The organism is Streptomyces sp. NPDC002868 (genome assembly GCF_055563295.1).
Map to the genome: position 1 here is coordinate 57,191 of NZ_JBVHDR010000015.1, position 99,596 is coordinate 156,786.

Genomic DNA, 99,596 nt, shown 5'->3' on the forward strand with positions numbered 1-99,596 from the left:
TACTACGAGGACTACCAGTTCTCGAAACTGTCCGACGCCCTCTACCACTTCGCCTGGGACGAGGTCTTCGACTGGTACGTCGAGCTGTCCAAGACGACGTACTTCGCGGGCGGCGAGCAGGCGCGTGTCTCCGGCCGCGTCCTGGGCGAGGTCCTCGACGTCACGCTGCGGCTGCTGCACCCGGTCGTCCCCTTCGTCACCGAGACGCTGTGGACGACGCTCACCGGCAAGGAGTCCGTCGTCATCGCCGACTGGCCGGCCGACAGCGGCTTCCGGGACAAGGCCGCCGAGCAGGAGATCGAGCTGGTCCAGCGGGTCGTCACCGAGGTCCGCAGGTTCCGCTCGGACCAGGGACTGCAGCCCGGCCAGAAGGTCCCGGCCCGGCTCACCCTGGACGGCACCGCGCTGGCGCCGCACGAGGCGGCCATCCGCCAGCTGCTGCGTCTGCAGCCGGAGGGCGAGGGCTTCAGCGCCACGGCGACGCTCCCCGTCGCGGGGGCCACGGTCGCGCTCGACCTGTCGGGCACCATCGACGTCGCCGCGGAGCGCAAGCGGCTGGCGAAGGACCTGGCCGCGGCGGAGAAGGAGAAGGCGCAGGCGACGGGCAAGCTCGGCAACGAAGCGTTCCTCGCGAAGGCGCCGGACAACGTGGTCGAGAAGATCCGCACCCGCCTCGCCAAGGCGGAGGAGGACATCGCGCGGATCACCGCGCAGCTGGACCGGCTGCCGGAGGCGTAGCCCGTACACCAGTCGTCCACGAGAGGCCCCGGGGTTCCGGGGCCTCTCGCGGCGTAAAGCCCCCTTCATGCCCCGTTCCGAACGTCCCGAAAGGGCGGGGTGAACGTCCTGTCACTGCTCCTCCGTAGACTGGCCCTGTGAGTGAGCAGCCCGACCCTTTCGACGAGATCGTCGACGCAGAGACCGACCGTGACCCCGACCTGGCGGTGATCGAGGCCGGTAGCCGTACCCTGCGCGCGCAGGCCGGGTCGCCCCAGGGTGACCCCGTGCCCGCCCGGCCCGCAGACCCGGAGGTGGACAAGGCGCTGCGCGCGGTGGAGCAGGAGCTCGCAGGGCGCTGGGGTGAGACCAAGCTGGAGCCCTCCGTCGCCCGTATCGCGGCGCTGATGGATGTGCTGGGCGAGCCCCAGCGCGCGTACCCCTCGATCCACATCACGGGGACGAACGGCAAGACGTCCACGGCCCGCATGATCGAGGCCCTGCTTGGCGCCTTCGATCTGCGCACCGGCCGGTACACCTCGCCGCACGTCCAGTCGGTCACCGAACGGATCAGCCTGGACGGCGCCCCGATCGAAGCCGAGCGTTTCATCGAGACGTACGAAGACATCAAGCCGTACATCGAAATGGTCGACGCGGCTCAGGAGTTCCGGCTCTCCTTCTTCGAGGTGCTCACCGGGATGGCGTTCGCCGCCTTCGCCGACGCGCCCGTGGATGTGGCGGTCGTCGAGGTCGGCATGGGCGGCAGCTGGGACGCGACGAACGTCATTGACGCCTCCGTCGCCGTCGTCACGCCCATCGACCTGGACCACACCGACCGGCTCGGCTCCACCCCCGCCGAGATCGCCGTCGAGAAGGCCGGCGTCATCAAGCAGGGCGCGACGGTCATCATGGCGCAGCAGCCGGTTGACGCCGCGCAGGTGATGCTGAAGAAGGCCGTCGAGGTCGACGCCACGGTCGCCCGCGAGGGCATGGAGTTCGGCGTCGTCTCCCGCGAAGTCGCGGTGGGCGGCCAGCTGGTGACGCTGCGCGGACTCGGCGGGGAGTACGAAGAGATCTTCCTCCCGCTGTACGGGGCGCACCAGGCGCACAACGCCGCGGTGGCGCTTGCCACGGTCGAGGCGTTCTTCGGCATCGGTGCCGAGCAGGCCCGCACGCTGGACATGGACACGATCCGCAAGGCGTTCGCCTCGGTGGCCTCGCCCGGCCGCCTGGAGGTCGTGCGCCGCAGCCCGACGGTCGTCCTGGACGCCGCGCACAACCCGGCCGGCGCCCGCGCGAGCGCGGCGGGGATCACCGAGTCCTTCGGCTTCTCCCGCCTCATCGGCGTGGTCGGCGCGTCCGGCGACAAGGACGTCCGGGGCTTCCTGGAGGCGTTCGAGCCGATCTTCGCTGAGGTCGTCGTCACTCAGAATTCGAGCCATCGCGCGATGGACGTGGACGAGCTGGCGGCGGTCGCGGTCGAGGTCTTCGGCGACGAGCGGGTGGTCGTGGAGCCGCGTCTCGACGACGCGCTGGAGGCGGCGATCACGCTTGCCGAGGAGGAGTCCGAGTTCGCGGGCGCGGGCGTCCTGGTGACCGGCTCGGTGATCACGGTCGGCGAGGCCCGGCTGCTCCTGGGGAGGGGCTGACATCTGATGCGTACGCTCTGTGCATCCACCCTGATCGGCGAATTCTTTGTGATCGGTTTCGCCGGTCTCGTCGCCATGAAGTCCGACGACCTTGCGGCGGCGACGGTCTGGACGGTCTGCGGCGCCGGCATGCTGCTCTCGGTCCTGCTCTGCGGGATGCTCAGCCGCCCCGGCGGGGTGCAGCTCGGCTGGGCGCTGCAGATCGCGCTGGTCGTGAGCGGTTTCGTGGTGCCGACGATGTTCTTCCTCGGGGCGGTCTTCGCGGGCCTGTGGTGGGCCTCGGTGCACTTCGGCCGCAAGATCGACGAGGCGAAGGCCCGCTGGGCGGCCCAGGCCTCGTCAGAGCCTGACGCTGCGTAATCGGTGCCCCTTCCGGCCCTGTAGCCTCGAAACTCCTGAATCCGCACTGAAGGAGCCCGTACCGTGAGCCAGCGCACGCTCGTCCTGCTCAAGCCCGACGCCGTACGCCGCGGCCTGATCGGCGAGATCATCGGCCGGATCGAGGCCAAGGCCGGCTGGACCATCAGCGCGCTGGAGCTGCGCACCCTCGACCAGGAGACCCTGGAGCAGCACTACGGCGAGCACAAGGGCAAGCCCTTCTACGAGCCGCTGGTCGAGTTCATGGCGTCGGGTCCCGTCGTCGTGCTGGTCGTCGACGGCGAGCGGGTCATCGAGGGCGTTCGCGCGCTGGCCGGCCCGACCGACCCGATCGCCGCAGCGCCCGGCTCCATCCGCGGCGACTTCGGCACCATCGTCCGGGAGAACCTCATCCACGCCTCGGACTCCGAAGAGTCCGCCATTCGGGAACTCAAGATTTTCTTCCCCGGACTTTCCTGATTGGCCGTCAGCCATACAGCGCTCATGACCTGGGGCGACCGAAGGAATTTCGGTCGCCCTTCGGCATATGACCGCGCTTTGCGGGAACGCATCGCTGCAACACCTCGTCACCTATACAGAGGCGGGCCACCGCGCCGTGTCCGTGCAGGCGGCACTACGATGAAGCCTCCACGCCACAGCACCCACCTCGCCATCCTAAAAAGCCATCAATGCTCGATTTGGGAAGGCCAGACGCATCCTCATGGGGAACAACATGTCGTTCATCGGCCGTGACATGGCTGTCGACCTCGGGACCGCCAACACGCTGGTGTACGTCAGGGGCCGGGGGATCGTCCTCAACGAGCCGTCCGTCGTCGCCATCAACACCAACACGGGCGGCATTCTCGCGGTCGGCGCCGAGGCGAAGAAGATGATCGGCCGGACACCTGGCAACATCGTTGCCGTCCGGCCGCTGAAGGACGGCGTCATCGCCGACTTCGAGATCACCGAACGGATGCTCCGCTACTTCATCCTGAAGATTCACAAGCGCCGGTACCTCGCCCGTCCGCGCGTCGTCGTCTGTGTGCCCTCCGGCATCACAGGAGTCGAGCGCCGCGCGGTCATCGAGGCGTCGACGCAGGCGGGCGCCCGACAGGTGCACATCATCGAGGAGCCGATGGCCGCGGCCATCGGTTCCGGACTCCCGGTCCATGAAGCCACCGGCAATATGGTCGTCGACATCGGTGGTGGCACCACCGAAGTCGCCGTCATCTCACTCGGCGGAATCGTCACAGCACAGTCCATTCGCGTCGCCGGCGACGAGCTGGACAACGCGATCATCCAGCACATCAAGAAGGAGTACTCCCTCCTGCTCGGTGAGCGGACTGCCGAAAACATCAAGATCACCATCGGCTCCGCGTACGACATGGACAAGGACGAGCACACCGAGATCCGCGGCCGTGACCTCGTCTCCGGTCTGCCGAAGACCGTGGTCATCTCCGCCGCCGAAGTCCGCAAGGCGATCGAGGAACCGGTCAACGCGATCGTCGACGCCGTCAAGACCACCCTCGACAAGTGCCCGCCGGAGCTGTCCGGCGACGTGATGGACCGAGGCATCGTCCTCACCGGCGGCGGCGCCCTGCTGCGCGGCCTCGACGAGCGATTGCGCCGTGAGACCGGCATGCCGATCCATATCGCCGAGGATCCGCTGGACTCGGTGGCCCTCGGATCGGGCAAGTGCGTCGAGGAGTTCGAGGCGCTCCAGCAGGTCCTGGACGCCCAGCCCCGCCGATAGCGGACGGGCATGCGGATTCCTCCCCCTGCGCCCCTGGCGGGCGCGGGGGGACCCCCATACGGGTGCCTGCCAACCCGTATGCGGATCGTTGATATACAGACATCAACATTCCTACGAGGAAGGCACGGCCGTCGCACGTGAGGGACACACGAGAGAGCCGGCTGCTCCTGGTGCTGCTGATCGCCATCGCGTTCGCTTTGATCACGGTGGACATCCGCGGAGGCGAGGAGTCACCGGTTGACGGCGCCCGGCAGGCCGCCGCCACGGTCTTCGGACCCGTCGAGAACGGCGTCGCGGCAGCGGTCGACCCGATAGGCAATGCCATCGGAGCCGTCCGCGACTCGGGCCGGCGTCACGACCGAATCGGCGAACTGGAGCGCGAGAACGCCCTGCTGAAGGCGAAGCTCGGCAGCAACGACCGCAACCGCAGCCGGGTGCGCGAGCTGGACAACATGCTCAAGAAGGCGGGCGCGGGACAGTACGGCATCAAGGGCGCCGAGGTCATCGCCATCGGAGCGGCCCAGGGCTTCTCCTGGACGGTGACCATCGATGTCGGCTCCAACGACGGCATCGAGCGCGACATGACCGTCCTCAACGGCGACGGACTCGTCGGCCGGATCACCACGGTCGGCCCGAACACCGCGACCGTACTGCTCGCCAGCGACCCGGACTTCACGGTCGGCACCCGGATGGAGAAGACCGACGAACTGGGCTTCGCCACCGGCCAGGGCGACCGTCCGCTCTCCGTACAGCTGCTCAACGGCAAGGCCAAGGTCAAGAAGGGCGACCGGCTCGTCACCTTCGGCTCGCAGGCCGACAAGCCGTTCGTGCCCGGCGTCCCGGTCGGTGAGGTCATCCGCGTCGATCCCTCCGGCGGCGACCTCACCCGGACCATCTACGTCCGTCCGTTCGTCGGCTTCAGCAAGCTCGACATCGTCGGCGTCGTCGTCGTGGCGCCCAGGTCCGATCCGCGCGACACGGTCCTGCCGCCCAAGCCCGCGGCTCCCAAGCCCACGCCCACGGTCACGGTGACGGTCACCCCGTCCGCGGACGGCGAGGGCGGCGAGCAGGTCCAGGGCGACGGCCTTGATCCGGCCGACGCGAACGCCGACGACCAGAACGACGAGTAGGAGCTGATCCGTCATGCGCTTCAACCGGATGCTGCTCTCCACGACACTCGTCGTGGTCGCCCTCGTCATCCAGGTCTCCGTCCTCGCCCGCCTCCAGCTCCCCGGCGCCGTCCCCGACCTGCTGCTGCTCGTCGTCCTCGGACTCGCCCTCGTATACGGGCACATGGCCGGCGCCTTCATCGGCTTCGGCGCGGGCCTGCTCGCCGACCTCGCCCCGCCCGCCGATCACGCCGCCGGGCGCTACGCACTCGTGCTCTGCGTGATCGGCTACCTCGCGGGCCTGGTGCGCCCCGACAACGGCCAGCTCAAGTCGGCCACCGGACCGATGGTCGTGGTCGTCGCTGCCGCCATCAGCTCGACGCTGCTGTACGCGGGCGTGGGCGCACTCGTCGGCGACACCGCCGCCCGCCATGTGGGCCTGGGCAGCCTGCTGTTCACGGCCGCCGTGTACGACCTGCTCCTCGCGCCCTTCACGGTGCCGCTGATCATGGCGCTCGCCAGACGCGCCGAGAGCAATCCGCTCTCCGAAAGCCAGAGCAGCGGCGGCCCGGGCGGAAGCGACGCCGCCTCCCGCTGGCTCTCCTCCGGCACCGGCCTGCGCATCGGCAAGCAGCGCAGCGGAATGCGGGTCAAGGCAGCCAGGTCGCGAGCGGCGCGGGCCGTCCGCATAAAGGGAGTCAAGCGACTGTGATCGAGGGGGCAGCACCGTGAGCAACATTCCGGAGACCGGGCGGACCCCCCGGGTCCAGATCCGGCTCGTCGTCATCCAGGTACTTGTCTTCTCCCTCCTGCTCACCCTCGGCGGACGCCTCTGGTACCTCCAGATCCGCAACGGCCAGGAGTACACCGACGAGGCGAAGAACAACCACGTCCAGCAGGTCGTCCAGCCCGCCGTCCGCGGCTCGATCCTCGACGCCCGTGGCATCGCGCTCGCCGACAACGAGACCCGCCTCGTCGTCTCCGCGTCCCGCACCGAGCTGATGAAGATGAAGGACGACGGCAAAGGCGTCCTCACCCGCCTCGCGGGCGTCCTCGGCATGAAGCCGAAGGACGTCATGGACAAGGTCAGGCTCTGCGACGCCAAGACGCCGCAGCCCTGCTGGAACGGCTCGCCCTACCAGCCGATCCCGGTCACCGACGAGGCCACCACCCAGCAGGCCCTGCAGATCCGCGAGCGCGCCGAGGACTTCCCCGGCATCACCGCCGAGCCCACCGCCGTACGCCGCTACACCGCGCCCGGCAAGGCCAACACCGCGCAGGTCCTCGGCTATCTCTCGCCCGTCACCGACGAGGAGATCACCAAGGCCAAGGACACCGACTCGCCGTTCCTCCGCTCCGACCAGGTGGGCCGCTCGGGCATCGAGCGCACCTATGACAAGGAGCTGCGCGGCAAGGCCGGAGTCACCCGCTACGAGGTCGACAACCTCGGCCGCGTCATCGGCCAGGCGGCCAAGGACGAGGCCCAGCCCGGCGCCAACCTCGTCACCTCCATCGACGCACGCGTCCAGGCGGTCGCGGAGTACGAGCTCAACGGGGCGATGAAGACCGCCCGCCAGGAGACCGACAGGAACACCGGCGAGAAGTACAAGGCGGATGCCGGCGCCGTCGTGGTGATGGAGAACAAGACCGGCCGGATCGTCTCGATGGCCTCGCAGCCGACGTACGACCCCAACTCCTGGGTCGGCGGCATCTCCGGCAAGGACTACGCCAAGCTCACCGGCAAGGACTCCAACTACCCGCTGCTGAACCGCGCGATCCAGGGCCAGGCCGCGCCCGGCTCGATCTTCAAGGTCATCTCCTCGACCGCGGCGGTCAACGCCGGCTACCCGTTCGACGGCGACTACCCCTGCCCGAGCTCGTACTCCGTCGGTGGCCAGGTCTTCAAGAACTTCGAGTCAAGGGGCTACGGCAGCATCAGCCTCGGCAGGGCCCTGGAGGTCTCCTGCGACACCGTCTTCTACGGCCTCGCCCACCGGGAGTGGCAGAAGGACGGCGGCATCAAGCCCAAGAAGCGCACCAACGACTGGTTCTACAAGACCGCCCACCAGTTCGGCCTCGGCAAGGAGACCGGCATCGACCTCCCCAACGAGGTCAAGGGCCGTGTCCCCGACCGTCAGTGGAAGCAGAGCTTCTGGGAGGCCAACAAGGACGGCTGGTGCAAGCAGGGCAAGAAGGACGGCGACTACGTCGAGAAGATCGCGTACGAGAACTGCCTCGAAGGCAACCGGATGCGTGCCGGTGACTCCGTCAACTACTCCATCGGCCAGGGCGACACGCTCGTCACCCCGATCCAGATGGCCACGATCTACGCGGCCATCGCCAACGGCGGCACCCTGTACAACCCCACCATCGGCAAGGCCGTGATCAGCGCGGACGGCAAGACCGTCCAGTCGATCAAGCCGAAGTCCCACGGCAAGCTGCCCATGGACGCCGACACCCGGTCGCAGATAGACAAAGCCCTCGCGGGAGTCACGACCCGCGGATCGGCCGCCTGGCGCTTCGGCGGCTGGCCGCAGGACAAGATCCCGATGCACGCCAAGACGGGTACCGCCGAGGTCTACGGCAAGCAGACGACCTCCTGGTTCGTCTCGTACACCGAGGACTACACGATCATCATGACGATCGCCCAGGGTGGCACCGGATCCGGTGCCTCGGGACCGGCCGTGCGCAAGATCTACGAGGCGATGTACGGACTCGACGAGGAGGGCGGTCAGGACCTGAAGAAGGCCCTGCTGCCCAAGCCGCAGACGGCACTGCCGAAGATCGAGCCCGACGGCTCCATCGAAGCCCCCAAGATCGAGCCGTACGCGCCTGAGGAAGAGGAGCCTCCGGCCGAGGAACAGCAGCTCGCGGGCGCACCCGCGCGGAGGGACTGAGCCATGGCCGGCACGAATGGCTTCTCCGTCTCCGGATACGGGCCCAAGCGAGGTGGCCTGTGGTCGCAGCTGTCCGCCCGCGACTCCGTGGTGCGCAAGCTCGACTGGCCGCTGCTGCTGTCCGCGATCGCGCTGTCCTTGGTGGGCACGCTGCTGGTGTGGTCGGCGACCCGGAACCGCACCGAGCTCAACCAGGGCGACCCGTACTACTTCTTCTTCCGTCACGCCCTCAACACCGGGATCGGCCTCGCGCTGATGATCGGCACGATCTGGCTCGGGCACCGCACCCTGCGCGGCGCGGTCCCGGTGCTGTACGGACTCTCCGTAGTGCTCGTACTGCTGGTGCTCACGCCGCTCGGCGCGACCATCAACGGCGCGCACGCGTGGATCGTGATCGGCGGCGGCTTCTCCCTCCAGCCCTCGGAGTTCGTGAAGATCACGATCATTCTGGCGATGGCGATGTTGCTGGCCGCGCGCGTGGACGCGGGCGACCAACTGCACCCCGACCACCGGACGGTCGCCAAGTCCCTGGGCTTCGCGGTCCTGCCGATGGTGATCGTCATGCTGATGCCGGACCTCGGTTCGGTGATGGTGATGGCGGTGATCGTGCTCGGGGTGCTGCTCGCCTCCGGCGCCTCCAACCGCTGGATCATCGGGCTGATCGGCGCCGGCGTCATCGGTGGCGTGATGGTCACCGCGCTCGGGCTGCTGGACGAGTACCAGATCAACCGCTTCGCGGCGTTCGCCAACCCGGAGCTCGACCCGGCCGGCGTCGGCTACAACACCAACCAGGCGCGGATCGCGATCGGATCGGGCGGACTGACCGGCACCGGCCTGTTCAAGGGCTCCCAGACCACCGGCCAGTTCGTCCCCGAACAGCAGACGGACTTCGTCTTCACGGTCGCGGGCGAGGAACTGGGCTTCCTGGGGGCGGGCCTGATCCTGCTGCTGCTCGGCGTCGTCCTGTGGCGCGCCTGCCGCATCGCACGTGAGACAACCGAGCTGTACGGCACGATCGTGGCCGCCGGGATCATCGCCTGGTTCGCCTTCCAGTCCTTCGAGAACATCGGAATGACGCTCGGGATCATGCCGGTGGCGGGCCTGCCGCTGCCGTTCGTGTCGTACGGAGGCACCTCCATGTTCGCGGTCTGGATCGCGATCGGGCTGCTCCAGTCGATCCGGGTGCAGCGGCCGATAACTGCCTAGGTGAACACATGGGGATGCCACAGAGGCGCCCAGGCAACTAGATTCAGTTCATGGCGGATACGAAGCGTGAGATCGAGCGGAAGTACGAAGCCACTCCCGAGACCCGACTGCCGGACCTGACCGGGGTCGCAGGGGTGTCGGCCGTCCATGACAGAGGCGTCGCCGAACTCGACGCCGTCTACTACGACACCGCCGACCTGCGCCTCGCCGCCGCCTCCATCACCCTGCGCCGCAGGACGGGCGGCACGGACGCGGGCTGGCACCTCAAGCTCCCGGTCGCCCCGGGCGTACGGGACGAGATCAGCGCACCCCTGTCCGATACGGTCCCGCACAGCCTTGAGGGCCTGGTCCGCGCCCGTACCCGGGACGCCGCACTCGCGCCCGTGGTGCGCCTGCGGTCCTCCAGGGACGTCCGCCACCTGGTCGACGCGGACGGCGCGCTGCTGGCCGAGCTGAGCAGGGACGCGGTCCGCGCGGAACGCCTCATCGACGGCGGCCGCACGGCGCAGTGGGACGAGATCGAGGTCGAGCTCGCCGACGACGCGGATCCGTCCATCCTCGACGCGGTCGAGAAGAAGCTTCGCAAGGCGGGCGTGCGCCCGGCGAAGGCGCCGTCGAAGCTGGCCAGGGCGCTGGCGGAGACCGCCCCCAAGGGGGACAAGCGGGCGGCACCACCCTCCCCGGAACCTCCGCAGACCGCCGGCGAGCACATCCTCGCCTACCTGCGGGAACAGGCCGACGCACTGCTCGCGTACGACCCCGGCGTGCGCCGTGACCTGCCCGACTCGGTACATCAGATGCGGGTCGCCACACGACGGATGCGCAGCGCGTTCAAGACGTACCGGAAGGTCATCGACCGGACCGTCACCGATCCGATCGGCGACGAGCTTCAGTGGCTCGCGGGCGAGCTGGGCGTCGCCCGTGACCAGGAGGTGCTCACCGAGCGGCTGCGGTCGCGGATCGACACCGTGCCCAGGACCCTGCTGCTCGGCCCGGTACGCGGACGGCTGCGTATCTGGACCGCCGCCCATGGCGCAGGCGCCCGGCGCAAGGCCGTCGCCGTGCTCGACACCAAGCGCTACCTCTCGCTCCTGGAGTCGCTGGACGCGCTGCTCAGCGACCCGCCGCTGCTGAAGGCGGCGGGCGGTGCGGCCGCCAGAGTGATCCCCAAGGCGGTCCTGAAGGACTACGACCGGCTGGCCGCCCGGATCGACCATGCCCTGGAGCTGCCCCCCGGTGAAGAGCGGGACCTGGCCATGCACGACGCCCGCAAGGCCGCCAAGCGCGCCCGGTACGCGGGCGAGGCGGCGACGCCCGCGCTCGGCAAGGCGGCCAAGAAGTTCGCCAAGAGGGTGAAGGCCGTGCAGACGGTGCTCGGCGACCACCAGGACAGCGTCGTGGCCCGCGAAGCCCTGCGGAATCTCGCGATCCAGGCGCATGCGGCGGGGGAGACCGCATTCACCTGGGGACTGCTGTACGGCAGGGAGGAGGCACAGGCCGCACAGCGGGAGGCGGAGCTGCCGGGGGTGTGGAACGAGGCGTCCGCCCCGAAACTGCGGGCGGATCTGACCGGCTGAGCGTCACGGTACGCTTGATGGTCACCCTTGCCCGCTCACGAGAGACACCAAGATGCCTGTCGAGTCGGTCTTCCCACGCCTGGAAGCGCTTCTCCCGCACGTCCAGAAGCCGATCCAGTACGTCGGCGGAGAGCTCAACTCCACCGTCAAGGACTGGGACGCCTGCGACGTTCGCTGGGCGCTCATGTACCCCGACGCGTACGAGGTCGGACTGCCCAACCAGGGCGTCATGATCCTCTACGAGGTACTGAACGAGCGCGAGGGGGTGCTCGCCGAGCGTACGTACAGCGTCTGGCCGGACCTCGAAGAGCTGATGCGGGAGCACAAGGTCCCGCAGTTCACCGTGGACTCACACCGTCCGGTGAAGGCCTTCGACGTGTTCGGTCTCAGCTTCTCCACGGAGCTCGGCTACACGAACATGCTCACCGCCCTGGACCTCGCGGGCATCCCGCTGGAGGCGAAGGACCGCGGCCTGGACGACCCGATCGTGCTGGCCGGCGGCCACGCGGCCTTCAACCCCGAGCCGATCGCGGACTTCATCGACTGCGCGGTCATCGGCGACGGCGAGCAGGCCGTCCTCGACATGACCGAGATCATCCGCGCCTGGAAGGCCGAAGGCCGCCCGGGCGGTCGCGAAGAGGTGCTCTTCCGCCTCGCGAAGACCGGCAATGTCTACGTCCCGGGCTTCTACGACGTCGAGTACCTGCCCGACGGCCGCATCGGCCGCGTCGTCCCGAACAAGTCCGGCGTGCCGTGGCGCGTGTCCAAGCACACCGTCATGGACCTCGACGAGTGGCCGTACCCGAAGCAGCCGCTGGTCCCCCTCGCCGAGACCGTCCATGAGCGGATGTCCGTCGAGATCTTCCGCGGCTGCACCCGCGGCTGCCGCTTCTGCCAGGCCGGCATGATCACGCGCCCCGTGCGGGAGCGAAGCATCACCGGCATCGGCGACATCGTCGAAAAGGGCCTGAAGGCGACCGGCTTCGAGGAGGTCGGCCTGCTGTCGCTGTCCTCCGCGGACCACAGCGAGATCGGCGACATCGCGAAGGGCCTGGCCGACCGGTACGAGGAAGACAAGATCGGTCTGTCCCTGCCGTCGACCCGCGTGGACGCGTTCAACGTCGACCTGGCCAATGAGCTGACCCGCAACGGCCGCCGCTCGGGTCTGACGTTCGCCCCCGAGGGCGGCTCCGAGCGCATGCGCAAGGTCATCAACAAGATGGTCTCGGAAGAGGACCTGATCCGTACCGTCTCGACGGCGTACGGCAACGGCTGGCGTCAGGTGAAGCTGTACTTCATGTGCGGTCTGCCCACCGAGACCGACGAGGACGTTCTCCAGATCGGCGACATGGCGGTCAACGTCATCGCCGAGGGCCGCAAGGTTTCGGGGCAGAACGACATCCGCTGCACGGTGTCGATCGGCGGCTTCGTGCCCAAGCCGCACACCCCGTTCCAGTGGGCCCCGCAGCTGAGCGCCGAGGAGACGGACGCGCGGCTGGAGAAGCTGCGTGACAAGATCCGCGGAGACAAGAAGTACGGCCGCTCGATCGGCTTCCGCTACCACGACGGCAAGCCCGGCATCGTCGAGGGCCTGCTCTCCCGCGGCGACCGCCGCATCGGCTCGGTCATCCGCGCGGTCTACGAGGACGGCGGCCGCTTCGACGGCTGGCGCGAGCACTTCTTGTACGACAGGTGGATGGCCTGCGCCGAGAAGACGCTGCCCGCCTTCGGTGTGGACGTCGACTGGTACACGACGCGTGAGCGCACGTACGAGGAGGTCCTGCCCTGGGACCACCTGGACTCGGGTCTCGACAAGGACTGGCTCTGGGAGGACTGGCAGGACGCGCTCGACGAGACGGAGGTCGAGGACTGCCGCTGGACGCCGTGCTTCGACTGCGGTGTCTGCCCGCAGATGGACACACAGATCCAGATCGGCCCGACCGGCAAGAAGCTCCTGCCTCTCAGTGTGGTCAACGCTGCGGACTAGAGGGACCTGAACGGCGTCCGGTCCCCATGCCGGAGGCTCGGGCTGCCAAGGGCCGGAGCACCGTCCCTCAGTGTTCGTGCCCAAGGGGCGTACCGAGGCCGCGCCGTTACCTCGCTGGGAGGACGCCGCCAACCGGCTGATCTCCGTAGCGGGTCGAGGATCCGTCCGCCGGGGACGCTGGGACGATGCGCCCCATGACATCCAAGGCGGGCACGGAGGGTTCGAGCAAGGGGGGACTCGTCCTGCTGACACTCGCAGCCGGGCAGTTCCTGATGGCGCTCGACAGCTCCGTCATGAACGTTTCGATCGCGACGGTGGCCAACGATGTCGGCACAACGGTGACAGGCATCCAGGGGGCGATCACGGCCTACACGCTCGTGATGGCGATGTTCATGATCCCTGGCGGCAAGGTCGGCGCGATCATCGGCCGCAAGCGTGCGTTCATGATCGGCTGCGGCATCTACGGATGCGGATCCCTGACGACGGCGCTCGCCCCGAACCTGCCCGTGCTCCTGCTCGGCTGGTCGTTCCTCGAAGGCGTCGGGGCGGCGCTCATCCTGCCCGCGATCGTGGCGCTCGTCGCCGGCAACTTCGCCGTGGAGCGCCGCCCCGCCGCCTACGGACTCGTCGCGGCCGCAGGAGCCGTGGCGATCGCGGTCGGGCCGATCATCGGGGGTGTCGCGACAACGTACTTCTCGTGGCGCTGGGTCTTCGCCGGTGAGGTCGTGATCGTGCTCGGCATCCTGGTGCTCGCCCGCCGCGTCGCCGACGCGCAACCCGACCAACGCCACCGCCTCGATCTCGTCGGCGCCGCGCTCTCCGCCCTCGGGCTCGGGATCTTCGTCTACGGCGTACTCCGCTCGGACGAATGGGGCTGGTTCCAGCCGAAGCCCGACGCGCCCTCCTGGCTCGGGATCTCGCTGGTCGTGTGGCTGATGCTGGCGGGTCTGCTCCTGATCTGGCTCTTCCTGCGCTGGGAGGCCCGCCAGGTGGAGCAGCGCAAGGAGCCCCTCGTGGACCCGGCGCTTCTGCGGAACAAGCAGCTCACCGGCGGCCTGACGATGTTTTTCTTCCAGTACCTCGTACAGATGGGCGTGTTTTTCGTCGTACCGCTCTACCTGTCGGTCGCCCTCGGCCTGTCCGCGCTCAAGACAGGCGCACGCATCCTGCCGCTCTCGCTGACACTGCTGGCCGCCGCGATCCTGATCCCGCGCCTCTTCCCGCACGTCTCGCCGCGGCGCGTGGTGCGGCTCGGGATCCTTGCGTTGCTCGCGGGTGCGGTGGTCCTGATGGCCGCGCTCGACGCAGACGCCGGTGCGGAGATCGTCACGATCCCTCTCCTGTTGATCGGGCTCGGCATGGGCGCGCTGGCGTCTCAGCTCGGATCGGTCACTGTGTCCGCGGTGCCGGACAAGCAGAGCGCGGAGGTCGGCGGCATCCAGAACGCCGTCACCAACCTCGGCGCCTCGATCGGTACGGCACTCGCCGGGTCGATCCTGATCGCCGCGCTGACGGCTTCGTTCCTGACCAGCGTCGAGCAGAATGAGGCGATCCCGGCCGACGTCAAGAGCCAGGCGACCGTCGAACTCCAAAGCGGCGTGCCCTTCCTGTCGGATGCCCAGCTCAAGGACGCCCTCGACGAGGCGGGCACGAGCACGGAGGTGACTCAGGCCGCGCTCGACGCGAACGAGGCAGCGAGGCTCGACGGCCTGCGCGCCGCACTCGCCATCCTCGCTCTCAGCGCCCTCCTCGCGATGTTCTTCACCCAACGGATCCCGACCACCCAGCCCGGCTCGACGGAACCGTAGCGCCGGGCAAGTCGTCCTGTTCGGTTCGGTCTCTGCCTACGGACGTGCCCTCAAGTGAGCCACGGTGCCGGGCGTTCGCGCGCCCCGGCACAATGGGCCGATGCCGCAGCTCATAGTGCCCGACGCCCGTTTTCGTCTCTCCTTCCTCGAGTCGGTGGAAGAGTCCGTCGCCGAGGCCGAGTACTTCGGTGACACGCTGGCCCGCGAACTCGCCGAGTACGGCGGCAGCTGGCACGAGCCGGAGGGCTTCGCGCGGTACGTCGCCGCGATCCGCCAGGAGGAGCTGGAGGAGGGCCGCCGTCCCGCGGGCTTCGTGCCCGGCACCTGGTACTGGTATGCCGACGGCGACACCTACCTCGGCCGCATCCAGATCCGGCACCGGCTCACTCCTCATCTGCGCGACTTCGGCGGCCACATCGGCTACGGAGTGCGGCCGGGCGCCCGCCGCCGCGGCCATGCCACCGCGATGCTGCGCGATGTCCTCCCGTATGCATCCGTACTCGGCCTCGACCGGGTCCTGGTCACCTGCGACGCCTCCAACACCGGTTCGCGCAAGGTGATTGAGAACAACGGGGGCGTCTTCGAGGACGAGCGCGGCGGACAGTGCAGGTACTGGATCCGGACGGGCCTGTGACGCGTCATGTCTGACATGGAGTTCGAGAAGTCACCTCAGACGTACGGGAATCATCAGGCACCCGCGCGCTACGAGCCCGGCGAGGGCTGTCTCACCACGGTCATCCGGATACCGGTGCGGATCGTGGTGTTGCTCGTGGTCGTTCCCGTACGGATGGTGTGGGACCTCCTCGTCGTCTGCGGCCGGGCCGTGGAGCGGATGCTGCTGCGGCCGCTGGGCCGGGCGATGGCCTGGGTGTACGAGATGGTGCTGACGCCGCTCGGGCACGGTCTTGTGTGGCTCGGGGTCTTCATCGGCAAGGCGCTGTTCGTCTGGCCGTGGGTTGCGCTGTGGCGGTATCTGGTGGTGCCGGTGGTGACGTACGGGCTCGTGGTGCCGGTGGTGTGGATCTACCGGCAGCTGCTGACTCCGCTGGGGCACGGGCTCGCCTGGCTCGTGGAGCATCTGCTGGTCGCGCCCGTGCGCTGGATCTACCGCCGGCTGCTCACGCCCGTCGGGCACGGTCTGGGGTGGCTTGCGGTCTTCATCGGCAAGGCGCTGTTCGTCTGGCCGTGGGTTGCGCTGTGGCGGTATCTGGTGGTGCCGGTGGTGACGTACGGGCTCGTGGTGCCGGTGGTGTGGATCTACCGGCAGCTGCTGACCCCGCTCGGCCACGGGCTCGCCTGGCTGCTCACCGCGATCGGGCACGGCATCGCCGCCGTCTGCCGCGGGGTGTGGACGGCGGTCGTCTGGCTGGTCGTGGTCCTGCTCGTCACGCCCGTCGGCTGGGTCTACCGCCACATCCTCGCGCCCATCGGCCGCGAGATCGCCGCCGCCGTCGGTGTCGCCTGGCGCATCGCCGGATACATCTCGCGAGCCGTCGGCCGGGGGATCAAGTGGCTCGCCTGGAACCTCGTCGGACGGCCGGTGCGCTGGTGCTACCAGAACGTCTGCACCCCCGTCGGGCACGTGCTGCGCGACGGCATCTGGCGTCCGGCCAAGAAGGCCGCCGTCGAGGCGGGCCGGGCCACGCGGGCAGCGCTCCAGTCGGCCCGGGAGACGGTACGGCAGGCCAGGCGGGAAACCTGGCGCGCGCTCGTCGGCGGGCCCCGGGTGCCCAAGGCCGGGGAACCGGTGGTGCCTCAGGCGCGTACTCTGGGTAGTACAACGACTGTTCCCGGCGCGGTGGCCGCACCCGAGATCTCCTTGCGAAAGCAGGGGTGAGCAGGGCGGGCCCCCAGGGAACACCCCGCACGTCCGAGGGCGGCGCGCCCCCGCGCCCGCCCCGCACCGAGGAGAAGAACCACTGGGCAAGCGACAGCCCGAAGGCCCGCCGCCCGCACCGGCAGTGCAGCGCATCCGACTGCGCTACACCAAGCGCGGCCGCCTCCGGTTCACCAGCCACCGTGACTTCCAGCGTGCCTTCGAGCGGGCGCTGCGGCGTGCCGAGGTGCCCATGGCGTACTCGGCGGGCTTCACCCCGCACCCGAAGGTGTCGTACGCCAATGCCGCACCCACCGGCACGGGCAGCGAGGCCGAGTATCTGGAGATCGCCCTCACCGAGCACCGCGACCCCGACAAGCTGCGTGAGCTGCTCGACGAGTCGCTGCCGGGCGGGCTCGACATCACCGACGCCGTCGAGGCCCGTACGTCAGGCCTCGCCGACCGGCTCACCGCATCCGTGTGGGAGCTGCGGCTCGACGGGGTCGACGTCGAGGACGCCGCGAAGGCCGTGTCCGCCTTTCTCGCCGCCGAGACCGTCGAGGTCCAGCGGAAGACGAAGAACGGCATGCGGACCTTCGACGCCCGTGCTGCCGTAGCGGACCTGCAGGCGCTCTATCCACAGTCCGACGCAAGCGGCGGCTCCACCGGAGCGGCTACCGCCGCGCTCATCAATAGGCCCGGAGACGGGCCCTGTGCGATACTGCGGCTGGTTGTTCGGCACGTGACACCTGCCGTGCGACCCGACGACGTCCTGTCCGGTCTCCGAGCTGTGGCCGACCTGGCGCCGCCGGTCCCCGCAGCGGTGACCAGGCTGGCGCAGGGGCTCTTCGACGAGGAGTCCGGCACGGTGACCGACCCGCTCGCGCCCGACCGCGAGGCAGTTCCGGCCGCTCTACCCACGGCCGCCGGAGCCGCCGTCGCGACGGCGCCGGAAGGTCCCGCCGCGTAAGGACAGTCGTTGTAGCGCAGCCCTGGTACTCGGGAGCCACCTGGGTCGGGCCGCGCACCGAACAGAAGACTTTCGCCAGGCCGTGCGTACATCGCGTACGGAACCGGCGAGCCATACATCAGCTCCCGTGCGGCGCCCGCGCCCCGGACGGCGGCACCGCGCACATCACGCGGGCCGCGGCCGGACCGGAATCAGGCGTGGCGCCCGGGAGCGTGACGGGAGAACCGCCCGCATGCTCGAGCCGAACGAATCCGGCACTGCCGGAGAGACCGAGAACAATTCACCCAGCGATACGCTGCCGCCGCGCCGCAGGCGCCGCGCCGCATCGCGCCCCGCGGGACCGCCGACGGCGGCCGCGGGAGCAACGGACGCCGTGGAAGCCACGGACGTCTCCGAGACCGTCGCCGCTGCGCCCGAGCCGGAGGCCCCCGCGGAGGAGGCCGCAGCGCCGCGTACCCGCCGCCGTGCGACTCGTAAGGCGACCGCGCCTGACGCTGCGCCGCAGGCCGCCGAGGCTGCCGAGCCGGAGGCCCCCGCGGAGGAGGCCGCAGCGCCGCGTACGCGCCGCCGTGCGACCCGTAAGGCCACCGTGCCCGCCGAGACGGTTGAGACCGCGGAAGCCGCAGAGGCCGCTGAGCCTGCTGAGCCCGAGGCCGAGGTGGCCGCGCCGCGTACGCGGCGTCGTGCCACCCGCCAGGTGACCGCCCCCGAGCCGGTCGCCGAGCCTGCTGCCGCCGAGGCCGTCGCCGAAGAGCCTGCCGCCGAAGACGAGGCCCCCGCGCCGCGTGGCCGTGCCCGTCGCAGGGCGTCCGCGCCCGCCGGTGCGCCGCAGGCCGTGGAGACGGCCGAGGCCACCGAGCCGGAGGCCGCCGCAGAGGAGGCCGCTCCGGCCGGCCGCACCCGCCGTCGCGCCGGCCGCAAGGCCACCGCGCCCGCCGGCGCCCCGCAGGCCGTCGAGGCCAACGGCGACGAGGCCGTCACCGATGAGGGCGAGAGCCTGCCCGCCGACGCGGTTGCTCAGATCGCCTCCGACGAGGCCGAGGTCGCGGCCGCCGAGAAGGCGGCGACCCGGGGCCGTACGCGCCGCCGTGCCGTATCCCCCGAGTTCACCGCCCGCCCGGAGAAGGCCGAGAAGGCCGAGAAGGCCGAGAAGAGTGAAGCGGCCGAGGCGCCCGCGCGCGGCCGCCGTGCCGCCCGGCCCGCTGTGGCCGTGTTCCAGGCCCCGGTATTCACCGAGCCGATGTTCCAGACCCCGGAGACGGCCGCAGCGGCCGCCGCCGCTGCCGTGGACACCGAGCCGGAGGAGGACGAGGACATCGTCGAACCGGTCGCCGAGACCGCCGCCCCGGAGCCCGCCGGCCGTCGCCGCCGTCGCCGCCGCGGTGAGCCCGCCGAGCCCGTCGAGACCCCCGCGCACGCCGCCCAGCAGGCCGAGCCCGAGGCGGAGACCGAGCCCGAGCCGGAGCAGGCCGCCGAGGGCGAGGAGCCGGACGAGTTCGAGGACCGCCCCTCGCGCCGTCGCCGCCGTGGTGGCCGCCGCCGTCGCCGTGGCGAGCCCGCCGACGCCGACGAGACCTCGGAGGAGCAGGCCGACGAGGCCGCCGCCGAGGACATCCAGGAAGAGGAGGACGAGGAGGAGCACGGCGAGACCGAGACCCCCTCCGCCGCCGGTACCTCCAGCAGCCGTCGCCGTCGTCGCCGCCGCCGTCGCAGCGGTGACTCCGCCGCCGAGGACGAGACGGGTACGACCGACCCGGAGCGCACGGTGGTCAAGGTCCGCGAGCCCCGCCCCGCGCGCCAGAAGAGCGACGAGCCGTCCGACGAGGTGCAGTCCATCAAGGGCTCGACCCGTCTGGAGGCGAAGAAGCAGCGCCGCCGCGAGGGCCGCGAGCAGGGCCGCCGCCGCGTGCCGATCATCACCGAGGCCGAGTTCCTGGCCCGCCGTGAGGCCGTCGAGCGCGTGATGGTCGTCCGGCAGAACGGCGAGCGCACCCAGATCGGCGTCCTCGAGGACAACGTGCTCGTCGAGCACTACGTCAACAAGGAGCAGGCAACCTCGTACGTCGGCAACGTCTACCTGGGCAAGGTGCAGAACGTACTGCCGTCCATGGAGGCCGCGTTCGTCGACATCGGCAAGGGACGCAACGCCGTCCTGTACGCCGGTGAGGTCAACTTCGAGGCGCTGGGCATGGCCAACGGCCCGCGCCGTATCGAGGTCGCGCTCAAGTCCGGCCAGTCGGTCCTCGTCCAGGTGACCAAGGACCCGATCGGCCACAAGGGCGCCCGCCTGACCAGCCAGGTCTCGCTGCCCGGCCGCTACCTGGTCTACGTGCCCGAGGGCTCGATGACCGGCATCAGCCGCAAGCTGCCCGACACCGAGCGCGCGCGTCTGAAGACCATCCTCAAGAAGATCGTCCCCGAGGACGCGGGCGTCATCGTCCGTACCGCCGCGGAGGGCGCGAGCGAGGACGAGCTGCGCCGCGATGTCGAGCGGCTGCAGGCGCAGTGGGAGGAGATCCAGAAGAAGTCCAAGAGCGGCAACGCCCCGACGCTGCTCTACGGCGAGCCGGACATGACGGTCCGTGTCGTCCGCGACATCTTCAACGAGGACTTCTCCAAGGTCATCGTCAGCGGCGACGAGGCCTGGGACACCATCCACGGCTACGTCTCGCACGTCGCGCCGGACCTGGTCGACCGTCTGCAGCGGTGGACGAGCGAGACCGACGTCTTCGCAACGAACCGGATCGACGAGCAGCTGATGAAGGCGCTGGACCGCAAGGTCTGGCTGCCGAGCGGCGGTTCGCTGGTGATCGACAAGACCGAGGCCATGGTCGTGGTCGACGTCAACACCGGCAAGTTCACCGGTCAGGGCGGCAACCTCGAGGAGACCGTCACCAGGAACAACCTGGAGGCGGCCGAGGAGATCGTGCGCCAGCTGCGGCTGCGCGACCTGGGCGGCATCGTCGTCGTCGACTTCATCGACATGGTGCTCGAGTCCAACCGCGACCTGGTCATGCGGCGACTGCTCGAGTGCCTGGGCCGCGACCGTACGAAGCACCAGGTGGCCGAGGTCACCTCGCTGGGCCTGGTCCAGATGACCCGTAAGCGTGTGGGCCAGGGCCTGCTGGAGTCCTTCTCCGAGACCTGCGTCCACTGCAACGGCCGTGGCGTGATCGTGCACATGGAGCAGCCGACCGTCGCCGGTGGCGGTGGCGGCGGCAAGCGTTCCAAGAAGCGCGGCCGCGGCGGTGCGGAGCATGTCCACGAGCACGAGATCGCTGCCGAGGCCGAGGCCGAGGCCGAGACCGAGGCGGAGGTCGCCGCCGAGGTGGCTGCCCCGGTGGCGCTGGCGGACACTTTCGTGCCGGACGAGGAGCTGTACAGCAGCGCCGCGGAGGCCGAGGCTGCCGCGTCGCGCGGCCGTGGCCGCCGCCGGGCGACCCGTAAGGCGACCGCTCCGGCGGGTGCGCCGAAGGCCGCTGAGGCCGAGGTGGTCATCGAGGCCAGGACCGAGGCTCCGGTCGCCGAGCCGGAGGCTCCTGAGGTTCCCGTGGCTCCCGTGGAGGAGGCGGCCCCGACGGGCCGCGGCCGCCGCCGGGCCACCCGCAAGGCGACCGCTCCGGCCGGTGCGCCGAAGGCCGTTGAGGCGCAGGCCGCCGAGGCGGAGGTCGTCATCGAGGCGAAGGCTGAGACGCCCGTCGAGGCTCCCGAGGCCCCCGTCGCCGAGGAGGCTCCCGTCGCGGCCCCGCCGCGTGCCCGCCGTCGGGTGACCCGCAAGGTCACCGCCCCCGCCGGCTCGCCCTCGGGCGCGGAGGAGGCCGCGGTCGTCGTGGTGAGCAGCACCACGGCAGCCGACACCGAGGCGGCGACGGCCGAAGAGGCCGCCCCGGCCAAGAAGGCGGCTCGCAAGACCGCCAAGAAGGCCACCGCGAAGAAGGCCGCCACCAAGAAGACGGCGGCCAAGAAGACCGCGGCGAAGAAGACGACCGCCAAGAAGGCCGGTGCGAAGAAGACCGCCGCGGCCGAGCAGCAGGCGCTGCCGTCTGTGACGGCGGCCACTGATAGCTGAACAGTTGATGAGCCCTCAGTGAACGGAACGTGTCCCACCTCGCAGGTCGCGGGGTGGGACGCGCTCTTTGTCTCCGAATTGATGCAGTGCTCTGTTAACAGCCCCGAAATTGACTAGGAAATCCCTGATAATGTGACGGCGGTCGCTGCCGGGTGAGGCCCCGTTCCGGAGACTACGGTGGGTGACCGGCCCGGTTCGGGACAAGACCGGTCCCAGATCCTCGGTAGGGCGTTGGCTTGCGCCGGAGGGGTGTGCGCGGCCTCGTGAGACGTCCGCTCCGCCCCTGACCTCTGCCACAAAGAGCTCTTGCGGTGTTCAAGGAGGACGTCCATGACGAGCAGCAATCAGCAGCCCATCCCCGCTGCCCGCCCGGTGATCGGTGAGGAAGAAATCGAGGCCGCGGTACGCGTATTGCGCAGCGGCAGGGTCGTACAGGGCCCTGAGGTCGCGGCGTTCGAGGAGGGCTTCTCGGAGCTCGTCGAGGGGCGCCACTGTGTGGCCGTCAACTCGGGTACCTCCGCGCTGCACCTCCTTCTGCTGGCTTTGGGTATCGGCCCGGGTGACGAAGTAATCGTTCCTTCATTCTCGTTCGCCGCGTCGGCGAACGCGGTCCGGCTGGTCGGCGCCGATGTCGTCTTCGCCGACATCGAGCCCGGTTCCTTCGGCCTGGACCCGGCGGCTGTCGAGGCCGCCATCACGCCGCGCACCGCCGCGATCATGCCGGTGCACCTGTACGGCCACCCGGCCGCGATGGACAAGATCATGCCCATCGCCGCCAAGCACAAGCTGGCCGTCGTCGAGGACGCCTGCCAGGCGCATGCGGCGGCGCTGAACGGCACCCCCGTCGGCGCGTTCGGCTCCGGCGGCACCTTCAGCTTCTACCCGACCAAGAACATGCACTCCCTCGAGGGCGGCATGATCTCCACGGGTGACGCCGAGATCGCCCGCACCCTGCGCCTGCTGCGCAACCAGGGCATGGAGCAGCGGTACGCCAACGAGATCGTCGGCGCCAACATGCGTATGACGGACGTCGCCGCCGCCGTCGGCCGCGTACAGCTCTCGAAGCTGGGCGGCTGGACCGAGCAGCGCATCGCCAACGCCGCGTACCTCACCGAGCACATCACCGCGCCGAACGTGCAGACCCCGACGGTCGCCGAGGGTGCGCGCCACATCTACCACCAGTACACGGTCCGGATCAGCGGGGACCGCGACGCCGCAATGGCGAAGCTCACCGAGGCGGGTGTCGGCAACGCCGTCTACTACCCGACCCCGATCCACCGGCTGAAGCCGTACTGGGAGCCGGACCAGAAGGCCGGCCGCAACTGGGACCTGCCCGAGACCGAGCGTGCGGCCGCCGAGGTCGTCTCGCTTCCGGTGCACCCTTCGCTGTCCGCGGAGGACCTCGAGCGCATCGTCGCCGCCGTGAACGAGCTTGGAGAGAACCTGTGACCACCGCCCAGGGACTGCGGGCCGGCCTGATCGGCCTCGGCTCGATGGGCCGCCACCACGCCCGCGTACTCGCCGGCCTGGAAGGCGTCGAGCTCGTCGCCGTCGTCGACCCGATGGGTGACAAGAACGGCTGGGCGCAGGGCGTCCCCGTGCTGTCGACCGTCGAGGAGCTGATCTCGCTCGGTGTCGACTACGCCGTCGTGGCATGCCCGACCGCGCTGCACGAGGAAGTCGGCCTCAAGCTCGCCGAGGCCGGGGTCGGCGCGCTGGTCGAGAAGCCCGTCGCGGACACCGTGGAGGGCGCCCGCAGGCTCGTCGACGCCTTCGAGTCGCGCGGCCTGGTGGCCGGCGTCGGCCACATCGAGCGCTGCAACCCGGCCCTGCGCTCGCTGCGCCAGCGCCTGGAGGCCGGCGAGCTCGGCGACGTCTACCAGGTCGTCACCCGCCGCCAGGGCCCCTTCCCGCACCGCATCGCCGATGTCGGTGTGGTCAAGGACCTCGCCACCCACGACATCGACCTCACCGGGTGGGTGACCGGACAGACGTACACCTCGATCGCGGCGCGCACGGTCTCCAAGTCGGGCCGTCCGCATGAGGACATGGTCTCCGCGGTCGGCCAGCTCTCCGACGGCACGATGGTCAACCACCTGGTCAACTGGCTGAGCCCGCTCAAGGAGCGGTTCACATCGGTCACCGGTGAGAAGGGCTGCTTCATCGCGGACACCCTCACCGCCGACCTGACCTTCTATTCGAACGCCGCCCAGGCCACCGAGTGGGAGGCACTGCAGGCGTTCCGCGGTGTCGCCGAGGGCGACATGATTCGTTACGCCATCCCGAAGCGCGAGCCGCTGCTGGTCGAGCACGAGCTCTTCCGCGACGCTGTCCTTGGCAAGTCCAACGACATCTGCACGCTGCGCCAGGGCCTTCGTACGGTAGAGGTGGCGGCAGCCGTGCTGCGCTCAGCCGCCAGCGGTACCACTGTCGATCTCTCCGCGCACGCCGCGGCCCAGTAGGGCGAGGAGCCTTGACCAGTCCTGATGTCACCGTCGTCGTCGCCGTGTACAACACGATGCCGTATCTGACGGAATGCCTTAACTCCCTTGTCGGGCAGAGCATTGGCCTGGACAGGCTTGAGATCGTGGCCGTCGACGACGGTTCCACGGACGACAGCGGGGCGGAGCTCGACCGCTTCGCCCAGAAGTACCCGGACACCGTCAAAGTGATCCACCAGGCGAACTCCGGTGGCCCGGCCGCGCCCAGCAACAGGGCGCTGGACGTGGTCACCGGACGTTACGTCTACTTCATCGGCTCCGACGACCACCTCGGCAAAGAGGCGTTGGCGCGGATGGTGGCCTGTGCCGACGAGCACGACTCGGACGTCGTGGTCGGCAAGATGGTCGGCACCAACGGCCGCTATGTGCACCAGGCGCTCTTCAAGAAGAGCAACCCGGACGTCAGCCTGTACGACTCGGCGCTGCCGTTCACGCTGGCCAACACCAAGCTGTTCCGCCGCGAGCTGGTGGAGCAGTACAAGCTGCGCTTCCCCGAGGACCTGCCGGTCGGCAGCGACCAGCCGTTCACCATCGAGGCGTGCGTGCGGGCCCGGAAGATCTCGGTGCTCGCGGACTACACGTACTACTACGCGGTGAAGCGCGGGGACGCGAGCAACATCACCTACCGCGCCGATCATCTGGCGCGGCTGCGCTGCACCGCGAAGATCATGAAGCAGGCGGCCGGGCTCATCGAGGCCGGGCCGCAGCGCGACACCGTCTTCAAGCGCCATTTCACCTGGGAGCTCTCCAAGCTCATCCAGGCCGACTTCCCGGCGCTCGACCCGCAGACCAGGCGCGAGGTGTGCGCCGGAATCGCTGATCTGGCCGACGAGTACCTCACGGACGGACTGCGCGACTCCCTGCCGGTCACGCGGCGGGTCAGGCTCGCCCTGGCCCAGCGCGGCGCGGTGGACGAGCTCGTCGCGGCGATCGAGGACGAGGAGGCGAACGGCGCACCGCCGTTCCACCTGGAGGACGGCAGGGCCTTCGCCCGCTACCCGGGCTTCCGGGACCCCGCGCTGAACATCCCCGACCGGGTCTTCGAGCTGGTCGGGGAATCGGTGCCCGGCCGCCTCTCGGCCGGGACCGAACTGGTCTCGGCCGAGTGGGAGCAAAGCGGCGACAATCTGTCCCTGGCCATCGCGGTACGCACCGCGCTGACCGGCGACACCGAGTCGGCCGTCATCCGCCTCGTCCAGGGCGCGATGCCCAAGAGCGCGGACAAGGCCGGCGCCCGCAGGCTGCCCGCCGGTCATGAACTCCCGGCCCCGGTGGGCGAGTTCACCCAGGAAGTCACTGCCGATTCAGCCGGCACGGTGATCCGTGCGCGCATCCCGATAGAGCCCCGCCAGGCCCAGCTGGGCGTGCGCCTCTACGTGGATGTCGCAGGCTGGACGTATGAGATCCCGGTGCGCGGCACGGACAAGCCGATGCCGCTTGCCCGGCGCTGGCGCAGTGGCACCCCGTATCGAGTGGCGGCGCGCGTGAACACCAAGGGCCGGATGGTCGTCCTGACCGGCCTGCTGTTCCCGCCCGAGAATAGATGGTGGTCGCGCGTGCGACCCCTGCTGGTCCGGTTGAAGAGGAAAGTAACCCGATGAATATCTGTGTAGTCGCGCTCGGCAAGATCGGGCTTCCGCTCGCCGTGCAGTTCGCCGCCAAGGGCCACCGGGTGATCGGCGCCGATGTCAACGAGAAGGTCGTCGAGCTGGTCAACGCCGGCACCGAGCCCTTCCCCGGTGAGCACGACCTCGACCGTCTGCTCAAGGAGACCGTCGGCGCCGGGCTGCTGACCGCGACCACCGACACCGCGGCCGCCGTCGCCGAGTCCGACGCCGTCGTGGTCGTCGTCCCGCTGTTCGTGGACGCCGACGGCGTGCCGGACTTCGGCTGGATGGACTCCGCGACCAAGGCGATCGCCGCTGGTCTCAAGCCCGGCACTCTCGTCTCGTACGAGACCACCCTGCCGGTCGGTACCACCCGCACCCGCTGGGCCCCGATGCTGGAGCAGGGCTCCGGCCTCACCGCGGGCGAGGACTTCCACCTGGTCTTCTCGCCGGAGCGGGTGCTCACCGGCCGCGTCTTCGCCGACCTGCGCCGCTACCCCAAGCTCGTCGGCGGCATCGACGAGGCCTCGACGAAGCACGGCGTGGAGTTCTACGAGCAGGTGCTGGACTTCGACGAGCGTGCCGACCTGGCACAGCCGAACGGAGTCTGGGACCTGGGCACCGCCGAGGCCTCCGAGCTGGCGAAGCTCGCCGAGACCACCTACCGCGATGTCAACATCGGCCTGGCGAACCAGTTCGCCCGGTTCGCCGACAAGAACGACATCGACGTCAAGAAGGTCATCGAGGCCTGCAACTCGCAGCCCTACAGCCACATCCACCAGCCCGGCATCGCGGTCGGCGGCCACTGCATCCCGATCTACCCGCGGATGTACCTGTGGAACGACCCGGAGGCCACCGTCGTGCGCTCGGCGCGCGAGGCGAACGCCGCCATGCCCGAGTACGCCGTGGACCTGCTGGCCGCCGCCTACGGCGACCTGGACGGCGCGGGCGTGCTGGTGCTCGGCGCCGCCTACCGCGGCGGCGTGAAGGAGACGGCCTTCTCCGGCGTCTTCCCGACCGTCGAGGCGCTCAAGGCGCGCGGGGCCGTCCCCTTCGTGTCGGACCCGATGTACACGGCCGAGGAGCTGACCGCGCACGGTCTGACCCCGCACGAGGGCCAGACCGTTACCGCCGCGATCCTGCAGGCCGACCACGCCGAGTACCGCGAGCTGGCCGCCTCCGACCTGCCGGACGTCCGCGTCCTGGTCGACGGGCGGCGCACCACCGACCCGAAGCGCTGGGAAGGCGTACGCCGGGTCGTCATCGGCGGCTGACGCACCCTTTGCGCCTGAACCGGCGCCGCTCTCGCGGAGGTGGCTGGGCGCCGTTGGGGTTCCTCAATTGATGGCTGATGTACCAAGACGAAGGCCCCGGCCACCACTGGTGACCGGGGCCTTCGCCGTACGTACTAGCGCTTGTGCTGCTCCAGGAACTCCACCACGCGGTGGGCGGCCCTGCCGTCGCCGTACGGAAGGCCGCGCTCGGCCGTGGGGGCCGGACGCGTGGCGATCTCCGCCCAGGCGGACGCGCCCAGGTCGTGCGGGTTCGGGACCAGCTGGTTCCAGTCGCCCTCCAGCGTCTCGACCCACTCGGTCTCCGGGCGGATCGTGGTGCAGACGCGGTCCAGCAGGAACGCCTCCTTCTGCAGACCGCCCGAGTCCGTGACCACACCGGCGGAGCCGAGGACGGCGGCGACAAGACCGGCGTACGGCAGGGGCCTGCCCGAGTGCAGCGAGCCCTGGTTCAGCTTGATGCCGTGCTCCTCGGCGCGCACGACGAGGCGCGGGTGCGCCAGCAGGGCCACCGGCACCGGCAGGTTCGCGAGAGAGTCGATGATCGCCGCCAGGCGCTTCGGGTCGTCGGTGTTGTCCGGACGGTGCAGCGTCGCGAGCAGGTACGGCGCCTGGGGGTCGATGCCCTCGGGCAGCACCGGACTGGGGTGCTCGCCGGCCAGCACCGCGTCCCTGATCCGCAGGCACACGTCGACCATGACGTCACCGGCGAGCACCGAGCGCTTGCTGAGCCCCTCGGCCGCCAGGTGGCGCATGGCCTCCTCGGTCGGCGCGAGCAGCAGGTCGGCCGCGTGGTCGGTGAGGATGCGGTTGTGCTCCTCGGGCATCCGGCGGTTGAAGGACCGCAGCCCGGCCTCCAGGTGCGCGACGGGGAGGTGCATCTTCACCGCGGACAGCGCACCGGCCAGCGTCGAGTTCGTGTCGCCGTACACGAGCACCCAGTCGGGCTGCTCGGCGTCGAGGACCGGGTCCATCGCGGTGAGCACACCGCCGGTCTGGGCGCCGTGGCTGCCCGAGCCGATGCCGAGGTGTACATCGGGGTCCGGAATGCCGAGGCCCGAAAAGAAGACGTCGGACAGGTCGGCGTCGTAGTGCTGCCCTGTGTGAACAATCACGTGCTGATGGTCGGTTTCCGCGAACGCAGCGGCGATCGGTGCGAGTTTGACCAATTGGGGACGAGCGCCGACGACGCTGATGACCTTCACGGTGAACTGCTCCTCGATACCTTGGGTTACGGGCCGCCGGCGGTGCCGAAGACCGAATTCCGTCCGATGATAAAGTGACGCCTCGACGTGTGCTCCGGGGAGGAAGTCGGTAATGAATCAGGCAGCATCCAGGGATGCGGCCGTAGTCACGCCGTGGTACCCCACACGTGAGCTGCCTTTCCGAGGATCTTTCGTCCAGGCAATGGTCGGTGCGACGGCCCCCGGCTGTGACAGCTTCGTGGTTTATCACTGCGACCCGTGGGTCGCACCGATGGACGCCGCCACCACTCAAGCGGTGGAAGCGGCCGGTGGCAAACTGGTGACCCGCGCCGCGCACCGCGTGCCCACCGCCGGCGGTGCCGATCTGGTGCACTTCCCGGTCACCACCCCGCGCGGTCAGGACTACGGCGCCCAGTCCCGCAGCCACGAACGGCAGCTGCGCGCGGCCCTCGGCAACAAGCCCATCGACGCCCCTGTCGTGCACGCCCATGTCGGCCTGCCGAGCGGCTGGGCGGCCGTGCAGAACGCCCGTCCTGACGCGAGGGTCTTCGTCACCGAGCACGCCTCGTTCCTCGAGCGGGTCTTCCAGGACCCCGAGGCCGTCGAGCTCTACGACGAGCTGCTGGCCCGGGTCACCGGCTTCTTCGCCGTCGGCGACAAGGTCACCGAGGTGCTGAGCAAGCAGTTCCCGCACCACGCGGACAAGATCCTGCGCATCCCCAACCCGATCTCCTTCGACGTGAGCCGCCCTGCCCCGGTCACCGAGCTGCGCAAGTGGCTCTACCTGGGCAGCATGGTCGAGCTCAAGGGCGTCAGCTGGCTGGTCGAGGCCTTCGCCCAGTGCCACGCCCAGGACCCGACGCTGAAGCTGACGATGGTCGGCGAGGGCCCGCTGCGTAAGCCGCTGACCGCGCGGGTGGCCGAGCTCGGGCTGAGCGACGCCGTGGACCTGCCCGGCTCGATCCCGCACGAGCAGGCGCTCGACCTGATGCGCGAGCACGACCTGCTGGTCCACCCGAGCCGGTACGAGACCTTCGGGATGACCATCGTGGAGGGCATCGCCGCCGGAATGCCGGTGCTGGTGACCCGCTGCGGTGGACCCGAGAAGACGCTGGCCGGCATCGAGGACGCGGCCGGCGAGCTCATTGATGTGGAAGAGAACGCCGAGTCGATCAGTGACGGCTACCGGCGCCTGCGCGACCGCTTCGACAGCGGCGGTCTGGATCTGAAGCGTGCCCAGGAGCAGCTGGCCGCGCAGTACGGCTACGAGGCCGTCGCCCAGGCGCACTACCGTCTCTGGTTCCCCGACTCCCCGTGATGGAGTGACATGCAGGTCCTGTTCCTGGCTCTCGGCGCCTCCCGCAAGCGGGCCGTGGTCGAAGAGTCGGCGGAAGTTGTGGCGCGCGGCGGCCGGGCCGTCGTCCTGGTCGCCGCGCGCAAGCCGTGGCTCGACCAGGGCTTCGAGCCCGGCGTGGAGCTGGTGACGGCCGACGAGCTCGAGGCGCGCCATCTGCCGCGGAGGCTGGAGCGCCTGGTGCTCTACCGTGTGCCGAGGCTCGTCGTACGGGTCGCCGGCCGCGGCCCGCTGGCCGGCAAGGCGAAGCGAGCTCTCAAGGCGTACGAGCGCCGAGTGGCGGCCCGTGTCCACCGGCGGGTGTTCGTCCCGCTGCACCGCCGGGTGTGGCCGAAGATCTCCGACCGGCTGGTCTGGCGCCACTTCGGCCCGCGCAAGGGCCCGGAGCTGCTCGTCGTCGCTGATGCGCTTTCGGTGCCCCGCGCCGTACAACTGATTCAGGCGTGGGAGTCCGACGGCCTGGCAGTCCCCAAGGTCTGTTACGGCATCGACTCCGACGTATCCCCGCAGACTCCGCAGACCTCAGCCGCTCGCTGATCTCAACACCGAGGAAGATCCATGAAGAACCGCAGCGACCGGCGCCCACGCGTGCTCTATCTGGCGTTCTACTTCCCGCCCTCCCGGGCGAGTGGCGTGTACCGCGCCAGGGCGACGGCCAACCACCTCGTAGAGAAGGGCTGGGACGTCACGGTCTGCGCGTCTCCGCTGGACTTCCTCTACAAGAGGATCGGCTCGGTGGACGAGGGTCTCTCGGAGACGGTCGATCCGCGTATCAAGGTCGAGCGGCCGTCGCTCAACCAGTACACCTGGCAGCAGGACCTGCGTGAGTTCAGCTGGCTGCGCCGCAGCTTCCCGCTGATGGCGAAGCGCGTGTACCAGTTCAGCCAGACGAAGCTGTTCCCGGAGCGCTACTCCTCGTGGGCCTGGGCCTCCGTCGTACGCGCGCTGAAGCTGCACTCCAAGAAGCGCTTCGACGTCGTCGTCGCCACCGGCAACCCGTTCGCGTCCTTCGGCGCGGCCTGGCTGTTCAACCGGCTGACGGGTGTTCCGTACGTCATGGACTACCGCGACTCGTGGACGCTGGACCTGTTCCACGACGAGCCGGCCTTCCCCAAGGGTCATATCGCCTGGGCCTGGGAGAAGCGGATGCTGAACAAGGCGGCCGCGTCGGTGTTCGTGAACGAGGCGCTGCGGGGCTGGCACGCGGAGCGGTACCCGGAGGTCGCGGACCGCATGATGGTGGTCCCGAACGGCTGGGACGCGGACGTCATTCCGGCGGCCCCCGAGCCGGCCGAGAAGCCGGAGCCCGGGGCGGCTGCCGAGACGGGGGAGGCTGCCGAAACCGAGGCCGCTGCCGAGACCGAGGCGCCTGCCGTCGAGCAAGCTTCTGCCGAGGGGCAGCGGCCGCTGAAGTTCGCGTACCTCGGCACGCTCACCGTCAAGCAGCCCGTCGAGGAGATGGCCGAGGCGTTCAAGATCGCCCGCCGTCATCCCGATCTGACGGACGCCGAGCTGCAGATCCACGGCCACCTCGGCTTCTTCAAGAACAGCCCGGCGACGCTGAAGAAGAAGCTCGGCCTGGACGACGAGGCTCCCGAGAACGGGACCGAGGACACCGGACTGCGCTACTGCGGGCCGGTCTCCAAGACCGAGGTCGGCAAGGTCTACGAGGACGCGGACGTGCTGGTCTTCCTGGCCGGCGGCGGCAAGTATGTGACCTCGGGCAAGATCTTCGAGTACATGGCCTTCGGGCATCCGATCGTCTCGGTGCACGCGCCGGGCATCGCCGCCCAGGACGTGCTCGAGGGCTATCCGCTGTGGTTCAACGCCAACAGCCTGGACGTGGACGAGCTGGCGGCCTCGATGGTCGCGGCGGGCAAGGCCGCGCGTGATCTGACGCCGGAGCAGCGCGAGATCGCGCGCAGGCACGCGGACAGGTACCAGCGCGACGCCGTGCTCAAGCCCTTCGAGGAGCGGCTGCGGACCATCGTCGGCCGCGAGGACTCATTCGAGGACCGAATCGAGGACTGATTCGGATCCGCCAACGGCGAAGGCCCCGACCGGAACTCCGGTCGGGGCCTTCGCCGTTGGCATCGGCGCCTACTCGTCTTTCTCGTCCTTCGGTGCGTAGATCTCCCGGTCCATGTGCATGGTGACGGTGAGGTGCGGGTGGGCCTTGGCCCACTTCCAGCCCGTCACCGTGGAGTTGATGTCGCTCACGAACACATGGTCGGCGAGGTCGAGCCGCAGCTCCGGAAGGGCGGCGCGCTTGGCCACACGGGACAGCAGCTGCGGCCGGATCTCCCGGTATCCACGGTTGAAGATCTTCTTGTGGAAGGCGTTGGCGGCCCTGGTGTGAGCCCGCTGGACGGACGCGACGGCGAGCTCGGGCGTGATGGACTTGCGGTTACGGGCGGCCACCCTGCGGGCCTTGCGCAGCACCGCGCGCGGGGCGCGGTAGACGAGGAAGCGCTCGCCGCGCGGGATGCGCAGCTTCTTCTCGGCGGCCTCGATGCTCACCACGGGGACGCGGGAGTCCAGCTGTGCGCGCTGCCAGAACTGGTCCGCCCTGCCAGAGACCAGCGTGACCTCGACGCCCACCTCGGTCAGGTAGTTGGCGAAGTCGACGATGCGGCGTGGCCTGCCGGGCGGCGTCAGCGCGAGGATGACCGCGCGGCCGACCGGCTCGGTGCTCTCAGGGGCCTTCTCGTCCTGCTTCTGAGCGACCGTCGCGGCGCTCTCGGCAGGCTGCTCGGGCTGTTCGGGCTGTTCGGGCTGCTCGGCCTGGGCCGGGAGGGGCACGTCCGCGGCGGCGGGGAGCGGGGTGCCCTCGTAGACCGAGAGGAGCTGCTTGGCCACCGCCTCGGTGCCGAACCGGCTCTCCAGCACCTCACGGGCCGCCGACAGATCGATCCCTGCCGCGTCCTTCCTGAGCTGCCAGTAGGCGTCGGCGATGACTCTGGGGTCCTCGCTGACGTCCATGAACGCGCCGGCCTTGGACTCGATGCCGGCCAGGCTCTCCTGCGGGCCGCCGCTACGTGTGGCGAGGACGGGCAGGCCGGCGGCGACGGCCTCCACGACCGTCATACCGAACGTCTCGCCCTTGCTCGCGTGCACGAGCAGATCGTGCTTGTGCATCAGCGCGTTGACGTCCTCGGGGGACACGGGCGGCAGGATGCTGACGCGGTCGCCGAGGCCGAGCTCGTCGGCGCGGGCGATGAGGTCATCCTCGCGGGGGCCGTGGCCGACCAGGGTGAGCGTCGCCCGCGGCTCCTTCTTCGCCACCAGAGCGAAGGCTTCGAGCAGTTCGTCGACGCCCTTCGGCCTGATCAGTCGGCCGACGTACAGCCAGCTGAGCAGCTCGGCCGAGCGCTCCGGGCCAGGCGTGAAGCGACCGAAGTCGATCATGTTCGGTACGACGCTGAGCTTGTGCGCGTACGCCGGGAACTCCGCGGCGATCTGCTCCCGCAGCCGGGAGCTGACGCACAGGAACGCGTCCGCCCGCTCCAGCACCTCGCCGTACAGCTCCAGGGCGGCGGGCTGCGCGAATACCTTGTCGAGGAACGAGGAGTGCTCGGTGACGACCACGCGCGCGTCGGGCCTGGCCAGGTGCAGGGCCAGCACACCGCCGTAGATGCCGGTGTGGGCGTGGACGAGGGAGGCCTCGATCTTGCCCGTGGGCAGCGCGGGGAGCAGGGCCTTCTCCTGGGCGGCGACCCAGGGGTTGTAGTTCTTGCGGTGGGTGAGCGGCACGGGGATCCGGACGACGGTGCCCTCCGCGGACTCCACGACGGGGATGAGGTCCGAGCGCTCCTGGAGGCGGTCCACGGTGACCTTGATCGCGTCGTTCAGCGCGGGGTGCGCCCGGCCCGACCAGTCCTCGGTGTGCAGGACGGCGACCCGGTCGAACTGGCCGGCCACCGCTGCCGTCATCGCCTGGACGAACGATCCGGCGTACGGGTTGTTCGGCGAGGGGTACCAGGGGGTGATCACGGCGAGGTCCGAAGGCTCCGCGGTGTGACCGTCCGTGTTGGCGGGCTCCAGCTCGAGCGTGAGCTCCGGCCGCCGCCGGATGGCCGCCCAGGCCGTCGGCAGTGCGTGTGCGTCACCGGCGATCAGGCGCTCTGCCGTGGCGAAGGGCCCCGACTTGTCGCCGACCAGCTTCTTCGCGGCAGGCCATGCCGAGCCGTGCTTGTCGAGGGAGAGCCGTACGACTTCCACGCCGTCCAGGCGCGAGAGTTCGGCGGCGGTCTCCGCCCACTCCTCACAGTCCGCGACGACCAGCACGACCTGCGAGCCGGAGGACGCAAGTTCCTTGACATGCTCGCGTGCTGCCCGTACCCGGTACGTTCCGAGCGCGAGATAGAGCACGTGGCTTTTCATCTGGTTCCCTTCGCACAACATGACGCAGGGCCCCAGGGTATCGAAGCCCGGGGCGGGCTCTGCGGCGAGGAGAGGGTGGGAGGAGAGGTGGAAGGTGGTGGGGAGCCGGACGGGTGTCAGCTCCGGTCGTCGAGGACGCCGTCCTTCTCCACATACACCGCGCCGGTCTGCGGGCACTCCCACACGCCGGACTCGTCCGCACGCTCCACCAGACGGACGCCGGCCTTGCCGACCCAGCCGATCTGCCGGGCGGGCACGCCGACGACCAGCGCGAAGTCCGGTACGTCCTTGGTGACGACCGCGCCCGCCGCGACCATGGACCAGCGCCCGATCCGCACCGGGGCGACACACACCGAACGTGCGCCGATCGAGGCACCGTCGGCGATCTTCACGCCCACGGCCTCCCAGTCGCCACCGCGCTTCTGCTTGCCCTCGGGGTCGACGGAACGCGGGTTGTGGTCGTTGGTGAGCACCACGGCGGGACCGATGAAGACACCGTCGCCGAGCTCGGCGGGCTCATAGACCAGCGCGTAGTTCTGCAGCTTGCAGTTGTCGCCCATCGTGACGCCGGTGCCGACGTAGGCACCCCGCCCCACTACACAGCCCTCGCCGAGCCGCGCGCCCTCACGGATCTGGGCGAGCTCCCAGACGCTGCTCCCGGCGCCGATCTCGGCGGTCTCGTCGACCTGGGCGGTGGGCTGGACCCTGTAGCTCACTGTGCTGCCTTTCACGCGGGGCTTGGCGGGCTGAGCATACGTGGCCCGCCGAGTGAGGAACCAGTGATGTCTGCGGAGGCAATGTGACCAATCTGTGATCGTGTGGAAACGATCATGTCCGACATGTGTTCTTGTACAGGTTCATGACACATGGAAAAGTCCTCCTCCGCTTCTACGGGCTGGTTGGGGTTGGGGAACGTCAGGTCCGGGGTGGGGGAAGCGCAGCGGGGGGTGCCTCGGCGCGGTGTGCGCCGAGCGTGTCGTCGGTCTGCACGACACCACACAACTTCTCCTCAACAACTGCCCGGAGGCGGGGGGTTTTCCGGGCGACGCCGTCCGGTGACGCCTCAGTCAGCTATCTGGGGTTCCCGCCGGCTTCTCACAGTCCGGCGCGGACGGAGTGTGGGGGAAACGATGCCGCGGGTCGGTACACGTACGGGCCGGGGGGTGATGGCCGTCGCTCTGGCGGCCGTCTTCTCCGTGCTGGGGCAGGGAGCGGCAGTGACGCCGCAGGCGGTGGCGGCCACGGCCTGTGCCGGGGCACAGTCCGACTTCAACGGCGACGGAATCCGCGATATCGCCATCGCCGACCCGGAGGCCACCGTCTCCGGGAAGCAGCGGGCAGGGCTCATCCGCATTGTGTACGGCGGCGGCAAGGGCACCTTCGAACTGTCGCAGGACTCGCCCGAGGTCTCCGACGGAGCCGAGACCGGCGACCAGTTCGGCTTCTCGTTCGCCGTGTACGACGCCAATCTCGACGGCTGCAGCGACATCGCCGTGGGCATCCCGTACGAGGACATCAACTTGGTCGGCAACACCATCAAGGACGCCGGCCTGGTCCACCTCATCTACGGCTCGCCGGCCGGCGTCGCCTCGGGCGGCCAGGGGAGCTACGGCTTCCGGCAGGGCTCCGACGGCAAGCTCGGCGGCGGCCACGAGGCCGAGGACTGGGTCGGATACGCCGTCGCCGCGGGCAAGTCCGCGACCGGCTTCCCCTTCCTGGTGATCGGGGTCCCCGGCGAGGACGGCGCGGGCGGCGTCGACATGGGGATGATCCACTACGTCTACGGCACCGCGTACGACGTGGCGAACGCCTCCCAGGACACCACCGGTGTCTGGGAGGACGCCGAGGCGTACGACCAGTTTGGGGCGTCCATCTCCGCCACCGACCGGCATTTCGTGGTCGGCGCCCCCGGCGAGTCGATCGGAGCCGTGGAGTCCGCGGGCGGTGTCATCGCGTTCCGCCCGTCCATCAACTCCCTCGGAGTTCCCGACCCGCTGTTCGGCATGGGGCAGGGACGCACTCCCGGGCCCGACATCGCCGCCCAGGTCGACGACCGCTACGGCACATCGCTGGCGATGGCGCCGTACCGGCCCGCCGGCGCGGCCACCACGACCGACTCGCTGCTCGCCGTGGGCGTACCCGGCGAGGACCTGTCGACCACGGTCGACGCGGGTGCGGTGCACCTCTACCACATCAAGGCCGACGGCACCGTCACGCTGCTCAAGTGGATCGACCAGAACCAGCCCGGTGTCGAGGGCGAGGCTGAAGCCGGCGACTTCTTCGGGCAGCGACTCGCGGCCGTCAACACCGCGACCAACGTGGTCAGTACCGCCACGACCATGCGCCTCGCCGTCGGAGTACCGGGCGAGGAGTCCACCGAGGAGTTCCCGGAGGAGGGCGGCGTACAGCTGTTCTCGATGCTCGGCGAGCCCGGCGCCGCCGACAGCTGGATCGCACCCGGCGACGGCATTCCGTCCCCCAGGGCTCCCCGCACGCTCGTCGGCATGGGCCTCGGCGCGAGCCCGACCTCGCTCTACGTGGGCATTCCCTACGGGCCCGTCGAGGCAAGGGCCGTTCACGCCTTCGCGTGGAACACGCCGAACGGCGGTGCGCCCACCCAGACCTGGAAGCCGGGCGAAGGCGGAATCCCGGCGGAGAACGTTGCGTTCGGCGCGCTCGTGCGCTGACAGCGCAGGTAAAAGATGAGAGGGGAAACATCTCAGTGACCAGTCCAACGCGCCCGCCACAGGGCGCGATTCGACGGCGCACCGCCGGCGGCGCGAGTGCTGTCGTCCTGACGGCCTTCGCGCTCTTCGGGCCCGGAACGCCCCTGACACCGCCCGCGGCGGCCATCGCCGCCGGCTGCTCGGGCGTGGAGTCGGACTTCAACGGTGACGGTGTCCGCGACACCGCGATCGCGGACCCCGAGGCGACCGTCGCGGGCGTACAGCGGGCCGGACTCGTCCGCGTCGTGTACGGCGGCGGCAAGGGCACCCTGGAGCTCTCGCAGGAGACGGCCTCAGTGCCCGGTGCCGCCGAGGCGGGCGACCAGTACGGGTACGCGCTCGCCGTCTACGACGCCGACGCGGACGGCTGCAGCGATCTCGCCGTCGGTATGCCCTATGAGGACATCTCGACCAACGCCGACGCGGGCGGGGTGCAGATCGTCTACGGCTCCCCGACCGGCATCGGCGGCGGCAAGGCCGTCAAGGAGCACATCCAGGGCGAGACCGCGACGCTCGGTGGCTCCGCCGAGGCCGGAGACTGGACCGGTTACGCGCTGGCCGCGGGCAAGTCGTCCGCCGGCACGCCGTATCTGCTGATCGGCTCTCCGGGCGAGTCGATCGGCACGGTCGAGGACGCCGGGGCGTTCTTCTACGTCTCCGGCACCGCGCAGACCGTCGTCGGGAACCACCAGGACACCGAGGCCGGCGGAGCGGTGCCGGGTGTGGCGGAAATCGACGACCGGTTCGGTGCGTCACTCGCCGCGACGCCCACCCACTTCGCCGTCGGTACGCCGGGCGAGGCGCTCGGCACGACGACCTTCGCCGGAGGCGTCGCGGTCTTCAGCCACACCCTCGTGTCCGGCTATCCGAAGCCGCTGGTCGGACTGGGCCAGGACCAGGACGCCGTCCAGGGCGCCGAGGAGGTCGGCGACGGCTTCGGTACATCGCTCGCGATGGTTCCGTACCGTCCCTCCGGCGCCACCTCGACTACGGAGTCCCTGCTCGCGGTCGGCGTTCCGGGCGAGGACCTGTCCACCACCGTCGACGCGGGCGCCGTCCAGGTGTTCCGGGTCACGGCGTCGGGGAGCTTCACGCAGACCGCGTGGATCGACCAGAACGTCGAAGGTGTGGACGAGGAGGCCGAGGCCGGCGACTTCTTCGGACAGCGGGTGGCCGCGGCCAACTCGTCGCCGAACACGGTCGCTTCCGCCACCACGACGCGGCTTGCGGTCGGCGTGCCCGGCGAGGAGTCCGCGGAGGAGCACCCGGAAAAGGGCGGGGTGCAGATCTTCCCGCTGGTCGGCGCCGTCGGCGCGTCCGACAACTGGATCGACCCGGGCTACGGGATTCCGTCCCAGCCCGCCCCCCGGCAGCTCGCCGGGATGAGCCTGGCGAGCAGCCCGTCATTGCTGTACGTGGGCATGCCCTATGGCCCCGCCGACGGCCACGCGGTCTACGGATTCCCGTGGAACGTGGCGTCCGGCGGCGCCCCCACACAGACCTGGAAGCCCGGCGAGGCCGGAATCCCCGCGGGTGACGTCGCGTTCGGAGCGGCGGTCCGTTGATGAGCGACATGGAGAGTAGACGCGTGTCCAGACGAATACGGCGCAGCCTCGTGCTGCGTGGCGCTGTGGCCGCTGTGGCAGCGGGCGCCGTGCTGACCGGTGGCTTCACGGCCCTGCCGGGCAACTCCGAGGCCAAGGAGCCCGAGCAGACATCGGTCGCTTCCGGCAAGCCGGTGCAGACGGAGAACCAGGCACTCGCGGCGGCGAAGAAGAGCGGTAAGAAGGTCGAAGTCCTCGGGATGCGCACCGCGCGCCGGGAGATCTTCGCCGAGCCCAACGGCACCTTCACGGCCCGTGAGTACACAGATCCCATCCGCACCGTCCAGGCGGGCAAGTGGGTCGACATCGACAAGACCCTGGTGAAGCGGTCGGACGGCAGCGTGGGGCCGAAGGCGGCCGCCGTGGCCCTGTCGTTCTCCGGGGGCCAGGCCGGCAAGCCGTTCGTCACCATGAACCAGGCGGGCCGCGAGCTCTCCCTGACCTGGCCGTACGGCAAGCTGTCGGCTCCGGTGCTCAAGGGGGAGACGGCCACCTATGTGGACGCGCTGCCCGGCGTCGACCTGACGGTCCGGGCCGAGGCGGACGGATTCGGCCACCTGCTGGTCGTCAAGACCCCAGAAGCCGCGGCCAACCCGAAGCTGGCCAGGCTGGACCTGGGGCTGAAGGCCGACGGCCTCAAGATCAAGGAGGACGCCTCCGGCGCCCTGAAGGCCGAGGACGCCGCGGTGGGCGGCACCGTCTTCGAGGCCGGCAAGCCGGCCATGTGGGACTCGGCCGCCGTGAAGGAGGCCGCGGCCAAGCCCCAGGGCCCCAAGGCGGTCTCCAAGGCGCTGTCCGCGTCCGCCGCCGCTGCCGAGCCGGCTCCGTCGGTCGCACCGGCGCCCGCCCTGGCCGGCCCGGGCGGTGGCGGCAAGACCGCCTCGCTGGGCATCGAACTGGGCAAGGGCAAGCTGTCGCTCGTCCCCGACCAGAAGCTGCTCAAGGCGAAGGACACCGTCTTCCCGGTCGTCATCGACCCCATCCAGCGCACCACTTCGCGTACGGCCTGGACCGGCGTAATGTCCGGCATGCCGACCGAGCAGGACTGGAAGTACTCCGACAGCGCCGGCGTCGGCAAGTGCCCGACCGACTACAACCCGGTCTCCTGCAACGGTGTCGGCGTACGGCGTCTGCTCTTCACCATGCCGGTGTCGTTCTACAAGGGGAAGCAGATCCTGGGCGCGAGCTTCTCCGCCCGCGTCGCGCACATCTACAGCGCGTCCCCGACCGCCGAGCCCATCCGGCTGTACCGGATCGGCGGCAAGAACTACACCATCACCTCCTCAAGCAACTGGTCCAACACCCAGGACGACTGGACGGACCACATCGGGACCGTCGACAAGGCCATCTCGCCGACGTCCTGCTCCAGCCAGGCGAACCTGCACTTCGAGAGCGGCTCCACCGGTGAGCTCACCAGCGAGGTGCGGACCGCGGCGAACGAAGGCTGGTCGTCGATGACGCTGGGTCTGCGCGCCGCCGACGAGAGCCGGTTCGCGGAGTGGAAGCGGATCTGCGGCAACGCGTACCTGTCGATCAGCTACAACAACCTGCCGCGGAAGATCACCACGCTGTCCAGCGACCCGGGTGGTATCTGCGACACGGGCGCCGGCCGGCCGTACGCCGAGGTGCCGCCGAAGCTGCAGGCCGTGGCGAGCGACCCCGACCACGCGAACGGCCAGACCGACAAGGTCAAGGTCGAGTTCAAGGTGGAGTGGACGGACCCGGTCTCCAAGGAGGCGAAGAGCTACACGTATCTCACTCCCTCCTGGCTGGCGCCGACCCCCAACACCAAGTTCACCCACACGGTGAAGTCGACGATCCCGCAGAACACGGTCATCTACTGGAGCGCGCGGGCGTACGACGGTGACGGCTACGGCCCATGGAGCTATGACGGCGACACCACTCGCTGCGAGTTCATGTACGACAAGACGCTCCCCGGCAAGCCGAATGTGCTCTCCAAGCAGTACCCGTCCGACACCGTCTACCACGACGGTGTGGGTACCTACGGCACCTTCACCTTCTCGCCGAACCCCAATGACTCGGTGCCGGACACCGATGTCGTGAAGTACCGGTACGCGTTCGACAGCACGGCCACCCCGGCCACCACCATCAACGCCGCGACGGCCGGCGGCCCCGCCTCGGTGAACTGGATGCCGACGCGCTCCGGCCGCCACTGGGTGGATGTCATCGCGGTCGACAAGGCCGAGAACCCCAGCACCAAGGCGCACTACGAGTTCCTGGTGACCGAGGGCACGCCGGTCGCAGGCCAGTGGAACTTCGCCGACGGTGCGGGCAGCACCGAAGCCCACGACGAGACAGGCGAGTTCTCGGCGGATGCCGGCACCGGCGTCGGCTTCGGCGTCGAAGGCCCCGGCGGAAAGGCCGACTCGGCCGCTCGCTTCGACGGCTCCGGCAACGCCTTCGCCGACGCCAACGAGACGGTGCTCGACTCCTCGAAGAGCTTCAGCGTCAGCGCCTGGGTCCGTCCGACGGCCCTCGACCGTGACATGACGATCGTGAGCCAGGACGGCACCGGTGAGCCCGGCTTCACCCTCGGCTACGACCACACGGTCGGCACCTGGTCGTTCTCCGTACCGGTCACCGACGTCGACTCGCTCGGCAAGTGGAAGGCCGTGTCCACCGGAATCTCCGTGGTCAAGGACCAGTGGGTCCTGCTGACCGGCGTGTACGACGCGCAGAAGAGCGAGCTGCGGCTGTACATCAACAAGGACTCCAAGGGCGTCGCCCAGCGGCGCTCGGTGTGGAAGTCGTACGGTCCGCTCCAGATCGGCCGCTCCACGGCCAAGAGCGGCTACCGGGACAACTTCGTCGGTGACCTCGCCGAGGTCCGGGTCTTCGACCGGGTGCTGCCCGCGGCGCAGGTCGCGGAGCTCATGACGGTCAAGCCGGACCGCAAGGGCTACTGGCAGCTTGACGCGGAGACGAACCGGACCTCCGCGGAGACCGGCAACGGGCCGGTTCTCGGCCTGGCGGGCAACGCGAAGATCCACACCGCGCCCACCGATCCGCTGTCGGAGGATCCGTTCCCGATGGTCGGAGCAGGCCACCTGCTGCTGGACGGTGACGGGGACTACGCGTCCACCGCCACCGCCCCGGTCACCGGAGCCGCCAGCTTCACCGTGACCGCGCGCGCCCAGCTCACCTCGCTCGACCCGGTCAAGGCACAGACGGTGCTCTCGCTGCCCGGCACGGCCGCGAACCGCCTCGCGGTCCGCTACCGGCCCGCGCCGGACGCCGAGACTCCGTCGATGTGGGAGCTGGCCGTCGCCACCTCCGACTCGGCCACCTCCAGTGCGGCGGTCTTCCACGACGACCAGGAACTCCCGGACACCGACGTGGCCGGCCAGCACCTGGCCGTGGTCTACGACGCCTTCGCCAACGAGATCCGGCTGTACGTCAACGGAATGCTCGCCGCCACCGCGCACGGCACAGAGGACACCCTCTGGGGTGCCACCGGCGGCCTGCAGGTGGGTCGTTCGGCACTCGGCGGCGGCAGCGAGTACTTCGCCGGCGCGATCGACGAGGTCCGTGTCTACAGCGGAGCGGCCGACAAGACAGCGATCCTGCAGATGGCCAACCCGATGGCACTGCCGGACATGTAAGTCGCACCACGGGTGTGCCGGCCCCCGCGCGGGGGCCGGCACACCCGCCTCTCTTTTTCGGTTTTCATTGCCCACTTCGAGTGCGGAGTCACGTGATGTCCTATCGGGGCCGGTTGTTGAACCGGTGCATACCCAGACGTTTGCTCAGTTCGGTCGTGATGGTCCTGTCGTTGGCCCTGACCGGGTCCTCGGTCGAGGCTGTCGCGTACGCCGATGAAAAGGGTCGGGGAAGGCCTGGGGTCCAGGACTTCGGCGACCCTGTGAAGGGCAGGAACGCCAAGGCCAAGGCGCGCCCGGCCGACCGGGCCAAGAAGGCCGCGGTCAAGCAGCTGGACAAGGCGACCTGGCCCAAGGGCGCCAGCGCGGAGATCCCCGTAGCTGCCAAGTCACCGACCGAGGTGAAGGTAGGCGGACTGCCGGTGGCGGTCACCGCGGCCAAGGCCCCGGCTGCGAAGGCCCAGGCCACGAAGAACCGGTCGGCGGCCAAGAACGCGGCTCCGCTGCCCGACAAGGTCAAGGTCGACGTCCTGGACCCGAAGCGCGCCGCCGCACTGGGCGCGGGCGCACTGCTGCGCGTAGAGCGAGCCGACGACAAGACACAGGCCGCCAAGGTCCGTCTCAACGTCGGCTACTCCGCCTTCGCCGAGGGCTACGGCGGCGACTACGGCGCGCGGCTGCACCTCGTCCAGCTTCCTGCTTGCGCGGTCGTCGCCCAGCCCGGCAGCAAGGCCTGCCCTGAGCTGCCCAAGCCGCTGGCCACGGTGAACAACGCCGAGGACCGTACGGTCTCGGCCGACGTCACCGCGGCACCGGCGCCCTCCGGGCCCTCGACCATGGCGGTCCAGAGCACCTCGCTCGTCGCGCTCGCGGCAGGTCCGTCCTCCGCCCAGGGCACCTACAAGGCGACGCCCCTGTCCCCGTCGGCGAGTTGGAGTGTCGCCAACTCCTCGGGCGGCTTCAGCTGGAACTATCCGCTGCGCTCCGTCCCCACGCCGGGCGGTCTGACGCCCAGCGTCGGGCTCGGCTACTCGTCCCAGTCCGCCGACGGCCGCACCTCCGCGACCAACAACCAGGGCTCCTGGATCGGTGAGGGCTTCTCGTACGACCCCGGCTACATCGAGCGCCGCTACAAGCCGTGCTCCGACGACGGCCACTCCGGGTCCGGTGAGCAGTGCTGGGCGTTCGACAACGCCACCATTCTGCTGAACGGAACCTCGAGTGAGCTCATCAAGGATGACGCCACCGGCGAGTGGAAATTCTCGTCCGACGACGGCACCAAGGTCGACAAGCTGACCGGTGCGACGAACGGCGACAACGACGGCGAGCACTGGCGCGTCACCACGTCGGACGGCACCGAGTACTACTTCGGTCTCAACCGACTGCCGGGCTGGGCCTCCGGAAACGAGGTGACCGACTCCACCTGGACGGCCCCCGTCTTCGGTGACGACTCGGGCGAGCCCTGCTACAACGCCACGTTCACCAGCGCCCACTGCAAGCAGGCCTGGCGCTGGAGCCTCGACTACGTCAAGGACACCCACGGCAACGTGATGTCCTACTACTACGCCCCCGAGACGAACTACTACGCGCTCAACGGCAAGACGGACGTCAACGGCACCGCGTACCACCGCGGCGGCTATCTGAAGCGGGTCGACTACGGTCAGCGCGACGGCCAGGTCTACGCGGCCAAGGCCCCGGCGCGCGTGGTGTTCAACACCGACGAGCGCTGCCTGCCCACCGCGGACTTCGACTGCGCGGAGAGCAAGCGGACCAAGGCCAACGCCGCCCACTGGCCGGACACCCCGGTCGACCAGGAGTGCAAGGCCGCCACCAAGTGCACCGTGGGGCAGACGTTCTGGACGACCAAGCGGCTGACCGGCATCACCACGCAGATGCGCAAGGACGCCACGACCTACCAGGACGTGGACGCGTGGACCTTCACCCATCTGTTCACCGACAACGGTGACGACTCCAAGACGCTGTGGCTGTCGAAGATCGACCACGAGGGCCGGGTCGGCACGGCGGCGAAGCTCCCGACGCTGGAGCTGTACGGCCAGCAGCTCGTCAACCGCGTCGACGCGATCGGCGACAACATCGCGCCGTTCCACCGCTTCCGGCTCGCGGCGGTACTGAGCGAAACCGGCGCCCAGTTGGACGTCAACTACGCGCCGACGAACTGCACGAAGGACTCCCTGCCGAAGCCGGGCGAGTCGACGAAGCGCTGCTACCCCGTCAAGTGGGCGCCGCCCGGCTACATCGACCCGATCACCGACTGGTTCCACAAGTACGTGGTCGCGGAGATCGTCGAGACGGACCGTACGGGCGGCGGCGACAGCCTGGTCACCCGGTACGACTACCAGGGCAACGCGGCCTGGCGTAAGGCGAAGCCGGACGGCATCACGGAGGACAAGTACCTCACGTGGGGCGGCTGGCAGGGCTACGGCAAGGTCAAGGTCACCAGCGGAAGCGCCGACAACCAGACCTCGCGGGTCGACTACACGTACCTGCAGGGCATGGACGGCGACAAGGACCCGGACGGCGGCACGCGTTCGGTGAAGGTCGCCGACTCCACCGGCGCGGAGTACACCGACGCCGAGGAGTTCACCGGCCACCAGCTGGAGGCGGCCACCTACGACGGCTCCGAGCTCGTCGCCAAGACGATCAGCACGCCGTGGAAGCACTACACCGGCACCCAGACCAAGAGCTGGGGCACCACGCGTTCGTCCATCGTCAAGTCGGAGACGGAGCGCGGGTTCAGCCTGCTGTCGGACGGCAGCTGGCGCGAGGCCAAGACCACGACGAAGTACGACACGGCGAACGGCACCGGCCGCGTCACCGAGGTCGACGACCAGGGTGACATCTCGACTCCGAGCGACGACACCTGCACCCGCACCTGGTACGCGGACAACGTCGGGGAGAACATCCTCTCCCTGCCCTCGCGCAGTGAATCCGTCGGCGTGAAGTGCTCGGCAACCCCGGACCGCAAGACGCAGGTCCACGCCGACGAGCGCACCTCGTATGACGGCAAGGCATTCGGCGAGGCGCCGACCAAGGGCGACGCGACCACGACGGAGCGCCTCACCTCGCACAACGGCACCACCGGCACGTACCAGGTCACCGGCACCACGACCTACGACGCCTACGGCCGTCCGCTCTCGCAGAAGGACGCGTCCGCCGCGGAGACCAAGACGGCTTACACGGACGTCAACGGTCTGATCTCGCAGGCGAAGAACACCAACGCGCTGGGGCATGTCACCACGACCGACTATGCCCCGGCCTGGGGCATGTCGGCCGGGCAGACGGACCCTAACGGCAAGCGCACCGACCTGGCCTACGACGGCCTCGGCCGGCTGACCTCGGTCTGGCTTCCGGACCGGGCGAAGACGCAGACGCCGAGCATCAAGTACTCGTACAACGTCCGCCGGGACAAGGTCGTCGCGATCAAGACGGAGAAGATCGAGAACGACGGCTCGTACGGTTCGGAGTACCAGCTCTACGACGGTCTGCTGCGGCCGCGCCAGATGCAGACCGAGGGGTCCGGCGGCACGCGTATGGTCGCCGACTCGTTCTACGACGGCACGGGCAAGGTCAAGAAGACCAACGCGACGTACAACGCGGCGGGTGCGCCGTCCGACGAGCTGCTGATTGTCCACAACGGTGAGGTGGGCGCGCAGAGCCTCATGGAGTACGACGGTCTGGGCCGGCCCAAGGCGCAGATCATGGCGGTCTCCGGCGTCGAGCAGTGGCGCACGACCACCACGTACGACGGCGAGCGGACCACGGTCGACCCGCCGACGGGCGGCGTGCCGACGACGACGGTCGCCGATGCCGCGGGCAGCACCAAGGAGATCTGGCACTACCGGGGAGCGTCGCCGAACCCGCTGTCCGGTTACGACGTCACCAAGTACACGTACACGCCCAAGAACAAGCTGGAGACGGTCACCGACGCCAAGGGCAACGAGTGGCGGTACGAGTACGACCAGCTCGGCCGCCAGACCAAGAGCGTCGACCCGGACACGGGGACGTCAACCACCACGTACGACACTCTCGACCGCCCCACCTCGGTGAGTGACAGCCGAGGCAAGAAGGTCTCCACGGTCTACGACAAGCTCGGCCGGACGGTCTCGACGTGGCAGGGCGATCCCACCACGGGTACGAAGCTCTCCGAGGTCCGGTACGACAAGGCGGGTTGGCTCGGGCAGGCGTACGCCACCCTCAGCTACATTTCCGCAACCGAGTACTTCGGCTCGGTCGTCCAGTCACTGGACGACTTCTACCGTCCACTCAAGACGGCCTATGTGGTGCCCGCGTCGCAAGGCGGACTCGCCGGCACGTACACCTTCACCTCGGCCTACAACCGTGACGGCACACTGCAGTCGAGCGGCCTGCCGGCAGCGGGTGACCTGCCTGCTGAGGTTCTCGCTTACGGGTACGACGAGCTTCAGCGTCCGACATCGATGACGGGCTCCACCTCGTACGTCACCAACACGGTGTACTCCAAGGACAGCCACCTCCAGCAGCTGGAACTGTCCACCGGCAGCGGCAAGAAGGTCTGGCAGACCTTCGACTACGAGACCGGCACGGACCGGCTGACCCGCTCCGTCGTCGACGTCTACGGCGCGTCCGCTCCGGCGAAGGAGTCGAACTTCTCCTACGACCACGCGGGCAACGTCCTATCCATCTCGGACACGGCGAACGCCGCCGCGCCGGACGTCCAGTGCTTCGGCTACGACAGTCGGCAGCGGCTGGCGCAGGCGTGGAGCCCGGCGTCCACCGCAGCCGACGCGTCCGGGAGCGGCACCCTCGTATCGGCCGCGCCGGTCGAGGGCAAGGGGCCGAAGGCGTGCGAAGCGGCCCCGGGCGCCACTCCGCTCGGCGGACCTGCGCCGTACTGGAAGTCGTACGTCACCGACGCGATCGGCAACCGGACGTCCGACACGGCGCACGACACAGGACTCAACCCGGTCAACAACGTCACCCGCACCTACACCTATGGCGGAGCAGGCGCGGCCGGTGACGGTCCGCACCAGCTCACCAAGATCGTGGAGGACACCCCGACCGGCGCGAAGCAGTCGACGTACGAGTACGACAGCGTGGGCAACACCACCAAGCGAACCATCGGTGGCGACGCTCAGACGCTCGAATGGAACGACGCCGGCAAGCTCGCCAAGGCGAAGGAGGCCGACGGCTCCGAAACCACCTACCTCTACGACGGGACCGGCAACCGGGTTCAGCGCAAGGATCCTTCGGGCACGACGGTGTATCTGCCCGGCATGGAGCTGAAGCTCTCCGCCGACGGCACCAAGAAGGAAGCCACCCGCCACTACGCGCACGCCGGCCAGACGGTCGCCGTCCGGACCAACGACGGCAAGGTCTCTTTCATCGCCTCCGACCACCACGGGACCGGCGAACTTGCCATCGACGCCGCCACCGGGGCGATATCGCAGCGCCGCTTCGACCCGTACGGGGTCGAGCGCAGCGAGGCGATCGGAAACTGGCCGGGGGAGAAGGGCTTTGTCGGCGGGACAATCGACAAGTCGACCGGCCTGACCCACCTGGGGGCGCGGGAGTACGACGCGGTAATCGGAAAGTTCATTTCCGTCGACCCGGTCATCGATCACACGCAGCCGCAACAGATCAACGGCTACGCCTACGCCAACAACAGCCCCGTCACCCATGCCGACCCGAGCGGCATGGCCATCCCGGAGTGCATGCAGGGCCTCATCGAGTGCCGGGGTGGCTTGCCCGTCACCGGCGGCAAGTCCGACCCCGTCAAGGGTGCCCAGAAGAACGCCGACGAGGCCGCCGGCGCGGTCGCGGGCGCGGAGCAGCAGCAGTCCGCTGCCAAGCAGCGCATCAAGTCGGCGGGCAAGGCGCTTGTCAAGATCGTCCGGGACATCCTCGGCATCGACGCCGCGCTGGACTGCTTCTCCAGTGGCGACATGGGCGCCTGCGGCGAGACGGTGCTGAACATCGCGGGCAGCTTCGCCGGCGGTCTCGCCGGCAAGATCCTCGCCAAGTACGGCGCTCCGTGGAACTGGGCGAAGGGCGCCAGGCTCGCGAAGCGAGTGGTCGGCCTCGTGGGCGACCTCATCGGTGGTGCCAAGGATCTGTACAAGGCCAACAAGGCCGTGTCCAAGGCGAAGGACGGGCTGGCCAAGGCGAAGGACGCATTGGCCGCAGCCAAGAAGAAGGCTGCGGAGGCCCTCAAGAAAAGCAAGAAGGAGTGTCACTCCTTCCTGCCCGGCACGAAGGTGCTCCTGGCCGACGGTACGAGCAAGCCGATCGAGGACGTCAGGCTCGGTGACAAGGTCACGGTGACTGACCCCGAGACCGGTGTGACGACCGTCCGAGAGGTTGCCGGCACCATCGTCACAGAGGACGACAAGGCGTTCGTCGACCTCACCATCGAGGGCAAGTCGGGTAAGTCGGCGGCGCTCATCGCCACGACGACGCACCCGTTCTGGGTGGAGTCCGAGGGCGAGTGGATCAAGGCGGGCGATCTCAGGCCCGGCATGACGCTGCGCACCCCTGACGGCGACACGGTGACACTCGAAGGCACTCGCTACTTCGAGAAGCGCCGGCGTACCCATGACCTAACCGTCACAGGCATCCACACGTACCACGTGCTGGCGGGTGCAACTCCGGTTCTGGTGCACAACTGCGAGACCACGGGACCACTCGACGGGTCGGGTCTGTCGGAGGACGAGCTCCAGGCCGCCGCCGTCGAGGCACGTGACAGCTTTGCGGGAGAGATGAGCAAGCTGTCGCAGAAGAAGCGGCCCACGACCGTGACTGCCGGGTACAACACCGAGACCGGCCAGTATGCGGCGGGTGCTTCGTCCAGAGCAGGCTGCGCGGAGGTATGCGTCGTCAATGCGTTGGGCGGTGACGCCAGTAAGATCCGGTTCACCAGCGCCGTTCTCACTCGCAAGAACAAGTTCCTGGAACAGCAACCCGTGTGCTTGTTCTGTGAGGCTCGCTTCGGTAAGGACTCGTTTGTCGAACCGGGCACCACATTTGAGTCGGATGTCCTCAGGCTGTTCGACTGATCTGTAACAATCGAGCGTGGTGCGTCCGGCTCAGTCCGGGCGCACCACGCTCGCAAGCATCTGATGACTCGGAGATACGGCGTGGACAGTTCTGCTCGAAATGTGCTGGACGATGAGATGTCGAAGCATGCGTGGGACAGTCTGCGCTCTTTCCGCGGCAGTTCGACGACTCTCCCCGATGCGATCCGGTCGCTCGTCCGGGCGGATTCGGACGACGAGGCGGACGCGGCCTACTGGGCGATCGACAACGTGACCCTGGTACAGGGACGCCTTTCCCAGTCCTCTGTGGCGGTTGCCGCGTCCCTGGTGGCGGGGCTCGGGGTTTCCACCCGCCTTGCCAAGGGTTACATCATCGACCTCCTCGCCCAGATATCCGGAGGCTACGATGATCATGTCGACCTCGCATCGGTAGGCCCCGTCAGCTGGTCGGATTGCATGCGGGAAATTGCGGAGGGGTTTGACGTCTACCTCACGATGCTCGACGTCGAGGGTAATTCGAGTTGCGTGGACCTAATTCTCATGTGCGCAACATTTGATCCTGCATTGCGCGCGCGGGCTGTGGAGACGTTCCAGCACATATTGAGTTCCGGCGATTTTCCCGATATCCAGGATCTCGTTGCTGCGTCTTTGGCGGAATTGGTGTAGCCGCCACCGCCCCGAGGGCGGCGACCACGGCCAACGGCTCAGCGCCGTTGGGCCCAGGCCGTCCTCAACTGGGCCGCGTAGAAGAGGGACGCCGCAGTCGGCAGGATCGTGCGGTACCAGCTCACCTCCGGGGACAGCCAGCCGTACACCCCCGCCGGGACCAGGATCACCAGGGCCACGATCCGCAGCACCCACCAGCGCCGCGGCCGAGGGATCGGCAGGGCCGGAGTGCCCAGGTCCGTCGACATGGTGTCGCGGATGCCCTTCAACACCCCTCGCCGGGCGAGGAGTTGGGCACCGTCAAGCCCGGCCAGGATCTCGTCGCGCTCGCCGAAGCAGTCCGGGACCGGCGGCAGCCTGAGCGCCGTGACCAGCTCCGACTGGCGGCGGGCCGGGTCGTTCGTGCCCCGCAGCAGCGTGACCAGCGGGCGATGGTCCGGCACCGGGAAGATCGCGGCGAGGGCCTGTGCCGTGGCCGTGGCCTCGGCGTGGTCGGTGACCGGGGCGGACGGGTCCCACAGATGCGAGGCGCGTGCCTTGCCCCTGTGGAAGAGGGTGAAGCCGCAGCGGTCGGCGGTGCGGCGCAGCACCAGGGCGGGCCACTTCTCCCCGGTGGTGAAGTTGTCCGCGGCGGCCGTCAGCAGTTCCTCACCGGCCGCGAGGGTCGCGCGCCTGCCGGGGGACGGGTCGGGGACGAGCTCGACGTAGCTCATCCGGAACGGCGAGGGGGTGGGCGCGATCCGCAGCGAGACGCCGCACATCAGCGCCGCCTCGGCGACCTCGTGCGGCGGGGCCGCGGCTATCGCGAGCGAGCGCGGCGCCGGGACGGAGGGGAGGGCGGCCGCCGGGGTCGCGGGCTGCGGCGGGTGGCCGAAGAACGGGGTCTGCGACGCGACCTGCATCCGTACGCCCAGGCGGAACTCCAGGAATTCCTTGCGGCTGTCGCCGACGTACCCCCACGGGAAGCTGCGCGCGTGCACGCCGATCGCCCGGAAGACATCCAATGCCTCGTTCCAGCGCTCGGCGAAGATCAGCATCAGGGCCAGGTGATTGCGGAAGCCCGCGGCGTCGGGGTCTCCCGGCTCGTACCAGCTGGAGAGCTCCAGCGCGCGGGCGACCGCCGCCTCGACCCGGGCGCGGTCGATCGGGCCGTCCTCGACGGAGTCGTCGGAGACGACCTCGTACTCCACTGCGGCCATCAGCGGCAGCGCGTGCAGCTTCGAGCCGGGCAGCGCCCCTTCGGCGGCCTGCTCGGCGAAGGCGAACATCTCCTCGTGCGAGCCGTACCACTTGTCGCACAGGTACTGCAGCGCGGTGGCATGGCAGCCGTAGTGGTGCGGGGCCCTGGCCACGGCCTCCGCCCAGTACGCGTCGAACACATCCCGGGGCGCCTGGATGCCGCGTGCGTGCGTGAGCGCGACCTCCCACGGCACCGGGTCGGTCGGGTTGAGCTGGGCCGCGGCGGCGATCACCGGAACGGCATCCTCGAGGAGCGTGAAGAAGGCCCGGAACTGGTCCTCGGACACATGCCTGGCGCGGTAGCCGGTACGTATCTCCCAGGCCTGCTGGATACGGAGATCCGCCTTCACCAGCACCGCGTCCGGGTCCTCGGGCGAAGCGGTCAGCCAGCCCTCCAGCCAGCCCGGGCTGTGCAGCGCGCACTCGGCCAGCTCGGAGACGCACACACTGCGGCGCTCCCACTGGGCGCCGAGCCGGGTCCCGGCCAGCAGCTCGCGGGCCGGAGTGGCGTCGCCGGCTGCGGCGGCGCTCAGAGCGGCCCGTAGGGCGGGGTCGGCGACGGCATCGACGGTGACGGCCTCGTCGGGCGGCAGATCAGCGCCCACGGCCGAGCCGTGGCGGAGCATGCGAGGCATGGTGATCAGGGAGCGCAGGGACACGAGCGCACATTCAACAGGCCACGGCGGACATCCACCAGGGATTCATGGCGCCTACCCGGTTTGACCCCTCAAGCCGGGCCCCGTAACCTTGACCCTCGGTGTGTTTCCATGCACGCCCACCCCTGAGCAACTCCCTCCCGATGGTTCTTCCGGTCGGGAGAGGCCGCTCATCCTTCCGGATCGTCGCAGGCTTCGGCCTGTGCGAGCTGCTGGCATCAGGGGATCCGTTCCGAGCGAGAGTGAGATCCGCGTGTACGCCATCGTGCGCAGCGGTGGTCGTCAGCACAAGGTTGCTGTTGACGACATCGTTGAGGTTGACAAGATTCCCACTGCCAAGGTTGGCGACACGGTCGAGCTCTCGACCCTGCTCGTTGTCGACGGCGACGCCGTGACCAGCGACCCGTGGGTGCTGGCCGGTATCAAGGTCACGGCCGAGGTCGTGGACCACCACAAGGGCGCGAAGATCGACATCCTTCGCTACAAGAACAAGACCGGCTACCGCCGCCGCCAGGGTCACCGTCAGCAGTACACGGCGATCAAGGTCACCGGTATCCCCACGGCTGCGAAGTAAGGGACTGAGGAGACATGGCACACAAGAAGGGCGCATCGTCCACTCGGAACGGTCGCGACTCCAATGCTCAGCGGCTCGGCGTGAAGCGCTTCGGCGGTCAGGTCGTTCTCGCCGGTGAGATCCTGGTCCGCCAGCGCGGTACCCACTTCCACCCGGGCGCGGGCGTCGGTCGCGGTGGCGACGACACCCTGTTCGCGCTGCAGCCCGGTGCGGTGCAGTTCGGCACGCACCGTGGCCGCAAGGTCGTGAACATCGTTCCGGTCGCCTGATCGGATCTTTGCGAGGGCGGACCTCACTTCCCGTTGGGGAAGTGGGTCCGCCTTTCGCGTGTTGAAGCTAAGACATTTCGTACGTACTTCCCCAGCCTCCGGCCGGGGAGACCCCAATCTGGAGGCACACCCATGACCACCTTCGTGGACCGCGTCGAGCTGCACGTCGCCGCGGGTAACGGAGGCCACGGCTGCGCCTCCGTTCACCGGGAGAAGTTCAAGCCGCTCGGCGGCCCCGACGGCGGCAACGGCGGCCGTGGCGGTGACGTCATCCTGGTCGTCGACCAGTCGGTGACCACGCTGCTCGACTACCACCACAGCCCGCACCGCAAGGCGACCAACGGTCAGCCCGGCGCCGGTGACAACCGCTCCGGCAAGGACGGCCAGGACCTGGTCCTGCCGGTGCCCGACGGCACCGTCGTCCTCGACAAGCAGGGCAATGTGCTCGCCGACCTGGTCGGCCAGGGCACCACCTTCATCGCCGGCCAGGGCGGCCGCGGCGGCCTCGGCAACGCAGCGCTGGCCTCCGCCCGCCGTAAGGCACCCGGCTTCGCGCTGCTCGGCGAGCCGGGCGAGGCCCGTGACGTCGTCATGGAGCTCAAGACCGTCGCCGACGTGGCGCTGGTCGGGTACCCGAGCGCCGGCAAGTCCTCCCTGATCTCGGTGCTCAGCGCGGCCAAGCCGAAGATCGCGGACTACCCGTTCACCACGCTCGTCCCGAACCTGGGCGTGGTCACCGCCGGGTCGACCGTCTACACCATCGCCGACGTCCCCGGTCTGATCCCGGGCGCCAGCCAGGGCAGGGGCCTCGGCCTGGAGTTCCTGCGCCATGTCGAGCGCTGCTCGGTGCTCGTGCACGTCCTGGACACCGCGACGCTGGAGTCCGACCGCGACCCGGTCTCCGACCTCGATGTGATCGAGGAGGAGCTGCGGCAGTACGGCGGCCTGGACGACCGCCCGCGCATCGTCGTCCTCAACAAGATCGACATCCCGGACGGCCAGGACCTCGCGGACATGATCCGCCCGGATCTCGAGGCACGCGGCTACCGCGTCTTCGAGGCGTCCGCCATCGCCCGTACGGGCCTGAAGGAGCTCTCCTTCGCGCTGGCCGAGATCATCGCTGCGGCGCGCGCGGCCAAGCCGGTCGAGGAGGCGACCCGAATCGTCATCCGCCCGAAGGCGGTCGACGACGCGGGCTACACGGTCGTGCAGGAGGAGGACGGGCTGTTCCGGGTGCGCGGGGAGAAGCCGGAGCGCTGGGTCCGCCAGACCGACTTCAACAACGACGAGGCCGTCGGCTACCTCGCCGACCGCCTCAACCGCCTCGGTGTCGAGGATGAGCTGATGAAGGCCGGCGCCCGCGCGGGCGACGGCGTGGCCATCGGCCCCGAGGACAACGCGGTCGTCTTCGACTGGGAGCCGACGATGATGGCGGGCGCGGAGATGCTCGGCCGCCGCGGCGAGGACCACCGACTGGAGGCCCCGCGTCCGGCGGCGCAGCGGCGGAAGGACCGCGACGCGGAGCGGGACGAGGCGCAGCGGGAGTACGACGAGTTCGACCCGTTCTAGGACGGCGCCCGGCAGCGGGGTGGTGCCCGCGGCGGCCCTGGTGTGCCGTAGGCCTCGGGACGAGGCACATTGTGATTATGACGAGTTCATCCCGTTCTGTGTCCCCTGATCCGGCTAAATCCGCGGATCAGGGGCAACCTCCGGGCTCTCAGACCCGTCTGACTGGCGTGTGGCGATACGGGGACTACCCGTTCGCCTCCCGAGTCCCAGTTGAACGGAGCACCGAGGGCCGATGAAGATCTCCTTCCTCATCCATACCGTTTACGGTATTGGCGGGACGATCCGCACCACGCTCAACCTCGCCGAAGAGCTTGTGAACCGGCACGAGGTGGAGATCGTCTCGGTCTTCCGGCACCGGGACGTCCCGCTCTTCTCCATCGACCCGCGCATCACCGTCGTACCCCTCGTCGACACGCGCGCGAACTCGCCGACGAACGAGAAGGAGCATCCCTTCCAGCTCCAGCCCGCGACGTTCTTCCCGCAGAACGAGGCACGTTACAAGGAGTACAGCCGGCTCACCGACGACCGCGTCCGCGAGCACTACGCCGCCTCGAACGCGGACGTCGTCGTCGGCACCCGGCCCGGACTCGTCGCGTACGTCGCGCAGTTCGCCCCCGCCGGCGCGGTCCGCATCGGCCAGGAACACATGACGCACAACCACCACAAGGCGGCGCTGCGTGCCGAGATGTACGAGCATCTCGCCGCGATCGACGCTTTTGTGACGGTCTCCGAGGGTGACGCCAAGGTGTGGCGGGAGAAGATGCCGCTGCCCAGCACCCGGGTGCTGGCCATCCCCAACAGCGTCCCCGAGCCGCAGGTCGCCCCCTGCGACGGGACGGGCAGCACCGTCGTCGCGGCCGGCCGGCTGGCGACGGAGAAGCAGTACAACGTCCTGATCGACGCCTTCGCCAAGGTCACGGCCGTGCGCCCGGATTGGGTGCTGCGCATCTACGGCGGCGGCGACCGGCGCCCCGGACTCCGCGACCAGATCCTGAAGATGGGCCTCTACAACAAGGTCCACCTCATGGGGCCGCATTCACCCATCGAACCCGAGTGGGCCAAGGGCGCCATCGCCGTCTCCACCTCGCGCCACGAGTCGTTCGGCATGACGCTCGTCGAGGCCATGCGCTGCGGTCTGCCGGTGATCTCCACCGACTGCGACTACGGACCGCGCGAAATCATCAACAGTGGCGAGGACGGTGTCCTCGTCCCGGTCGGTGATGTGAAAGCGATCGTCGACGCGCTGCTCAAGCTGATCGACGACGAGGCGCTGCGGCGCCGGCTGGGCGCGGCCGCGCGGGAGAGCGCCCGCCGCTTCGACCCCTCCCAGGTCGTCAAGGAGTACGAGAACCTCTTCGAGGAACTGGCTGCCGGCACGTCACCGCGCGGCTCCGTGCCGGACTTCGCACCGGTCGCCGACTGTGTGGTGGCCGCGGACGGCGCGCTGGTCCTCACCCTCGTCAGCCCGCGCCCGTCGGCCGACGAGGCGGGGTTGCGGCTGATGTGCGTACGTACGGAGGGCAGTACCGAGGTCCGCACGTACGCGTTCGGGCCGGACGGATCCGTCACGATCCCGGCGGGTGAGCAGCTCGGCGAGGGTGTCTGGGAGCTCTTCGTCGAGATGGCGGCCACCGGTGCGCGCTCGCGGCTGGGCAGCCGCAATGTCGACCAGCGCGGCGCCATGCACGCCGCGGAGCGGCTGGTGCCGGGCGAGGCCGTCCGCAACCTCGTGCCGTACGCCGACAAGGTCAAGGGCACGCTCGTCCTGCGGTCCTGGGTCCGGCCGGTGCACGCGGAGGCCGCGGATGTGCGGCTCGCCGGCAAGAAGGTCACGCTGTCGGGCCGCCTGATCGGCGCCGCCCCGGCCGGTGAACCCGTGCTCGTGCTGCGCCGTCGCGGCAGGCCGGCGCGTGAACTGACCATCACCGGGCGGTGGGAGGATGCGCATGTCTTCCACTTCACCGTCCCCTGTGCTCAGCCGGCCGCGCAGCAGGCCACCACGCACGATGTGTGGGACGCCCTGCTCCGTTACGCGCCGGAGGCCCAACCGGCGAAGATCGGGCGGCTGCTGGACGACGTCGTCATGAAGAAGGACATCTACAACTATCCGTTGACTATTCTGCCCAAGAAGAGGAAGGAGAGCCTCGCCCGCTCTGTCGCCAAGAAGGTCCTCAGAAGGCCCAAGAAGAGAGTCCGAGTGCGTTTCTTCTACACGGACTCCAACGATCTCGCTCTCAACGTGGTTGATCTGTAGAGATTTCCCGCACGTGAATTCCGTGGGTCAGCTCCTGTCGGCCTTTGCCTGGAGGAGTGGTTCCTTCCGCTTGTTCGTGTGGTCTCGGTCACCTGGTCAATCGTTGTGCGCGACCGGATTGGCCTGATGACAAGGCAAACGGCAGGTTGCACGGTGGTGTGGAGTGGAAGACACCCGCCTTGCGAGACGGTAACTGAGAGTGCAACCATCGGAATGTTCCCCCGCCCCCGCAAGGTAGGTCGTCTGTGTCTGTGCAGCACATAGTCAAGCCCCGAACCACAGCGGTCGTGCTCGCCGGTGGCACCGGCCAGCGCGTGGGTCTGTCGATCCCCAAGCAGCTGCTGAAGATCGCCGGCAAGGCTGTCATCGAGCACACGCTGACGATCTTCGAGCAGGCCGAGTCCATCGACGACGTGATTGTGCTGATGGCGCCGGGTTTTGTGCCCGACGTGGAGAAGATCATCGCAAAGGCCGGACTGACCAAGGTCACCAAGGTCATAGAGGGCGGGTCCACGCGCAACGAGACCACCGAGCGGGCCATCGCCGCGCTCGGTGAGGGACTCGCCGAGGGGGAGGACCGCAATGTCCTCTTCCATGACGCGGTCCGTCCGCTTTTGTCACAGCGTGTGATCCAGGGGTGTGTTGACGCCCTCGAGCGCTATCAGGCCGTCGATGTCGCCATCCCGTCCGCGGACACGATCATCGTGACCCGCACCCACGGCGAGGACGGCGAGTTCATCACCGACGTCCCGGACCGCTCGCGGCTGCGCCGCGGCCAGACGCCGCAGGCATTCAAGCTCTCCACCATCCGCAGGGCGTACGAGATCGCGGCCGGCGACCCGAACTTCCAGGCCACGGACGACTGTTCCGTGGTGCTGAAGTATCTGCCGGACGTGCCGATCTATGTCGTCGCGGGCGACGAGTACAACATGAAGGTGACCCAGCCGGTCGACGTCTTCATCGCCGACAAGCTCTTCCAGCTGGCCACCACCGCGTCTCCGCGCCAGGCGGACGAGGCGGCTTACCGCGAGTTGCTGGCGGGCCGGACGCTGGTCGTCTTCGGCGGCTCGTACGGCATCGGCGCGGACATCGCCGCGCTGGCGAAGGAGTACGGCGCGAACGTCTACGCGCTGGGTCGCTCCACCACGGGCACGCATGTGGAGAACCCGGAGCACGTCGACGACGCGCTCTCCAAGGCGTACTCCGAGACCGGCCGGATCGACTACGTCATCAACACCGCGGGTGTGCTGCGCATCGGCAAGCTCGCGGAGACGGACAACACGACGATCCAGGAGGCGTTGAACGTCAATTACCTGGCGCCCGTCCAGATCGCCCGCGCCTCGTACAAGTACCTGGCGGAGACCAAGGGGCAGCTGCTGCTCTACACCTCCTCCAGCTACACCCGCGGGCGTGCCGAGTACAGCCTCTATTCGTCGACCAAGGCGGCCATGGTCAACCTCACCCAGGCCCTCTCCGACGAATGGGCGGCCGACGGAATTCGCGTCAACTGCGTGAATCCCGAGCGCACGGCGACCCCGATGCGCACCAAGGCCTTCGGCCAGGAGCCCACCGGCTCGCTGCTCTCCTCCGAGGCTGTGGCCAGGACCTCTCTGGACGTTCTGCTCTCCGAGCTGACCGGTCATGTCATCGACGTACGACAGCAGGATCCGACCCGCGAGGCGACCGAAGCATCGGGGTTCGAGCAGGCACTGGCATCCGTCCTGGACCGCCAGGAAGACGTGTAATATTCGGCAACAATTAAATTGTTGGGCCTCCGTGGTCGCCATAACGCGAACACGGAGGCCTCAATTCGTGAAGCTTATACTTCGCGTTTGCATCTTAATGTGGTAAACCGGCACCCCTTGGAGCAGGTTCTTCGTGATTTCGACCGCCATTCGCCTGGCCCGCGTGGGCAGTGGATCAGAATTGGTCGCCGCAGTCCTTCTGGGACTGGGCTTTCCGTGCGCGCTGCTCGCCGCGCTGATCCCGAGTTTCTGGGGCTTCGTCGCGGCCGCCGTCGTGACCTATGCCACGGACTGGTACCTGCATCGGCGTGGCAGCTATCTCGTCAACAGGCTGAACAAGATCAAGTTCGCTCTGCCGATGCGCTTCCTGGTGCGTCAGCTGCTGCTGGTCCTGTTGCTGGCCCGGCTGAACCTGGCTGAGCAGACCCTCTTCTATGTGGCGGTCGGCGGCTTCCTGTTCCTCTTCGGTCTCCAGGCCCCGCACGGCGCCCTGGCCACCCTGATCAAGCTGCGCCGCACCATGCCGGTGGTCACGCGTAACGTCGATCTTCACGGCCTCAAGATCCCGGACGCCCCGCCCAGGGCCCTGCTGCGCCGGTCCGCGGAGAAGCTGCTCCACCTGGACATCCCGGCCGTGGCGGGTGTGCTGATCGCCGCCCGGACGCACCAGAACGTCTTCGCGTACGTCGGTATCGCCGTCGCCGTCGGCCTGGCGGTGCTCTACACCGGTGCCCTCTTCCGGTACATCCGGCGGAACAGGCGCGTACCGACCGCGCCCCAGGTGCTCAAGGGCGTCGACCGGTGGCTGCGCGAGTACCGGCCGACCGTGGCCATGTACTTCTCCGGCTCCAAGGAGTCGGCGTACCAGGTGAAGATGTGGATGGAAACCCTGGAGCAGCTGGATGCCCGGGCGGTGATCATCCTCCGCGAGCGCTACATCGTGCCGCAGCTGGAAGCGACTTCGGTGCCGGTCATCTGTGTGCCCGGCGGCATCCACCTGATGAACATGGACCTCTCCACGGTCCGCGTGACGCTGTACCCGGCCAACGTCGGCAAGAACATCCACATGCTGCGCGTACCGACCATGAAGCATGTCTTCATCGGGCACGGTGACAGCGACAAGATGGCCAGCGTCAACCCGTTCAGCAAGGTGTACGACGAGGTGTGGACGGCCGGGCGGGCCGGCCGTGACCGGTACGCCCTCGCCGACGTCGGCGTGCGCGACGAGGACATCGTCGAGGTCGGCCGCCCCCAGCTGGCCCCCATAGCCTCCTGGACCGGCGCCCCGAAGAACCCGATGCCGACCATCCTGTACGCCCCCACCTGGGAAGGCTGGGACGACAACCCCGGCAACACCTCCCTGCTGCTGGCCGGCGAGAACATCGTCAAGCGGCTGCTCAACGCCGAGCAGCCGGTCCGGCTGATCTACAAGCCGCACCCCTTCACGGGCACCCGCAGCGCCAGGGCCAAGGCCGTCCACACGCGCATCCTGGCGCTGGTCGAGAAGGCGGCCGCCGAGCGCGCCGCCGAGCCCCGCTGGGCCAAGGAGGCGGCTGCGGCACAGGCCGACCAGGCCGCCGCACGGGCGACCCTGGCCCGGGTCGAAGCGCGGCTGGCCGAGCTGTCCAAGCCCGGCCGGCCGGGTGGCGACGAGTCGGAGACGTCGCGGGTCTCGCTCGCGGACCCGCAGCGCCTCGAAGAGATCAAGAAGCTGCGCGCGGAGTGGAACGAGGCGTACTGGAACTCGTTCGGCTGGTGGCAGCACAGGACGGTGACCGGCACCGAGCCGCGTCTGTACGACTGCTTCAACGAGGCGGACGGCATGGTGTCCGACATCTCCAGCGTGGTCTCGGACTTCATCGCGAGCGGCAAGCCGTACGCCGTGACCGACTCGGCGGAGGTGGGCACCGAGGAGTTCAGGCGGCAGAACACCGCCGTACGGGCCGCGGTCATCCTCTCCAACAGCGCCGAGGAACTCGGTGAGTTGCTGGCCGCCGTCGCCGACCCGGCCGCGGACACCCTCGCCGAGGCACGGCGCGAGCTGAAGCGGTATCTGCTCGGGCCCGACGAACCCACCTCCATCGAGCAGTTCAACGCCGCCGTGGCGGCGCTGGCGGCCCGGTCCGAAGCACGCAACGCCGGGGCCGGTCAGCAGCTCGTCGACCTGGAGGGGGATCTGGACGACGTGGGAGAGGACACCGTGGCCGGGGACACCGACACCGCGGTCACCGGGCTGGACTCGCCGGTCGCAGGCTGACCGTTTTGGCGTCCGCCTCGTAACAACGACAGGATGGCGGGCCATGAACGTGAACGAGCCCGATGTCAGCGTGATCATCGGGGCTTATGAGGCCATGCCGTATCTGGTGCGGTGTCTGGAGTCGGTCGAGGCGCAGAGCATTGGTGCCGACCGGATCGAGATTGTGGCTGTCGACGACGGTTCGACCGATGGCACGGGGGAGTGTCTGGAGGAGTTCGCGGCGGGGACGAAGGTCCCGATGCGGGTGGTCAGGCAGGCCAACTCCGGTGGTCCCGGTGGTCCGCGTAATGTCGGGCTGTCGCTGGCGCGTGGCCGGTATGTGTTCTTTCTCGACGCCGACGACTATCTCGGTGAAGAGGCGCTGGAGCGGATGGTCGCGATGGCCGACCGCGCCGGTACGGATGTGGTGCTCGGCAAGATCAAGGGCGTCAACCGCGGCGCCGCCAAGTCGATGTACCACCGGAGCGCCGAGCGTACGGATGTCTTCTCCTCCAACGTCAAGTTCACGCTGAGCGCGCAGAAGCTCTTCCGGCGCGAACTTCTCGTACGGCTGGGCATGCGCTTCGACGAGACCATGCGCCTCGGGGAGGACGCGCTGTTCACCATGGAGGCGTACCTGCGTGGCGACGGCGTCTCCGTGGTCGCCGACTACACCTGCTACTACCTGGTCGGCCGCGACGACGGCAAACACGTCACCAAGGGCGTCGACCACGCCGCGATCATCGATGCGGCGCACGCCCTGATGAAGCTGATCGCCGCGCATGTGCCGCCGGGTGACCGGCGTGACCTGCTGATGGTCAGGCCCTTCGCGACCTCGCTGCTGCCCCAGCTGGGCCCCATCGTGCTGAAGCAGCCGGAGGAGAGAGGCCGGGAGAAACTCGCGCTCGTGGCTCCGCTGATGGAGACGTACTGGACCGAGGGTGTGGCGAAGCGCCTCAAGGTCGGCGAGCGGCTTCGGCTCACCAGCGCCGCGCTGGGACACTTCGACCTCCTGAAGGACGTGCTGGCATTCGAGCGGGCCGGGACCGCAGCCGAGGTCGTGGTGCGCGACGGGTGCAGGTATCTCGCGTATCCGCACTTCGGGGACGGGACGGAGGGGCTGCCCGACGCGGTTTACGAGGTGCGCGTGGCCGAACAGGTCGGCGGGGAACGCGTCACACCTCTGCCGTCGCCTGTCGCGCCCGGCCGCCAGAACGGTGCGTCGTTCGCCAGGCGCGCGGCGCGGTGGGCCCGGCGGGCGCTGCGCGGGCTGGGGCGCGGGGCCTGACGCCCCCACGCCGCGCCGCGCGCCTGCACCACGTCGGCTCCACGCCGGCCCCACGCTGGGTTTCAGTGCCGTGTCGCGTCCGACACGCGGGGGATACACGGACAGGGCAGCATGGCGCGATCTTCCTCGCGCAAAACTGCCGGAGTGTCCATGTGCGAAGTCAGCGTGATCATCGGGGCTTATGAGGCCATGCCGTATCTGGTGCGGTGTCTGGAGTCGGTCGAGGCGCAGAGCATTGGTGCCGACCGGATCGAGATTGTGGCTGTCGACGACGGTTCGACCGATGGCACCGGGGAGTGTCTGGAGGAGTTCGCGGCGGGGACGAAGGTCCCGATGCGGGTGGTCAGGCAGGCCAACTCCGGTGGTCCCGGTGGTCCGCGTAATGTCGGGCTGTCGCTGGCGCGTGGCCGGTATGTGTTCTTTCTCGACGCCGACGACTATCTCGGTGAAGAGGCGCTGGAGCGGATGGTCGCGATGGCCGACCGCGCCGGTACGGATGTGGTGCTCGGCAAGATCAAGGGCGTCAACCGCAACGCCGCCAAGTCGATGTGGGCGAAGAACGTCGAGCGCGCCGACATCTACGCCTCCAACGTCAAGTTCACGCTGAGCGCGCAGAAGCTCTTCCGGCGCGAACTTCTCGTACGGCTGGGCATGCGCTTCGACGAGACCATGCACACCGGCGAGGACGCGCTGTTCACCATGGAGGCGTACCTGCGGGGCAACGGCGTCTCCGTGGTCGCCGACTACACCTGCTACTACCTGGTCGGCCGCGACGACGGCAAACAGGTGACCAAGAGCGGCAGTTACACGCTGCGCTTCCACTCGGCGCGGGTGCTGATGGAGCTGATAGCCGAGTACGAACCACCGGGCCCGAAGCGCGACCAGCTGATGGTCAGGCCGTTCCTGGTGACACTGCTGCCGCAGTTCGGTCCCGTCGTGCTGAAGCAGAAGGAGGAGATCCTGCTCCACAAGCTGGAGCTGGCAGCGCCCTTGATGGAGGCGTACTGGACGCCGACTGTGGCGCGGCGGCTGGGTGCCAGGGAGCGGCGGCGGCTCACCTGCGTCGCCTGGGGACGGCCGGATCTGCTGAAGGAGGCGCTGCTCGCACCCGTGGTGAAGCGAAAGGTTCCCTTCGGCCGGCGGGTGCTGCGCCGGCTGCGCAGGGACGTACGGCGCCTGCTGCTCAGGGCCCGTACGGCGGTGTAGCGCCGCACGGGCCTTGCGGGCCGGTGTCCCGCCGGCGGTGACGCCAAGGCGGGCCCTTGGGGAGGCCGTTCGCTCCGATCCGCGAGGTGCGGCGACCCGCCCGCGACAGCCGGCGGCACGCTGTCCAGCGAGTGAAATGGCCGAGCGCCCACCGCGCGCCCTGACATAGATTCGGCTCTGTGACAGTGGCAAGACAGCAGGTAACGCAAGCCCGCAGGATCGTCGTCAAGGTCGGCTCGTCCTCCCTGACCACCGCGGCCGGCGGACTCGACGCCGACCGCGTCGACGCCCTCGTCGACGTGCTGGCCAAGGTCCGCAGCGGCGGCGAGAAGGAGATAGTGCTGGTCTCCTCCGGGGCCATCGCCGCGGGCCTCGCGCCACTGGGCCTGGCCCGCCGCCCCAAGGACCTGGCCCGCCAGCAGGCCGCCGCCAGCGTCGGCCAGGGCCTTCTCGTCGCCCGCTACACCGCCTCCTTCGCGCGCTACGGCGTACGCGTCGGCCAGGTGCTCCTCACCACCGACGACACCAGCCGCCGCGCCCACTACCGCAACGCCTACCGGACCCTGGACCAGTTGCTCGACATGGGCGCCGTCCCCGTCGTCAACGAGAACGACACGGTGGCCACGGACGAGATCCGGTTCGGCGACAACGACCGTCTCGCCGCCCTCGTCGCCCATCTCGTACGGGCGGATCTGCTGGTCCTCCTCTCCGACGTCGACGGCCTCTACGACGGGGACCCGGCCAAGCCCGGCGCCTCCCGGATCGACGAGGTCCGCGGCCCCGCCGACATCGCCCACGTACAGATCGGCAGCGCGGGCAAGGCCGGCGTCGGCACCGGCGGCATGGCCACCAAGGTCGAGGCGGCCAGGATCGCGGCCGCCGCCGGCGTCCCCGTCGTCCTCACCTCCGCCGTCCGCGCCGCCGACGCCCTCGCGGGCCGCGCCACCGGCACGTACTTCCACAGCACAGGGCGCCGCTCCGCCGACCGGCTCCTCTGGCTCGCCCACGCCTCCACCCCGCAGGGTTCCCTGACCCTGGACGACGGCGCGGTACGGGCCGTCGTGCACGGCAGGAAGTCGCTCCTGCCGGCCGGGATCGCCGGGGTCGAGGGCGAATTCAGCGCGGGGGACCCGGTCGAACTGCGCGACACCGAGGGCCACGCCGTGGCCCGCGGGCTCGTCAACTTCGACGCCAAGGAGATTCCGCAGCTTCTCGGCCGCTCCACCCGGGAACTTGCCCAGGAACTCGGCCCGGAGTACGAGCGGGAGGTCGTACACAGGGACGATCTGGTCGTCCTGCACCCCTGAAACGGCTGAAAGTCCAGTCTTCTGGCAGAGACCTTCACCAAAAGCGCCCCACGCTACGCCCGGGACTGGTCAACTTTGTTGCGGAGGAATGGCGGGGTACAGCAACACGACACATGCAACAGGAGGCCGCCGGTGCGACGAGCGCGCCCAGGGGATGTGCCCCGCGGGACGGGGGGCGTCCCCCACGGCCGCAGGGCCGTGGGCGAGGAACGAGCCCTGACCAGCGTCGGAGCGGGAGCGGACTTCGACGACGGCCAGGCGGGCCACGGCACGGACACGGCCAGGGAGACGGATACCCGCGGTGAAGAGCGTGTGCAGTCGAAGCTGTGGCACATCACTCTCAGCGTCTCCGGCGCCGAAGCCCCGCTGAAGGAGGTCCGGCGCGGCCTGGAGCAGCTCGCGCACGACCACCCCTTCCTGCTGACCAGCCGGTACGCCAACGACCACGCGGAGATCCGCTACTGGGAGGAGGCGCGGGACCTGCACGACGCCGCGGCGGTCGCGCTGCGGCTGTGGGGCGAGCACCGCTCCAGCGCCCAGCTGCCGCCGTGGGAGATCGTGGGTCTGGAGGTCATCGACCGCCAGACGTACCACCAGCGCATCGCGGAGGGCTACGGCCCGCCGCCGGCCGCCCCGGTGGGCGTACACCCCTTCTGAACCCACCTTCTGAACCCACCTTCTGAACCCCTCCCGCCCCTTCCGTCCGGACCCCGTCCCACCCCTTCCGTCTCACTTCCGTCTCGTAGTGCGGGATACGTGATGGACGCCCGCGGGGAGGCCATTACCCTGCGGGTATGACCTCGCTCTCGCCGTACGACAACCTCTCCCCGGTCGCCAAGGCCGCCTACCGGGCTCGTGGCGCCGCCGCCGACCTCGCGCCGCTGCCGCGGTCGGCCAAGGACGATGCGCTGCTGGCGATCGCGGACGCGCTCGAGGTCCGTACGAGCGAGATCGTCGCGGCCAACGCCGAGGACATCGCGCGTGCCCGGGAGGCCGGCACCAGCGAGTCGATCATCGACCGGCTCACCCTGACCCCGGAGCGGGTGCGGGCCATCGCCGCCGACGTCCGGCACGTGGCTGCGCTGCCCGATCCGGTCGGCGAGGTGGTGCGCGGCTCGACCCTGCCCAACGGCATCGACCTGCGCCAGGTCCGCGTCCCCCTCGGAGTCGTCGGGATCATCTACGAAGCCCGGCCGAACGTCACCGTGGACGCCGCGGCGCTCTGTCTGAAGTCCGGCAACGCGGTGCTGCTGCGCGGTTCCTCCTCGGCGTACTCCTCCAACTCCGCGCTGGTGAAGGTCCTACGGGACGCGGTCGGCGGCTCCGGCCTGCCTGCCGACGCGGTGCAGCTCGTACCCGGTGAAAGCCGCGATTCCGTACGGGAGTTGATGCGCGCCCGCGGCCTGGTGGACGTCCTGATCCCGCGCGGCGGCGCGTCCCTGATCCGTACGGTCGTCGAGGAGTCCATCGTCCCGGTCATCGAGACCGGCACCGGCAACTGCCATGTCTACGTGGACGCCCAGACCGATCTCGGCATGGCCGTCGACATCCTGATCAACTCCAAGGCGCAGCGGCCGAGCGTCTGCAACGCAGCCGAGACGCTCCTGGTCCACCAGGACATCGCGGCCGAATTCCTGCCGCGCGCGCTGGACGCGCTGGCCGAGGCCGGGGTGAAGGTGCACGGCGACGAGCGGGTGCTGGAGTACGCCGACGCCACCAAGGCCACGATCGTGGCGGCCACGGCCGAGGACTGGGAGACGGAGTACCTCTCGTACGACATCGCCGCAGCGGTCGTCGACTCGCTGGACGCGGCCGTCGCCCACATCCGGCTCTGGTCCTCCGGGCACACAGAGGCGATCGTCACCACCTCGCAGGCGGCGGCCCGCCGGTTCACCCAGTTGGTCGATTCCACGACGGTCGCCGTGAACGCGTCCACGCGTTTCACGGACGGCGGCCAGTTCGGATTCGGCGCCGAGATCGGAATCTCCACGCAGAAGCTGCACGCGCGCGGCCCGATGGGCCTGCCGGAGCTGACCTCGACGAAGTACATCGTGACGGGAGACGGTCACACTCGGTGATCGTCAAGGGGGCTGTGCGGGGCGTCACTCGGGCAGGGAGAGTTCACGCTCTCCCTGCCCAAACCGACTGGCCCGGTCTACTCTGAAGGCGTGCCGGACGACGTGGGGGGCAGGCCGTTTCCGGACGGCTGGGAGCCCGACGACGACCGCGGGGGCGCGGACGAGGACTTCGCCTCCGTGGTGTTCGACGAGGACTTCGTACGGGCCGCCGAGGTCCATGAGCCGACCGCCGTCGAGCGACTGCTGGCTGCGGCCCAGGCCCGCGCCGAGGCCGAGGCCGCACGCGGCAGACGCCGCGGCGGGGTGCCCGACGAGGAGCTCTACGACGACGGATACGGCCCCGGCGGGGGATACGGCCGGGAGCGGGCGTACGACGATGACGACGGCACGGATCCCGACGACGAGTACTCCGGGCCCTACGGTCGGCACGGCGGCGCCCTGCGCCCCTACCGCGGCAGCGCCCGCTGGCACCGTCCGGTGGCCTGGATCCTCGCCCTGCTGATGGGCATCGGGATGGTCGCCCTCGCCTTCACGGCCGTCTACCGCGGGGCGGCGGGCAACCGCCAGGACCGGGTCCCGCCGCCCGCCACCACCGGCGTCGACGCCACACCCACAACCGGCTCTGCCACGGCCCGGGTGGGCGGGCCCTCGGCCTCCGCGGAGTACTCCGCGCCGCCGGTTTCGGCGGACCCCCGCACCCCCTGAGCAGGCTCTGTACGCCCCCTTGTGCGCCCCCCTGTACGCCGGGTCTGCAATCCCATCGGACGACCGCTCCAAGGACCCTTGAGCGACCGCTCAAGGGTCCTTGGACGGCCACGTAAGAACTCGTCGGAGTTTGTCGCGCACCAGCGCGTTTACCGCAGCCCCGCCAGACCTACCCTGAAAGTATGGCTGGGCGCGGAGACCCGCCTGAGGGGACACCCGAGGGACTCCCCGGCGGTGGTGAGGACGAGTACCGATCCGTCGTCTTCGACGAATCGTTCGTGCGGGCTGCCCGGCTTCAGGAGTTCTCGGCGCAGGAGCGGATGGGCGAGCACGCGCGAGCCGTGCGCAGCCTCCCCGCCGGGGGTCGCAGAAGGGGTTCCAGACAGTTCCTGGTGCTCATCCTGCTGGTCGCGATGGCCTTCGGAACGGCCATATACCTGGGCATCCGGCATCCATACCAGGCACCGGTCGCCAAGCACGCCGAGCCGCTGCGGATCACGGTGATCCCGCTGGCGCCGCAGGGCCCTGTCCCGGGTGGCACCCCCGCCGACCTGTATGCGCACAGCCCCGCCGCGCAATTCCGTATCGGAGCCTCGGGAATCAATCTGCCCGCTGCCCAGCGCACCAAGAGCTTCTCCGAGGGCCAGGTGATGACGGCCCTGACCACCGCGAAGGACTACCTCGTGCAGTCCTCCCTCAACCCCGATGTCCTCACGGGCGGTGCGGTGCGGCCGGTGCGGGTGCTGCTCGACCCCGACCAACTGGAGCAGTTCGACCGGAGCATGGCCACCCCGGCCGCCGACGGCCGCCATGCTGCCACCGGCTGGCTGGTGCGCTACGACGCGGCGAAAGTGGCGCTGGCTGACCCTCAGGTGCGGGTGCAGGGAACGCTGCGCATCGCCGAGGCGGGGCCCGACGCCCTGGAGGTGACGTCGGACCACACTTTCGCCTACGCGCTGCGGCCGGTCGGCGTGAGCGGGCCGGCCTCGCTGTTCACCGTCCGCCGTGAGCTGCACTTCCGCTTCGACCGGGACGATCTGAACCAGCACCGCGCGGAGTTGCTGGTCAGCTATGTCCAGGCCGGCCCGCAGGCCTGCTCCGCGGACGCGTCCGGCACCCTGCGTCCGCTGCTCGCCGGCGAGCGGGCGACCACGGGCGGCCCGGCGGGCACCGACCCGTATGCGACGGGCCAGGCCACCGCGGCGCTCTGCGGCTCGCTGGCGCCCGGAGCTCAGCCCTCGCCCTGACCGCGGTCGCCGCCGCTCAGCTTTCGCCTTGACCGCTGCCGCTCAGCTTTCGCCTTGACCGCTGCCGCTCAGCTCTCGCCCTGGCTGCCGCTCAGCTCTCGCCCTGGCCGCCGCCGCTCCCGGTGCCGTTCTCGTTCGCCGGACCGCTGCCGTTGCCGCTGTCGTTGCCCTTGCTCCCGCCGGAGCTTCCGCCGCTTCCGCTGCCGCTCGCGCCGGTGAACTTGTCCCGGAGCTTGCCGCCCAGGTCGCCCGCGCCGCCGGCTATGTCGCCGACCAGCTTCATCAGGGGATCCTTGCTGGTGCGCACGGTGTCGGCGTAGTGCGCGGCAGACTCGCGGAAGGAGTCGGACACCGAGGTGTCCTTGTCCTCCGTGCGCCGCGGGTAGTGACCGTCCATGATCCGCTGGTGGTCGCGGCTCTCGGCCCACTTCTTCAACTCGGCGGCGCGCACCGTGGTGAACGGGTGCGAGCGGGGCAGCACATTGAGGATCTTCAGCACGGAGTCGCGCAGATCGCCGCCCGCCTCGTACTCCTCGGCCTGTTGCAGGAACGCGTCGACGTTCATCTCGTGGAGGTGGTTGCCGCCGGCGATCTTCATCAGGCCGCGCATCGACGCCTGCAGGTCCTGGCCGACCAGCAGCCCGGCGCGGTCCGCCGAGAGTTCCGACTTGCGGAACCACTCGCGCAGCGCTGTGACGATCGCCATGATCGCGACATTGCCGAGCGGGATCCACGCGATCTTCAGCGCGAGATTGGTGAGGAAGAGCAGGATCGTGCGGTAGACGGAGTGGCCGGAGAGCGCATGGCCCACCTCATGCCCGACGACCGCCCGCATCTCCTCCTCGTCGAGCAGTTCCACCAGCCCGGTGGTGACCACGATGATCGGCTCGTCCAGGCCGATGCACATGGCGTTGGGCCGCGGGTCCTGTGTGACGTACATCGACGGGACCTTCTCCAGGTCCAGGACGTAGCAGGCGTCCCGCAGCATGCTGTTCAGATGCGCGAACTGGGCGTCGCTCACCCGCACCGAATCGGAGAGGAAGAGCAGCCGCAGGCTGCGCTCCGGCAGCAGTCCGCTCAGCGCCTTGAAAACGGTGTCGAAGCCGCTGAGCCTGCGCAGGGCGACCAGCGCCGAGCGGTCAGCGGGATGTTCGTACGCCCGTGAAGAGATGCCCGGGAAGCGCTTGCGCTGCCTGCTCGGCACGCTCTCGTGACTGCTTTCGGTCATTCAAGCCCCCTGTTGGCCCCTGTTGGTGCTAATACCGGCTCGTCCCCCTGACGGACCCCAGCGTAGGTGCTGGAGCTACGGTGTGGCGGGGGCTGTGGATAACTGAGGAGTACACCCGACATGCCGGACACCGCCGCACTGTTCGCCGCCGCATCCGAGCAGCAGGGACTGGGCAATACGCTGCGCATCCTGCTGATCGCGTCGATCGCCGGAGCGGCCGTGCTCGCCTGGTTCCTGCTGCGCGGCTACCGCGGAAACGGCGCCGACGACCAGGACAACGACTGAGTCGGCGTGAGCGTGCCCGGGCCGCCCGCATACGATGTCCGCGAAGTCTCTCCGCCCGTCCGATTCCCGAGTTCCGACTCCCGATCGATAGGTCCTGCTGAAGATGAGCCTCGCCAGCACCGCCGCCAACCTGGTCACTCTCGCCGAAGGCGCCGAGCACGGTGGCAACCACGAAAGCCTCAACCCCTACCTCACCGGGGGCGGCGCGCTGTTCGTGCTGCTTCTGATGCTGTGGATCACCACCCGCTTCAACCGCGACCGCTGAGTCCGGGCCGTGCCGCCGTGCCAGTAGGCTCTGCACGCATGGGAGAGCAGGAAGTGCCTACCGGTTCGGGTTCCGGTGCCGGCAAGCGCCGAATCGGCGTGATGGGCGGGACGTTCGACCCGATCCACCATGGACACCTGGTGGCCGCCAGCGAGGTGGCCGCCCTGTTCCACCTCGACGAGGTGGTGTTCGTACCGACCGGGCAGCCGTGGCAGAAGAGCCACAAAGCGGTGTCTCCGGCCGAGGACCGCTATCTGATGACGGTCATCGCCACGGCGTCCAACCCGCAGTTCTCGGTGAGCCGCATCGACATCGACCGCGGCGGCCCGACCTACACGATCGATACGCTGCGGGACTTGCGCTCCCTCAACAAGAACGCGGATCTTTTCTTCATCACCGGAGCCGACGCGCTCTCCCAGATCCTCGGCTGGCGCGACGCCGAAGAGCTGTTCTCGCTCGCCCACTTCATCGGTGTGACCCGGCCGGGTCACGACCTGACGGACGACGGGTTGCCGGAGGGCGGGGTCTCCCTGGTGGAGGTTCCGGCGCTCGCGATCTCGTCGACCGACTGCCGGGCGAGGGTCGCGGAGGGCGATCCGGTCTGGTACCTGGTGCCGGATGGTGTGGTGCGCTACATCGACAAGCGCCAGTTGTACCGCGGCGAGTGAGCCACGGAGAGGGGCACCGGTGAATGACCAGCAGAACCCGTACGACCCGTACTACCAGCAGCCGCAGATCATCGGCTATGACGAGTACGGGCAGCCGGTCTATCAGCAGCCCCAGCCGTACGACCCCTACGCGCAGCAGCAGCCGCAACACTCTCAGCAACCGCAGCAGTCACGGCAACCCCAGCAGCCGCAGGGTCAGGACCAGGGCTACGGATACGACCCGTACGCCCAGCCTCAGCAGTACGACCCGTATGGCCAGCAGCAGGCCCAGCAGCCGCAGGGCCAGCAGCCGCAGGGCCAGGGTTACGGGTACGAGGGCTACGGCTACGACACCGGCCAGCAGCCCGCCGCCGTCGACACCACCCAGCAGTGGAGCATCCCGCAGCAGCACCCGGCCCCGGCCGAGCCACCCACGCAGGCGCCCCGGGCCGCGCGGGCACCCGAGCAGGGGCAGGCCGCCGTGCCCGGGCAGCGTCGGCCCGCGCCCGACCGTGACTACCGCACCGAGCAGTTCTCCTTCATCGAGGAGCCCGACGAGGACTCCGAAGACGTCATCGACTGGCTGAAGTTCACCGAGAGCCGCTCCGAGCGGCGCGAGGAGGCCAAGCGCCGCGGCCGCAACCGCATCGTCTCGCTCGTCGTCGTCCTCGCGCTCGCCGTCGTGGGCGGCGTCGGCTACCTCTGGTACGCGGGCAAGCTGCCCGGCCTGTCAGACACGGGAAAGAAGAACAGCACGGCGACCGGACCGCAGAAGCGGGACGTGATCGTGGTGCATCTGCACAACACCAAGAAGAAGGGCACCTCCACGGCCCTCCTCGTGGACAACGCAACCACCAAGCAGGGCACCACCGTCCTGCTCCCCAACTCCCTCTCCGTCGGCAACGACGACGGCACCGCCACCACCCTCGGCAAGTCGGTCGAGGACGACGGCTCGACGGGCACCCGGGAGGCCGTCGGCACCCTCCTCGGCGCCAAGATCACCGGCACCTGGCGGCTCGACACCCCGTATCTGGAGAACCTCGTCGAGCTGGTCGGCACCATCGACCTGACCACCGACACCGACGTGCCCGGCGCCAAGAAGGGCGAGGCGCCGCTGGTGAAGAAGGGTGAGAACCAGACGCTGAACGGCCGCGCCGCCGTCGCGTACGCCACCCACCTCGGGCCCGGCGAGGCCGAGGCGAAGCAGCTGCAGCGCTTCGGGCAGGTCATGCAGGGCGTCCTGAAGAAGTTCCCGGACGACCCGAAGACGGCGACCGTCACCGTGGAGACGCTGGCGCAGATCCTCGACCCGTCGCTGCGCGAGAGCGATCTGGGCGCCTCGCTCGCCAAGCTCGCCGAGCACGCCAAGGGCGGCGACTACAAGACGGCGCTGCTGCCGGTCCAGCAGGACGGCACGCTCACCGCGCAGGCCGCCGACAGCGTCGTCAAGGACGTCCTGGGCGGCAAGGTCACCGCGCCGGACAAGGACGCGGCCGTCCGTGTCGGGATCAAGAACGCCACCGGGAAGACCAGTGCCACGGAGAAGGCCCGGATCGACCTGGTCAACGGCGGCTACTCGGTGCTCGACGGCGGCAAGGCGGACACCGCGTCGACCTCGCGCGTCACCTACGCGGACGAGGCGCAGAAGGCGAAGGCGGCGGAGGTCGCCAAGACTCTGGGCCTGCCGGCGAGCGCGGTCAAGAAGGGCGATCCTGCCCCCAACGCCGACGTCTCCGTCGTCCTCGGCAAGGACTACAGGACTGAATGATCAAGACTGCATGATCGGGGCCCTGATCAGGGGCGAATAAACACGGCAAGGGCTGTCGGTGGTCCGTGAGACCCTTGAGGGGTACCTGACCGACGACGAAAGCCTGCTTGTGACCGCCACGGATCGCTCCATCGAGCTCGTCAATGCCGCCGCCCAGGCGGCAGCCGACCGGCTCGCGCACGACATCATCGCCTACGACGTCAGCGACGTGCTGTCGATCACCGACGCCTTCCTGCTCGCCTCCGCGCCCAACGACCGCCAGGTCAAGTCGATCGTCGACGAGATCGAGGAGCGGTTGAACAAGGAGCTCGGCGCCAAGCCGGTGCGCCGCGAGGGCGACCGCGACGCCCGCTGGATCCTGCTCGACTACGTCGACATCGTCGTGCACGTCCAGCACAGCGAGGAGCGTGTCTTCTACGCCCTGGAGCGGCTGTGGAAGGACTGCCCGGAGCTGCCTCTCCCCGAGGACGCTCTGAAGACCCGCGGCAGGGCCGAGGAGCACGCACGGCTCGCCGGTGACCCGGACGGTGAGCTGAGCTGAACGGCGGCGACAACAGCAAGCGCAGCGGCGGCACCGGCAGAGGGCGCCGCGTCGTGCTGTGGCGGCACGGCCAGACGTCGTGGAACCTGGAGCGCCGCTTCCAGGGCTCCACGGACATAGAGCTGACCGAGACCGGCGTCTCCCAGGCGCGCCGGGCCGCCCGGCTGCTCGCCTCCCTCAGGCCCGACGCGATCGTCGCCTCCGACCTCAAGCGAGCGGCGGCCACGGCGGGCGAGCTGGCCGAGGTCACCGGGCTCGACATCTCCTACGACGCCTCCCTGCGCGAGACGTATGCGGGCGCCTGGCAGGGCCTGACCCACGACGAGATCGTCGCTCGGTACGGCGAGCAGTACGCCGCATGGAAGCGCGGCGAGCCCGTGCGTCGCGGCGGCGGCGAGCTGGAGACCGAGGTCGCCGACCGGGCCGCTCCCGTGGTGCTGCACCACGCCGAGAAGCTGCCCGACGACGGCACGCTGGTCGTGGTCAGCCACGGCGGCACGATCCGTACCACCATCGGCCGGCTGCTCGGTCTGGAGGCCCACCACTGGGAGAGCCTCGGCGGGCTCTCCAACTGCTGCTGGTCGGTGCTCGGCGAGGGCGCGCGCGGCTGGCGTCTGCTCGAGCACAACGCAGGCACGCTTCCGGAACCGGTCCTCGGCGACGACGACTGACCCCGCCCGGGCCCTGCCCTCGGCCTCGCACCCCCGGATTTCACTTTCCGGCAGGTCGCAGGCTAAAGTTCTTCTTGTTCGCAGCGCCGAGCGCGAAGAACACGCGGGGCTATAGCTCAGTTGGTAGAGCGCCTGCATGGCATGCAGGAGGTCAGGAGTTCAATTCTCCTTAGCTCCACAAGTTTCACAATCCGGGTCCCGTCCTCGATCAGAGGGCGGGATTTCGCGTTTCAGTCGCGCAGTTCGCGCAGCTTCTCGATCCGTATGAGGCTCTCCTCGTCGTTCGGGGTATAGGCGACGATCCGGCACTCCGGCATTCCGTTGATCGACAGCGATACGGACGTCATCCGCACCTCGCCGATGGCCTTGTGCCGGAACGTCTTCACTCGCGGGCCCGGCGGGAGGACGTTCCCGCTTTCCCACAGTTCGGTGAAGTAGCCGCTGGCGGCCGTCAGCCGGTGGATGAACGACTCCCAGGCCGGCTCGCCCACATGCCGTCCGTACGCACCGCGCAGCTGCGCCACCATCAGCGGCAGCTCCGACTCCCGGAAAACCAGCGGGCAGTCCGGCTCGGCCACCTTGAACAGCGTCCACAGCACATTGCGTATACCGAGGTGCTCCGGGCGGGGCGCGAACAGATCGCGGTATGCGGCGTTGGTCGCCAGGATGTCGTACCGCGCGTTGTAGACCACGGCGGGGCGCGGGTCGAGCGCGTCGATGAGGCCCTGGATCTCCGGGCCCACACTCTGCGCGTCCTCCTGCCGGTCCGGTGCGTACGCCACCTCCGCCAGGTGGTAGAGATGCTCGCGCTCCGGCCGGTCGAGCCGGAGCGTGCGCGCCACGGCGTCCAGGACCTGCGCCGACGCGTTGATCGGGCGGCCCTGCTCCAGCCAGGTGTACCAGGTGACGCCGACGCCGGAGAGCTGGGCGACCTCCTCTCGGCGCAGCCCGGGTGTACGCCGCCGGAGCCCCGGCGGCATGCCCACATCGGCGGGCGTCACCCTCGCCCGGCGGCTGCGCAGGAAGGCGGCCAGCTCGGGTCTGCGGCGGTGGTTCGCAGCGCCCGCGGTGTTCGTCGTCGCCGTCATCGTGGTCACATCCCCCATGGTCGAGGCACCGGCCCGTCCTTGCCAGGTGCTGTCAGTACCAGCATCAGCGGGCTCTCGTTACCCGTACCGGAACGGCGTCAGGCTCGCTGCCATGACGACGACCTCTCCGGAAAGTCCACTTCTCAGTAAAGACCCCGGCACTGACAACCGGCCACGCCTGCTGCTGGCGATCGTGCTCGCCGCGCAGTTCATGGCACTCCTCGACACGTTCATCGTCAATGTCGCCGCCCCCACCATCCGTACCGAACTCGACGCGTCCGGCGCGGGGTTGCAGCTGGTCATCGCCGGTTACACGATTTCGTACGCCGTCCTGCTGATCACCGGCGCCAGGCTCGGCGATCTGCTGGGGCACCGACGGGCCTATCTGGGCGGGCTGTTGCTCTTCACCGCCGCCTCGCTCGCCTGCGGACTCGCTGCGGGCACCGGCCAGTTGATCGCGTTCCGGCTGGTCCAGGGCGCGGGTGCGGCACTGATGATCCCCCAGGTGCTCAGCCTGATCCAGCGGAACTTCACCGGCGAGGGGCGGGTGCGCGCGCTCGGCGCGTACTCCGCGGTCCTCGCGACCGGAGCCGCCGCGGGGCAGGTCGTCGGCGGTGTCCTGGTCAGCGCGGACCTCTTCGGCGCGAGCTGGCGGCCGGTCTTCCTGGTGAACGTGCCGATCGGCCTCGCGCTGCTGGTGCTGGGCGCGCGGGTGCTCCCCAAGGACCGTCGCGACGAGCCCGAGCCCGAGCGCGCCCGCGGCCTCGACCTGCCCGGTCTGGTGCTGCTCGCCGCCGCCGTGTCGCTGTTCACCGTGCCGCTGGTGCTCGGGCAGCAACAGGACTGGCCGGCCTGGTCCTGGCTCTCGCTCGGGGCCTCCGCGGTGCTCTTCGGCTGCTTCCTGGCGTACGAGTCGAAGCTGGCAGGGCGCGGGGGCGCCCCGCTCATCGCGCCGCGCGTGCTGCGTATCGCGGGCATGGGCCGGGCAGTGCTGCGGATCATCCTGGTGATGGCGGTGAACGCGGGCTTCCTCTTCGCGCTCACCCTGCATGCCCAGGGTGGTCTCGGCCACAGCGCGCTCCGCGCGGGGCTGATGTTCGCGCCGACCGCGCTGATCTTCGGAGCGGTCGGGCTGACCTGGCGGCGCTGGCCCGCGGGTCTGCAAAAGGCACTGATCCCGGGCGGATTCACGCTGACGGCACTCTCGTGCGTCGCGGTCGGCGCGGTGCTGAGGGACGGCGGCGACGGCGGGCTGTGGCTGTATCTCGCCTTCATGGGCGTCGGCGCCGGTCTGGCGCTCGCCTTCAGCCCCACCCTCACGAGAGCGCTCGCGACCGTACGGCAGGAGGACGCGGCTGACGCGAGTGGCCTGCTGGTGACCGTCACTCAGCTCGGACAGCTGATCGGCGTCGCGGCATTCGGCACACTCTTCCTGAATCGGCAGACAGTACCCGGGGTACTGGAGTCCGCCGACGCGCTGTGGGTGTGCGCCCTCGCGCTGGCAGCCGCGTCGATCTTGGGTGCGATGGCCGGTCTCGTCAGCGAAGGAATGGCGATGGCCACACGTAAACGCCGCTGACCCTCTTGCGTGGCCATGGCAGAATCGGACGGCCGGAGGGGACACCGGCCAGAACGGGAGGGAGAGCACGATGTCCGCCAGCAGCAGCGAGGAGGCCGATGACCTGCTTGCCACTGCGGAGGTGCGCGCTCGTCTCAGTTGCCCGTCCTGTGGATCGGGGCATGTCGCCCAAGTCCTCGGCGACAATGGTGGAGTTTCCTACGTGTGCACGGCCTGCGGCCATAGCTGGAGCTGAATGATGGGTGCACACAGGCGTAAATGCGACTGGTGCGGCGGTGGTACGCCCATCGTTCGGGACATGGACCCGATCAATCCCGAGTACCAGTACTGGTGCGAGGAGTGCGCGCGGGCGCTGATCATAAAGGGCGACCCCATCGAGACGTACAGAGAGCTCGAAGGGGAGCCGATCTACGGGCGGCTCCTGGACGAGCACTGCACTCTGAAACGGTTCTATTCATTCGCCACAGCGTGACCAGGACGGTCGCGGCCGTCAGCGAATAGAGGGCCGAAAGGACCATCTGGCCGCTGTTCTGGGCGAGTTCGAGCTGTCCCGGCCCGTGCGGTACCCACCACAGGGCGTACGAACAGAACACCAGCCCCGCCGCTGCCGCCCGCCCCCTGCTGCCGCGCGCCACCAAGAGCAGCACCATGGGCACGCACCACACCCAGTGGTGCGACCAGGAGACCGGGCTGATCAGCAGTGCCGTCGCCGCGCAGGCCACGACCGCGCAGGCCCGGTCGCCGCGCAGCGCCGCACCCACGGACACGGCGAGCCCGGCCACAGCGACGAGAGCGGCCGCCGCGACCCACCACGGCCCCGGATCGGGAGTGTGGAGCAGCCGGGCGAGGACCCCGCGCAGCGACTGGTTTGCGGTGTCCTCGGCGTGGCCGACCCGGCCGGCTGCGAAGACCATCCGGGTCCAGTAGCGCTGGGAGTCGTACGGCAGGACAGCGGCGGCCGCGAGCGTTGTGCCGAGGAAGACCGCGGCTGCTGTCGCCGCCCGCCGCAGCCACGGGTTCCAGCCCTCGCGCCGGGCCCGTACAAGGCCTGCGATCAGCAAGAAGAGCGCGAAGAGCGCGGGCGTCAGCTTCACGGCGGCCGCGCACCCAATGCCCGCGCCCGCCCACTTGTGCCCATCGCGGCGGGTGATGTCCCACAGTACGGCGACCGCGATCAGCAGATTGATCTGGCCGTAGCGGAGCGTCGTCCACACCGGTTCGCACCACACGGCGGCCGCGGCCACCCAGAGCGTCGCCGAGCACCGGTCCATGTGCGGGTGCGTCAGCCGCAGCGACAGGTCGACGAAGGCGACGAGCAGGAGCAGGTTCCCGGCAGTGGCCAGGGCGCGCATCTCGGGGACGCCGAGCAGGGTGAGCGGCGTGAACAGCAGGGCGGCGAACGGCGGGTAGGTCGTCGGGAGGTTCGCCTTGGTGGTGCGCATCGCGTAGAGATCCGCTCCGGCGCGTACGGTCTCGCCCTCCGCCCGGTAGACCATCAGGTCGATCATGGAGACGTCGGCGGCGCGCTGCGCCATCCAGAAGGCCGTGAAGGAGAGCAGACAGACCGAGGCGGCGGCAAGGGCGGGACGTCGGGCACTGGACAGTGCGATCACGGTCACGAAGGTGGACGTTACCGGCCCAGTCCCTACAGACCGGAAACGATTTGGTGATGCACTGGAGGGAGCGTTAATGTTGTCGACGTCGCCGCGAGGGAGACCTTCGATCAAGGCGGCACATCGCAAGGGGCTATAGCTCAGTTGGTAGAGCGCCTGCATGGCATGCAGGAGGTCAGGAGTTCAATTCTCCTTAGCTCCACAGAAGCAGTAGACACAAGGAAGCGGGCCATCCGGATCGGATGGCCCGCTTCTTCGTGTGCCCCTGGGGTGTGTGTCCCCAGGGGGCCGTCAACTGCGGCCGCTGCCAAGCGCCTTGCGGTTGCTCGACGGCAGGGCGGGACGGGTGGTCGGCGACGGGGCGGGTCCCTGCTCGATACGGAGCGCCAGCGCGGGGCACCGGCGTACGGCCCGCTGTGCGCGCCCCCGCAGATGCATCGGAACCGAGGCGTCAGCGAGCGCCGGATAGCCGTCGGGACCGAGCCGGATGAGCTCAGGGACGATGTCCGCGCAGAGCCCGTGGCCCTGGCAGAGCGTCCAGTCCACGGCCAGCTTCTCGCCGCTCGGAATCGACTCCTCGGCATCCTGGTAGCCGGGCCCGGGAAGCGGCAGCACGCCGGTCGTCTCGCGCCCGCAGCCGCCGTCGAGCACATGGGCGGCGAGGTCGTCCGTGAAGGCGGACAGGGTCGAGGCGAAGAAGCGCGCCGAGCCGTCGGGGTGCTTGCACGCGCCGCGGCCCTTGACGGCCTGCGTCACCTCGCGCAGCGCCTCCAGGGCGGCGGGGCCGCCGCCGTTCATGACGTCGGACAGGCCGCCGGCCGCGGCGGGCAGGCCCAGCTTGCAGGGGCCGCACTGGCCGGCGGTCTCGGCGGCGAGCCAGTTGGCCACCCGCAGCGCCTCGCCCAGTGGGCAGGTCTCGGGGCCGATCGGGAGGATCGCGCCCGCGCCGAGGGAGCCGCCCACGGCTGCCAGCGATTCGCGCGAGACGTTGGCCTCGTGGACTGCGACCGAGTCGATCCAGTTGCCGTGGTAGCCGCCGGTGAGCACGCCCTGGGGAAGCGGCGGGGCGCCCGCCAGCTGCAGTACGTACCGCAGCGGGACGCCCGTGGGGACCTCGACGACCATGGGGCGCGCGACCGCCCCGGAGATCGTCAGCATGACCGTGCCCGGCTCGGTGTCCAGGCCGGTGTTGCCGTAGCGGCGCGCGCCGATACGGGCGCCGATGGCGAGCTGTGCGTACGTCTCGGCGTTGGACAGCAGCGTCGGGGCCCCGCCGACGCCGGTGTCGGAAGCGCGCTCGCGGCGGCCGGGCGGCAGCGCGGGGCCGCCGTTCACGGCACGGATGACCGCGGAGGCCTCGCCGGAGACCATGCGCTCCGGCGTACGGACCACCCGCGCGCGCAGCTGCTGCCCACGCCGGTCCGACAGGCCGCGCTCGGCCAGCGCGGCGCGCATGGAGATCTCCGTGGAGTTGCGGGTGACCGCGACCACCAGGGTGCGCGCGCCGAGCGCCTCCGCGGCGAGCAGGGCGCCGTCCAGGATCAGATGCGGGGCGCGGTTGAGCAGCACGGTGTCCTTGCGGCAGGCGGGCTCGCCCTCACTGCCGTTGACCACGACGACGGGCCGCACCCCGCGTCGTATCGCGGACTTGGCTACGGCGCGCAGCTTCTGCCCGAAGGGGAAGCCCGCGCCGCCCCGGCCGCGCAGGGATATGTCGTCGGCGAGCTGGGCGAGCAGCTCGCCGGTAACGGGCTCGAGAGGGCCGTGCACCTTGAGATGCATCGGGAGGTCCAGGCGCTCGACAAGGTCGAACCCCTGCGTCAGCTGGGGAAGGCCGACGACACGAACCTCGGGGACATCAGGGAGGGGGGTGTTCACGGTCGGTCTCCTGCGGGCGTGTGCCAGGGCTCTCCGGCCGGGGGCGGAAAGAGGGGGCCGGGCATGGTCGCCGTGTCGTCGTACGTGTCGGCGGTGCCGGTGGCGTACGGGGAGGAAGGTGCTTCGTACGGGGGAGCGGGGTCGTAGGAGGCGGGAGCGGGAGGGGGCTCGTAGGCCAGAGGGGGCTCGTATGCGGGAGGGGGCTCGTAGGCCGGAGGGGGCTCGTACGCGGGAGGAGCGGGCGTTTCGAGAGGCTCGGGCCGGAAGGCCTGCGCGGGCGGCGGCGGTGACGGGGTCGGCCACAGACCCTGCCGGGAACCCGACTCCGAGACGACGGGGATCTCCTCGGTCATCGGTATGCGCTCGGCCAGCGGGGCCGTCTGGTCGCCGGCCAGGGAGACCGCGCGGTACGCGGCGGAGATCCCGGTGCCGGGCCCGATGCCGCTGCCGACGGTCGGCTCGGCCTCCGGGAGCGGCGGCACCTCGTAGAGATTGGGCGAGGGCGGCGCGAGCCGCCGGGGCTGCGAGCGCGGCCGGCCGAGGGAGGACTGGCGCTGGAACTCCTGCTCGTACGGGCGCTGGGAGGGAATACCGTTCATGCCGTTGAGGCCGGCCGGTCCGGTCACTCCGGCCGCGCCGGGGAGGGGGGACGTGGTCGGATCGCGCCGTAGCTGCTCGTCCGCCGCAGACCGGTCGTCGCCCGAGCCGGTCAGCGACATGATCTTGGTGGCGATTCGCCGCTGCACCGGCCGCGGCATCAACCGCAGCGACACGGCGGCGGCGACACCTGTGAGTGCCAGGCAGTACATCGTCACGACCCAGGTCGCGGCGGGCCGGCCGGTGAACAGGCCGTGCACCAGCGCGGAGCACCAGGCCGGGTAGGCCAGCATGTGCAGCGGCCGCCAGCGGCCCGCTACCCGGATGTTGCCGGCCAGGGCGCTGCGCAGCGCGCCGGTCGTGGCGGCGATCACCATGAGGAAGCCGGCCAGCGAGCCGAAGCCGATCAGGCCGGACGTACCGGTGACGCCGAGTCCGAACGGGACCAGGGCGCCGATCGCTTCCACATGGCCCAGCGACACCTTCACGGTGGCGTGCAGCAGCAGGAAGCCGAGCGAGGCGACCGCGGTGGCCCGGTGGATGCCCTGGGCAAGGAGGCGGTGACGCGTGGAGAGGAGCAGCCGGTCGGTGGCGATCAGGCCCCACGCCACGGAGGCGGTGAGGGACACCAGGGACAGCACCCCGGTGGTGAAGTCGAGCGTGGCGCGAAAGTTGTCGCTCCCGCCGACGGCGAGCAGGGGTAGGAGCACGAACGCCGCGACGGACAAGCCGCCTTGCACCGGGCGGCTTAGCCCGGTACTCGGCGCTGGCGACGAACGGCTCTTGCGATGAGGGTTCATGGGGCGACTCCGAATGGTGCGGGAAAGGCGGTCCCGTTGACGCATGCTAGGTCCACCCATACCGGGCAGTACGAGGTTTGAGCGTTTAGAGAGCGGAACCACAGCCAACTGACTCTGGGGTTGCCCTGGATAGGGTCGATACGCGGGGTAACCCCCGCGGCCGGAGGCATCTGGAAGCGCGGTTCGGGGGGCGCGCGGTGGGCGTGCGGCGGGCGCTCGGGGGGCGTGCCGGGGAGTGGCGCGCGCCTTTCGAGGCGGACGCCGGGGCCGCTGGGGATGGCTGCCGAGACCTCACCGGAGTCCGTCGAGGGCCCTTCGAGGGCTCGTCGAGATTGGTCTTATGCGCCCGGTTCGCTCGCTGCGGTACCCTGACGCCATGCGTGCCGTACGCCTTCTGCTTAGCGAGCCGCGCTGATCAGTCCCGACGGATGAAAGATCCGGTTGGAATCGGCGCGGCGTCCCCTCCTGTGCGAGGGGTTTTTTCGTTTTGGAATCCGCTGGCAGAGACGAATCGATGGAGCTTCAAGGATCATGAGCGAGACCAACCCTGCTGCTGCTGAGGTAACTGCAGCGCACCGCTACACGGCTGCCATGGCCGCCGACATCGAGGCACGCTGGCAGGACTTCTGGGACGCCGAGGGTACGTACGAGGCACCGAACCCATGGGGGTCCCCCCGCTCGAGCGAAGCCGAGAGCGGGGGAGGTGACCTGGCCGGGGATCCCGCACAGGTCGCCAAGCCCAAAAAGTTCGTCATGGACATGTTCCCGTACCCCTCGGGTTCGGGTCTGCACGTCGGGCACCCCCTGGGCTATATCGCCACCGACGTCTTCGCCCGCCACCAGCGCATGACCGGACACAATGTCCTGCACACCCTGGGCTTCGACGCCTTCGGCCTGCCCGCCGAGCAGCACGCCGTACAGACCGGCGAGCACCCTCGGGTCACCACCGAGGCGGCCATGAACAACATGAAGTCCCAGCTGCGCCGGCTGGGCCTGGGCCACGACAAGCGCCGGTCCTTCGCGACGATCGACCCGGACTACTACAAGTGGACCCAGTGGATCTTCCTGCAGATCTTCAACTCCTGGTACGACGAGGACGCGAAGAAGGCCCGTCCGATCGACGAGCTGGTGGCGCAGTTCGAGAGCGGCGAGCGTGCGGTGCCGGGCTCCACGCGCGCGTGGAGCGAGCTGAGCGCCTCGGAGCGCGCCGATGTGCTGGGCGAGTACCGGCTGGCGTACACCTCCGACGCGCCCGTCAACTGGTGCCCGGGCCTGGGCACCGTACTGGCGAATGAGGAAGTCACCGCTGACGGACGCTCCGAGCGCGGCAACTTCCCCGTCTTCAAGGCCAAGCTGCGCCAGTGGAACATGCGCATCACCGCCTACGCCGACCGGCTGCTGGACGACCTGGACGCGCTGGACTGGCCCGAGGCGATCAAGCTGCAGCAGCGCAACTGGATCGGCCGCAGCGAGGGTGCACGCGTCCACTTCTCGGTCGTCGGCCACGACGACGCACAGATCACGGTCTTCACCACCCGCCCCGACACGCTGTTCGGCGCCACCTACATGGTGCTGGCACCCGAACACGGCCTGATCGACTCCATCGTCCCGGCCGAGTGGCCGCAGGGCGCCAGGGAGGCATGGACCGGCGGCGCCGCCACTCCGGCCGAGGCGGTCTCCGAGTACCGCAAGCAGGCCCAGACGAAGAGCGATGTCGAGCGGCAGACCGAACACAAGGACAAGACCGGTGTGTTCACCGGTGCCTACGCCCTGAACCCGGTCACCGGCGAACGGATCCCGGTCTTCGTCGCCGACTACGTACTGATGGGCTACGGCACCGGCTCCATCATGGCCGTACCCGGCCAGGACGAGCGCGACTGGGAGTTCGCCGAGGCCTTCGACCTGCCCATCATCCGTACCGTCCAGCCGCCGGACGGCTGGGAGGGCGAGGCCTTCACCGGACAGGGCCCGGCGATCAACTCGTCGAACGACGAGATCTCACTGGACGGCCTGGACGTCGCCGAGGCCAAGTCGAAGATCACCGAGTGGCTGACCGCCCGCGGAATCGGCGAGCGGACGGTCAACTTCCGGCTGCGCGACTGGCTGTTCAGCCGGCAGCGCTACTGGGGCGAGCCCTTCCCGATCGTCTACGACGAGGACGGCATCGCGCACGCGCTGCCCGAGTCGATGCTGCCGCTGGAGCTGCCGGAGGTCGACGACTACTCGCCACGTACGTTTGACCCGGACGACGCGGACACCCAGCCCGAGACGCCTCTGTCGCGCAACGAGGACTGGGTCAATGTCGAGCTGGACCTGGGCGACGGCGTCAAGCGCTACCGCCGGGAGACCAACACCATGCCCAACTGGGCGGGTTCGTGCTGGTACGAGCTGCGCTACCTGGATCCGCACAACAGCGAGAAGCTGGTCGACCCGGAGATCGAGCAGTACTGGATGGGCCCGCGGGAGGGGCAGCCGCACGGCGGCGTCGACCTGTACGTCGGTGGTGCGGAGCACGCCGTACTGCACCTGCTGTATGCGCGGTTCTGGTCCAAGGTGCTGTTCGACCTGGGGCACGTCTCCTCGGTCGAGCCGTTCCACAAGCTGTACAACCAGGGCATGATCCAGGCGTACGTCTACCGGGACAGCCGCGGCTTCCCGGTGCCGGCCGCCGATGTCGAGGAGCGGGACGGAAAGTTCTACTTCGAGGGCGAGCCCGTCAAGCGCGAGCTGGGCAAGATGGGCAAGTCCCTGAAGAACGCCGTCACTCCGGACGAGATCTGCGCCGAGTACGGCGCGGACACGCTGCGGCTGTACGAGATGGCCATGGGGCCTTTGGATGTGTCGCGGCCGTGGGACACCCGGGCTGTCGTCGGCCAGTACCGCCTGCTGCAGCGGCTGTGGCGCAATGTCGTCGACGAGGCGACCGGTGAGGTCACGGTCGTCGACACCGAGCCCGACGAGGCGACGCTGCGTGCGCTGCACAAGGCGATCGACGGCGCCGGACAGGACCTGGCGGCCCTGCGCTTCAACACCGCCATCGCCAAGATCACCGAGCTGAACAACCATCTGACGAAGGCGGGCGGCCCGCTGTCGCGCAGCGTGGCGGAGCGGCTGGTGCTGCTGATCGCCCCGCTGGCCCCGCACATCGCCGAGGAGCTGTGGCACAAGCTGGGCCACACCGACTCGGTCGTGCACCAGGACTTCCCGGTCGCCGACCCGGCGTACGTCGTGGACGAGTCCGTGACCTGCGTCGTGCAGATCAAGGGCAAGGTCAAGGCGCGGCTGGAGGTCTCCCCGTCGATCTCGGACGAGGAGCTGGAGGCGCTGGCGCTGGGTGACGCGGCGGTGGTCGCGGCGCTGGGCGGCGCCGGCATCCGCAAGGTGATCGTGCGGGCGCCGAAGCTGGTGAACATCGTCCCCGCGTAGCGCCCACGTGCGGGCAGGGATTTCCCCTACGGGCAGGTTGGGGGTTCCGATGGAACCCTCGGCCTGCCCGTTCCGTTTACGGTGGAGGGACAACAGCCGACGCCGGAGGGGCGCTCATGGAAGCCGCGATTCTGATACTGACGCTGCTTTTCGTCGCCTTCGTGGCGTTGGGGGTGTATGTCAGCGTGAAGGTCATCGGCGCGGCCAGGCGCGGAGTGGAGCGCACGGTCACGCAGGCGCGCCGCACCGTCGAGGAGACGACACTGCGGGCGAAGAGCTATGGGCAGGGCGGTGTGGTCGGCGAGCTGGCGCAGCTGCGGCTGTCGCTGCGTACGTCGATGAGGGCTACGCAGGACGCGCTGCACGCGGGCGCCGCGGAGGACGCCTCGCTGTCCGAGTCCCTCGGACTGTTCCAGCGGCTGAGCGTGCACGGCCACGAGCTCGACGACGAACTGAAGCGGCTGGAGCGCGAGCCGGACCGGGCGACGGTGGCCTCGCTGCTTCCCGGGCTGCGCGAGCGTACGGAGCGGATCACGCACTCTGCCGAGTCTCTGAGGTGGGCGGCGCGGGACCGGGCCCGGAAGTTCGCGGAGGATGATCTGGATGCGCTGAGCACACAGATCGACGTCGAGGCGGGGGCGTTGCGGCACTGGTCGGAGGAGGAGACGCCGGACGGGACTGCGGCGTCTCAGGCGGCTCAAGCTGCGCCGACGTCGTGGCCGGAGGCCGGGGACGGTCACGGAGCGGTGCGCGAGCAGACGTGGCCGGGGGCGGGTGCGGGTGCGGGGGTTGAAGGTGGGCCTGAGGCCGGGACTGGGCCCGGCGCTGAGCCGCAGCCGCAGGCGATCACTGCGCGCGATCCTCGGCAGCAGACGACGTACCCCTGGCAGAAGACCGCCCGTCCAGAGACCACGAATTGACCCACCGGCGGTCCGCCGGCGGTCTTTTGGTGATCCATCGGCGGTTCCTCGGCGGTCCCTCGGCGGTCCCTGAGTGATCCCTGGGTGATCCGCCGGCCGGGGCGACGCGTTCATTGCCGAGGGGCCGGGCTGCCGTGCGGCGGCTCCTGCGGGTAACCTCCCGCTCATGTCCCGCCATGTCGCGATCGTCACTGATTCAACGGCCTACCTGCCGCCACCGACGATGGAGCGCCACGGCATCATCGCGGTGCCGCTGACCGTCGTACTTGGCGATCAGGCGCTCGAAGAGGGCACCGAGATCTCGGCCCGCTCGCTGGCGCTGGCATTGCAGAAGCGACGCCCGGTGACCACGTCCAGGCCGAGCCCCGAGGTGTTCGCAGAGGCGTACCGCGCGAGAGCGGAGGCCGGTGCGACCGGCATCGTCTCACTCCATCTGTCGAGCGAATTCTCGGGGACGTACGACGCCGCGGTGCTGGCCGCCAAGGACGCGCCGGTGCCCGTGCGGGTGGTGGACACCGGGATGGTCGCGATGGCCCTGGGATTCTGCGCGCTCGCGGCCGCGGAGACGGCTGAGGGCGGTGGCACGCTCGACGAGGCGGTAGCCGCCGCGGAGAAGCGGGCCGCGGGCACGTCCGCGTACTTCTACGTCGACACGTTGGACTACTTGCGCCGCGGTGGCCGGATAGGGGCCGCGCAGGCGCTGCTGGGCTCGGCGCTCGCGGTGAAGCCTCTGTTGCAGTTGGACGGCGGCCGGATCGAGCTGCTGGAGAAGGTGCGTACGGCATCGAAGGCGATCGCCCGGCTGGAGGAGATCGTCGTCGACCGGGCGGGCACGAGCAGCGTGGACATCGCGGTGCACCATCTGGCCGCGCCGGAGCGGGCCGCGGCGCTGGCGGAGCGGCTGCTGGAACGGGTTCCCGGGCTGGTCGATCTGCATGTCAGCGAGGTGGGCGCGGTGATCGGGGCGCATACGGGACCGGGGCTGTTGGGGGCTGTGGTCTCGCCTCGCTGAGGAACTGGTGTCGGCCTCTGAGGTGGCCGCTGTCACCCTGGTGAGTGGCCGAGTTTTCCACAACGGGGCGGTTGTCCACGGGAATTGGGCCTGCTCAGCGGGTTTTGACGGATGTGCCTAGCGTCTTGTGGCATGGCTCTCCGATCACGTTCCGCAACCAGTGGCCCGGGCCGCGCCCCGGCCTCGGACAGCCGCGCCCGTGACGGCCGCGGCTCAGGCCTGGGTCTTCCCCGTTCAGGGGCCGGCCCCGGTTCGGGCTCTCCCAGCCCCGGTTCGGGCTCGCGCCCGGGGTCGGGCTCGCGCCCGCAGTCGGGCTCGGGTTTCGGCTCGGGCAGCGGTCCCGGCCGTGGCTCGCGGCGTCCGGTTCGCCTCCGTGGCAGGCGAGTGGCTGCCGCACCGAGTACGGCCGCCCTGCGCCGCCGGGCGGACGCCCTGTTCGAGGGCCCGCCACGCAGTACGGGCACGAGTCTCGACGCGGCTGCTGGGCGCTCCCGCGCCGAAGGGGGTGGCGGTGGCCGCGCTGCCGCGGACATCGATACGAGTACGGGCACGGGCACTCGGCAGCGCGTGGGGCTTGCGGTGCGGGAGCGGTTGCCTCTGTGGGTGCAGCTCAGATGCGGGCTCGAGCCCAGGGCTCTCGCCGCCCTGGTCGTCGTACTCGTAGTGGCAGCGGTCTTCGCGGCGCAGCACTTCTGGGCGGGGCGGCCGCAGACCGTGCGCGCCCCGGAGCTGGTCCAGCAGGGCGCGGCCACGCGGGAGCCGGAGCCGCATCCGTCGCCGGGTCCGCCGCCGTCCGATGCGGGGCCCGGAGGGCGGATCGTCGTCGATGTGAGCGGCAAGGTACGGCGGCCGGGGGTGCACAGGCTGCCGGCCGGATCCCGGGTCGCCGACGCGCTGCGGGCGGCTGGAGGCGTCCGGGCCGGTACGGACCTGACGGGGCTCAACCGGGCGCGGGTGCTCATGGACGGCGAGCAGGTGGTGGTGGGCGTGCTCGTGCCGCCGGGATCGCCGATGACAGGAGCGGGCACGGGCGGATCGGGCGCGGGCGGGGGTGGGCAGACCGCTGGGCCGGTGAGCCTCAACTCGGCGACCGTGGAGCAGCTCGACACCTTGCCGGGGGTCGGTCCCGTACTGGCCCAGCACATCGTCGACTACCGCACCCAGCACGGGGGTTTCCGGTCGGTCGACGAACTCCGCGAGGTCAACGGGATCGGCGACCGCCGGTTCGCGGACCTCCAGTCTCTGGTGCGGCCATGACGACGGCCATGACGGCGGCCACGGCGCGCCCGGCGGTGCACGCCGCTGCGGGCCACCGGCTGGGGGCTTCCGACCCGCGGCAGGAGGGACCGGCAGACCTGCGGCTGGTGCCCCCGGCCCTGGCGGCGTGGGCCGCGGCGGCTGTGGCGGTCGGCGCGCGGGGGTGGTGGACAGCGGTGGGCGTGACGGCCTGCGTCGTCGCCGCGGGGCTGTTACTGGCTCCGGCGACGGCCCGGGCGGTGCGGTCGGTGCGGGCTGGAGCGAGCAGGGCGCCGGCGCCGGCCGACGGTGGCGCACAGATCAGCAGGTGCAGGCGTAGGCGTCGGCTCAACGCCACCGCCCTCGCCGCGATGCTGCTGTGCGCCGCGGCGGGCGGAGCTTCGGCCGGACTGCACAGCGCGGATCTGCGGCGTGGGCCGCTGCCGGATCTGGCAGGCCGATACGCGCACGTCACCGTCGAGTTGCAGGTCACCGCTGATCCGCGAGCCACCCGGCCCCGCGTCCGCGGCGATCGGACGGCGCGCGGATCCGTCATGCTGGACGCCGAGGTGACCCGCGTGACGGCACCCGGTGGCGCGGTCACCGAGGCGCGGACGCCCGTCCTGGTGATCGTGCCTTCGGGCGAATCGTCCGCGTCCAACGCGCCTTGGCTGCGGCTGTTGCCCTCGACCCGGCTGCGGCTTACCGGACGGCTCGCGCCGCCCCTGCACGCCGACGACAGGTTCGCCGCCGTACTGAGGCCGGAGGGGGACGGTCCGCCGCGGATCACCGGCCCGCCAACCGCCCTCCAGCGCACGGCCGGAGGACTACGGGCCGGACTGCGCGAAGCCACGGACGGACTCGCCCCGGACGCCCGGGCGCTGCTGCCGGGGCTGGTCGTCGGCGATACCTCACGGATCACGCCCGAGCTGCAGGGCGCCTTCGAGGCGACCGACCTCACGCACCTTCTCGCCGTATCCGGAAGCAATCTGACCGTCGTGCTCGTCCTGCTGATCGGGCCGCCGGGCACGGCTCTGCTGGCCGAACGGCGGGGTCTCGCACCCCGGTTGGGCATCACGCTGCGAGGTACGGCCCTTTTCGGTGGCGCGCTCACGCTCGCGTTCGTGGTTGTGTGCCGGCCAGAGCCGAGCGTCCTGCGGGCCGCGGCCTGCGGTGCCGTCACCTTGCTCGCCATCGGCACCGGACGCCGCCGGTCGCTGATCCCTGCGCTGGCCACGGCCGTACTGCTGCTGGTCCTGTACGACCCGTGGCTCGCCCGGAGTTACGGCTTTCTGCTCTCCGTGCTGGCCACCGGCGCGCTGCTCACCATCGGCCCCCGCTGGAGCGCGGCGCTGCAACGGAGGCGGGTGCCGCCCCGGCTCGCCGAGGCGCTGGCCGCGGCCGCCGCGGCGCAGGCCGTGTGCGCTCCTGTGGTGGCGGTCTTCGCGGCCAGGGTCAGCCTGGTGGCGATCCCCTGCAATCTGGTCGCCGAGCTCGCGGTCGCCCCGGCCACGGTTCTCGGTTTCGCCACTCTCGCCGCGGCCCCGGTGGCGATGCCGGTTGCCGAGCTGCTGGCGCGCTGCGCGGGGTGGCCCGCCGGGTGGATCGCCTCCGTGGCTCGCAGCGGGGCGGCGCTGCCGGGGGCGGAGGCGGACTGGCCGGGTGGCTGGCGCGGCGGGCTGCTGCTGGCCGCCGTCACGGCCCTGGTCGTGCTCCTGGCCCGTCGGCTGCCGCGGCACCCATGGGCGGCGGCCCTCTGCGCGCTGCTGCTCCTGCTCGCCGTCCTGCGCCCCGCCCCGCTCACCAGGGTGATCACCGGCTGGCCGCCGCCGGGCTGGACGTTCGCGATGTGCGACGTCGGGCAGGGTGACGCCACGGTGCTCGCGGCGGGCGCCGGCGCGGCCGTGGTCGTGGACGCGGGCCCCGACCCGGAGCTCGCCGACCGCTGTCTGCGGGAACTGGGCGTTACCCGGATTCCGCTGATCCTTCTGACGCACTTCCACGCCGACCATGTCCGGGGGCTGCCTGGCGTGTTGCGGGGCAGGTCCGTCGGCGCGGTGCAGACGACGACGTTCGAGGAGCCACGGGACCAGAGCGAGTTCGTACGGAGAACGACGACTGCGGCCGGGGTACCCGTGATCCGCGCGGGACCGGGGGAGCGGCGCCGGGTCGGGCCGCTCGCCTGGCAGGTCCTGTGGCCTCGGGCAGCCCTTGGCCCCGGCTCCGGATCCCGCCCCGGCCCCGGCTCGGGCTCCGGCCCCGGCCCCGGTTCCGGTCCCGGTTCCGGTCCCGTACCGGAGGGACCCAACGACGCCAGCGTCACGCTGTTCGTCCGGATCGAGGGCGGCCCTACCCTGCTGCTTCTCGGCGACCTTGAACCACCGGCCCAGCGAGGGCTGTTGCGGGCCCATCCGGCGCTCCCACCGGTCGACGTCCTCAAGGTCGCCCACCATGCCTTCACTTAAGGGGTCCAACCCCAGTACGGTCGTGGCATGACGAAGCGACGAGCGGCGATCTACTGTCGGATCAGCAACGACAAGGAAGGTGGTGGCCTCGGAGTCGCACGCCAAGAGGAAGACTGCCGACTGTTAGCAGCGGCACTTGGATGGCACATCGTGGATGTGTATGTAGATAACGACGTCTCTGCTGCCGACCGTCGCAAGGTCCGCGACGAGTACCAGCGGATGATGGACGACATCAAGAGCGGTCGCGTTGATTCCGTCGTGTCTTGGCACACGGACCGTCTCCATCGTCAGCCGAGGGAACTTGAGGACTTCATTGATCTAGTGGAGACGCAGAAAGTCGAGATCAACACAGTGAAAGCCGGTGTGCTAGATCTGACCACACCGTCAGGGCGTATGACTGCCCGAGTGCATGCAGCTATAGCCAAGCACGAGGTCGAGCATAAGCGCGAACGAGTGTTGCGCAAGGTCGAGGAATTGGCGTTGGAAGGCAAGATTCACAACGGCGGGCATCGGCCCTTTGGGTACACCCGAATCTATGAAGGTGAGGGGTCCCGGAGAAAGGTTCTACGAGACGAAATCAACGAGAAAGAGGCGGAGATCGTGCGCGAGTGCGCCCATAGGATACTGGAAGGGGAAACGCTCTATGCGATAGTGAACAGTCTCAATGCGCGGAAGATCAAGTCATCGACGGGTGGTACGTGGACCCAACAGGCGCTCCGCTACCTTCTAATATCTGGCCGTATCGCGGGGCTAAAGGAGCATCGGAGGCAAGTTGTAGGGAAGGCGCAATGGTCCCCGATCATTACCGAAGAGGAGCATAAGCAGATCCGTGCGCTCCTTACCTCACCTAACCGCAACACCAGGAAACTTAGGGCAGCGCGGATCTACCACCTCAGCGGGTTGGTCCGCTGCACCTGTTCTCCGGAGCACATCAAGATGAAGGTGCGTAAAGGCTCGGACCGCAAAACGATGGTCTATGCATGCCCGGCGAAGGGTGAAGGAGGATGCGGAGGACGGACCATCAAGGTAGAGGAACTAGAGCGCCTTATGAGGAAGCTAGCCTTGAGGGAATTGGATGAAGTGGAGGACCTTGCGGAGCAGGCAGAACCTGGCCCTACGATGGAGCTGGAACAGCAGATAGATCGGTGGGAGCGTCGACTGAATGAACTCAAAGCGGCATTTGCCGAGAGTGACCAGTCGGCCAGCGAATATCGCGATGTATCGCAGGATCTCCGCAAGAAGATTGATGCAGCACGCCTGAAGGTCACGAAGTATCAGGTCCGTCAGCTGGCGAGAGTTGAGCCGGACGAGTTGAAGGATGCTTGGAAGGATCTCCCCTTCGAGCGAAAGAGGACGATCTTTACCGGCCTCTACAAGGAGATCCTTATCTATCCTGCAACTCGTCCGTTCAACGTCTTCAATCCTGCCCGAGTGGTTCCGGTACCGCTTGAACTCTAGAGAACTTCAACCCCGGAGGTTAGGCTCCCTATCGCACGGTGGGCAGCTGGCATTGTTGGCTACGCCAGGAGCGTGAAGTGTCCCGACGAGGCGGTCTGACGGCCCGAGGAATGCTCGGCGGCAGTCGCTACCGTTCGAGGGCGCCGACCTGTTCGCCACGGTTGCGACCGATCGGGACGAAGGCTCGCTAGCGTGTCGATGGCGCCAGCCCGCGGGCCCCGTCCAGCTTTGCCCCATTCAGCTTGGCCCCCGCGAGGTGTGCGCCCGTGAAGTCCGCCCCTCGGAGATCCGCCCTTCGGAGATCCGCATCGGTAAGGTCCGCGCCGCGGAGTTTTGTGTTGGCCAGGATCGCGGTGTCGAGAAGTGCTCCACTTAGGTTCGCGCCTTCGAGGTCAGCGCCTTTGAGGTTCGCACCTTCGAGGCCCGCGCTTTTGACGTTCGCGCCGAAAAGGCTCGCATTTTCTAGGTTTGCACCTCCGAGGCCCGCACCGAAGAAGTCAAAACCAGACAAAGTCGCGAACCGAAGGTCCGCCCCCGTCAGGTTCGCGAAGCGGAAGTTCCCAGCGACGCTGCCTTCCTTGAGCCCGACCTCCGGCCGCAGGCCCCGCAGATCGACGTGGCTCAGATTGACTGGGTACAGCGGCGTCCCCTCCCGAGTGACGTCCTGGCTGGCGGGCCGGTTGCCCAGCACAGCAATCACAGCCGATACGTCGGCAGGGGTCGTGTACTGCTCTTCTGCCGACTTGAAGCCGCTTGCCGGAACGGGGACGTGTTGGCGTACGTACGCGGACAGCACTGAGACGACAGTGCGCTGATCGCGCGAGGAGTCCTGCATGATGCGCTCCAGGGCGTAGATGCCCCCTAGCCGTACGTCCAAGGACTTTGATCCCAGGTTATTGATCGCGGCGTTGAACCGGTCGGTGATCTGTCCCTGCTCACTGATCCGGAGTTCCTTGCTGGCTTGCCCCACCTGCATCCAGGTGAACAGCAGCGCTGCCAGCGCAGCCAGCCCCGGCAAGCTGACCGCCACCATTCCGATCCACTGCACTCGGTCGCCGCCTGTGGCACCACCAGCCCCGAAGCGCCGTTTCCGTTGCCGCCGACGCCGCCCTGAGATCCTACGAAGTCGTCCGATGCCAATGTTCTCGGTCACCTTGTCAATGACACCCCATCAGGGCGGAAGCAGATGAGGCGCCACACTGCCGCGGCACCCGAACGATCTTCGGCAGAGCCACCTGTTGACGCCTCGATCAGATCGGCGGCCGCCAACCGGATCCGCTCACGTCGAGCCCGCTCCTCAGCCGTCAGCCCTCCGCCATCGGGATACCTCATTCCTCCGGCATAGCGCGGCCCACGACAGCCGTCACGACCTCACGTAACCCGCACCCTTAAAGATCTCTAATCGCCCTGGGCGATGCTGCGCAGATCACGTTTCACCCTGCGCAGCATCGCTCTTTGCCGTGCGCTGAGATCAGACGCACGCCGCGCATGTAGCTCTATCCATTCCTCATCGCTCATGACCTTCTTCCGTCTGCCACGACTACAGTCAGGAGTCGCCATGAATAGACTCCTCACGCGCAATCTCCCGGTTTCGGATGAGGTCTTCAGCGATCCCCGCAGCGATGAGGGCGGCGCCCGCAGTATGCCCAGAGTCGAGGTAGCGCCAGTGGGCGTCGGTTGCAGTGCCGAGAACATCAAGCGGTTGGTCGTGCCCCTGGTGTTCTACGCGTTCGGCGCGCAGGGTGGCGTAAGTGGTGGAGTAGGCACGGGATTTGGTGAGGATGTGGCCGCGATATCCGAGGCTGTGAGCCCAGGCGCGTAGTCGCAGGTCTTCGAACTCGGGCAGTCCGCCGAGCTGCCAGCAGGCGCGCATGAGGGACCGCAGGTGCGTGGAGACCGGAGCGGTCTCTATGTCATCAGTGGAGGTGAGTCGGTGGTCGGTGCCGGCGGCTGTGTCGGCCGCTCCTTTGGTGACGTACTTGGCCACGTAAGCGGCGACGGCGTCATCCGCCAGCCCTTCACCATCGCCGAAGGCACGCAGCGGGCGGGCGTCGAGCTGCTCTCCCCAGCGCAAGGCATGTTCGCCGATGGCCGCGCTGTATGGACCGTGGACCACGACGCCCCGAGCGGCAGTGTGTACGGCGGTGGTGAGCGCCTCGGTAGTTGCCCAGGGCGGGGGCAGGGTGTCGGGACCAGATGGCCCGTCCAGCCGCACGACGGCATGCACGTGGATGGCCGCACGGCGTTGGTACTCGGCGACTTTGGCGAAGGAGAGCCGGGCATGCTCGGGGAAGCGGGTCTGTGCAATCCCGGCAGCCGAGGCCAGGGCCCGGCGCACGCTGCGTGCGAAGCGCGCCCACAACTCGCCTGCGTGGGCATGCCACAGGATGTGACCGGGGTAGTCGTAGCAGTCGGGGCACAGTGGCTGACCGACGAGCGGATCGGTATCAGCATGTCGGGCAGCGCAGCCGACGGACCGCCCATGTTCGCAATGCCCGGCATCGCGGCGGGGGCGGCAACGTTCCGTCCCAGTGGTGACGTGGTGCACCTGGCCGAAGCCGGGGGCGGTGAGGGTGACGAAGAGCCGGGGATGGGCGCGTACATCGTCGGGCACTGTCTTGCCGCCGACGAGTCCGGCGCGAACCAAGTGGAAAGTGTCTCCAGCATGCAGCCGGGAGCAGGGCGGGCAGACGGTCGCGCGCCGGTTGCGGCACCGGACGAGGAGGCGTTCGCCCGGTTCCCCGCTCGTGTCGTAGTGGTGCAGGATCTCGCCGCTGTAGGTGTCGCGGACGGTTGTTGCGCCGGTGAGGTGGATCGGGTGGGCGCAGCCGCCGGTTGCGGTGATCTGTTCCAGCCAGCGGGTGAACTGGGGGTGCTGTGCGAGGCGGATGGCGTCTCGGTCTGCTTCGGTGAGCTGACGCAGACGCGCCGCGCGGTTGAGCACGGCGCGTCTGTCAGCCGAGGTGATCTCGGCGGTGATGGTGGGGACCTCCCTTGCTGGGCCGCCGAGGCGGCACGGACGGATGCTGGGTGGGCTGTGTCCATGTCGATCTCTCCTGTCGGTCGGTGTCTTGGCTGTTCAGTTCAGGTCAGCGAATGGTTCCGGTGCCCCGGCAGCAGCGGCAGCGCCGTCGGTGTCCGGTGCGGGTCTTGCGGTAGCGCTCGCCCTTGCAGACGGGGCAGCGCACGCGGCGCATCGGCATAGTGCTCCCTGTCAGGTGTGGGTGAAGCCGGAGAGGATCCAGGTCACGAGGCCATCCACGGTGAAGATGACCGGGGTCTGTCCGAGGTAGAGGCCGAACAGGCCGACCATGACGGCCTCCCATGCCTTCACATCGCGGGAGCGGACCAGGAGGACGGTGATGATCCCGAAGACCACCGCAAAGGGAATCGAAGCTGCCTCACTCACGCCTGCTCACCCCCAGCCGAGACCTTCAACGCACGGTCCAGGCCCGGCAGTTCGGGCGTCACTCCGGCGAAGGCAGAGGAGGTCTTGCGGGCCTCCTCGATCGTGGTCAGGTGGGAACGGGCCCGGTCCCAACCACCTTCCGTTCCCGTGCACACGGCCACACCCTTCTCGTCCGGCGTGATGGACTGCGCGACGGCCACGGCGTCCTTGTTGAGATCCCCCAGGGTCATTTCCGCCGTGCCGGGATCGTTGACGCGGTGGCAGATCCGGCCGCCGAGCTGAGCGCGCAGCGCGGTCACACCCGGCCCCAGGTCGGAGCCGACGCGCTGCCCGGCAACCACGAGGTGCACGCCGAGAGCCGCGCCGAGCTGCCCAAGGCGCAGCAGGTAGGTGGAACACTGCTCCGCCTCCGCCTTGCCCTCCCGGGTGCCGTCCGTCAGATAGAGCTCGGCGAGTTCGTCGACGATGACCACGACGGGCACCGGCCGCACAGTGTGGGGCAGTTCCCAGATGGAGCGGGCCCCAGCCATACGACAGGTGCGCATCCGGTCCTGTATCTCGACCACGAGCGCGCCGAGGACAGCGACCGCCTCACGCCGACTGGTGGTGAGCGCGGTCAGTCGCTTGTCGAACAGGCCCAGTTCCATCCCGCCCTTGCAGTCGATGCCGACCAGCGCCACGCGCTGTGGGGCGAGTTGGCACACCAGCCGGGCCAGAAGCGTGGACTTGCCCGACTGAGTCGCGCCAGTGATCAGCCAGTGCGGAACCTGCCGCAGGTCCATCACCCAGGCCCCACCCGATTCCAGTGCCCCGATCGGCGCGCAGAGCAGTTCGACCGGGGCGGACGCCAGGCCGGGCCGTTCCAGCGGATCCCGGGCGGTCGCCGTGATCAGGACGGTTCCCCGCTCCGGCGAGGTCACCCGCACTGCGTGCATACGCCAGGCGTGCATGAGCGCCTCCGCTGCTGCGATGAACGGCCCCGGCGTCTGGCCTGGATGCAGCCGCACCACCAGACTCAGGCCGGTAGGCGTGGCGCGAGGAATGGAGATGCGCGGGGCAATCGGGCGCAGCGGCTCGCCCCGTACCTCAAGGTCCCCCAGCACCCGCCGGGCAGGCTTGCGGGTGACGGTGAGGCCGTTGAACTGCGCGACCTTGCGCCAGGTGAACAGCACCCGCACCGCGGTGACCGGGTATCCCGTCAGGTACCAGAACCACACCGGATGCCGCTCCCGCAGCGCCGACCCGGCGACCAGCAGCCATGCCAGCGCGGCGAGCGCGAATGCGAGCAGGATCGGTCCCATCACGCACCACCCGCCTTACTGGCAGTGGGCAGTACGGGTGTGATCGCGGCGGCGCGGAAGCTGATGCCGTGCCGGTCGCCCATCGCCCAGGCGAACGCCTCCAGGCCGGTGACCCTGACTTCCGTGCCCTCGGTGATGCCCTTGGGCTCGCCGGTCACGGAGATTTCGATCACCGATACCCGGCGGCCTTCCTGCCGGACCGTGACGGCCACGGTGTAGATCGTGTTGCCGTCCCGGTCCTTCTTCACCTCCTTCGTCTCGAAGTTGCTGACCTTCGCTTCCGGCTCGACAGCGCACCGCAGTACGCCGAGCCGGGATGTGTCCACAGGTATGGACTGCATGGGTAGTTGGCCTCCTTGGCCGTTCAGGTCGAAAGGCTCAACCTATCGTCACTCGTCCTTACGAGTTACAACCATGCATGTCTTGACGTGAGAAGGCAAGCACTTATGCTGACGAGTGACGTAACACGACGGGCGTCAGCCGCCCGCTACCCGACCCGCGTCCACGAGCGGAGGCCACAGACATGGCAGGCATCGAGCGCCCTGGACCGCTGTACCAGCAGGTTGCCGCCGCAATCAGGCAAGGCATCGCAGACGGCGACTTCCCACCCGGCAGCCCGCTGCCCTCCGAGGCCCAGCTCATCGAACGCTACGACGTCAGCCGCCCCACCGTGCGTAATGCGATTGCGGCACTGCGATCCGAAGGACTCATCGAAGTGCGGCACGGCAAGGGCAGCTTCGTGAAAGGCACGCCGACACCACCGCTCACCATCGAGCGCACGATCACCCGCACCGGCAAGACCTTCGCTCCCGACGCCACCCCGTGGGAGCAGGCACACGAACCGACCGTCTACCGGACCGTGACGACCGAAACCACTGGCCTGCTGCTCGAACTCGCCGAGGGAGAAGCGCTCTTCGGCGTCGACCGCGTGCTCATCGATCCGGCCATCGGAGCCCGCGCACTACACCGCGTGCTGATCCCCTTCGCCACCGCCGAGGACTTTCCGCCCCTCGCCGACGCCCCGGACACCGCGCCGGAGGAGATCTACGCAACCCTCACGGCCGCCGGGCACCTGCTCACCTGGTCGGAAACCGTACGCGCCCGCATGCCCCAGGCCGACGAGAGCAGCGCCCTGGAACTCCCCGACGCCACACCGGTCATCCACACCCTGCGCGTCACACACGGCACCGACCACCAGCCCCTCATCCTCGAAGAGCTCCGCACCAGCGGCAGCCAGGCCCAATTCACCTACCGCATCACGGCCGACAGCCCCCGCACCCTCCGCAGCTGACAACGCCAGATCGGTCCAAACCTTCTTCACTTACTCAAGGGCGCGCCTGCGGCGCGCCGGGCGGCCCTGCCGCCCCCGCCGGGCTGCGGCCTGGCGGCCGGTCCCGTCGGGCGGCAACCACCCGACACCGAGGCGACCCAGCGGCAGAGGGAGCCGCCAACCCTCCGTCAGCGCTGGGGCGTTGTGGCTGGGGGTCGACGGCCTCCGAGACTTTAGGCAGCCACCATGGGGCGAGCCTCCAAGAGCAGGGGGCCGATCGGCCGGAAACGCGGGCAGGCAGGTGCCGCCCGATTCGCCGCGCCAGCGTAAGGCCCCCTGCTCTCTCGCCCCATGGCAGCTCCCGCCCAAAGTCTCTGCGGCCGGCGACGTGCCCACGTTCCACGCCCGGACACCTCATGCCGACCGCGCACTGTCTCAGCTCGCCCTGCCCAACCGAGCGACCGCCCGCACCAGTGCCGCCACGTCATGAGCCGCTGCCGCCGACAGCACAAGACGCACCGCGCCTGACCCATCCGCATTGGCCCTGGCCTGCCATTCGAGTCCCGTGGTATCGAACCCAGCCGCCGCCAACGCGTCCGCCAGCTTCCCACCGGCGTCGGTCGCGTCCCGCCAGCCCGCCACGTAGTCCACGCCACGTACCCAAACCACGGCGTCAGGGTCGAACGCCTCGTCCTCGAAACCCGCGTTCTCTGGGTCGTGCATCTGTCTCAAGTCCCTTCCCCGCGCACTGGCTTGACTCTGACCATCGGGGGCTCATCGAGCGTGGGCACGACGACGACCCCGGTACCATCGGCACCAGGGTCCTGATCAAGGGATTCCTAGCCGGACCACCCCAGTAGCTTCCAGGCGAGGGGTGGTCCGGTCTTCGTATGCGGCTGTGATGCGCGACCCTGACCCGAATCGGTCGCCATGGGTTGGTTCAAGTAGCACGCAACCGGTCTATGAGAGCCGGAAGTTAGAAGCTGTGCGACTACTAGGGATCACTGATCAGCGCCATCGGCACATACACAGCGATCCAGAAGACGACAATTACGAAGGCGCATAATCGCTGCCTCATCAGTCCGCACCGCCGCTCTCAGCCTGCGTCGCCCGGAAGAATGTGGTCGTTACGGCCCGGAATCCCGTGTGCCCGGAACGGCCCGCGTGCTGCAAGCACCACACCTCTGGCGCCTCTTTGCCGTCAGCGGCTTCTGAGCAGTCCCCGCACGTCGTGCACTCGGTCTCATAGATCGGCCCGCTCCCCGAGGCATCAAGCCGCAAGACCCAGTCCGCGAACCGCCACACTGTCCGCTCAGCCATCACGGCCGCCTTCCGTTCGACTTACCTGGTGCAGCCCGGCGACCGTGATCCACCGTCAGCACATCGGCCGCATTCACCCGCAGCGCAGGACCCGACTTGAAGACCAGCACCACCAGCGGACCGCCCGAGGCGTACCGGCCAGAGCGAACCGCCTTGACCTCCCACCACCGCCCATGGGCTCTCACCCAGTCCCCACGCTGCACCCGCAGCGCCATCACCCGAGCCATCACGCCTCACTCAGCGACGTGCCAGCGCCCAGGGGTTGCACATCGTCGGGGCGCGCGTCCCACTCCCGACCGCCTTCCTCCGGGTGCAGCTGACCGTATGGGCCAACGTGCCCCATCCCTCGACCAATCTCGTGCCGCCGGACGTCCAGTGCGAGGACGCCCCTTTTCAGCGTCATGTCCTCAGGCATGGCGATCTCCGTTTCACTATCTGTGATCAGCGCCTAGCCTCGCCGTTTCGGTTGGGGTGATGAGACACCGCTGATCGTCTGCTGTCGGGCGGGCGGGGTGATTTCGTTGCTCGGGCATGGCGGAGTC

72 protein-coding genes, 2 tRNA genes and 2 pseudogenes (1 of these 76 cut by a window edge) are annotated in these 99,596 nt (G+C 69.3%); 59 read left to right on the forward strand and 17 right to left on the reverse strand.

Annotated elements, in window-relative coordinates; all coding sequences use genetic code 11:
- From ACZ3H8_RS33495 to ACZ3H8_RS33590, 20 genes are all read left to right on the forward strand, one after another.
- Positions 1-738: the end of a valine--tRNA ligase gene (locus ACZ3H8_RS33495; protein ID WP_467408143.1), read on the forward strand. The gene continues 1,887 nt to the left of window position 1, outside the view; 738 of the gene's 2,625 nt are visible here — the last part of the coding sequence; its start codon lies off the left edge, out of view; it ends in the stop codon at positions 736-738.
- A 137-nt stretch (positions 739-875) separates the two neighbouring features.
- A complete protein-coding gene (gene folC / locus ACZ3H8_RS33500) occupies positions 876-2,366 on the forward strand; it encodes a bifunctional tetrahydrofolate synthase/dihydrofolate synthase (protein WP_467408145.1) in 1,491 nt (496 codons plus the stop codon).
- Positions 2,367-2,372: 6 nt separating this feature from the next.
- Complete coding sequence (locus ACZ3H8_RS33505; protein ID WP_467408146.1) at positions 2,373-2,726, forward strand: DUF4233 domain-containing protein; 354 nt, start codon at positions 2,373-2,375, stop codon at positions 2,724-2,726.
- A 63-nt stretch (positions 2,727-2,789) separates the two neighbouring features.
- Positions 2,790-3,203 carry a nucleoside-diphosphate kinase gene (gene ndk / locus ACZ3H8_RS33510; protein WP_389190161.1) on the forward strand — a complete coding sequence of 138 codons (414 nt, stop codon included), beginning with the start codon at positions 2,790-2,792 and terminating at the stop codon, positions 3,201-3,203.
- Between the two features lie 253 nt (positions 3,204-3,456).
- Complete coding sequence (locus tag ACZ3H8_RS33515) at positions 3,457-4,476, forward strand: rod shape-determining protein (protein ID WP_142218247.1); 1,020 nt, start codon at positions 3,457-3,459, stop codon at positions 4,474-4,476.
- Between the two features lie 137 nt (positions 4,477-4,613).
- Entirely contained in the window at positions 4,614-5,606 is a 993-nt protein-coding gene (gene mreC, locus ACZ3H8_RS33520; protein ID WP_467408148.1) for a rod shape-determining protein MreC, read from the forward strand.
- 13 nt (positions 5,607-5,619) lie between these two features.
- Positions 5,620-6,297 carry a rod shape-determining protein MreD gene (gene mreD / locus ACZ3H8_RS33525; RefSeq protein ID WP_398988570.1) on the forward strand — a complete coding sequence of 226 codons (678 nt, stop codon included), beginning with the start codon at positions 5,620-5,622 and terminating at the stop codon, positions 6,295-6,297.
- A gap of 16 nt (positions 6,298-6,313) precedes the next feature.
- A complete protein-coding gene (gene mrdA / locus ACZ3H8_RS33530; protein WP_467408150.1) occupies positions 6,314-8,482 on the forward strand; it encodes a penicillin-binding protein 2 in 2,169 nt (722 codons plus the stop codon).
- Between the two features lie 3 nt (positions 8,483-8,485).
- Positions 8,486-9,688, forward strand: coding sequence for a rod shape-determining protein RodA (gene rodA, locus ACZ3H8_RS33535; protein WP_467408152.1), 1,203 nt, complete (start codon positions 8,486-8,488; stop codon positions 9,686-9,688).
- Positions 9,689-9,738: 50 nt separating this feature from the next.
- Positions 9,739-11,265, forward strand: coding sequence for a CYTH and CHAD domain-containing protein (locus ACZ3H8_RS33540; RefSeq protein ID WP_467408154.1), 1,527 nt, complete (start codon positions 9,739-9,741; stop codon positions 11,263-11,265).
- A 52-nt stretch (positions 11,266-11,317) separates the two neighbouring features.
- Positions 11,318-13,252, forward strand: coding sequence for a TIGR03960 family B12-binding radical SAM protein (locus ACZ3H8_RS33545; RefSeq protein WP_467408157.1), 1,935 nt, complete (start codon positions 11,318-11,320; stop codon positions 13,250-13,252).
- Between the two features lie 194 nt (positions 13,253-13,446).
- Positions 13,447-15,060, forward strand: coding sequence for an MFS transporter (locus ACZ3H8_RS33550; RefSeq protein WP_467408158.1), 1,614 nt, complete (start codon positions 13,447-13,449; stop codon positions 15,058-15,060).
- A gap of 100 nt (positions 15,061-15,160) precedes the next feature.
- Entirely contained in the window at positions 15,161-15,694 is a 534-nt protein-coding gene (locus ACZ3H8_RS33555; protein WP_467408160.1) for a GNAT family N-acetyltransferase, read from the forward strand.
- A 15-nt stretch (positions 15,695-15,709) separates the two neighbouring features.
- Entirely contained in the window at positions 15,710-16,897 is a 1,188-nt protein-coding gene (locus ACZ3H8_RS33560; RefSeq protein ID WP_467408163.1) for a hypothetical protein, read from the forward strand.
- A gap of 124 nt (positions 16,898-17,021) precedes the next feature.
- Positions 17,022-17,846: a TIGR03936 family radical SAM-associated protein gene (locus tag ACZ3H8_RS33565; protein WP_467408165.1), complete on the forward strand. Its 825-nt coding sequence runs from the start codon at positions 17,022-17,024 to the stop codon at positions 17,844-17,846.
- Positions 17,847-18,078: 232 nt separating this feature from the next.
- A complete protein-coding gene (locus tag ACZ3H8_RS33570; protein ID WP_467408167.1) occupies positions 18,079-21,915 on the forward strand; it encodes an Rne/Rng family ribonuclease in 3,837 nt (1,278 codons plus the stop codon).
- A 330-nt stretch (positions 21,916-22,245) separates the two neighbouring features.
- On the forward strand, positions 22,246-23,364 hold the full coding sequence (locus tag ACZ3H8_RS33575) for a DegT/DnrJ/EryC1/StrS family aminotransferase (protein WP_307663538.1): 1,119 nt from the start codon (positions 22,246-22,248) through the stop codon (positions 23,362-23,364).
- The gene (locus ACZ3H8_RS33580) at positions 23,361-24,377 is read left to right on the forward strand and encodes a Gfo/Idh/MocA family protein (RefSeq protein ID WP_467408170.1); all 1,017 of its coding nucleotides are present in this window, start codon (positions 23,361-23,363) and stop codon (positions 24,375-24,377) included. The genes ACZ3H8_RS33575 and ACZ3H8_RS33580 overlap by 4 nt, the downstream gene beginning before the upstream one ends.
- An 11-nt stretch (positions 24,378-24,388) precedes the next feature.
- The gene (locus tag ACZ3H8_RS33585) at positions 24,389-26,017 is read left to right on the forward strand and encodes a glycosyltransferase family 2 protein (protein ID WP_467408173.1); all 1,629 of its coding nucleotides are present in this window, start codon (positions 24,389-24,391) and stop codon (positions 26,015-26,017) included.
- On the forward strand, positions 26,014-27,297 hold the full coding sequence (locus ACZ3H8_RS33590) for a nucleotide sugar dehydrogenase (RefSeq protein ID WP_307663541.1): 1,284 nt from the start codon (positions 26,014-26,016) through the stop codon (positions 27,295-27,297). The genes ACZ3H8_RS33585 and ACZ3H8_RS33590 overlap by 4 nt, the downstream gene beginning before the upstream one ends.
- 134 nt (positions 27,298-27,431) lie before the next feature.
- On the opposite strand, the gene wecB is transcribed toward ACZ3H8_RS33590, so the two are convergent.
- Positions 27,432-28,484: a non-hydrolyzing UDP-N-acetylglucosamine 2-epimerase gene (gene wecB / locus ACZ3H8_RS33595; RefSeq protein WP_398989199.1), complete on the reverse strand. Its 1,053-nt coding sequence runs from the start codon at positions 28,482-28,484 to the stop codon at positions 27,432-27,434.
- On the opposite strand from wecB, the gene ACZ3H8_RS33600 reads away from it, so the two are divergent.
- The 4 genes from ACZ3H8_RS33600 to ACZ3H8_RS33615 all read left to right on the forward strand — a co-directional run bounded on the left by ACZ3H8_RS33600 (position 28,419) and on the right by ACZ3H8_RS33615 (position 31,905).
- A complete protein-coding gene (locus ACZ3H8_RS33600; RefSeq protein ID WP_398989223.1) occupies positions 28,419-28,598 on the forward strand; it encodes a hypothetical protein in 180 nt (59 codons plus the stop codon). The two genes, wecB and ACZ3H8_RS33600, sit on opposite strands and share 66 nt — an antisense overlap.
- Positions 28,599-28,722: 124 nt before the next feature.
- Complete coding sequence (locus ACZ3H8_RS33605) at positions 28,723-29,838, forward strand: glycosyltransferase family 4 protein (protein WP_467408175.1); 1,116 nt, start codon at positions 28,723-28,725, stop codon at positions 29,836-29,838.
- A 9-nt stretch (positions 29,839-29,847) separates the two neighbouring features.
- On the forward strand, positions 29,848-30,411 hold the full coding sequence (locus ACZ3H8_RS33610; protein WP_467408177.1) for a hypothetical protein: 564 nt from the start codon (positions 29,848-29,850) through the stop codon (positions 30,409-30,411).
- A 21-nt stretch (positions 30,412-30,432) separates the two neighbouring features.
- Positions 30,433-31,905, forward strand: coding sequence for a glycosyltransferase (locus ACZ3H8_RS33615; protein WP_467408178.1), 1,473 nt, complete (start codon positions 30,433-30,435; stop codon positions 31,903-31,905).
- A 69-nt stretch (positions 31,906-31,974) separates the two neighbouring features.
- Here ACZ3H8_RS33615 and ACZ3H8_RS33620 read toward each other — a convergent pair whose 3' ends face one another.
- Together ACZ3H8_RS33620 and ACZ3H8_RS33625 are read right to left on the reverse strand one after the other, a co-directional pair.
- Positions 31,975-34,257 (reverse strand): glycosyltransferase family 4 protein, encoded by a 2,283-nt coding sequence (locus tag ACZ3H8_RS33620; protein WP_467408180.1) that lies wholly within the window; start codon positions 34,255-34,257, stop codon positions 31,975-31,977.
- Between the two features lie 116 nt (positions 34,258-34,373).
- Positions 34,374-34,973, reverse strand: coding sequence for an acyltransferase (locus ACZ3H8_RS33625; protein WP_467408181.1), 600 nt, complete (start codon positions 34,971-34,973; stop codon positions 34,374-34,376).
- 450 nt (positions 34,974-35,423) lie between these two features.
- On the opposite strand from ACZ3H8_RS33625, the gene ACZ3H8_RS33630 reads away from it, so the two are divergent.
- The 5 genes from ACZ3H8_RS33630 (at position 35,424) to ACZ3H8_RS33650 (ending at position 49,904) form a co-directional block, all read left to right on the forward strand.
- Positions 35,424-36,944 (forward strand): FG-GAP repeat domain-containing protein, encoded by a 1,521-nt coding sequence (locus tag ACZ3H8_RS33630; protein ID WP_467408183.1) that lies wholly within the window; start codon positions 35,424-35,426, stop codon positions 36,942-36,944.
- A gap of 35 nt (positions 36,945-36,979) precedes the next feature.
- Positions 36,980-38,548 (forward strand): FG-GAP repeat domain-containing protein, encoded by a 1,569-nt coding sequence (locus ACZ3H8_RS33635; protein ID WP_467408185.1) that lies wholly within the window; start codon positions 36,980-36,982, stop codon positions 38,546-38,548.
- 23 nt (positions 38,549-38,571) lie between these two features.
- Positions 38,572-42,210, forward strand: coding sequence for a LamG domain-containing protein (locus ACZ3H8_RS33640; protein WP_467408187.1), 3,639 nt, complete (start codon positions 38,572-38,574; stop codon positions 42,208-42,210).
- A 140-nt stretch (positions 42,211-42,350) separates the two neighbouring features.
- Positions 42,351-49,259: a polymorphic toxin-type HINT domain-containing protein gene (locus ACZ3H8_RS33645; protein ID WP_467408189.1), complete on the forward strand. Its 6,909-nt coding sequence runs from the start codon at positions 42,351-42,353 to the stop codon at positions 49,257-49,259.
- An 81-nt stretch (positions 49,260-49,340) separates the two neighbouring features.
- A complete protein-coding gene (locus tag ACZ3H8_RS33650; protein ID WP_467408190.1) occupies positions 49,341-49,904 on the forward strand; it encodes a hypothetical protein in 564 nt (187 codons plus the stop codon).
- A gap of 38 nt (positions 49,905-49,942) precedes the next feature.
- Here ACZ3H8_RS33650 and ACZ3H8_RS33655 read toward each other — a convergent pair whose 3' ends face one another.
- Entirely contained in the window at positions 49,943-51,769 is a 1,827-nt protein-coding gene (locus ACZ3H8_RS33655; RefSeq protein WP_467408192.1) for a hypothetical protein, read from the reverse strand.
- Positions 51,770-52,052: 283 nt separating this feature from the next.
- Here ACZ3H8_RS33655 and rplU point away from each other — a divergent pair, with 283 nt between their 5' ends.
- The 13 genes from rplU to ACZ3H8_RS33720 all read left to right on the forward strand — a co-directional run bounded on the left by rplU (position 52,053) and on the right by ACZ3H8_RS33720 (position 68,277).
- Positions 52,053-52,373, forward strand: coding sequence for a 50S ribosomal protein L21 (gene rplU, locus ACZ3H8_RS33660; protein WP_223774625.1), 321 nt, complete (start codon positions 52,053-52,055; stop codon positions 52,371-52,373).
- Between the two features lie 14 nt (positions 52,374-52,387).
- On the forward strand, positions 52,388-52,642 hold the full coding sequence (rpmA, locus tag ACZ3H8_RS33665) for a 50S ribosomal protein L27 (protein WP_307663554.1): 255 nt from the start codon (positions 52,388-52,390) through the stop codon (positions 52,640-52,642).
- A 132-nt stretch (positions 52,643-52,774) separates the two neighbouring features.
- Positions 52,775-54,211, forward strand: coding sequence for a GTPase ObgE (gene obgE, locus ACZ3H8_RS33670; RefSeq protein ID WP_467408196.1), 1,437 nt, complete (start codon positions 52,775-52,777; stop codon positions 54,209-54,211).
- 232 nt (positions 54,212-54,443) lie between these two features.
- Positions 54,444-56,465: a glycosyltransferase family 4 protein gene (locus ACZ3H8_RS33675; RefSeq protein ID WP_467408197.1), complete on the forward strand. Its 2,022-nt coding sequence runs from the start codon at positions 54,444-54,446 to the stop codon at positions 56,463-56,465.
- A 245-nt stretch (positions 56,466-56,710) separates the two neighbouring features.
- The gene (locus ACZ3H8_RS33680; protein WP_307663557.1) at positions 56,711-58,210 is read left to right on the forward strand and encodes a bifunctional cytidylyltransferase/SDR family oxidoreductase; all 1,500 of its coding nucleotides are present in this window, start codon (positions 56,711-56,713) and stop codon (positions 58,208-58,210) included.
- A gap of 163 nt (positions 58,211-58,373) precedes the next feature.
- Positions 58,374-60,467 carry a hypothetical protein gene (locus tag ACZ3H8_RS33685; protein ID WP_467408200.1) on the forward strand — a complete coding sequence of 698 codons (2,094 nt, stop codon included), beginning with the start codon at positions 58,374-58,376 and terminating at the stop codon, positions 60,465-60,467.
- A gap of 43 nt (positions 60,468-60,510) precedes the next feature.
- Positions 60,511-61,734 (forward strand): glycosyltransferase family 2 protein, encoded by a 1,224-nt coding sequence (locus ACZ3H8_RS33690; protein WP_467408201.1) that lies wholly within the window; start codon positions 60,511-60,513, stop codon positions 61,732-61,734.
- A 150-nt stretch (positions 61,735-61,884) separates the two neighbouring features.
- The gene (locus tag ACZ3H8_RS33695; RefSeq protein WP_467408204.1) at positions 61,885-62,940 is read left to right on the forward strand and encodes a glycosyltransferase family 2 protein; all 1,056 of its coding nucleotides are present in this window, start codon (positions 61,885-61,887) and stop codon (positions 62,938-62,940) included.
- Positions 62,941-63,119: 179 nt separating this feature from the next.
- Positions 63,120-64,247 carry a glutamate 5-kinase gene (gene proB / locus ACZ3H8_RS33700; RefSeq protein ID WP_467408205.1) on the forward strand — a complete coding sequence of 376 codons (1,128 nt, stop codon included), beginning with the start codon at positions 63,120-63,122 and terminating at the stop codon, positions 64,245-64,247.
- Between the two features lie 132 nt (positions 64,248-64,379).
- A complete protein-coding gene (locus tag ACZ3H8_RS33705) occupies positions 64,380-64,904 on the forward strand; it encodes a hypothetical protein (protein WP_398988622.1) in 525 nt (174 codons plus the stop codon).
- A gap of 137 nt (positions 64,905-65,041) precedes the next feature.
- Positions 65,042-66,325 (forward strand): glutamate-5-semialdehyde dehydrogenase, encoded by a 1,284-nt coding sequence (locus ACZ3H8_RS33710; RefSeq protein WP_467408208.1) that lies wholly within the window; start codon positions 65,042-65,044, stop codon positions 66,323-66,325.
- A gap of 90 nt (positions 66,326-66,415) precedes the next feature.
- Complete coding sequence (locus ACZ3H8_RS33715; protein WP_467408210.1) at positions 66,416-67,030, forward strand: SCO2584 family spore wall biosynthesis protein; 615 nt, start codon at positions 66,416-66,418, stop codon at positions 67,028-67,030.
- A gap of 182 nt (positions 67,031-67,212) precedes the next feature.
- Positions 67,213-68,277 carry an SCO2583 family membrane protein gene (locus tag ACZ3H8_RS33720; protein WP_467408211.1) on the forward strand — a complete coding sequence of 355 codons (1,065 nt, stop codon included), beginning with the start codon at positions 67,213-67,215 and terminating at the stop codon, positions 68,275-68,277.
- Positions 68,278-68,368: 91 nt separating this feature from the next.
- Here ACZ3H8_RS33720 and ACZ3H8_RS33725 read toward each other — a convergent pair whose 3' ends face one another.
- Positions 68,369-69,505 carry a M48 family metallopeptidase gene (locus ACZ3H8_RS33725; RefSeq protein ID WP_467408213.1) on the reverse strand — a complete coding sequence of 379 codons (1,137 nt, stop codon included), beginning with the start codon at positions 69,503-69,505 and terminating at the stop codon, positions 68,369-68,371.
- A 120-nt stretch (positions 69,506-69,625) separates the two neighbouring features.
- Between ACZ3H8_RS33725 and ACZ3H8_RS33730 the strand changes: the two genes are divergently transcribed.
- From ACZ3H8_RS33730 to ACZ3H8_RS33760, 7 genes are all read left to right on the forward strand, one after another.
- Complete coding sequence (locus ACZ3H8_RS33730) at positions 69,626-69,790, forward strand: hypothetical protein (RefSeq protein ID WP_467408215.1); 165 nt, start codon at positions 69,626-69,628, stop codon at positions 69,788-69,790.
- A 103-nt stretch (positions 69,791-69,893) separates the two neighbouring features.
- Positions 69,894-70,055 carry a hypothetical protein gene (locus ACZ3H8_RS33735; RefSeq protein ID WP_307663568.1) on the forward strand — a complete coding sequence of 54 codons (162 nt, stop codon included), beginning with the start codon at positions 69,894-69,896 and terminating at the stop codon, positions 70,053-70,055.
- Between the two features lie 38 nt (positions 70,056-70,093).
- Positions 70,094-70,723: a nicotinate-nucleotide adenylyltransferase gene (nadD, locus tag ACZ3H8_RS33740; protein WP_307663569.1), complete on the forward strand. Its 630-nt coding sequence runs from the start codon at positions 70,094-70,096 to the stop codon at positions 70,721-70,723.
- Between the two features lie 19 nt (positions 70,724-70,742).
- A complete protein-coding gene (locus ACZ3H8_RS33745; protein WP_467408217.1) occupies positions 70,743-72,470 on the forward strand; it encodes an LCP family protein in 1,728 nt (575 codons plus the stop codon).
- 109 nt (positions 72,471-72,579) lie between these two features.
- Positions 72,580-73,011, forward strand: a complete 432-nt coding sequence (gene rsfS / locus ACZ3H8_RS33750) for a ribosome silencing factor (RefSeq protein ID WP_307665974.1) — start codon at positions 72,580-72,582, stop codon at positions 73,009-73,011.
- A complete protein-coding gene (locus tag ACZ3H8_RS33755) occupies positions 73,008-73,682 on the forward strand; it encodes a histidine phosphatase family protein (RefSeq protein WP_467408262.1) in 675 nt (224 codons plus the stop codon). The genes rsfS and ACZ3H8_RS33755 overlap by 4 nt, the downstream gene beginning before the upstream one ends.
- 105 nt (positions 73,683-73,787) lie before the next feature.
- A tRNA-Ala gene (locus ACZ3H8_RS33760) sits at positions 73,788-73,860 on the forward strand.
- A gap of 52 nt (positions 73,861-73,912) precedes the next feature.
- Here ACZ3H8_RS33760 and ACZ3H8_RS33765 read toward each other — a convergent pair.
- Positions 73,913-74,788 carry a helix-turn-helix transcriptional regulator gene (locus tag ACZ3H8_RS33765; protein WP_467408219.1) on the reverse strand — a complete coding sequence of 292 codons (876 nt, stop codon included), beginning with the start codon at positions 74,786-74,788 and terminating at the stop codon, positions 73,913-73,915.
- A gap of 94 nt (positions 74,789-74,882) precedes the next feature.
- Here ACZ3H8_RS33765 and ACZ3H8_RS33770 point away from each other — a divergent pair, with 94 nt between their 5' ends.
- Positions 74,883-76,349, forward strand: a complete 1,467-nt coding sequence (locus ACZ3H8_RS33770; protein WP_467408222.1) for an MFS transporter — start codon at positions 74,883-74,885, stop codon at positions 76,347-76,349.
- Between the two features lie 238 nt (positions 76,350-76,587).
- Positions 76,588-76,821 carry a hypothetical protein gene (locus ACZ3H8_RS33775; protein ID WP_307665976.1) on the forward strand — a complete coding sequence of 78 codons (234 nt, stop codon included), beginning with the start codon at positions 76,588-76,590 and terminating at the stop codon, positions 76,819-76,821.
- Here the strand turns inward: ACZ3H8_RS33775 and ACZ3H8_RS33780 are convergent.
- A pseudogene (locus tag ACZ3H8_RS33780) lies at positions 76,745-77,968 on the reverse strand (glycosyltransferase 87 family protein); the annotation flags it as partial. The gene ACZ3H8_RS33775 and the pseudogene ACZ3H8_RS33780 sit on opposite strands and share 77 nt — an antisense overlap.
- 123 nt (positions 77,969-78,091) lie before the next feature.
- On the opposite strand from ACZ3H8_RS33780, the gene ACZ3H8_RS33785 reads away from it, so the two are divergent.
- A tRNA-Ala gene (locus ACZ3H8_RS33785) sits at positions 78,092-78,164 on the forward strand.
- Positions 78,165-78,253: 89 nt separating this feature from the next.
- On the opposite strand, the gene ACZ3H8_RS33790 is transcribed toward ACZ3H8_RS33785, so the two are convergent.
- Together ACZ3H8_RS33790 and ACZ3H8_RS33795 are read right to left on the reverse strand one after the other, a co-directional pair.
- On the reverse strand, positions 78,254-79,840 hold the full coding sequence (locus ACZ3H8_RS33790) for an NADH-ubiquinone oxidoreductase-F iron-sulfur binding region domain-containing protein (protein WP_398988642.1): 1,587 nt from the start codon (positions 79,838-79,840) through the stop codon (positions 78,254-78,256).
- The gene (locus ACZ3H8_RS33795; RefSeq protein WP_467408225.1) at positions 79,837-81,165 is read right to left on the reverse strand and encodes a hypothetical protein; all 1,329 of its coding nucleotides are present in this window, start codon (positions 81,163-81,165) and stop codon (positions 79,837-79,839) included. Before ACZ3H8_RS33795 ends, ACZ3H8_RS33790 begins: the two co-directional genes overlap by 4 nt.
- A gap of 603 nt (positions 81,166-81,768) precedes the next feature.
- On the opposite strand from ACZ3H8_RS33795, the gene leuS reads away from it, so the two are divergent.
- The 6 genes from leuS to ACZ3H8_RS33825 all read left to right on the forward strand — a co-directional run bounded on the left by leuS (position 81,769) and on the right by ACZ3H8_RS33825 (position 91,754).
- Positions 81,769-84,663, forward strand: coding sequence for a leucine--tRNA ligase (leuS, locus tag ACZ3H8_RS33800; protein WP_467408227.1), 2,895 nt, complete (start codon positions 81,769-81,771; stop codon positions 84,661-84,663).
- A gap of 116 nt (positions 84,664-84,779) precedes the next feature.
- On the forward strand, positions 84,780-85,583 hold the full coding sequence (locus ACZ3H8_RS33805) for a hypothetical protein (RefSeq protein WP_467408229.1): 804 nt from the start codon (positions 84,780-84,782) through the stop codon (positions 85,581-85,583).
- A gap of 166 nt (positions 85,584-85,749) precedes the next feature.
- Positions 85,750-86,595, forward strand: a complete 846-nt coding sequence (locus ACZ3H8_RS33810; RefSeq protein WP_467408230.1) for a DegV family protein — start codon at positions 85,750-85,752, stop codon at positions 86,593-86,595.
- 384 nt (positions 86,596-86,979) lie between these two features.
- A complete protein-coding gene (locus ACZ3H8_RS33815; protein ID WP_467408232.1) occupies positions 86,980-87,852 on the forward strand; it encodes a ComEA family DNA-binding protein in 873 nt (290 codons plus the stop codon).
- Positions 87,849-90,296 (forward strand): ComEC/Rec2 family competence protein, encoded by a 2,448-nt coding sequence (locus ACZ3H8_RS33820; protein ID WP_467408234.1) that lies wholly within the window; start codon positions 87,849-87,851, stop codon positions 90,294-90,296. Before ACZ3H8_RS33815 ends, ACZ3H8_RS33820 begins: the two co-directional genes overlap by 4 nt.
- A gap of 27 nt (positions 90,297-90,323) precedes the next feature.
- Positions 90,324-91,754: a recombinase family protein gene (locus tag ACZ3H8_RS33825; protein ID WP_467408237.1), complete on the forward strand. Its 1,431-nt coding sequence runs from the start codon at positions 90,324-90,326 to the stop codon at positions 91,752-91,754.
- Positions 91,755-91,941: 187 nt separating this feature from the next.
- Here the strand turns inward: ACZ3H8_RS33825 and ACZ3H8_RS33830 are convergent, their stop codons facing one another.
- The 6 genes and pseudogenes from ACZ3H8_RS33830 to ACZ3H8_RS33855 all read right to left on the reverse strand — a co-directional run bounded on the left by ACZ3H8_RS33830 (position 91,942) and on the right by ACZ3H8_RS33855 (position 96,805).
- Positions 91,942-92,802, reverse strand: coding sequence for a pentapeptide repeat-containing protein (locus ACZ3H8_RS33830; RefSeq protein ID WP_467408238.1), 861 nt, complete (start codon positions 92,800-92,802; stop codon positions 91,942-91,944).
- Positions 92,803-92,996: 194 nt separating this feature from the next.
- Positions 92,997-93,086, reverse strand: a pseudogene (locus tag ACZ3H8_RS33835) (helix-turn-helix domain-containing protein); the annotation flags it as partial.
- 214 nt (positions 93,087-93,300) lie between these two features.
- The gene (locus ACZ3H8_RS33840) at positions 93,301-94,698 is read right to left on the reverse strand and encodes a replication initiator (protein ID WP_467408240.1); all 1,398 of its coding nucleotides are present in this window, start codon (positions 94,696-94,698) and stop codon (positions 93,301-93,303) included.
- A gap of 270 nt (positions 94,699-94,968) precedes the next feature.
- Positions 94,969-95,163: a hypothetical protein gene (locus tag ACZ3H8_RS33845; protein WP_467408242.1), complete on the reverse strand. Its 195-nt coding sequence runs from the start codon at positions 95,161-95,163 to the stop codon at positions 94,969-94,971.
- Positions 95,160-96,464: an FtsK/SpoIIIE domain-containing protein gene (locus ACZ3H8_RS33850; RefSeq protein ID WP_467408263.1), complete on the reverse strand. Its 1,305-nt coding sequence runs from the start codon at positions 96,462-96,464 to the stop codon at positions 95,160-95,162. Before ACZ3H8_RS33850 ends, ACZ3H8_RS33845 begins: the two co-directional genes overlap by 4 nt.
- On the reverse strand, positions 96,464-96,805 hold the full coding sequence (locus tag ACZ3H8_RS33855) for an SCO3933 family regulatory protein (protein WP_467408244.1): 342 nt from the start codon (positions 96,803-96,805) through the stop codon (positions 96,464-96,466). Before ACZ3H8_RS33855 ends, ACZ3H8_RS33850 begins: the two co-directional genes overlap by 1 nt.
- Before the next feature lie 182 nt (positions 96,806-96,987).
- Between ACZ3H8_RS33855 and ACZ3H8_RS33860 the strand changes: the two genes are divergently transcribed.
- On the forward strand, positions 96,988-97,755 hold the full coding sequence (locus tag ACZ3H8_RS33860; RefSeq protein ID WP_467408246.1) for a GntR family transcriptional regulator: 768 nt from the start codon (positions 96,988-96,990) through the stop codon (positions 97,753-97,755).
- 414 nt (positions 97,756-98,169) lie between these two features.
- Here the strand turns inward: ACZ3H8_RS33860 and ACZ3H8_RS33865 are convergent, their stop codons facing one another.
- The gene (locus tag ACZ3H8_RS33865; protein ID WP_467408248.1) at positions 98,170-98,457 is read right to left on the reverse strand and encodes a hypothetical protein; all 288 of its coding nucleotides are present in this window, start codon (positions 98,455-98,457) and stop codon (positions 98,170-98,172) included.
- Between the two features lie 354 nt (positions 98,458-98,811).
- Positions 98,812-99,054 carry a DUF7848 domain-containing protein gene (locus ACZ3H8_RS33870; RefSeq protein ID WP_467408250.1) on the reverse strand — a complete coding sequence of 81 codons (243 nt, stop codon included), beginning with the start codon at positions 99,052-99,054 and terminating at the stop codon, positions 98,812-98,814.
- Between the last annotated feature and the right edge of the window lie 542 nt (positions 99,055-99,596).

What these genes read in the sequence shown, in the direction of transcription:
- ACZ3H8_RS33505 (WP_467408146.1), top strand. Translation starts at nt 2,373, where the DNA reads ATGCGTACGCTCTGTGCATCCACCCTGATCGGCGAATTCTTTGTGATC.
- ACZ3H8_RS33560 (WP_467408163.1), top strand. Translation starts at nt 15,710, where the DNA reads ATGGAGTTCGAGAAGTCACCTCAGACGTACGGGAATCATCAGGCACCC.
- ACZ3H8_RS33515 (WP_142218247.1), top strand. Translation starts at nt 3,457, where the DNA reads ATGTCGTTCATCGGCCGTGACATGGCTGTCGACCTCGGGACCGCCAAC.
- ACZ3H8_RS33655 (WP_467408192.1), bottom strand. Translation starts at nt 51,769, where the DNA reads ATGCTCCGCCACGGCTCGGCCGTGGGCGCTGATCTGCCGCCCGACGAG.
- ACZ3H8_RS33570 (WP_467408167.1), top strand. Translation starts at nt 18,079, where the DNA reads ATGCTCGAGCCGAACGAATCCGGCACTGCCGGAGAGACCGAGAACAAT.
- ACZ3H8_RS33610 (WP_467408177.1), top strand. Translation starts at nt 29,848, where the DNA reads ATGCAGGTCCTGTTCCTGGCTCTCGGCGCCTCCCGCAAGCGGGCCGTG.
- rodA (WP_467408152.1), top strand. Translation starts at nt 8,486, where the DNA reads ATGGCCGGCACGAATGGCTTCTCCGTCTCCGGATACGGGCCCAAGCGA.
- ACZ3H8_RS33615 (WP_467408178.1), top strand. Translation starts at nt 30,433, where the DNA reads ATGAAGAACCGCAGCGACCGGCGCCCACGCGTGCTCTATCTGGCGTTC.
- ACZ3H8_RS33725 (WP_467408213.1), bottom strand. Translation starts at nt 69,505, where the DNA reads ATGACCGAAAGCAGTCACGAGAGCGTGCCGAGCAGGCAGCGCAAGCGC.
- ACZ3H8_RS33805 (WP_467408229.1), top strand. Translation starts at nt 84,780, where the DNA reads ATGGAAGCCGCGATTCTGATACTGACGCTGCTTTTCGTCGCCTTCGTG.
- ACZ3H8_RS33855 (WP_467408244.1), bottom strand. Translation starts at nt 96,805, where the DNA reads ATGCAGTCCATACCTGTGGACACATCCCGGCTCGGCGTACTGCGGTGC.
- ACZ3H8_RS33735 (WP_307663568.1), top strand. Translation starts at nt 69,894, where the DNA reads ATGAGCCTCGCCAGCACCGCCGCCAACCTGGTCACTCTCGCCGAAGGC.
- nadD (WP_307663569.1), top strand. Translation starts at nt 70,094, where the DNA reads ATGGGAGAGCAGGAAGTGCCTACCGGTTCGGGTTCCGGTGCCGGCAAG.
- ACZ3H8_RS33545 (WP_467408157.1), top strand. Translation starts at nt 11,318, where the DNA reads ATGCCTGTCGAGTCGGTCTTCCCACGCCTGGAAGCGCTTCTCCCGCAC.
- ACZ3H8_RS33720 (WP_467408211.1), top strand. Translation starts at nt 67,213, where the DNA reads ATGGCTGGGCGCGGAGACCCGCCTGAGGGGACACCCGAGGGACTCCCC.
- ACZ3H8_RS33775 (WP_307665976.1), top strand. Translation starts at nt 76,588, where the DNA reads ATGGGTGCACACAGGCGTAAATGCGACTGGTGCGGCGGTGGTACGCCC.
- ACZ3H8_RS33675 (WP_467408197.1), top strand. Translation starts at nt 54,444, where the DNA reads ATGAAGATCTCCTTCCTCATCCATACCGTTTACGGTATTGGCGGGACG.
- leuS (WP_467408227.1), top strand. Translation starts at nt 81,769, where the DNA reads ATGAGCGAGACCAACCCTGCTGCTGCTGAGGTAACTGCAGCGCACCGC.
- ACZ3H8_RS33550 (WP_467408158.1), top strand. Translation starts at nt 13,447, where the DNA reads ATGACATCCAAGGCGGGCACGGAGGGTTCGAGCAAGGGGGGACTCGTC.
- ACZ3H8_RS33825 (WP_467408237.1), top strand. Translation starts at nt 90,324, where the DNA reads ATGACGAAGCGACGAGCGGCGATCTACTGTCGGATCAGCAACGACAAG.
- ACZ3H8_RS33765 (WP_467408219.1), bottom strand. Translation starts at nt 74,788, where the DNA reads ATGGGGGATGTGACCACGATGACGGCGACGACGAACACCGCGGGCGCT.
- ACZ3H8_RS33605 (WP_467408175.1), top strand. Translation starts at nt 28,723, where the DNA reads ATGGTCGGTGCGACGGCCCCCGGCTGTGACAGCTTCGTGGTTTATCAC.
- ACZ3H8_RS33620 (WP_467408180.1), bottom strand. Translation starts at nt 34,257, where the DNA reads ATGAAAAGCCACGTGCTCTATCTCGCGCTCGGAACGTACCGGGTACGG.
- ACZ3H8_RS33555 (WP_467408160.1), top strand. Translation starts at nt 15,161, where the DNA reads ATGCCGCAGCTCATAGTGCCCGACGCCCGTTTTCGTCTCTCCTTCCTC.
- rpmA (WP_307663554.1), top strand. Translation starts at nt 52,388, where the DNA reads ATGGCACACAAGAAGGGCGCATCGTCCACTCGGAACGGTCGCGACTCC.
- ACZ3H8_RS33730 (WP_467408215.1), top strand. Translation starts at nt 69,626, where the DNA reads ATGCCGGACACCGCCGCACTGTTCGCCGCCGCATCCGAGCAGCAGGGA.
- ACZ3H8_RS33695 (WP_467408204.1), top strand. Translation starts at nt 61,885, where the DNA reads ATGTGCGAAGTCAGCGTGATCATCGGGGCTTATGAGGCCATGCCGTAT.
- obgE (WP_467408196.1), top strand. Translation starts at nt 52,775, where the DNA reads ATGACCACCTTCGTGGACCGCGTCGAGCTGCACGTCGCCGCGGGTAAC.
- ACZ3H8_RS33810 (WP_467408230.1), top strand. Translation starts at nt 85,750, where the DNA reads ATGTCCCGCCATGTCGCGATCGTCACTGATTCAACGGCCTACCTGCCG.
- ACZ3H8_RS33870 (WP_467408250.1), bottom strand. Translation starts at nt 99,054, where the DNA reads ATGGCTGAGCGGACAGTGTGGCGGTTCGCGGACTGGGTCTTGCGGCTT.
- ACZ3H8_RS33540 (WP_467408154.1), top strand. Translation starts at nt 9,739, where the DNA reads ATGGCGGATACGAAGCGTGAGATCGAGCGGAAGTACGAAGCCACTCCC.
- ACZ3H8_RS33850 (WP_467408263.1), bottom strand. Translation starts at nt 96,464, where the DNA reads ATGGGACCGATCCTGCTCGCATTCGCGCTCGCCGCGCTGGCATGGCTG.
- ACZ3H8_RS33820 (WP_467408234.1), top strand. Translation starts at nt 87,849, where the DNA reads ATGACGACGGCCATGACGGCGGCCACGGCGCGCCCGGCGGTGCACGCC.
- ACZ3H8_RS33860 (WP_467408246.1), top strand. Translation starts at nt 96,988, where the DNA reads ATGGCAGGCATCGAGCGCCCTGGACCGCTGTACCAGCAGGTTGCCGCC.
- ACZ3H8_RS33590 (WP_307663541.1), top strand. Translation starts at nt 26,014, where the DNA reads ATGAATATCTGTGTAGTCGCGCTCGGCAAGATCGGGCTTCCGCTCGCC.
- ACZ3H8_RS33865 (WP_467408248.1), bottom strand. Translation starts at nt 98,457, where the DNA reads ATGCACGACCCAGAGAACGCGGGTTTCGAGGACGAGGCGTTCGACCCT.
- ACZ3H8_RS33710 (WP_467408208.1), top strand. Translation starts at nt 65,042, where the DNA reads ATGACCTCGCTCTCGCCGTACGACAACCTCTCCCCGGTCGCCAAGGCC.
- ACZ3H8_RS33770 (WP_467408222.1), top strand. Translation starts at nt 74,883, where the DNA reads ATGACGACGACCTCTCCGGAAAGTCCACTTCTCAGTAAAGACCCCGGC.
- ACZ3H8_RS33630 (WP_467408183.1), top strand. Translation starts at nt 35,424, where the DNA reads ATGGCCGTCGCTCTGGCGGCCGTCTTCTCCGTGCTGGGGCAGGGAGCG.
- ACZ3H8_RS33690 (WP_467408201.1), top strand. Translation starts at nt 60,511, where the DNA reads ATGAACGTGAACGAGCCCGATGTCAGCGTGATCATCGGGGCTTATGAG.
- ACZ3H8_RS33575 (WP_307663538.1), top strand. Translation starts at nt 22,246, where the DNA reads ATGACGAGCAGCAATCAGCAGCCCATCCCCGCTGCCCGCCCGGTGATC.
- mreD (WP_398988570.1), top strand. Translation starts at nt 5,620, where the DNA reads ATGCGCTTCAACCGGATGCTGCTCTCCACGACACTCGTCGTGGTCGCC.